This is a genomic window from Pseudomonas sp. LB3P31 (assembly GCF_054897945.1).
In genome coordinates this window covers 1,142,744-1,253,817 of record NZ_CM142710.1, presented here as the reverse complement: position 1 = coordinate 1,253,817, position 111,074 = coordinate 1,142,744, and the positions used below count along the sequence as shown (strand labels likewise).

Sequence of the window (111,074 nt, the reverse complement as noted above, 5' to 3'; positions counted from 1 at the left end):
CAAAGCCCTTATCAAATCTAAATATGTAGTCGCGATAATGACAGATAATTCTGTGGTGAAAGCGTGGCCACAGAAAGAAATTAACGCGGTGCTTAACGGAGATATTTCTGGAGGGACAAAAAGATTGCTCCCGTTAATTCATGGTGATAAAGAAAAGATACTGAGCAATAACTACTTAATGAGCGATAAGCTTTATGTGTCGTGGGAAGATAATCCTGAAGAAATTGCACAGAAAATCAAAAATTTGTTAGCTTCGTGAATAGATAGAGAGTGCTCAGTTCACGATGCTTTTCCTGCGTTGCTTACAGGCGTGGGCAAAGGCTCAACCATCTCTTCCCCTATAGTCGGGGGGAGAGGTGCGAGCTGGTGAGCAACTGATCGAAGTCTCCTGTTCGAGTGTCTACAGGCGGCTGCATCAGGAGTCAGCAGTACGGGCGGTATTTAGACAGGGAAAGTAACGTGTATATATTCAAGAATACTGAGCGAAACAACTTTAAAGCATCGCAATACGAGACCAAGTCGCTACTTTATTTGATTGGTCTACGTCCGGACAAAAAACAGATATCGATCCTAGCTATTGATTGCTTTAATGATGTAACCGGACTCAGCTCTGGTGGGAAACTTTGGGATTTACAGTCCAAGGGAGAGGCAGGTCTAACGCCGCAAAAAATTGGTAAGTACTTATATACCTTATACAGTAATTACGACTCAAAATTTGAGTTTTATGAATTCATTTTTTTTATGCCGATGCTCAAGGACTCCTATTTGAAAGGGGATGTTGGGTATTTCTATCGTTTTGATAATTTCAAGGACGCTGAACGAGATAAAATTGTTCTTGGGCTTTCTAAAGAGTTAGCTAGAGTGCATGGTGTAGTCGATCGCTCAAAAATTAATAGTTTTCTTGAGGGTGTCGTCTTTGTCGAAGATAGGGAGCTTCCCCATGATTACGTTAAAAATGTATTGGACTTCAAGGGGAAGGATAAAAAGTCAGATTCATTCTACGATGAAATATTCAAAGAGATTAGAGATCGCCAAGTAATAAAGAAGGCTTCGTACATAGAGGGGTTAAGCATATCTCGGCCCTTAGATGTACTAAATTTTAATAGGCATATAGAAACAAAAGATATACATGTGTTATTGGTTAATAGGCTTGTCGGGATCGATCTTTTTTCCCAGCAAGGGTTTCCGATAGAGTTTTATTCTGAGGCTACAGCTCGTCATCTGGATATGGAAGACTTGCGTGATTTGATTCAGGATTGTCAGGCCAAAATAAGTCGGGCTTTTTTTAATAAAAATTCAAAAAAGGAATTTTGGAAAGTCTTGGAAGTTATCCTGAACTCTGTAGAAGAAGATCGAAAGATTAGTATTTTAGATGTTTTTAAAAATGTAGACCTTCTTGTTAAGAAGTTGACTATTTTGGATAGGGATAGTGTTCTGTTCTTGTCAGCACTCATTAAGGAAGGCTTGAGTAATGAAGATTAAAAAAATAGCATTTGGCAATTCCGAAGAAGCCTTTATTGAAGATAGGCTTCAAGATCATGTGAATGTGATTTATAGCGATGACAATAACAAGGGAAAAACCTTGGTTATACAAGGTTTGATGTATTGTCTCGGGAATGAGCCGATTTTTCCAGCAGGCTTTGAATATAAGAAATATTATTTTTATGTTTGTTTTTCGCTTAGCAGAAGCGTATTCCATATGGTGAGAAAAAACTCTACATTTATAGTTAAGTCTGATGATCGGGTTCAGATTTATGGATCGGTATCCGACTTTAAACAGTTCTTGAATAGTGATGTTTTTAACTTGCCGATAGTCACAAAGGATGGGCGTGAGAGATTGGTTGATCCTGCTCTTTTTTATGAAATATTTTTCGTTGGTCAGGATAAGCGCGATACATCAAATATATTCAATAAAGGTTTTTACAAGAATAGCGATTTTATTGAGATGCTATTTTCAATGGGGGTCTCGGTAAATAATGCTATCTCTGCCGCTCAGATTGAGATAATCAATACTGATATTAAATCTAAACGACAGCGGATAGCGACTCTCAAGAAAAACTCGGCTAGAATAAAAATCGATCCTGAAATAGGTGCTATTGCTCTTGCTAACTCGACAGTTGGCTCCTTCGAAGAGCGTAAGAAATATATCAGTGGTATATACGATGGTTTGACCGAATTAAGCAAGCAAAGGATGAGGGAGCTCAATCGAGTTAGTAAGCTAGAGGCGTTGGTGATAGAACTAACGTCGCTAAATAGAAGTCTTGAAGAAGGTCTGGTGGTGTGTGCGGACTGCGGAAGCGATCGTATTCTATACAAGGCGAAGGACGTAGAGTTCGAAGTTAGTAATAAGACGGTGAAGGATTCCATTTTGGGCTCCATTAAAAATAATATTTACATTAAGCAGCAGGTAGTTTTCGATCTTGGCAGCCAAATCGAAGCGAAGCAAAAATTGCTGACCCAGGAAATAAAAAAATCACCTCCTACTTTTCGTGACTTCGTTCTTTTTAGTGAGGGATTAGATGATGCCAAGAAATATGATGAGGAAATTACTGGGCTTCTGGCTGAAATTAAATTTCTGGAATTCGAGTTGGAGCGAGGCAGCACTCTAAGCGAAGAGGAAAAGCTTAGACGTAGTGAAATTCTTCTTAGTATTTATGAGGATATGAATAGATACTATAAAATGTTAGATGCTAGCGGGCGAATAGAGTTTGGCTCACTATTTACCAAGAAAGGAGAGACGTATTCTGGTAGTGAAGAGCAGGAGTTCTTTTTCTGTAAGGTATTGGCTTTGAGAGATTTCTTGGGGCATAATTTCCCTATTGTAATTGACTCGTTTCGGGATGGGGAGATATCCACTGCAAAGGAAGAGATGATGCTTGAGATTTTAAGTGGGATTGATAATCAAGTTATTTTGAGTTCTACTTTGAAGTCGGAAGAGTATGTTGAAGATAAGTATATAAAGTTAGCTGGTGTTAATTCCATAGATTATAGCGGTCATAAAGATTCAGCTATTCTTGATTCGGTATATGTTCAGGGCTTCAATAGCTTGTTAAGTGGGTTTAATATTGGCATAGTGCTTGAGTAGTATGTGGAAGTTTTGCTGTTGGGTGTGATGTTTACGCCCACCTACATGCCTAGATGATTCTGATCGCAGGTTCAGTTTTTGTTACACTCCCATGCTCCCTAAAACAGGGTTGGCAATCGGAGTTCAACCGCATTACTGATGGCGGTGAAATCCGGTATGGATATTGGTCTGATGAGTTTGACGGTACCTGAGTCTGTCGAGGAGTGGACACCTACAGATTCGATAAATCCGATGAGTGTTGTCACGAGTGAATAGCCATGAGAGCTCTTGTGAGCTTGTTTGGCGATTTTGAGTGATTGCTGGTACAGATACCCTACAATCGTGTTAGCTCTGGGTCAAAGGTGTGATGAACTGTCACTAGATCGACCTAGTAGAACGCTCCAAGACATCTTATTTCGAAGGCAACGTGAGGGCCAGGTTCTGCATCACTCGCTTCACTTGCATCGATGACCACGTACCGCCCCGGCTTGTGGTGATGCCCTTACCATTTAGGCAATCAGCCACCTGTTGCAATGTGCGACCGCCCTTGCGGATACACAGGTCTATCGGATCACGCACTGATTCTTGCCACGAATTCACACGCTCTTGAATAGCCTCACTAGCCTTAGCCCGGTTGGCATCGGTACGGCCTTTCTTCAGTGCGTCAGTACGACGGGCGATTTTCTCCACTGACTGCGCGTCACCATCATCTGCACGGGCTTTGAGGGCTGCCAGAGCTTCCTTGGTGCGACTGGCGATGAATGATCGCTCCTGTTCTGCCAGTGCCGCAAACAAGTGAAGCTGGAACTTGTCGGCCTGTGGCATGGTTGCCACTTTGAAGTCCATCGCCTCATCCAACAGGCGGGCGATGTGGTGAACGGAACGGGATAACCGGTCCAACTTGGCAATTACCAGCTTTGCTTTCGTCTGTTTGCACAGGGCCAAAGCTTTGGCACCTTCTGGACGATCTTCGATTGCCAACTTACCCGACTGCGTATTTCGCTCATCGTGACCGGTCATTTCGCTAACAACGTGACCGGTTTCTCCACCCGATTGCGCGGGGTCTAAATTCTAACCGCATCGGTCACGATGCCGCTTCTTCTTCCGTCTTTTTACGTCGCAGTGACTCGCCCTTCATCACGATTCGATACGCACTGTGCACCAACCGATCCAGCAAGGCGTCGGCCACGGTCGGGTCGTTGATCCAGCCGTGCCAGTGATCGACCGGCAGTTGGCTGGTCAGTACCGTCGACCGCGAGCCGGCTCGGTCGTCGATCACTTCCAGCAGGTCGTGCCGGGCGTTTTCTTCCAGCGGTGCCAGACCCCAGTCGTCCAGGATCAGCACGTCGACTTTGGCCAGTTGTTGCAGCGTACGGCCGAAGCTGCCGTCTCCGTGGGCGATGCGCAGTTGTTCCAGCAGGCGCGGCGTGCGCAGGTATAACGTGCTGTAGCCTTGGCGGCAGGCTTGGTTGCCCAAGGCACAGGCGAGCCAGGTTTTGCCGACGCCGGTTGGGCCGGTCAGCAACAGGTTGTGCTGTTGGCGGATCCAGTCACCGCTGGCCAGGGTTGCGAGCTGGCGTTCGTCCAGGCTTCTGCCTTGGCGGCGGTCGAGGTCTTCCAAGCCGGCGCCGGCGTATTTGAGCTTGGCTTGTTTGCGCAGTCGCTCCAGGCGTTTGTTGTCGCGCCAGGCCAACTCGCGGTCGAGCAGCAGGCCGAGCCGCTCATCGAAGCTCAAGCTGTGGCAGGCCGGCAGTTTCCATTGCTCTTCCAGCGCCTTGGCCATGCCGCTGAGGCGCAGTTGATGCATCTGGTTAAGGGTGTGTTGCGTCATCATTGAACAGCTCCTTTTGGGTGTAATAGTCAGCACCGCGCACGTTCTCGTGGCGGCTTGGATAGGCGGCGGCGGTGGCCTTAGGCAGCGGTTGCTGGTCGAGCCCTTGTTTGAGCAGGTTGCGTACGGTGCGGCTGTTGAGCGCGCGCAGCTGGACGGCGCGATGGGCCGCCGCTTCAAGGCGCTCGTTGCTGTACTGGCGAGCCAGCGAGAGCAGCCCCAGGCAGGATCGGTAGCCCATCTCCGGATGGGGTTTGTGGGTCAGTTGATGTTCGACGATCTGCCGGACGTGTGGGCCGATCCGCTCGCCCCAGTCGAGCAGGCGCTGGGGTGTCCAGTCGCGATGGGCCTTGTGCGAGGCCGGCATGTGTTCGCTCTGGGTGCTGTAGGCGCCGCGCCGCGGGAGCAACAGGTGGCTGGCGACTCGCCGGTGGCCATGCAGGATTTCGACGGTATGGGCGCTCACTCTGGCGTCGACGCTTTGCCGGGCCAAGGCCGAGGGCACGCTGTAAAAGCCGCCATTCACTTCGACGTGGTAGTCGATGTTGACCTTGCAGCGTTTGAAGGTCACGACCTCGTAAGGGTGCGCCGGTAACGGTTTCAGCGCCGGCTGGTCGAGTCGTTCGAACCAGTCCCGTCGGCATCCGTCGAGCTTTTTGAAAGGGCGACGGTTCAAGTCCTCCAGCAAGCCAGCGATGGCCTGATTGAGGGCATGCAGGCTGAAGAACTGCTGATGCCGCAACCGCGCCATGATCCAGCGCTCGACCACCTGCACCGCCACCTCTGCCTTGGCTTTGTCCTGCGGCTTGCGCGGTCGCGCCGGGAGCATGATGGCGCCGTAGTGCTGGGCGCACTCCAGTGCGGCGCGGTTCAGGCCAGGCTCATAACGGTCAGGCCGGGCGACCAGGGCGCGCGGGTTGTCCGGTACGATCATTTCGGGGACGCCACCGAAGTAGCTGAGGGCCTGGCTCAGCGCCGTCAGCCAGTCCACTTGGGTCTCGCCTGGCGTGGCGCACGCGTAGGTGTAGTTCGAGGCGCCGAGGGCCGCGACAAAGATATGCGCCTGGCGGATCTCGCCGGTGGCGGCGTCGATCACCGGCAACGTAGGCCCGGCGTAGTCGATGAACAGCTTTTCGCCCGCGCGGTGCTGCTGGCGCATCGAACGTTTGAGTGTCCTGGCGTAGCTGCGGTAATGCTCGACGAACTGGGTGTAGCGGTAGGTCGGCTGGTCGGGATGAGCGGTGGTGTATTCCTCCCACAGCAGTTGTAGCGTCACGCCTTTGCGACGTAGTTCGCGGTGCAAGGTGATCACGTCGGGCAACACGCGGTCGCCGCGTGTGTGGACGATCTTGGCGGCGGGCACCAGGGCGGCGCCGAGCGCCACCTCATCCAGTAGAGCCAGCGCGGGCCATTCGATGCCGGTGTCGCGCGCCGCCTTGATGTACTTGCTGACAACGCCCTTGGACAGTTGTAAGGCACGGGCGATTTTCTCGAGGGACAGGTCGGCCTCGAACTTGAGGCGCAGGCATTCTTTGATATTACGCATGGCTACTCGCTGCGCCGCCATCCTTCGATTCCCCGAAATGGGACTGAGGGTGGCGGCGCGTCAGGTCATGCGCAACGGAGTGGAGGGTATTTCGCTAACAACGTGACCGGTCATTTCGGTAAGGGCGTGACCGGCTGTTTCGGAACAGGCGGAAATCGGTCACGTTGTTAGCGAAATGAGCGGTCACGCGTTAGCGAAATGGTCGGTCACAATGTACCGAAACGGGCGGTCACGATGGGCCGAAATACGCACCCGACACGACATCTACGAATTCCCCGATGATGTTCCAGCCGTTCTGTGAGGCTGCACGAGTGATGTACTCACGTTGAGCTTCAAGACCCAGCCCACTTTCACCTTGTCCCTGACTCGATACACGGCAGTAGCTAACTACATCGATGTGGTCGGTGGTGGTCATGTCTTGGCTCCTGAAAATGTCTCTGGGAGTCAGTATAACATTCGTTGAATGGTCGTTCTAGGTTTGTTATAGCCGTTCTTGACGAAGAAGTCTGATCGCACTGGCGATCCCTTCGGCGTTTGAGTCGAGGACTTGCAAAGCCGACACGGCGTTGTCTGCCAAATCCACAGAGCCACGTTCAGCCACCCACTTGGCGAGTTCTTCGATAGCAGCACCAATGCCATTCTGACTGATCACCAGCAGCTCTAGGGCGTTGGCTATGGCTTCGTTCTGTTCTGACATGGCTGTCGTCCTTGATGGGTGAACAAAGATCGTAGCTTAGACGTTACTAAATGACGTATATCGGCACTTGTCGTGAGATCGACAAACCGGTCATGGTTAACGCCAACACCCTGTGACGGCATTGCTACGCCGTTTGTGCAAAGGTCTGTGATGGATGATCATCCAGCGTTGGCTGGTGACTCGTTTTCCTCTCGTTTTCACCTGTTTTGCTTTCACCTGTGATGAAATTGCAGAGAATGTTACGGGAATGCTTAACCTGAATTGCTCAGACACCTGTAAAAATGCGGCTGGAGCAGTTGTTTGCACAATAAGTTGTCACATGAACGACCAGGATGATCCTGTTGTGATCCGTGATTCATCACCTGATTTAATCCTGTTGCAAATGGTGACTATATTGCAGACGTGAAAAAGCCCCTGTGACGCGGTTAGCGCAACAGAGGCTGATACGGGTGGTGATGTTGTTGGTGGCATTGTAAAAGCTCTCAGAAAGTCTTGTAGGAGCTTGCAGCGTGTATTTGGTTGTTACGCTGGAATATCTAAAGGCTTGAACAATTCATTAACTTCTTTATCGATTTCAGCCAGTCGTTTTGCTTTCGCGTCCTCAATTTTATTTTGTTCTTTCAGTTCGGCAGACTGGATGAGTTGTTGACGTACCATGTCTTGGTAACGAGCACGCTCAGATTCAAGAAACTCAACATACTTCGTCTTCTCATTCACTCGAATTTCAGCAATGTCCTGAGCCTGCATTGCTTCTGGCTTGATCATCCAGCAACCGTATTTGAGTGCTTCAAAGCTGATAAGTTGGTTGCTTGCAATACGGTGGCCTTCAGCAGTCTTTGCTGATACCAGTTCCAAGAAATCATACGACAATGGTGCTTTGACATACGTCATTGATTGCGTAGTGTTGTGATACACATGAATCCAGCCTGCTACACGGCTTTCAAACTCTGCATCATCCCACTTTGGTGGAACGCCATGTACGGTAATCTTATCTGTCTTGATGTCGGTAGTGGTTTTGGTCATGTTTACTTCCTCGTTTGTTGTGAGATACGTGCTTTCATCTTGGTTAAGATGTCAATGCGATATTGTTCATCGTTCGATAGCTTTGGTTTTGTGACTTCATCGCTGGTAGTTACCTTGTTCATCTTGGTAATGGGCTTACCACCGGGAATGCTAGCGAGCAGTTTGTTAATCTCGGCAATTTGCTCTTCAAAGCGATTAGTCAATTGCTTTGGTTGTTCTGGTTGTTGCGTTACTTGACTTGGTTGCAACTGTGCTTGACGCTTCAGATCAGGATTTTTCAACATTGCTTGTACATGTTCTTTCGCTTGTTTTTGAACAAGTGCTTCTGCTTGCCTTGCTGCTCTTCTTTCTTCTATCTTTGCGTCAACTCTTGTGCGCTCGTTAGCAATATCTAATAGTCGTGCAATCTCTCGTTCAAGTGCTTGTGCTTGGTTCTCTTCAGTTGTCATTTGTATTCCTCTTGAGCTAGGTGCAGTGCTGAAACACCATGTTCTGTTGTCAGCTGGTCGATGATGTCAGTGGCACGACGGTATTCTGTTTTATTACCTATCGCGGCTGCTGTCTGCTTGACGTAAATGTAATGTTTAATTTGCTGAATCGCCAAGAGACGTTCAAGGTCATACGTAGTGAGTAAGTTCACAATATTCATTGTGGGTTTTTCCTTTTGAAGAGTTAATTGTAGAAATAGGCTGGCATATGGTTGATTTAGTACTTTACATGCCCAGTTTATGTGGCTTGTAGACGAGGTAAAACAGGTACCCTGTACCCTAGCTAGGGGTCGCTATTTTTATCCGGTTTCGACCAGTGAACTCAGGAACGAGGGGCTAATGGCTGCGAGCTCACCAGCGGACACCAGAGTCCCATTACGATTAGCCTTTGACTTCAACCGATAGTACTTATCCAGTACAGTGCTTGATGCAGCATGGAAGGTGTGATGTTGATCTGGTGTGGGTATATTAGATGTTGTGATAACAGCTTTGATCAGTTGTGATGGCGTGTGCAGTACGAGGTAATTGCTCAATGGTATTTCCTTATTTTCGTTGAATTAAGTTCCTTTGATTTACAATGGAAGTAGGTGTAATTACAGCTGTTATCAGCTGCTGGTCTGTGGTGTCCCAAGTGCACGACTCATCACAAGCGCATCAACAGTCAATCCCAGATTGTTCGCTACAAGCCGCAAGCTTTCAAAGTGCTGAACTGTGAAAAGCAACTTCAAAGGGATGTGTTGTTTTTGACTAGATCGCCAGATGCGGACCCTGCAAGTTGAACTGCATGTTTTGATATGGGACCGTTTGTTAATCATTTTTTTGTTACAGCTCAAACAATTTTTAATGCGCATAAATGTGCCTCCTTGATATTGGTAAGGTGGTTGGTTGAATGGTTGCATATGTTGCCGAATGGCCAATAAAAAAGGCCAACCTGTTGAGGGTGACCTTTTTTATTTAGTGGAGGATAGTTGCCAGCATACTGTCGAGAAATGGCTAAATAACCTAACAGTAGCACCATGAGGGAGTGGTGATGAGGATGTTGTTTGGCTCTCTCCTATATATCTGCCATTATATCAAGTTAGTTGAAATAAGTCAATACAGTTGCCACTAAATGCAACCTTTTTTATCATTATTTTTAAATGTGAAAGTGTAATCTGGATTTATTCGCAATGACATGCAATGTTGGGCTTCAGGAAAGCATGCAGATGATTATGATGTATTTGGTTTTGGTCGTAGATGATCGAGGCTGATTGTTTAACGAGTGTATTGTTTAAGGGTGAACATATTTGTCTATTTACAGACAATTCACTCTCTATCAATCATGATTGGCAATCACGCCACCGTCAACGGTGTGATGTTGATGTCTGATGCTTGGTTCACTTTGTTCTCTCGCCCTGAATGTTCTCAGAGAATGTTCCCGTGTTACCAAATAGAAGCAACGTCAACACCTTATTCGCTTACGCATCACTGCTTATCACATCAGTATGTCAATCAATTAAATTTCACTAACCATACAGCCAGTGTCAGCAAGTGAGCCGGAGGCGAATGCTTTACAGAGGTGGGAAAGCGAAGCCCACCATGCTTTTGATCTGATTTCAGAGTATCACTCTGAATGCGTACTTCTGTTGTGTACAACAGAATGTAATGTCTTTGTTTGATGGGGTCTATCCCCATCCTTTTCTCTACCTATCTCTAATGCCTCACTGGGCTAGCTAGCCCAGAAATATTCAATGCTCAAAGATTAAGCTTTGGGAGGAGAACTTGTGAAACTGCACATCTTTCCTAATAAGCTTCTTAGGATCAATGTGCAGAATTGTCAGCGTACGGTGTTGAATCTACAAGGTTGCTAAATGTTAAGCAGCCTGAGCTAAACGCCAATCCTTTCTCCAATTCGAGATCGTGTTTCGATGTGAGTCTGTGATACTTGCAATTTCAGCATTCTTCTTGCCTTGTGCAAATAGCTCGAATACTTGCAGTTTCCTTGGGTCTTCAGTCGTTCTGCGATCTTTAAGGACAGGGATGGTTTCAGACAAGCTCCAGTCAATCACGGCATGTGGCATGTAGCTGGAGACAAGATACTCAGCTACTCGCCCATCCTGCACAAACAGCTGTATTGGCTTGGTATTGCTTCTGTCTCGCACTGCTGTCCGAGTCGCTGCCTGTAAGCTAGGTTCCAAGAATCTAGTGACGATGAATCCTTTACGAAATACACGACCATACTTTGTTGTTAGAAACTCCAGCGCGAGCTGATCGGATGGCGATGGGTTTCCACCAAACAGAAGAATCGCATCAGTTTCGCCCTGATACTCGTTCAAGCCTCGACTGTCGATTGAGCAGCGATACACGGTTCCCTTTGGTAGCCATCTGAAGCTTGCCCAGTTGTTGCTGAACAGCAGCGGAGTTCCAATAGACCGTTGGAGAGCGGCCTTCAGAATGTCATCAATCACCAGAGGCTCTCCCTGCTTCTGCTGCTCAGTAGTGCTTCCATCATGTGCAGTCATTGTTACAGCGGATTTGCTGTAGTTACGCCCCTTCGGCATGACAGGGTAGATCGTGACAGCAGAGGTGTAGCCGTCAAACGCTGGCGTGAAATCCGACCTTGCGTATGTGACGCCATGCACCTGAGCAAAATCATCGAACTGACTTCCAGTTACACTGGCTGCAAGAACGTGCACCTCTTCCGCCGCAGCGAAGGTGTCCCAGCAGTTGGACTCGACTACTGATCGAACATACCGGTTTCCATTGGGTATCTCGGAATCAATGAATACTGGATGCCCATCCTTCAGGCATTCGTAGATACGAGCCCCATCTTTGCTCAACATCGAAGTGCGTTCAGCTCCTGCTGATACAGCCTTGAAGGTCGCCAATGATGTTTCAATCGCACCTGCACAACCGTCCCGTATATGTAGACGTCCATCCCGCTCAACTGCGTTCACAAACAGTTGAGCGAGCTCCGATGGTTCGAATGGGTACGCTGGAAAATCAACCACGGGCGGTAGTTCGTCGATGACTAGCATCCAGCCTTGGAGCAAACTTGGTCGTACCGCGAGGACGCTCTGATGTGTCGTGATAATCAGATGGTTTGCCTTCTTCTTCAAAGCGGCTGTCAGCTCCGTACCAACGTGATCACAGGTGGTGGAGTTGATGACACGGTGAGGCAGGCCAGCTGGTAAACGGCTAACAAAGCTATCGGTGAGGTCGAGGGTGGGGAGTGCTAGGGCAATGGAGCGTCCCGCAGAAAGCAGAGACGGAATTTGGCTAATGAGTGCCTGAGTCTTGCCCGCTCCCGGAGCGGATACAGCGGTGTGGATCACTTTATTGGGGGCGATACTGGTCATCTTAATTTCTCCTTCTTTAAGTTCAATTCATAGGCAATTCCTCTCGGGGTGCTGCCAATTGGTTTTGGTAAATCGCAGACGCAAAAAAACCTCCTTGCAAGGCACCAATTTGGATCGGTGGTCGCGTGGAGGTTTCCAGATTGTCTGTCTGCTCACTGAAGCAGGCGGAGGATTATACTGCATTTAAAAGCAATGTCAACTATTATGTTGCTATTAGTTGTTGTTATGTGCTTGGCAGCGAAAGATGTCCCAGTGCTTCGACCATTGCTTTGAATGGGAGGCGGCTAAACCATTTGGATGGGGCGGGGCAGCCAATTCCTAATTCATCATGGCTACCCCTCAAGTTTGATCAGTCGATTAGGTGCAACACGTCCCTGACATTCAGGTGGGAGTAGCGAGCAACTGATCGCGTATCCCTGTGTCCTGAGACGATCATTATCTGTGCGTTGTTGAAACCCTTCTTCGCGACGTTAGTAATTCTGGTGTGCCTGAGCTGATGTAACCTGACACTGCTATCCAATCCAGCCTTAACACGTGCCAGTCGCACCGCTTGAGTTACAGCGTGTGGAGTGACAGTGAAGATCAGGTTGTTGGGGTGACGCTCCACAGTGGCCCATAGCTGGGCGAGTTCAAGAATTTCTACAGCGCGGTGGGTGAGGGGAACGGATCGTGTGCCGTTCTTTCCGTCGATCACATCGGCTATACGGTCTTTGAGGTGTATGCAGTCTTTCGTCAGCTTCAGAATTTCGGACCGTCTCATGGCTGTTTCGTATGCCAATTCAACAATGAGCTTCATAGTGGGAGAGAGCTTTTCCAGCAATCGCTCAAGCTCACTTGCCCGGATCACCTTGTCTGAAGACCGGTCTGGCTTTGGAAGTGCGATATCACTTACAGGGTTATGAATGTCGATCAATAAACCGCGTTTGGCGAATCGGTAGAACCTCGACATGAATGCGAGCTGAGTTCTGCAAGTGGACGGCTTCACCTTCTTCAATCGCATGATCTTGAAGTCGTTGATCATCTGCGGGGTGATTTCGTGAATGGGTTGCGTGAAGTGTCTGCCCAAATGCTCAACGATTTTCAGTGCGTGGTCGTAGCTACCTTTCCCCTTGAGCATGGTTTCGCAGTAGGTCATGCCCAACGTATAGATGGTGTGTTGCTTGCGATCCATCGTCACGGCTTCAAGCTGATTGGCCCATGACTGAGCTTCGGCTTTGGTGGCGAAGGTTTTCGACTGGGCAGATTTACCCTTTACCCGTACCTGAGCGTTCCAGTTGCCGGACGGAAGTAAGCGAATATTGGCCATTTTTGACGCCTCATAATGTGAATGGGCGTTCTGTGAAATCCAAGAGCAGCAGGGCTTGCAGCTTGCGCAAGCAGACATTGACATGGTGGGGGTCGTTGGTTCGAGTCCAATCGCGCCTACCAAACAAAATCCGCTCTGCTGGGCGGTCTAGAAGGGCTCACCGAAAGGTGGGCCCTTTTTTGTTGTTTGGGATTTGGAAAGCTTTTGCAAAACCACTTCTTATGCGCGAGCACCCGCCGGCGTTGAGTTGAACAATGCCCAATTTGTCTACATAATGACTATGTCACTGGTTCAAGGATGGCTTTTCTGAAGGGTCTATCAAGCGCTGATAGGTCTTTCTACTCCAAAATCCGCACCGGTGAGGTTGCTAGTAGCGGACCGAGCTACACTAAAACGGTTGGCATATTCTCCAAGGGTGAGACGTCATGTCTAAAACCACTGTTGTGTCCTTCGCAGAAAAAAAGGCAGAGCTTCACACCAAAGCCGATTTTCTGGACTTGCTTGACGATGACATCAAGAGTCAGCCTGATAGCATTAAGCCCATTCCTACTGGGCTCCTGAACAGGATCCAGGCTCTGCGACTAAAGGCTGAACAAAATCGCCGTAGCGAGCTTCTGGAAGGCTAAAATCACGTGACGGAAAGCACGCTGAATATCGTGAACGGGTGGGCATTATATGCCCACCCGTTTTTCTTGGGGCGCCTTGAAGCGCTTACCGCAGAGGTCGAGAGAGCTGCTGCGAAGAACCCTGACGGGTTTCATCACCATCCGTCCTACAAGCTGCTTGATGCCGTGACCGAAAACATCATGGTCAACGTGCCTGCTAATCCGGCGCATCCCAATTACCGTCAAGGTACAACGTTGGGAAAAACCAACAAGCATTGGCTTCGCGTTAAAAAGCAAGGGATGGCTCCCCGATACCGCCTTTTCTTCCAGTTTCGCTCGGACGCCCCCAAAACTATCATCTATGTTTGGCTCAATGACGAATCTACACTGCGCAAAGCTGGCGACAAAAGTGATGTGTACGCCGTCTTTGCTTCGATGATTAAAGTGGGGGGCAAGGTGCCTAGCGCATTTGCAGAACTTCTGGCGGCTAGCAAAGCCTACGGTGTGCCTGGCGAGGCGTTAGAGGCAGAAAGGGAGGGTGTCATTTCGGTGAAAGATTAGATCCGACCTCAAGGGGCAGGTTTATTCGGTGACGAAAAAGCGAAGTGCACCATTCATCGGAACCCACGCACGATCAAGCAGTTAGTGAGTCGATGTAGTACCTCAAAAAAAGAAGGTTTCTATGCGACCTCTGATCCTCGATATGCCCAATGGCCGTGAGCTGATAGACGAACTTGATTTTGCGACCGGGCAGATGATGTCCCTTTCCGTCGAACACATCGGCGGCGCGAAATGGCTTGAAGCTACCAGACGACAGCAGCAGGCTTTCACCAATTGGCGCGAGTACCTTCATCGCATGGCTGACTGGAGAATTCGTGTCGATGCACTGAACGTCGCTTAGCCCGCGATTTCAGCAGCAACCACATACGCAGGATGCTGTTTTGTTCACCTGCAAGCAGTTGAGGGGGGGGGGGCGCTCGGTCTGGTGCTCCATATGTAAACCCAAACCGCACAATCCCCGATCCTCGTATGCGCGCCGCTTTCCACTGCAAATTGGTCCTTCAAGCTCATTCCAGAAAAAGGACCCGAACCATGCAAGGAAGCCGCTTTCCCAAGTACCTCGCGCTATTCCTGATACCCCTGATAGCCGCCTGTACAGCGACCCCAACCAGCGAAACCCCCCACGCGCACTCACCACCCATCGACAACTGCGCAGTTGGCTGCCCAATTGGCGGCGGGGCGCTCACCTTGACTCGCTACGCCTACACCCTGAACAACAACAGTTCGACCAAATTCGCCAACTGGGTGGCGTACAAAGTCACCCCATCATCCTCGGCGATGAACCGCCCACGAGTCTGGAAAACCGACCCGGATATCCCACCAGGGGAAACTCTCGCGCCAGCCGACTACACCGGCGCCAATGCCGCGCTGAAGATCGACCGCGGCCACCAGGCCAATCTGGCGTCAATGGGCGGGGTGTTCGATTGGCAGTCACTGAATTATCTGTCGAACATCACCCCGCAGAAATCTGATCTGAACCAGGGGGCGTGGGCGCGGCTTGAGGATCAGGAGCGCGGCCTGAGCCGGGATCCTGCCGTTGATGAAGTGCACGTGATGACGGGGCCGCTGTATGAGCAGTTTGTCGGCGTGTTGCCGCGCACGGACAAGCAGCACACGATTCCGAGCGGCTACTGGAAGATCATCTTTATCGGGCGCTCGCCGGAGCAGGGGCTTTACGCCTCGTTCGTGATGAATCAGGACACTCCGCGTGGCGCCAGCTTTTGTGACTACCAGGTGACGGTTGCGCAGATTGAGCAGCGCTCGGGACTGACGTTCTGGGGCGGGTTGCCGCTGGTTGCGCAGGCGACGTTGAAGACGACTGGCGGCCAGCTGGCCGAAAGAATGGGCTGTGACTAGCGGCTAGTTTAGGATCAACGCAAGCCACAAATCCCACCAGAAAACCATGGAAATCAGCATCAAGCCGCACGCGCTGGCGAACGCCAGACACACCCAGTCTGAAACCACCATTCGCAGAATCATTTTTCCACTCCTCTTGGCGGGACGTGGGCTTAGGCTAGTTGAACTTATGCAACGGCGGGCTGTCCGAGCGGACCATTTGTGTATCCTCAGAGGCTCGTACGACGAAAGGAGCTTAGTCGAGGAGTAAGCGCAGTCGGCTTCGATGAGCTACTACTGACAGACCTATCCTGGTGCTGAAAGGGGACTATCAATGCTCACTCACTGGTTGCTGGCGGCGGTTCATCTATTGGCTTACGGGCTGGGCTTCTGGGCGGTATTGTCTCGGGGCACGGCGTTTCGGCGACTGGCAGCCGGCGTGGCAGAGCCGCGCAGCGTATTGATTGCCGATAATCTTTGGGGCGTCAGTGCGGTGATCCTGCTGGTCACCGGCGGCATGCGCGCCTTTGGCGGTTACGAGAAGGGCACTGACTACTATCTGCATCAGCCGCTGTTCCACCTGAAGATGACGCTCTTCGTGCTGATCTTGCTGTTGGAATTGGCGCCGATGATCACGTTGATCAAATGGCGGATGGCACTGGGGCGAAGCGGGGCAATAGATACGGGTCGCGCAAAGCTGTTTGCGCGGATCAGTCATGTGGAGGCAATGCTGGTGTTGCTGATGGTCGTGGCGGCCACGGGCATGGCGCGGGGCGTGACGTTCAGGTAGTCAGGGCAGGTTCAGGTGCGTTGCAGCACAATCTTAGCCAGCCGAGGCTCAAGGGCGAACGGGCTGGCTACTGACTGCCACTGGATCAGGGTTGCGGCTTGTCCGGTGCAGTCAGGCCAGCCTGAATGCGCTGGTAGATCTCTTCGCGGTGAACCGCGACATCCTTCGGGGCATTGATGCCAATCCTGACTTGCTGGCCGCTGACGCCGAGGATGGTGATCGTAATGTCATCACCAATATTTATGCTTTCACCGACTTTGCGGGTGAGTATCAGCATGGTCTTCTCCTTGATTGCTTTGTAGGGCACCTGATTCGAACAGTGCAGAGGTCGGTGGTACGTATAGATTAGTGCGAAGTCTCACAGTTTGGGTGCCTCTTTCTGACGCGCAGATGCTGCATTAATTCCCAAGGCGTAACTATACAGAGGCGGCACCCATCATTCTCGTTGTTTTATCTCGATTTTGCGGCCCTAAAGAACTATTCATGAATGCTAAAATGCGCGCTTTCAGCATTCAGAGGGACAGCTTGTGCGCAAATTGGTCTGGGTAGTCGCAGTACTGGCATTGGCAGGGTGCGATGAAGGCAAGCGTGCTGACGTGCCAAAGCCTCAGCCGGCAGTGGTTGCGGCGCCCGCTGCAGCCGCCGCGCCACAGTGGGATCTGGAAGTGCGGGGCGAGATAACCCAGGCCGTGAGCGACCTGAGCGGCTGGTTGATCGAGCACAGTTTCATTTCCAGCGTGGTCAGGGAAAACGGCAAGACGCGCATTCTCATGGGGCCGTACAATTCCAGAGCCGAGGCCGAAGCCAAGCAGGCCGAGGTGCAGGCTGCACTGGTCAAGGCGAAAAAACAGAATATTGAACTGCTGGTGATCGAGCGTCAGCCAGGCCAGTAAGGAAGTACCCACAAAAAAAGGCCCCGGTATCAACCGGGGCCTTTTTTTTTCTCGCGCGCTCAGCCGCAGGCTTTCAGGTCCACCGGGCCAACGTATTCATTGCCGCGACCCATCACGCACGCCACGGTCTGGTTGCGCTGGCTTTCCCAGGCCTGCACCGGATAGGTCTTGTTCCACGCTTCGTACAGCTGGCGATCCTGCTTGGACAGGCGCAACCCGTACTGTTTGCTCATATAGAAGTAAGTGCGGGCGATCATGCCGCGAATCGACGGACGCGGCATGACCTTCTTCGCCTTGAAGTCGACCTGGGTCAGGCACGAGCCATATTGCCCCGACTGCACCGGCAGCCAGCCGAAGCTGAAGTTGCTGCGATCGCCGTTGACCTCGCCGATGCTCGGCACCAGGTTATGCAGGTCGGCCTCGGCCTTCTGGTACACCGCATCGTAACGCGTGCAGTTCTTGCGCCCGCCGTCTTGCCAGCATTGGCGCTGATGACCAATCTGCCACGCCGGCACGATGTGTTCCCACTCGATACGGGCGGCGCGCTTGGCATTCTTGCGCGGCACGTAGCCGCAGGCCGACAGGTTGACCTTGTTGCCGGTGTACTTGCAGCCGCAATAGAACTCGGTCGATTGCGGTGCGTAGAGTTTCCAGGCGACTTTCTTGGCTTCCGAGAAGGTACGAGGGGCGGCTGCCTGGGCGCCCATGGCGCAGAACAGCAGCAGTAAAGCTACACAACGGACACTCATTGACTCAATCTTCCTTCGGCACAACCCAGAAAATCTGCACGCCGCCATCGTCGCGGTAGGCGAGGGTGACGTTATCGTTTTCATCGATTTCTTCGAGCAGTTGCTCCCATTCGTCCACCGGCTCATCCGGCAGGCGAAAAATCAGCGCCGCCTTGGCTTTCTGGGCGGTGGGGGAGTTGATGATTTTCTGGACGCGCATGCCCATGCGGGCATAGGTGTCGGGAGAGGCAGAGGAAGTGGCCACGGAATTATCCTTATTAAGCTGTACGTGCATACAGTATAAAACTGTAGGCAATATCGCAACTGCTTAAAATTCAAGAAATTCCTCTGACAGCGGTTTTTCCACTTTGGTGTAGCGGCAGGCAGGTTTTTTATCGGCAGCTGACCACTGCTGGAGTGGTCAGGGCTGCCCGACCGGAATCGGTCGGGCAAGGAGGGGATCAATACTCCCAGAACATCCGTTGCAGTTCCTTGCTGTCATTGGTCTTGGTCAGCGCGACCATGGCCAGAATCCGCGCCTTCTGCGGGTTCAGGTCGTGGGCTACCACCCAGTCGTTCTTGTCGTCTGGTTGCTCGGCGTTACGCAGCACGAAGCCGCCGGCATTGACGTGGGAAGAACGGATGATTTGCACGCCATCCTTACGCAGTGCCTGCAGAGTTGGAACGACCCGCGAAGACACCGAACCATTGCCGGTACCGGCGTGGATGATGGCTTTAGCGCCGGATTGCGCCAGGGCTTTGTACGCGGTATCGCTGACATTGCCGTAGGAATAGGCGATTTCGACGGAAGGCAGGGACTTGATGTCCTTGATGTCGAATTCCGAGTCCATGGTGTGGCGCTTGGCCGGCAGGCGGAACCAGTAGGATTTGCCTTCAACTACCATGCCCAGCGGACCCCAGGCACTTTTGAACGCCTCGGTCTTGATGTTGATCATCTTGCTGACGTCACGCCCCGACTGGATCTCGTCGTTCATGGTCACCAGTACACCTTTGCCTCGTGCGTCCTTGCTGCTGGCGACGGCCACGGCGTTGTACAGGTTGAGCATGCCATCGGCGGACATCGCGGTGCCCGGGCGCATGGAGCCAACGACGACGATCGGTTTGTCGGTTTTCTCCACCAGGTTCAGGAAGTACGCGGTTTCTTCCAGGGTGTCGGTGCCATGGGTAATGACGATGCCATCGACGTCACTGCTGTCGGCCAGTTCCGCCACGCGGCGGCCCAATTGCAGGAGATTGTCGTTGGTGATGCTTTCGGAAGCGATCTGCATGACCTGTTCGCCACGCACGTTGGCCAGCTGACTCAGTTCCGGCACGCCGGCAATCAATTGCTCGATGCCGACTTTCGCCGCCTGGTAGGTGGCACTGTTGGCCGCACTTGCGCCGGCGCCGGCGATGGTGCCGCCGGTGGCGAGGATCACCACGTTGGCGAGTTTCTGTTCGGTTTGGGTTTCTTTTGCCTGGAGCGCGGCAGGCAGGAGGAGTAGCAGGGCCAAAGTGCCCGGAACGAAGGACTTAAGAGCAGATGTCATTATTTTTTTCTCTCTTGTGGTGAGACTGTGCTGATTGCAGGTCTTCCAAATGGCCCCGGCACATCTGGATGCCGGGGTGAGAGTGAGGGAGCAGGATCCATACCATCTGTATTATGTTACGAAATTATTTGCAACATCATGATCTGTAACGATTTTTATGAATCAGCACACGGCAGTGTGCAGTTCGCTCGTCCGGGGTTCCGAACAACGGCAATCTTTTTGTTCGGAAGACCGAAAGTCCCTGCGCATTCTGTTGAAATGCACGTTTAACGCTGAATAAGGGGCGCGCCCTAAAGAAACCGCGATGCCAGCCGATGCCCATGTAATGGATTCGTTTAAGAGGGATTGAAGATGTCGTTGACCGTCAGTTTATCCAACGCGCGTGTTATCAACATTGGCAACAAGCCTGCGGATAGCGCTGTGAAACCTGCAGCTGAAGCCACAGCACAGCCTGCGACTACGGAAGAAGCCGATAAAAAACCTCTAAGCGTCGCGCCTGCCCAGCAAGACTCGAAAACCGAGAGCAGCAGTAGCAGTCAGAGCATTGCCGTGCAGATGCTGCTCAAGCGCATGAAGGAACTGCAGCAACAATTGCGCGAACAACAGCAGCAACTGGCGGCGACCCAGGCGACCAAATTTGCCAACGAGGAAGCCAAGACCACGGCCGTCATGGCGATTCAACAGCGGATTGCCGATACTGCCGGGGCGATTGCGCAGGTGGCTGGCGCGCTGGCCAAGGCTCTGACGGAAGGCTCTACCAGTGGCAGCATGGTCAGCACTTCAGTCTGACGTCAGCCAGACACAAAAACGCAGTTTCAAATCGTTGACAAATCGCCGCAGGGTTCGCATAGTTCGGTCTTCGCAAACGTTTGCGCAGCATTCTGATAGCCTGACCCTACAGGACGCTGTATAGCCTACGCCAGCGCAAGCGTTGCTCACAATAATCATAAGATCGGAGTGAACCCATGAAGCTGCCATTCGCTGGACGTCTTCTCGCTGTCGCCATGCTGGCTGCCGCATCCGCCGCATTGCCTGTCTCCTCGGCCTTCGCCGAAACCCCGGAAAAACCTAAAGTCGCGCTGGTCATGAAATCCCTGGCCAACGAGTTCTTCCTGACCATGGAAGACGGCGCCAAGGCTTATCAGAAAGTACACTCCGCCGATTTCGACCTGATCTCCAACGGCATCAAGGACGAGACCGACACCGCCGGGCAGACCCGTATCGTCGAGCAGATGATCCTCGCCAAGGTCAACGCCCTGGTCATTGCACCATCGGATTCCAAAGCCATGGTGCCGGTGATCAAGAAAGCCATCGATGCCGGTATCACCGTAATCAACATCGACAACCAGCTCGACCCGGCCGTGGTCAAGAGCAAGAACATCAGCGTGCCTTTCGTAGGGCCGGACAATCGCAAGGGTGCGCGTCTGGTCGGTGAGTACCTGGCCAAGCAGCTGAAGGCCGGTGACGAAGTGGGCATCATCGAAGGCGTGTCCACCACCACCAACGCTCAGGCTCGTACCGCAGGCTTCAAGGATGCGATGGAAGCGGCGCAGATCAAAGTGGTTTCCCTGCAGTCCGGCGACTGGGAAATCGACAAGGGCAACAAGGTAGCCGCCTCGATTCTCAGCGAATACCCGCAAGTCAAAGCCCTGCTGGCCGGTAACGACAGCATGGCCGTCGGCGCGGTGTCTGCCGTGCGCGCGGCAGGCAAGGCCGGCAAGGTGCAGGTGGTGGGCTACGACAACATCAACGCCATCCAGCCAATGCTCAAGGACGGTCGCGTCCTCGCTACTGCGGACCAGTTTGCTGCCAAGCAGGCGGTGTTCGGCATCGAGACTGCCTTGAAGATCATCAAGAGCGAGAAAGTCGACAGCGGCGCCAACGGCGTGATCGAAACCCCGGTCGAGCTGGTGACCAAGTAGTCCTTCTGGTGACGCAAGGTGCTCGCTCTTCCTGAGCGAGCGCATGGAGAGTTTTTATGTCAGTTTCCGCTGCGAACGCTGTCCTTTCGGTCAGCGGTATCGGCAAGACCTACGCCCAGCCGGTCCTCACCGGCATCGACCTGACGCTGATGCGCGGCGAAGTGCTGGCGCTGACCGGTGAAAACGGCGCGGGTAAAAGCACGCTGTCGAAGATCATCGGCGGGCTGGTCACGCCGACCACTGGACAGATGCAGTTCCAGGGCCAGGATTATCGGCCTGGTAGCCGCACCCAGGCCGAAGACCTGGGCATCCGCATGGTCATGCAGGAGCTCAACCTGCTGCCGACCCTGTCAGTGGCGGAAAACCTGTTCCTGCACAATCTGCCGAGCACCGGTGGCTGGATCAGTCGCAAGCAATTGCGCAAGGCGGCAATCGAGGCCATGGCTCAGGTCGGGCTGGACGCGATCGACCCGGACACCCTGGTCGGCGAACTTGGCATCGGCCACCAACAAATGGTGGAGATTGCGCGCAACCTGATCGGTGACTGTCATGTGTTGATCCTCGACGAACCGACGGCCATGCTCACGGCCCGGGAAGTCGAAATGCTGTTTGAACAGATCACCCGCCTGCAAGCGCGCGGTGTTTCTATCATCTATATCTCCCACCGCCTCGAAGAACTGGCGCGGGTGGCCCAGCGCATTGCGGTACTGCGCGACGGCAACCTGGTGTGTGTCGAGCCAATGGCCAACTACAACAGTGAGCAACTGGTCACCTTGATGGTCGGCCGCGAGCTTGGCGAACACATGGAAATGGGCCCGCGCAGCATTGGCGCGCCGGCATTGACGGTCAAGGGCCTGACCCGTTCCGACAAGGTTCGCGACGTGTCCTTCGAAGTGCGCGCTGGCGAGATTTATGGCATTTCCGGATTGATCGGGGCAGGGCGCACCGAACTGCTGCGGCTGATTTTCGGCGCGGATATCGCCGACAGCGGCACGGTGGCGCTGGGTTCGCCGGCACAGGTGGTGAGTATCCGTTCGCCGGCCGACGCGGTCGGTCACGGCATCGCCCTGATCACCGAGGACCGCAAGGGTGAAGGCCTGCTGCTGACGCAGTCGATCAGCGCGAACATCGCCCTGGGCAACATGCCGGTGATTTCCAACGGCGGCTTCGTCAACAACGGCGACGAGATGTCCCTGGCCCAGCGCCAGATTGACGCGATGCGCATCCGCAGTTCCAGCCCGACGCAGCTGGTGTCGCAGTTGTCCGGCGGCAACCAGCAGAAAGTCGTGATCGGCCGCTGGCTCGAGCGCGATTGCTCGGTGATGCTGTTCGATGAGCCGACCCGGGGCATCGACGTCGGCGCCAAGTTCGACATCTATGCCTTGCTCGGTGACCTGACCCGCCAAGGCAAGGCGCTGGTGGTGGTCTCCAGCGACCTGCGCGAGCTGATGCTGATCTGCGACCGCATCGGCGTGCTGTCGGCTGGACGCCTGATCGACACATTCGAGCGCGATAGCTGGACCCAGGATGATTTGCTTGCTGCCGCGTTTGCCGGCTACCAAAAACGTGATGCGTTGCTCAACGAAGCAGCGCCTAGGGACCCTCAATGAAAACTGCAACGCCTGTGGGCAAACGTAGTGGCAACTTCTACGGCCTCGGTACCTACCTTGGCCTGGCCGGTGCCTTGCTGGCAATGATCGCGCTGTTCTCGGTGCTGAGCAGCCACTTCCTGTCCTATGACACCTTCAGTACCCTGGCCAACCAGATCCCCGACCTGATGGTGCTGGCGGTCGGCATGACCTTCGTGTTGATCATCGGCGGCATCGACCTGTCGGTAGGCTCGGTATTGGCGCTCGCCGCCTCGGCGGTCAGCGTGGCGATTCTGGGCTGGGGCTGGAGCGTCCTGCCGGCGGCCTTGCTCGGCATGGCGATTGCCGCACTGGCCGGGACCATCACCGGCTCGATCACCGTGGCCTGGCGCATTCCATCATTTATCGTATCGCTGGGCGTGCTGGAGATGGCCCGTGGCGTCGCGTACCAGATGACTGGCTCGCGCACTGCGTACATCGGCGACGCCTTTGCCTGGCTGTCCAATCCGATCGCGTTCGGCATCTCGCCATCGTTCATCATCGCCTTGCTGATCATCATCATCGCCCAAGCGGTGCTGACCCGCACCGTGTTTGGCCGCTACCTGATCGGCATCGGCACCAATGAAGAGGCCGTGCGCCTGGCGGGGATCAATCCCAAGCCCTACAAGATCCTGGTATTCAGCCTCATGGGGCTGCTGGCCGGGATTGCCGCGCTGTTCCAGATCTCGCGCCTGGAAGCGGCGGACCCGAATGCCGGTTCCGGCCTGGAGCTGCAGGTGATCGCCGCCGTGGTCATCGGCGGTACCAGCCTGATGGGCGGCCGCGGCTCGGTGATCAGTACTTTCTTTGGCGTGCTGATCATTTCGGTACTGGCGGCCGGGCTGGCGCAGATTGGCGCGACCGAACCGACCAAACGCATCATCACCGGCGCCGTCATCGTGATCGCCGTGGTGCTCGATACTTATCGCAGTCAGCGCGCAAGCCGGCGGAACTGAGTCATGGCAACCATCAAGGACGTCGCCGCACTGGCGGGAATCTCCTACACCACGGTGTCCCACGTGGTGAACAAGACCCGTCCGGTCAGCGAAGAAGTGCGGGTCAAGGTCGAAGCGGCCATCAAGACCCTCGACTATGTGCCAAGCGCGGTGGCCCGCTCGCTGAAGGCCAAGACCACGGCGACCATCGGCTTGCTGGTGCCCAACAGCCTCAACCCGTACTTCGCCGAACTGGCGCGGGGTATCGAGGATTACTGCGAGCGCAATGGTTACTGCGTGATCCTGTGCAACTCCGACGATAACCCGGACAAGCAGCGCAGCTACCTGCGGGTGCTCCTGGAAAAACGCATCGATGGCCTGATCGTCGCTTCAGCCGGTGGCGATGCCGGGCTGGCGGAAGGCCTCGCCGCTGTGCGCACGCCAATGGTAATCGTCGACCGCAGCCTGGAAGGCGTGAACGCCGATATGGTGCGCATCGACCACGAATACGGCGCCTACCTGGCGACCCGGCACCTGCTGGAACTGGGGCATCGGGACATTGCCACGATCGGCGGCCCGGCCACTACCAGCGTGGCGCAGATGCGTCTGGCCGGCTTCTGCCGTGCGCTGCAAGAGGCCGGCATCGAGGTGTCGCAAGAGCGCATGCTGGAAAGCGATTTCACCAGCACCGGCGGTTACGCTGCGGCGGCAGTATTGCTGGACAACAACCCGCCCAGCGCGATCTTCGCCGGTAACGACATGATCGGCATCGGCGTGCTGCGTGCGGCTGCCGAGCGCAACATCCGCGTGCCGAGCGAGCTGTCGGTGATCGGCTTCGACGACATTCAGATGAGCCGCTACGTGTACCCGGCCCTGACCACCGTCGGTCAGTCGATCCTGCAGCTCGGCGAAATGGCCGCCGAAGTACTTTTGCGAAGGATCGCCACCCCGGCCATGGCCACCGATCAGCGGATCGTGACCCCCAGTATTGTCCTGCGAGAATCGACAGCGCCGTTGGCCGGAGTGTTTGTCGAGTACCGCTGAACCAACAGCATCACTGAACAGAATTGACGAGTAGTGACGAATGCCAGCAAAAGTAGCGGTAATAGGCAGCCTGAACATGGACCTGGTCACCCGGGCGCCACGGCTGCCCCGTGGCGGTGAAACCCTGATTGGCCAGTCGTTCGCCACGGTGTCCGGTGGCAAGGGCGCCAACCAGGCAGTCGCCGCGGTCAGGCTGGGCGCGCAGGTATCGATGGTCGGCTGTGTCGGCAGCGACGCTTATGGCCGGGAGCTGCGCGATGCGCTGCTGGCCGAGCAGATCGACTGCCAGGCGGTCAGCACCGTCGAGGGTTCCAGCGGAGTGGCGCTGATCGTGGTCGACGACAACAGCCAGAACGCCATCGTGATCGTCGCCGGCGCCAATGGTGCGCTCACCCCGGCGGTTATCGGCTGCTTCGATACGGTGCTGCAGGCGGCCGATGTGATCATCTGCCAGCTGGAAATTCCCGATGCCACGGTTGGCCATGCGCTCAAGCGCGCCCGTGAGCTGGGCAAAACCGTAATCCTCAATCCGGCGCCAGCCAGCCGCCCATTGCCGGCCGAGTGGTACCCCAACATCGATTACCTGATCCCCAATGAAAGCGAGGCCACCGCCCTGAGCGGTTTGCCAGTGGATTCCCTGGACACCGCCAAGGCGGCCGCGACCCAGCTGATCGCCATGGGCGCCGGCAAAGTCATCATCACCCTGGGCGCCCAGGGCTCGCTGTTCGCCGATGGCAAAAGCTTCGAGCATTTCCCGGCGCCAAAGGTGAAAGCGATCGACACCACCGCCGCCGGCGACACCTTCGTCGGCGGTTTTGCCGCTGCGCTGGCCAATGGTCAGGGCGAAGCCGCCGCGATCCGGTTTGGCCAGGTGGCCGCAGCGCTTTCGGTAACCCGTGCCGGCGCGCAACCCTCGATTCCTACCTTGTCCGACGTACAGGCCTTAAAGACCCAATGAAAAAGACTCCCTTGCTCAACGTCGCACTGTCGCGACTGATCGCCTCCCTGGGGCACGGCGACATGGTCGTGATCGGCGACGCCGGCCTGCCAGTGCCGGCTGGCGTCGAGCTGATCGATCTGGCCCTGACCCATGGCATCCCCGATTTCATCAGCACCCTGAAGGTGGTGCTCAGTGAGATGCAGGTCGAGAGCCACGTGCTGGCCCAGGAAATTGTCGATAAACAACCGACGTCGCTGGCGACCCTCGACGAGCTCGATACCGCGGGCGAACTGGGTCGGCGCGAGCTGCTCAGCCATGACCAATTCAAGGTGCTCAGCCGACAGGCGCGAGCGATTGTGCGGACCGGCGAATGCCAGCCGTACTGCAACATCGTGCTGATCGCCGGAGTGACCTTTTAGAGATTCGACATCAACGTTTCCCCACGCACAAGGAGTGCTTTATGCACCGCTATGCTCAGAAACTGCACCAGCTGATCCGGAGTTTGCTGCTTTTGTCCTTCATCACTGCAACAGGCGCCCAGGCGGCGGAAAAGATCGACCTGATCATCGACACCGACCCGGGTGCCGACGACGTGGTCGCCTTATTGTTCGCCCTGGCCTCGCCGGAAGAATTGAACATTCGTGCGCTGACCACCGTGGCCGGCAATGTGCGCCTGGACAAGACTTCCCGGAATGCCCGACTGGCCCGCGAGTGGGCAGGGCGCGAGGAAGTACCGGTGTACGCCGGTGCGGCCAGGCCAATGATGCGCACACCGATTTACGCCGAGAACATCCATGGCAAGGAAGGCCTGTCGGGTGTCACGGTGCATGAGCCGAAAAAAGGTCTGGCTGAAGGCAATGCGGTCAATTACCTGATCGACACCTTGAAAGCGGCCAAGCCCCACAGCATCACCATCGCCATGTTGGGCCCGCAGACCAACCTGGCCCTGGCGCTGATCCAGGAGCCCGAGATCGTCCAGGGCATCAAGGAAGTGGTGATCATGGGCGGCGCGCACTTTAATGGTGGCAACATCACTCCGGTGGCCGAATTCAACCTGTTCGCTGACCCCCAGGCAGCAGAAGTGGTACTCAAGAGCGGCGTGAAGCTGACCTACCTGCCACTCGACGTGACGCACAAGATCCTCACCAGCGAATCGCGCCTGAAGCAGATCGCGGCACTGAACAACAATGCCAGCAAACTGGTCGGCGATATTCTCAATGAATACGTCAAGGGCGACATGGAACACTACGGTATGACCGGCGGTCCGGTGCACGACGCCACGGTCATCGCTTACCTGCTCAAGCCTGAGCTGTTCAGCGGTCGCGACGTCAATGTGGTGGTGGACAGCCGCGAAGGCCCGACCTTTGGCCAGACCATCGTCGACTGGTACGACGGCCTGAAGGCGCCGAAAAACGCTTTCTGGGTTGAAAACGGCGACGCCCAGGGATTCTTCGACCTGCTGACCCAGCGTCTGGCTCGTCTGAAGTAACCCGCCGATTCCCGCAGGTGCCAGCCTGCGGGATTTACTTGCCTGGCGTGTATGTCACGCCCATGTAATGCGCCGGGTATTTCTCGAATACCTGGGTGATGAACGACTGGGCCGCTTCGGTGCCCAGCTCCTTGACCAGAAGATCTATGCCGATGATTGCCAGTTCCTCAGGGCTGCCGGGGCTGTAGGAACTGTGGCCCTGCGGCCACTTGGCCTTGATGTCGGCGTCGATACTTACGGTGGTCATGAATAGCGCTCGTGAAAGGGTTGAAGTCAGTTAGCGAAGTTAACCATTTTGCGCGACGTTTGGCACTCCGACTTAGGCATGAGGGGAGGGCTATGCGACACTTGGTCTTTGAAGATTGTCCAAGGACCACCCCGTGCAAATCGATTTGAACACGCCCGACGGCTTGACCCTGGATGCCGTTCGCCAGTTGCTGGCGTCTGCCAGTGACGATGAGCACACGCAGCTGCGGGTTACCCGTGGCGGGATCGCCTACATTTCATCAGGAGTCGTCGGCGGCACCGATATCGCAGGGCTGCTGTTTCGCCTGGAGACCTGGGCCAAGGGTTCCGGTTATGTCGGGCTTGTCGCTGCCAGCGATCAGGTCTGGGTGATGCAGATTTATAACGCCCTGAAAGAGAACTGGCCGAACCCGCCGTTTGACTACATCGACGTCTACTAGCGTTTGTTCATGGGGCTATTCATATTCAGTCACGATTGAACAATGATCAGCAGTGTGGAGGTCAGGCAAACTTGGCAATTGTCCCAGTCAAGGGCAGGGTGCTATCACCCATAGTGAAACCAACCACCAGAATGGTGGTCGCACGATCTCAGCTTAATTATTGAAAAGAGGAGGCTTCATGCCTTGGAAGCTCGCGTCATTGGGTACTTTGTTGGCCGCCACGCTGCTGGCTGGTTGCAGCAGTACGTCCTCCGAGTCGGCAACAGATCCTGTAACGTCGACTGAATCGGGTCATAGCCGCTGTGAAGCAAAGGCTGCCGAATTCGCCATCGGCAAAAAAGCTTCGCCTGAATTGCTGGAGCAGGCGCGCACTCGCGCAGGCGCGCAGAACGCCCGTTTCCTGCTGCCCGATGACATGGTCACCCTGGAATACCGCTCCGATCGCCTCAACCTCAACACCGATGCAACTCGGGTAGTTTCCCGCGTCAACTGCGGCTGACAGCGTCCGGCTTTTGTTGCGCGCATAAAAAACCCCGTCACATGGACGGGGTTTTTTTAGTGCGGCTGAAAATTACTCAGCGCGTACTTGTGCAGCTTGCATACCCTTTTGGCCTTTCTCAGCCACGAAGGAAACGGTCTGGCCTTCTTTCAGGCTTTTGAAACCGTCGCTTTCGATAGCTTTGAAGTGTACGAACAGGTCGTCACCGCCACCTTGAGGAGTGATGAAGCCGAAGCCTTTTTCATCGTTGAACCACTTAACGGTGCCGGTTTGGCGATTAGACATGGTGTATCTCCAAGAAACATATATTTTTCAGTACTGTGCTGCTCAGGCCAACTGGGCACACCGGGGTATCATAGTCGAAATGTTCGCTTTGGGAGCCCCCCGGAGGCACTGTTTGCCCTACAGTCACGCTTGCTTTGCTGCTCAAATTGGCTGAAAGCCCCGATTTAAAGGGCTTTCAGCCGAAGGTAAAGACGATAAAAAAACCTGAAAAACATGAAATATTTGTAAGAAAAGTCAGTTTTCGGGGGCTTTTTTGCGCTCGTCAGGGCTGAAAAAGGGCTCGGTCGGGCTTATTTTTTCGGCGGCGGAGCGGCTTTGCAGGAAGCGATCTGAGTCAGGGCTTTCTGTTTCAGCGCGTCACTGGCCTTGTTGTCCATCAGTGCCTGGATGTCGCTGGCCGGGTACGACTTGATCGCATCGGCGCCACAGGCGCAATGGGACTTGGCAGCAGCGGCGCCGATCTGCGGCGTGGCCGCCTGGGTGCACTGAGCCATGTATTTCTCGCGCTCGCCCTTCGGCCAGTCCGCGTGAGCGGCCAGTGGCAGCAGCAGGACGGCGGGGGCGACGATGGCGAATAAACGATTCAGACGCATGCGGGGATGCTCCTTGTGGGTCAATGTCTTGTTATCTGAGGGGTAAAACCCGGTTCAAGTTCAGCACTCTGGCATAAAAAGCCGCGATTTGCCCTCGCTGCAAGCAGTCTCGCATCGACGACCGGTCATCTGTGCTAGCATGCTGCGCTCGGGCGTTTGCAGGCTCCGGTGACCTTCAGTCCCGGTGGCGGCACCGGCCCGAATAACCCTGATTTGAATCCCAGTCACTCTGGTTCGGTTTCCGGTTGGCCGCAAGGCTCCTGCCGCTGTAAGGCAGGCGTTCGTCATTGAATGGCCTGGATCGGATCTTGTACTGGCTCATCCCAACCCACGTGACCTTTGGTAGGGGTCACCACTAGGAGAGGAGGCGCCATGCCAACTATTACTCTTCCCGACGGCAGTCAACGTTCATTCGATCACCCGGTTTCCGTAGCCGAGGTCGCCGCATCCATTGGTGCCGGCCTGGCCAAGGCCACCGTGGCCGGCAAGGTCAATGGTCAACTGGTCGACGCCAGCGACATCATCAGCAGCGATGCCACCCTGCAAATCATCACGCCAAAGGATGAAGAGGGGCTGGAGATCATTCGCCACTCTTGCGCCCACCTGGTTGGCCACGCGGTCAAGCAGCTGTACCCGACGGCCAAGATGGTCATCGGTCCGGTCATCGACGACGGCTTCTATTACGACATCGCCTTCGAACGTCCTTTTACTCCGGACGACATGGCCGCCATCGAACAGCGCATGCAGCAGCTGATCGAGAAAGATTACGACGTGATCAAGAAAGTCACTCCGCGCGCCGAAGTGATTGAAGTGTTCAAGGCCCGTGGCGAAGACTATAAGTTGCGCCTGGTCGAGGACATGCCGAACGAGCAGGCCATGGGCCTGTACTATCACGAAGAATACGTCGACATGTGCCGCGGTCCGCACGTGCCGAACACGCGTTTCCTCAAATCCTTCAAGCTGACGAAGTTGTCCGGCGCCTACTGGCGTGGCGATGCCAAGAACGAGCAATTGCAGCGCGTCTACGGCACCGCTTGGGCTGACAAGAAGCAGCTGGCGGCTTACATCCAGCGCATCGAAGAAGCCGAGAAACGCGATCACCGCAAGATCGGCAAGCGCCTGGGCCTGTTCCACACCCAGGAAGAGTCGCCGGGCATGGTGTTCTGGCACCCGAACGGCTGGACCCTGTACCAGGTGCTCGAGCAGTACATGCGCAAGGTTCAGCGCGACAACGGCTACCTGGAGATCAAGACTCCGCAAGTTGTTGACCGCAGCCTGTGGGAGAAATCCGGGCACTGGGCCAACTACGGTGACAACATGTTCACCACCCAGTCGGAAAACCGCGACTACGCGATCAAGCCGATGAACTGCCCGTGCCACGTGCAGGTGTTCAACCAGGGCCTGAAAAGCTACCGCGAGTTGCCGATGCGCCTGGCCGAGTTCGGTGCCTGCCACCGCAACGAGCCATCGGGTGCGCTGCACGGCATCATGCGCGTGCGTGCCTTCACCCAGGACGACGCCCACATCTTCTGCACCGAAGAGCAGATGCAGGCCGAATCCGCAGCGTTCATCAAGCTGACCATGGACGTCTATGCCGATTTCGGCTTTAAAGACGTCGAGATGAAACTGTCCACTCGTCCGGAAAAACGCGTCGGTTCCGACGAATTGTGGGATCGCGCCGAGGCGGCACTGGCTGCAGCCCTTGATAGCGCGGGCCTGCCGTACGATTTGCAGCCGGGCGAGGGTGCTTTCTACGGTCCGAAGATCGAGTTCTCGCTGAAAGATTGCCTTGGCCGCGTCTGGCAGTGTGGTACCCTGCAGCTCGATTTTAATCTGCCTGTCCGTTTGGGAGCCGAATACGTCTCCGAAGACAACAGTCGCAAGCACCCGGTTATGTTGCATCGGGCGATCCTCGGGTCCTTCGAACGTTTCGTTGGAATCCTGATCGAGCACTACGAGGGAGCATTCCCCGCGTGGCTGGCTCCGACCCAGGCAGTGATCATGAACATCACTGACAAGCAGGCTGATTTCGCCGCTGAAGTTGAAAAAACTCTCAACGAAAGCGGATTTCGTGCCAAGTCTGACTTGAGAAATGAAAAGATCGGCTTTAAAATCCGCGAGCATACTTTGCTCAAGGTTCCCTATCTCTTGGTTATCGGAGATCGGGAAGTCGAGATGCAGACTGTCGCTGTGCGTACTCGTGAAGGTGCTGACCTGGGCTCGATGCCCGTCGCCCAGTTCGCTGAGTTTCTCGCGCAAGCGGTTTCCCGGCGTGGTCGCCCAGATTCGGAGTAATTACTATTAAGCGTGAAATGAGACAAGATAAACGAGCTGCACCGAAAGCCCCGATCAACGAGAATATCTCGGCACGTGAGGTTCGGTTAATTGGGGCTGAAGGCGAGCAGCTTGGGATTGTGTCAATTGAAGACGCGCTTCTTAAGGCTGAAGAAGCCAAGCTCGATTTGGTGGAGATTTCCGCCGATGCTGTACCTCCTGTCTGCAAGCTGATGGACTACGGCAAATCGATCTTCGAAAAGAAGAAGCAGGTTGCCGCAGCCAAGAAGAACCAGAAGCAGATCCAGGTTAAAGAAATCAAGTTTCGTCCAGGGACGGAGGAAGGGGATTACCAGGTAAAACTGCGCAACCTGGTACGTTTCCTGAGTGATGGGGACAGGGCCAAGGTATCCTTGCGATTCCGCGGCCGTGAGATGGCCCACCAGGAGCTGGGGATGGAACTCCTCAAGCGAGTTGAAGGTGACTTGCTCGAGTACGGTTCGGTCGAACAGCATCCGAAGATGGAAGGACGCCAGCTGATCATGGTCATCGCCCCGAAAAAGAAGAAGTAATCAATAGGGCACGGCAGGCCTTCTGATTATGTTTATCAACTGAATGCGGAGTACCGAACATGCCAAAGATGAAAACTAAAAGTGGTGCTGCTAAGCGGTTTCTGAAAACTGCTAACGGTATCAAGCACAAGCACGCTTTCAAGAGCCACATCCTGACTAAAATGTCGACCAAGCGTAAGCGTCAACTGCGCGGTAGCAGCTTGCTGGCACCGTGTGACGTAGCAAAAGTCGAGCGCATGCTGCGCCTTCGTTAATTTAGTCAAGAATAGAGGAAGTAACTAATGGCTCGTGTAAAGCGTGGCGTCATTGCCCGTAAACGTCACAAAAAAATTCTGAAACTTGCTAAAGGCTACTACGGCGCTCGTTCGCGCGTATTCCGTGTTGCCAAGCAAGCGGTAATCAAGGCAGGCCAATACGCCTACCGTGACCGTCGTCAGAAAAAACGTCAGTTCCGCGCTCTGTGGATCGCTCGTATCAACGCTGGTGCACGTATCAACGGTCTGTCCTACAGCCGTTTCATCGCCGGCCTGAAAAAAGCGTCCATCGAGATCGACCGTAAGGTTCTGGCTGATCTGGCAGTGAACGAAAAAGCGGCGTTTGCTGCGATTGTCGAGAAAGCTAAAGCCACCTTGGCTTAAGTACCCCCGACAGTCACCTGCCTCACCTCTGTGGGGCCAGGTGTTAAACGTCATAAATAGGGGAAGAGCCTTCAAGCTCTTCCCCTATTTTGTATCTGGAGTCTGTACATGGAAAACCTGGATGCGCTGGTCTCTCAAGCACTAGAGGCTGTGCAAAGCGCTGAAGATATCAATGCCCTGGAGCAAATCCGGGTTCACTACCTTGGCAAGAAGGGCGAATTGACTCAGGTGATGAAGACCCTGGGAAATCTGCCGGCAGAAGAGCGTCCGCAAGTCGGCGCCCTGATCAACGTTGCCAAGGAGCGTGTCACAGAGGTTCTCAATGCCCGCAAGGCACTGTTTGAAGAGGCCGACCTGGCCGCCAAACTGTCTGCCGAGTCCATTGACGTGACCCTGCCTGGCCGCGGCCAGACCTCGGGTGGGCTGCATCCGGTTACTCGTACGCTGGAACGGATCGAACAGTTCTTCACCCACATCGGCTACGGCATTGCCGAAGGCCCTGAGGTCGAAGACGACTACCACAACTTCGAAGCGCTCAACATCCCAGGCCACCACCCGGCCCGGTCGATGCATGACACCTTCTATTTCAATGCCAACATGTTGCTGCGCACCCATACCTCGCCGGTACAGGTCCGCACCATGGAATCGAAACAGCCGCCGATCCGCATCGTCTGCCCAGGCCGTGTGTACCGCAGCGACTCCGATATCACCCACTCGCCGATGTTCCACCAGGTTGAAGGCCTGCTGGTCGATCGCGACATCAATTTCGCCGACCTCAAAGGCACCATCGAAGAGTTCCTGCGGGTGTTCTTCGAGAAAGAACTGGCGGTGCGCTTCCGTCCTTCGTACTTCCCGTTCACCGAGCCATCCGCTGAAGTCGACATGGAATGCGTGATGTGCAGCGGTAAAGGCTGCCGGGTCTGCAAACAGACCGGCTGGCTGGAAGTCATGGGCTGCGGCATGGTTCACCCGAACGTGTTGCGCATGTCCGGGATCGACCCGGAAGAATTTTCCGGCTTTGCCTTCGGCATGGGCGTCGAGCGTCTGGCCATGCTGCGTTACGGCGTGAACGACTTGCGTCTGTTCTTCGACAACGACTTGCGGTTCCTCGCGCAATTTCGCTAGTCGTAACGAATTCTTAGGAGAGCAGGATGAAATTCAGTGAACAATGGCTGCGTGGCTGGGTAAGCCCGCAGGTAAGTCGCGACGAGCTGGTTGCTCGTCTGTCGATGGCCGGTCTTGAGGTCGACAGCGTCACGCTGGCCGCCGGTGAATTCAGTGGCGTGGTCGTGGGCGAGGTGCTGAGCACCGAGCAGCACCCGGACGCCGACAAACTGCGCGTGTGCCAGGTCAGTAATGGCGCCGAAACCTTTCAGGTCGTGTGCGGTGCGCCAAACGTGCGCCCGGGCCTGAAGATTCCGTTCGCCATGATCGGTGCCGAGCTGCCGGGCGACTTCAAGATCAAGAAAGCCAAGCTGCGGGGCGTCGAGTCCAACGGCATGCTGTGCTCGCAAGCCGAGCTGCAGGTTGGCGAAGGCAACGATGGCCTGATGGAATTGCCGGTCGATGCACCGGTTGGCCAGGACATCCGTGAATACCTGGGCCTGGACGACGCCAGCATCGAGGTCGACCTGACCCCGAACCGCGGCGACTGCCTGTCCGTCGCCGGTCTGGCCCGTGAAGTCGGCGCGCTGTACGCCGCTGAAGTCACCCGCCCGGTCGTGGCCAGCGTGCCAGCGGTGCACGATGAAGTGCGTTCGGTTGAAGTCCTGGCGCCTGCCGCGTGCCCGCGTTACCTGGGCCGCGTGATCCGTAACGTCGACCTGTCCAAGCCGACTCCACTGTGGATGGTCGAGCGCCTGCGCCGTTCCGATGTGCGCAGCATCGACGCCGCCGTCGACATCACCAACTACGTGATGCTCGAACTGGGCCAACCGCTGCACGCTTTCGATCTCGCCGAAATCAATGGCGGCATCCGCGTGCGCATGGCCGAAGAAGGCGAGAAGCTGGTACTGCTCGACGGTCAGGAAGTCAGCCTGCGTAGCGATACTCTGGTCATCGCCGACCACACACGCGCCCTGGCAATCGCCGGCGTCATGGGGGGCGAGCACAGCGGCGTCAACACCGCGACCACCCGTGACGTGTTCCTCGAAAGCGCCTTCTTCGACCAGATCGCCGTCGCTGGCAAGGCCCGTTCCTACGGCCTGCACACCGACGCCTCGCACCGCTACGAGCGTGGCGTGGACTGGCAACTGGCCCGTGAAGCCATGGAGCGCGCCACCGGCCTGCTGCTGGAAATCACTGGTGGCGAAGCCGGCCCGATCATCGAAACCGTCAGCGAACAGCACCTGCCATCGATCGCGCCAGTCACCCTGCGTGCACAGCGCATCAGCCAGATGCTCGGCATGGAAATGGAATCGTCCGAAGTCGAGCGCCTGCTCAACGGCCTGGGCCTGAAAATTTCCGCCGACGGGGCAGGGCAGTGGCGCGTTGAAGTGCCAAGCCATCGCTTCGACATCAGCCTGGAAGTCGACCTGATCGAAGAACTGGCCCGCCTGTACGGCTACAACCGCCTGCCGGTCCGTTACCCGCAAGCGCGCCTGGCTCCACAAGCCAAGGCCGAAGCCCGTAGCGACCTGCCAGAGCTGCGTCGCCTGCTGGTCGCCCGTGGTTACCAGGAAGCCATCACCTACAGCTTCATCGATCCGAAACAGTTCGAACTGTTTAATCCGGGCGTTGAACCGCTGCTGCTGGCCAACCCAATCTCCAACGACATGGCCGCCATGCGCTCGTCGCTGTGGCCAGGCCTGGTCAAGTCGCTGCAGCACAACCTGAACCGCCAGCAGGATCGCGTACGCCTGTTCGAAAGTGGCCTGCGCTTCGTCGGTCAACTCGACGGCCTCAAGCAAGAGCCAATGATCGCCGGTGTTGTCTGCGGCGGTCGCCTGCCGGAAGGCTGGGCACAAGGTCGCGACGTCGTCGACTTCTTCGACGTCAAGGCTGACGTGGAAGCAGTACTGGGCTTCGCCGGCGCCCTGGATTCGTTCACTTTCGTGCCGGGCCAACACCCAGCGCTGCACCCGGGTCAGACCGCGCGCATCGAACGTGAAGGTCGCCTGGTCGGCTTCGTCGGTGCGATCCACCCCGAATTGTCGAAAACCCTCGGTCTCGACCGTCCGGTATTCGTCTTCGAGCTGGTTCTGGCCGAAGTGGCACTGGGTAAAATGCCTAAATTCCGGGAGTTATCGCGCTTTCCTGAAGTGCGACGTGACCTGGCCCTGATCGCGGCCACGGACGTGGCGGCCAGTGCCGTACTGGACGTAATCCGTGAAAATGCAGGCGAATGGCTGACAGACCTCAGGCTATTTGACGTGTATCAGGGTAAAGGCATTGATCCTGATAGAAAAAGCCTCGCAGTCGGCTTGACCTGGCAGCATCCATCGCGCACTCTTAATGACGATGAGGTGAATACCACGACGCAAAACATCCTCACCTCGCTCGAACAAAGGTTGAACGCCACGTTAAGGAAGTGACGTATGGGGGCTCTGACGAAAGCTGAGATGGCGGAACGTCTGTATGAGGAGCTGGGCCTGAATAAACGGGAGGCCAAGGAATTGGTTGAACTGTTTTTTGAGGAAATCAGGCACGCTCTGGAAGACAACGAACAAGTCAAATTGTCCGGTTTTGGCAATTTCGACCTTCGGGACAAACGCCAGCGGCCTGGCCGCAATCCGAAAACGGGAGAAGAAATCCCGATCACGGCTCGCCGTGTGGTCACCTTTCGTCCAGGGCAGAAGTTGAAGGCCCGAGTTGAGGCTTATGCTGGAACCAAGTCATAACGACGAGCTACCCGTCATCCCAGGCAAACGCTACTTCACCATCGGTGAAGTCAGCGAGCTGTGTGCGGTAAAACCACACGTGCTGCGCTACTGGGAGCAGGAGTTTCCTCAACTCAACCCCGTCAAACGCCGCGGGAACCGCCGGTATTATCAGCGACAAGATGTGCTGATGATCCGGCAGATCCGCGCGCTTCTTTACGATCAAGGGTTCACCATCGGTGGCGCACGTCTGCGTTTGTCCGGCGATGAAGCCAAAGATGACACTACCCAGTACAAGCAGATGATCCGGCAGATGATTGCCGAATTGGAAGATGTGCTGGTTGTGCTCAAGAAATAATTTTTCGCTTTTAAATACTTTCAGTTTTCAAAAGCTTGCGATATATTCTTGAGCGTCCTTCGAGATGAGGGATGAGTTTCACGCCTAGTCGGGGCGTAGCGCAGTCCGGTAGCGCACTAGCATGGGGTGCTAGGGGTCGAGTGTTCGAATCACTCCGTCCCGACCATATTTTTCAATGACTTAGCCCAACTTTCGCGAGTTGGGCTTTTTCATGTGCGTGACTTTTTCGGGGCTCCGAAGTTGTGGTCGTGCCCCGTCGACTGGATGACCTCCGGGCCATAAACGCGCCGATACGGGCGCAATCCCATTCCTTAGGCTTGCAGGCAAGGACTGGAAGTTATGCGTGAGCTTCTTCGCGCTCAGGTACCAGGCGAATCTCTACGCGCTGACCAAGCGCGCGCGCGGCGCTGGCCAGTGTCGCTAAGGTCATTCCTGCGTCATTCTGGTCAAGCGCGCGGTCCACGGCAGTGCGGCTGGTATGCATCCGCTCCGCAAGGGCTTTCTTGCTAACACGCTGCAGCTTCATCGCTTCGGCTATTTGCCAAGCGATGACACGCTTGAGGGCGGCAGCAGATACCTCTTCAACAAGGCCTTGCTCTGCGAGGAAATCGTCAAAGTCAGAACCAATGTGCTTACTCATATGCTGTACCTCATAGTCTTGCTTTACGCTGCTTGGCGGTTGCCAAATCAGACGCTGGTGTTTTCTGGCATTTCTTGATGAAACCATGGAGGAGGATCATTTCCGCGCTGACAACCGTAAATAGAACACGAGCTATTGTGTCCTCCAGGTCGGTCCTAACCTCTCAGAGGCCAGTGTCTAGCTTGCGAACTACTGGCATTCCGATGGGCCAGCCATATTGGACAGTCTTGATGTCCGTCTTGATGTCCGTTCCTATCAGGCGACGATGCTCCCGCGGTAGATCGGTTAACCATTCGCGTACTGGTTCGTTGCCAGCGCCGGTGCAGAAGAATCGTACGTTGAGAACAGGTGGGATATCGGACATGGGCTCATGTGTACCTAAATAGGTGCATGGTGCAACTACTTGCCGATAAATCTTTCGGTATGTATTTGCAGGCCCCAGTAGAAAGGACGCAGCAGACCACTACCGCCCTGTTTCCTTGATGGCTATGTCAGGCTGCGCGAGCATCGTGAGCGATAGCAAGCCTGAAGGGTTATGAAGACAGTACTGTTCCGCTCAAGACGAGCGTGAATGGCGGGTATTGGGGCAACATCCTGTTTGGTGGGCTGATTGGCATGCTTATCGTTGATCCGCTGACCGGCGCAATGTAAACGCTGCCAGACGATGTCGCGGGCCAACCATCACCGCTCGCAACCGCCCAGGCTGCAGCGCAATAGCGGCAATAGCGGCAATAGCGGCAATAGCGGCAATAGCGGCAAGAGCAAGCCCGGGGCTTAACCGGGCTTCAAAGCTTCCAAAATTGGATCATTGGCTGGCAAGTGCGCGAAGCGCGACTCGCGAAGCCGCCAGGTCCCAAGCCGCGGTACCAACGCTTTTAAATACAACGGGCCGTGACCAATCGATCGGGCCGCGGATGGCTGCGGCCAGCGATCTGACCTGGGACCAATCCACACCTGCCCGCAACAGATCGCCGGCTTCGTGCTGCGCACCAGCAGGATCGTCAGCATAGAGAACGCTACCGTCCAGCGTGACTTTGCCAAGCTCCGCCATCTCTGGCTTGAAAGCACCTACACCAATTATCAATCGACCAGGTTTGGCTAGCTCGTTATAGACCGGCTCTGTGCTGGTGGTGACGGTGATTACTACATCCACGTCGGGAATGCTGGCGCCGCACGGTTGCAAATGCTCGTGCAGGTCTCGGTTGCTGTTGCAGAAGTCTGCCGTCGCTTGCTCGCCAATCCCTCGAACCCAGAGCATGCACTGTGGGTACAGGGCATTGATAGCCTGGACGTGATGACGCGCTTGTGCGCCGGTGCCGAACAGTAAGATCTGTTTCGGTTCATGCTTCAACAGCGTCCGAATCGCCAGGAGGGTCACTGCCGCAGTACGACGCCCTGTGACTTCTGGGCCGTCGAGCACGCAGTTTATTTGTCCGGTTACGGCATCACAGACAGTGACCGTGCCGTTGATCGTCGGCAGCTGACGCTGCACATTCCCCGGCTGGACGTTTACCAGTTTGTGGATGCCGATATCCGGGGCGGTGGCGGGCATGCTCAGCAAGACACCGCCGTCGCCCAAGGGTACAACCAGGCGCTCAGGGCTCAGAATTGAACCCGCTTCCAGTTCGGTTGCGGCTTGGGCAATAGCGTCAACGAGTTTTTTGAAATCCAGCAGTGCCGCTGTCTGCGCTTGATCACAGACGCGAACCGAAAGGTTTTTCTGGGCGGCATTATTCGCCAGCATATTAGTCATCGAATATTCCTTTTGCTCAGATCAGTAGTGGCGGATGTCGGAAAGAAACTGCTGCGCGAGCGGACGGCACAGCCATCGCAGGCAAGCCGTACTCGTATGTGCCTTCAGTGTAAAATTTGCGCAAGAAAGGCCTTGGCCCGCGCGCTGTTCGGGGCGCTGAAGAAGTCTTCAGGCGGCGCGTCCTCAATGATCTGGCCGCCGTCGAGAAACAGCACGCGTTCGGCCACTTGCCGGGCAAAACCCATTTCGTGGGTGACGCAGAGCATGGTCATGCCGCTGCCGGCCAGGTTCACCATCACATCCAACACTTCGCTTACCATTTCCGGATCGAGCGCCGAGGTGGGTTCGTCGAACAACATGATTTTGGGTTCCATGCACAACGCCCGGGCGATGGCCACGCGCTGTTGCTGGCCCCCCGAGAGCTGGCTGGGGTACTTGCCGGCCTGGCTGGCGATACCGACTTTTTGCAGGAAGTGCTGGGCCAGTTCCTCGGCCTTCTTGCGGCTCAGGCCACGTACCGAAATCGGGGCCAGGGTGCAGTTATCGAGCACGCTCATGTGCGGGAACAGATTGAAATGCTGGAACACCATGCCTATTTCACTGAGGACCTTGGTGGCCTCGCGGTTGGTCTGGGCCAAGTCGGTGTCGTTTACCAGAATGCGGCCTTTTTCGGCGATTTCCAGGCGGTTGATGCAGCGGATCAGCGTCGATTTTCCGGAGCCGGAAGGCCCACAGAGCACGATGCGCTCGCCTTCGCGCACTGTCAGATCGATGTTGTGCAGCACATGAAAGGCGCCATAGAACTTGTTCAGGCCGGCGATATCAACCACCACCTTACGGGTGTCCGGGCTTGCGGCGAGCGGAGTGTCTACACGGGCAGAGAGGGCATGCATGGTCTTGTCTCCGGCAATCAGTGAAAGCGCTCGGCGCTGTACGGGGCAGGGTTGGTAAAGGGGGTTGCACCGGTCATCAACTCGGCCAGCAAACGGCCGCAGACCGGGCCGAGGGTCAGGCCATGGTGGGCATGCCCGAAGTTGAACCACAGACCTTTGTGCCGTGGCGCCGGGCCGATCACCGGGCACATGTCCGGCAAGCATGGACGGCGTCCCAGCCAGGGCTCGGCATCCAGGCGTTCGCCCAGGGGGTAGAAGGCGCGCGCCAGCTCTTCGCAGCGACGTAGCTGGATTTCGTTGACCGGGTCCTGGCTGTCGGCGAACTCGATCCCGGTTGTCAGGCGAATGCCGCCGACCATCGGTGCCAGGACATAACCGCCCACCGGGTCCAGCAGCGGTAGTTGCAAGCGCGTGCCAGGCAGGGCGGCATAGTGCATGTGATAACCGCGCTTGATCGCCAGGGGAATGTCATACCCTAGAGGCTCGAAAATGCCCCGGGCTTGCGGGCCGAGGGCGACCACAGCTTCGTCTGCAATCACCAGGCCCTGTTCGCTCTGCACCTCCCATTTCCCCACGCGCTGGCGCAAGGAGAGGGCGTCACCAAGGACGAACAAGCCCCCGCGTTTGACGAACAGATCGGCATAACCGCGTGTCAGGCCGCCGGGGTCGCTGACGGTCTTGGGGTCCAGCCAATGAATGCCGCCGACCACGCTGCTGTGCAGGCCCGGTTGACGGGCATGCATCTGGTCGCGGTCGAGCACTTCATAATTCAGGCCATAGTCCATCAGCGCAGCAGCGTCGCATTGGGACTTGGCAAATGCCGGCAGAGAGTTGTAGGCCTCGACCCAGCCACTGGCCTGGATCAAGTGATCCATACCAGCCGGTGCAGAGAGCAGGTCGTGTTCGCTGACGCAGTGCTCCACCAACGGCAGCATGGCCCGGGTTGCGGCGGCCAGGCCCTTGGTCCCGGAGTGCCGCCAGTACTGCAGCAACCATGGACCGGCCTTGGGCAGGTGCTTCAAGCTGTAGCGCACATCCGACTGCTGGTTGCCCGCATAGCGCAACAGGCTCGATAGCTGGCGCGGGAACGCGTAGGGAATTACGCTGGCGCGCTCGATCAGCCCGGCATTGCCGTGGCTGGTGCCGTTACCCGGTTGCTGGCGGTCGATGAGCACGACCTTGCGGCCACGGGCCTGTAACTGGAGTGCGGTACTGACGCCGACAATTCCTGCGCCCAGAACGATGGTTTCGCAATGCATGGTATATCCCTGATGCAGGGGCGCGCACGGCAGCCCGAGTAAATTTGGTTTACTGCAGGTGGCGGCCGAGGCGGCCCTCGAGCGCTTTCAGGCTGCGCCGCACGATTTCCACAATCAGCAGATAGAGCACGGCGGCCCAGAGGTAGATCTGGAAGTCGAAACTGCGCGAGAAGGCCAGCTTGGTCACACCCATCAAGTCGTAGATGGTCACCAGCGAAGCAATGGCGCTGGCCTTGATCATCAGGATCAATTCATTGCCCAGCGGGCCAATGGCGACCAGCAGGGATTGCGGCAGGATGACTTTGCGAAAGGTGGTCCAGCGCGACAGACTGAGGGCCTTCGAGGCCTCGCGCTGGCCTTGGGTCACGGCCAGGATGCTGCCGCGTAAAATCTCCGCCTGATAGGCCGCGGTGTTCAGGGTGAAGGCCAGCAGCGTGCAGAACCAGGCGTCACGGAAGAACCACCACATACCCACGTCCTGCCAGAAGCCTTTGAACGAACCCAGGCCGTAATAGAGCATGAACAGCTGTGCCAGCAGCGGCGAACCGCGGAAGAAATACACGTAGACGCCGGTAAAACGGCTGATAAAGCGGTTACTCGACAACCGGCCCAGAGCGATCAGCAGACCGAGCAGGGCGCCAAGGGTGAAGGAAATGGCCACCAGCTTGGCAGTCACCAACAGACCTTCGATGAAGCGGGGACCGTAACGCTCCAGCAAGTCAGGGCTGAGGAACAGATTCTGCAATTCATCGAAGCTCATGGGCGAACGCTCCGTTGATGGCGGCTGAAATACTGCTCGAGGAACTGGAACAGGCGGCCGGAAATGGCCGAGAAAAACAGGTAGCCAAGGCAGGCTACGGTGTAGAACAGCATCGGTTCCTTGGTGACGCTCACCGCGAGGTTGGTCTGACGCATCAGGTCGACCAGGGAGATGGTCGACACCAGCGAGGTGTCCTTGAGCAGCGACAGCCAATTATTCGACAGGCCCGGTAAAGCAATGCGAACCAATTGCGGCAGTACCACCTTGGTAAAGGTTGTGCGTCGGGACAGGCCCAGGGCTGCTGCTGCTTCGAACTGGCCCTTGGGCACGGTTTTGAAGGCGCCCAGCCAGATCTGGCTGGAGAACGCGGCGAACACCAGACTGAAGGCGATCATCGCGGCGACGAAGGGGTTGATCGCGACTTCGGCCTCGTAGCCCATCGCGGCCAACAGTTTCTGCGCACCGATCTGGCAGCCGTAATAGATTATCAGCAGGGTCAGCAGCTCGGGCAGCCCGCGGAACACGGTGGCAAACACCGTGCTCATGGAGCGCAACCAGCGACGTCGGGAACGGGAGGCCAAGGCCAGGCCCAGGCCTAGTGGCAGGCCAATCGGCAGGCAGCTCAGGGCCAGGGCAATGGTTACCAGGGCGCCGGCCAGCAAGGCTGAACCCCAGCCGCCGCTGGCGAAGGATAGCAATGACAGGTTTTCGAACATGCTCGAACCCTCTCGGTAAATTAAGCTCGCACGCGCTCACCGCACCCGTGTGTGGGTGCGGTGCAACATGTCGGCAAGTAATGACCCTCAGGCGCGGCTGAGGGCTCGGCGGATCAATAGATATCGAAAGCGAAGTAGCGACTGGAGATCTTCTTATACGTGCCGTCGGCAACGATCTCGTCCAGCGCCTTGTTGAAGCGCTCGCGCAGGACATCGTCACCTTTGCGCACCGCGATCGACGCGTCGGCGGTGGTGCCGTTGACGTCGCCGATGATCTTGCAGCAGTCCTTGCCAGCGCTGTCGACCCAGGCCAGCAACGGGAATTTGTCGGCAATCACGCCGTCGATCCGGCCAGTCGCCAAGTCGCTGTTGGCTTCATCAAGGGTAGGGTAGAGCTTCACGTCGGCGCCGGCTGGGCCGTAATGATCTTCGGCATAGATGGCCTGAGTCGAGGATGCTTGGGCACCGACCGTGCGGCCCTTGAAGCTCGTCTGGGCGTCAGTGATGTCCGAGTCCTTGGATACTGCCACGGACAGGGGGGTACGGTAGTAGTGCCGGGTGAAGTCGATTTTCTGCTTGCGCTCATCGGTGGCGATCATCGAAGCCACGACCGCATCGTATTTCTTCGCCATTAGCGCCGGGATAATCCCTTCCCAGTCCTGGGCGACGATACTGCACTGCACGTTCATGCGTTCGCACAACGCGTTAGCGATATCCACATCGAAACCGTGCAGCTTGTTGTCCGAGTCAACGTAGTTGAACGGCGGGTAAGCGCCTTCGGTAGCAATCCTCAGTACTTCAGCCTGCGCACTGGTGGCCCCGGCCAGGACCATTGCGCATACACCGGCAAAGCGAATGACGTGTTTCATCCAGCACCTCGTTTTATTGTTTTGAGTTTGGTGATGATGTGTATCCAACGAACTCGTTGTGTAAGGCCGCGATGGCTTCAAGACGCTTTTCGACCTCGGGACCCAGCTGTTTGCAGACGTCGTTGACTAGCAGGTGGACCAGCGACAGCATCGCCGCTGTCGATTCCCAGAACAGATTGAACTCGGTGGGCACACGGAACACTTCATCGGCGTTCTCTTCGGCCCAGTCGCAAAAGGTATCGGTGATCAGCGTCACAGGGATTCCGGCATCGCGGGCCTTGCGGCACAGGGTCAGGGCGTGGCGGGAATAGCGGCGGGCTTCGAACACCACCAGCGCACTGTCTTGTGGGGCACTGAGCAACACATCGGCGTAATGCCCGGCGGCACCGTCGACCCAGTGGGTGTCATCGCGCAGGTACTGCAGCAGATGCACCATTGATGCTGCGATGCCACGCTCTGTCTGGAACCCGGCGACGAACACCTTGCGCCGGGTGGCCAGGCGCTGGCTGACGCTGTGCCAGGTCGGGGTGAGGCTATATTCGTAAACCTTGACCAGGGCCGCGACTTCCAACTCGAAGCTGCGCGGTAGGCCTTGCGGGCCCTGGCTCGCTTGATGGCGAAACTCCTGCAGGCGATCACCCACCAGCCATGGGCCATCGCCCAGGTCGACCTTGAGGTCGTTTTTCAAGTCTTTGAAATGGCTATATCCGAGGGAGCGACAGAAGCGCCCCACACTGGATTCACTGACGTTCAATTTCGCGGCAATATCAGCGGCTGTCTGGAACGGCAGTTCATAGAGGTTGGCCAGCATATAGTTAGCAATCACCCGGCCAGAGGCGGCGGCGGTTGAAAGACTGCTTTCAAGGCGTTGTTTGATGGGCTGGCTCAAGACTGCTTCCTGTTGTTTTCAGCGCTTGTGAAAGAAAATGCGTGTTTTCTGTCATTAAGTCAATACATGACAGATAGCTGTCATTGTCGAATGTCCTGATTCTGGTACGCAGCATTGAGGGAACCCTGTTGGAGGCGTGGATTTTAAGGGGAGCAATCTTCAGTGCAGAGTCTTAACCCTACGATTCTCGCCGATCCTGATCCGATCCAGCGCACGATTAAGAGCATCCAATGCGTCAAGGAGTGCTTTTGCCTCAGCCTCTCTACCCTCTCCCCAAAGACGCTCAACAATCCTGTTCAAGGCTTGAATGGATCTTTCAATGTCGGCAGCTGTGACTGCTGTCGTATCTGCAAGTTGTTTCTTCGACAATTTCAGAGCCTCTGCCATTCCCCGTGCCTTCACGCATGAATCGGCAACGCCAATCCAAACACCACAAAAAAACCGCCACACACCTTATTAAACCGCCGCCCGGTCCTCGCCAACCAAGGCCGCACCCGGTTAGCCGCACTTGCCACCATATACTCCACAAAAAACTCCACCACCGCATACGTCAGCGCAATCGCCGCCGTCTGCGCAATGATGCTCCTGTGCGGATCGAGAAACGGTGGGATAAACGCAGTAAACAACAGCAGTGCCTTGGGGTTCGAAAGCGCCGACACCAACCCTTGGCGGAATAGTGACCAGCGTCGAAAGCTGATAGCGCCCGTCGACTCAAGACTGATGGGCGCAGCCCGCCACAGCCCCCAGCCCAACCAGATCAGATACAGCCCGCCCACGACCTTCAATACCGTGAACCACGTGGCCGAGGCCTTGATCAGCGCGCCCAATCCCAGCGCACAAAGTGCAAGCACGACTGCAAAGCCGAGCACGCCGCCCGAGATGGTGAACAGCGCTTTGCGACTGCCATGAATGGCCCCATGGGTAAGTGCCAATAATGCATTCGGCCCTGGCACTACGGAGATGCCGAAGCAGGTGATCAGGTACAGCAACCAGGTATCGAATGGCATGAGCAGATCCAGAAAGTGTTGATTTAGCCAGATCTTGCGGATGAACTGCATTCCTGAAAAGCGCATAATTCATATCTTAACCATTCGATTATCGAATAGAGGATGTAGCGATGCCTGCCAGCGATTTACAGATCGATTGGCTCAAGTGCTTTGTGGCCGTAGTGGACGCCGGTTCATTGTCCGGTGCAGCGCACGAGGTCAACCGATCGCAGTCCGCCGTCAGCATGCAGATGAAAAAACTGGAGGCAGCGCTTGGACGGCAGTTGTTGAGTCGTGGCCCGAGGCATCTGCAACTGACCGATGACGGCCAGACGCTGCTGAGCTACGCCCGTCGCATGCTCGCACTGCATGCCGAAACCCAGGCGGCGTTTCACGGTGAGGAGTTGACCGGACGAATCCGCCTGGGCGTCGCGGAAGACTATGCGGCCAAGTATCTGACGCCGCTGCTGAAGCGGTTTTCGCCGCGCTATGCCGGGGTGGAAATAGAACTGACCTGTGAGCAGTCGACTGCGCTGATCCCGCGTGTGCGCAACGGCGATCTGGATCTGGCGCTGGTGTCGCGGGACTCGCCGCAGAGCGGTACGTTTCTGTTCAAGGAACCGATGGTCTGGGTGGGCTCGCCGCAGTTCGAATTGTGGAGGCGCGATCCGGTGCCGATTGCCGTCTACGAGAGCGCGAGCCTGGCCCGACTGTATGCGGTGAATTCACTTACCCAGCGCGGACGGCAATTCAAGGTGGTGTACAACAGCTCCAGCCTGGCAGGCCAGGTGGCGGCGGTGGAGGGTGGGCTGGCGATTGCCGCGATCACTCAGTGCACGGTGTCGGCGTCACTTCAGGTGCTGGGCAGTGAACACGGCCTGGGGAGCATTGAGCCGATGGAGGTGTCGATCCTGCGCAGCCGGGCTTCTCGCGGGTCGCAAGCGGTCAACAGCCTGCATGCTTTCATCATCAGTGCGCTAAGGCATCAGGTGTAGGCTCGGGTCCCTTTTTTTGGCTTTTTTTGCCCGTCCCTTTTTTTGTCCAGAGCCTAAAACGAATTACTCAGTCTTCGCACTCTTGATGTCACTAATGATCTGCTGAGCGATCGCCTCTACCTGCTTTTGGGTCATCGCTGACATCACTCCCTCCCAAGCAGATGAGGATGTGTCATAGGTGCGGCTCCCGATCAAGCGCCCGGACTTCAAATCTGAGTAATCCGCACTTGAGTTGATCCAGGCGTTGCCGACCATTACGCCTGCGGCATAGCGTGCACCGGGAGTCAGATAGCGGAAATTGGTAACGTTGATTTTGATGCCCACACCGTCCTTCACTGCAGGGTCTGCTACATGAGACTCGGTGAGGCGGTAACCGGCGCGGGCAGCTTCATCCTTGAGGGCCTGATTCCATTCTTGCCTCAGGCGAATCCAGTCTTCGTTCTGCTGTACCTTGCCGTTACCCTGAATATCCACCACCAGGTTCTTCTTGGCGGGCTGCTCAATCGTCAGTGTTTCAGCGCCAGTGCTTTTTACGGAGGCCGCACAGCCGCTCAGCAGCAACACGGCTACGATGCACGACAGGGCGAGTAGCGTTTTGGTGTTTTTCATTGTGCGTCCCTATCCAACGGTTCTGCTGCTGACTTGCAGCTACGGATTTCAGCTATCACTTGGCATCGATTGCACCGGGAAATTGCCCCTGGTTTGAGGCCCTTACCCTTTGGCTTTATTGCAGTTATCCAACAAGGCATTATCAGCAGCTGACAAGGCTTTCCCTGCGCACACCCCGTAGAACTTCACGACAGCCAGCTGGTTCTTCATCTGTTTGTTCAGCAGAATCAGCTCAGGAAGAAGCTCTGGAGAACTGTTGTAGCGATCATAACTGCGCTGGGCGGAGGCCAAAGCTTTCTCAGGTGATGAACCTTTCAACACGCCAACCAACAACACGTCGTCAGCAAATAATGCGTCTCCACTGGCGACCATACCCTCGAGCATGGTGAACGCATCGCGGGGTTTACCGTTCAAGGCCATGGCATTGATCATTGCATGACGGGCAAAAGGGGTAGACCCAGCCGGGCTCTTTTCAGCGGCTTTGGCATTTGCCAGTGCCAGTGGCAGTTGTTGCTCTTGCATGGCGGCGAGCGAAGCATGGACCTTGTCAATTCCGGCGAAGAAGTCCTTGGCATGCGCAGATTTCAACACAGCAACATAAGGTTTGGTCGTCAGCGGTGGACGATCGGCATTTGCGTAATGCTTTTTGATGTAGGTGCGCAATGTCGTCAAGCGCTCTTCACCTTGGTCGTGATGCACCGACGTGTCGTGGATCAGCTTGGCCAGCTTGTTTTCGAGAATGTCCAATTGACCATCCACGGCATCAGTAATTACGTTTTTTTCACTCTTGGCAAACAGGTCGATGTAGTTGGTCTTGCGCTTTTCAATGATCGCCCGGTTGCGAGCATCCCATTCCTGCATGCGTGACAGAAAGTTAAGCTCGCCGATGTATGAGTAATTGGCTCTGACGATCAGGTCGGCGCCGAGCTGATCTGCGGCATTTTCCTGGTCGCGGGATAATGCCGGGACCAGGCCGATCTGGGACACGCCGAGCGCGGCATTGTTCGCCGCGACCATGCGCATCAAGTCATTGCTGGTAGCGGTTTTCAGCTGGCGGTTGATGTAAATATTTCCCGCCGAATAAGCAACGCTTGAAACGGTATCTATCCAATTGGTTTTGTAATGCTGCAGCAGTACATGGGAATACTCGTGTGCAATGACGGCGGCCAGTTCGTCCTCGCTCTCCAGGGAATCCAGCATCTTGTAGGAAACATAGATGCCGCCATCCTGGAAGCTGGTTGCATTGAATTCAGTGTTTGGTGTCGCGTAGACCCTGGCAGCGGCAGGGGTGCCTGGAATACTTTTTTGTATTCGAGCGAGCACTGCATTGAGATAGGTATCGATTTGGTTGTCGGCAGCGATGCCCAGCGCTTTCTTTTGCAGTTGAGTGCTTTCGGGGCTGCTCTGGGCGATGTTGCTGCGATTAGCGGCCTGCCCGCTAAAGTTGGCGGCATATTGCGTCAGGTTTGGATCGACCTTGGGGCCACCCAGCGGCAGGCCAGGCACCTTGATTTGTGCGCACCCGCATATTGTGGCGATCGCTATGGCCAAAATGCTCAACCTGATCATGAGCAACCTTCCCCAGCGCCCCGACCGGTTTTGGCGACACTGCCGATGGTTGTCGCAATGCATCGGGTATCCCCCGGGCTCTTGAGTGGGAAAACTTTTACGTCTGCCAGGTCAAACCACATTTCCCGGCCTTGCTGGGCAACCTTCACATAACCCTTGTCGCTTTCTGCGATGACCGGTGTTGGCAGCGTGAGTGTATTGCTGGCAATACTCTGCACTTTGACGAAGTAATCAGCCTGTTGGGCGTAGATGTTCACCGAGTCGTCCCGCAATGCAGTGACTTTTGGTGCTTCCGCGTAGGCCGTGGTGGCGAAAAGAAACGCTGCGACAAGTGCGCTATCGGTGATTCGCTTCATCCAGTTCATTGGGGAGTCCTCCATGAGAGCCAGCGTGTGTGAGGTTTTCTTCGTTCTTTTCAATCAATCGATTCACCAACTCGTAGACGAGCAGGATGCCCAGCCAGTCGAGAGGTGGATGGTGTTCGATTGCGTACAGGTAGGTGCTCGCACCGACCACCGAGCCCAATGCGACCATGCGCATCAGCAAACTCAGGCCGGGAGGTTTGGCACGAATGAGGGCGGCGCAGACCCAGGAAATGAACCCGGCCATGATGATCAGCGGCCAATCAAGACCGGTGCGCTGGAAATAACCGGCGTTCCAGTTCAGCAGGTTGTCCAGCGCCATCGCATGCAGATACACCCCGGGTATTTGTCCGTGCACCGGGCTTTCGGCGATGTCATGGATGCCTTTGAGGCTAAGCCCGATCATCACCACGCGTCCTGCCAGTACACCTTGTGCTTTTTCAGAGGTGAGGTCTTCTTCGCGCACCGTGACGGCATATGGGCAAGGCTGGCGGACGCGTTTCACCGAATCTTGGTCGATACCGGAAATCAGCGCGGCGTAAAAAGTGGTCAAGGCGCCCGACAACCGAGCAAATAGCGAGTCCTGGGTTGCGGTGCACTGGGTCTCGGAAATCAGTTGTCGCTCGGGCACTATTCGCGACACATTGCGCCCCCACTGGACGACCATGGCGTTGCAGAATTGGCCGACGTCGCCCTTCATCAGCCCGGCCGGGCAGCCTGACTGAAGCCCCTTTTCGCACATGAACCGGTAGAGCTGCAGCGCAGCGGTAGGCTTCAGCTCGTCATCACACAGCTGGTTTTCCTGCAGCTGCGAATCACGGTCGCTGTAGTAGTGACCCGGGCTGAGGAGTAGCGGGTAATCCTCGCCATGTCCACGCCAGCCAGTCAGGGTGGTCTGCGTGCCAGGCACATCGACAAAGACACTCTTGCGCTGATTGTCGAGTGTCGCCAGATAGAGTGGAATGCCTTTGCCGGCAAGCGTTTCGCCAAGGGACTGGCGAGCGGATTCGAGTGAGTCGTCGTAGGCTCGTCGGTCTTCAACGAGAATATCGAGAAAGATCGCTGCGGGCTTTTGCCTGGCGATGCGTCGGATGACTTCTTCGTAATAGATGTAGCGCGGCGGCCAGGATTCGCTGCGGCTGGCAAGGGTCTGTTCGTCAATCAGGACCACCGCGATCCGGTCTTGTGAATCCGCTGGGTAAAAAGACGAGGTGACCTTCTGGAACAGTCCCTCCGAATAGGCTTGAACCTGGTGCGAAAGACCAAAAGGATCGGCTTTATCCAGCAGGAATATGGTGAAGAACCAGGTGACAAAAATGATCGGTATTCGAGAGAACGTTTTGCACTCGAACATTTTACGCCCGAAGAGGTCGAGATTTTTGCCAAGGTTTTTGACGAAGACGCGAAAACTGAACTGCTGCAAGGTGACCAGACTTGCCTTGCGTCTTTGCCACCACTGGTGACAGGCATGCCGCAGATCACTCCAGAGCAGGGACGGAGATTGCCAATAACGCTTGCGTGTCTCGCGCCCCGGCCAAAAGTCCTCGACCCCCTTGATGAGTTCTTTTTCGTCGTGTTTTGCTTCGGTCATAACGTCCATGTCTAGTCTGGTTCATTCCCTTGACGGGAGCTGCAGCGCTAGAACGGCCACAGTAAAAGCTGTGAGGGTCACAGCAATAGATGGCAAAAAGCTATCATAGTAGACGAGCGATTACTCCAAGAATTTCTTTTAATGCCCGCGGGGGCAGGGCCACGGAAATTGCGCCCGGCCTTCTCGCGGGTCGCAAGCGGTGAACAGCCTGCGTGCTTTCATCATCAGTGCACGAAGGCATCAGGTGTAGGCTCGCAGAGTTGCTCTGCGAGCCTAGGCGAAGGAGCAGGGATCAGCCGCGCGTCACCTCATCCAGCGCCTGCTCCAGCGTACTGACCGTGCGCTCGATATTGTGCAGCTTTTCAAGCCCGAACAGTCCGATCCGAAAGGTCTGGAAGTCGGCCGGCTCGTCGCATTGCAACGGTACTCCAGCGGCGATCTGCAGGCCGTGGGCAACAAATTTCTTGCCGCTCTTGATCTCGGCATCGTCGGTGTAGCTCACCACCACGCCAGGCGCCTGGAATCCGGTTGCGGCCACGCTCTTGATCCCTTTGCCGGTCAACATGGCGCGCACCCGGTCGCCCAGCGCCTGCTGTTCGTCGCGGACCTTGTCGAAGCCGTAGGCTTGCGTCTCTTTCATCACTTCGTTGAACCGAGCGAGGGAATCGCTGGGCATGGTTGCGTGGTAGGCATGCCCGCCCTGTTCGTATGCCTGCATGATCTGCAACCATTTTTTCAGGTCGCAGGCGAAGCTGCTGCTCTGCGTCTGCTCGATGCGCTCAAGGGCCAGGGCACTGAACATCACCAGGGCGCAGCAAGGGGAGGCGCTCCAGCCTTTCTGCGGTGCACTGATCAGCAGGTCGATGGCGCATTTGTGCATATCGACCCACAGCGCCCCCGAGGCGATGCAGTCCAGTACGAACAGGCCGCCCACCGCATGCACGGCGTCGCCGACGGCGCGCAGGTAGTCATCGGGCAGGATAATCCCGGATGAGGTTTCGACGTGGGGGGCGAAGACAATCTGCGGCTTCTGCGCCTTGATGGCTGCCAGCACTTCGTCCAGCGGGGGCGGGGCGTAGGCTGCCTGGTGGCCAGTCTCGACCGGTCGAGCTTTGAGCACCGTGGTCGCTGCCGGGATGTTGCCCATGTCCAGGATCTGGCTCCAGCGATAACTGAACCAGCCGTTGCGGATCACCAGGCATTGCTGGTCGGTGGCAAACTGCCGCGCCACCGCTTCCATGCCAAATGTGCCGCTGCCCGGAACTACCGCAACCGCCTGGGCGTTGTAGACCTGTTTCAGGGTGCTGGAAATGTTCTTCATCACGCCTTGGAACGACTGCGACATGTGGTTGAGCGAGCGGTCGGTGTAGACGACCGAGTACTCGACCAATCCCTCGGGATCGACACTGGGATAGAGCTTTGACATGGGTGACTCCATTGACAGAGAGGTCAGTGGTATCGACCCTGCCCTAAGCGTCGGCAAATGACAAGATCACTGGTTCCGCGCCGTGCAGGTGAAACCGTGGAGGGGGTTAATAACCCCGGAACTTCGAGACTTCCAATGTCATGAGATAACGCTCCTCTGTGGGGCGCTTATCGTCTGTAAATCGATTGACCACCAACATGATCTGGTACTTGTCGCCTGCTCGCCAGTAGGTTTTTCCGCTCCTGTTCTCATCCCTTAGCTTCGCTCTCCAATCGGGGGTATCAGCGAACGGCGGGAAGTCGTCGTCCCAGAGGACTGTCCAGCCGCTTTGCCGCCATTGTTCCTGTAAATCCAAGACGACTTTGAGCGTGTCATCGAGGAGCAGTGGTTCGATTTGAGGGGACATGCGGACGCTTCGTATTATTTCGTTGTCGTATATCACTGCGAAAAATCGAGCTGGCGGAGTTACGAATCCGAATTGAGGGTCGATGAAGCGCAGACTGGCATCGGACTTTGGAATGTCGAACGACACGTTCCCAGGAATGGCTGAATCGATAGATGCGCTGGAGCGTTTGCGCATCGCTTCGTACGGCTCGCCAATCACCAGCGCAATTTCACGCTCAGCTGGCGAGTACTGGATAACTGCGGACGCGAGGACGGCGGTTAGCGCTACCGCAAATATGCACCGCCCCCAGCCGACGCGTTTCACCAAACTCATCGCACGCCACCTCTGTCAGCAATATCCCGGATAGCTTGTTCAATGAGATAACGATTGCGCGCGGCTCCAGCGGTGATGAAATAGCGCCTCATGCTTGTGCCGTCCAAGTTTCAACCCAGGGGCAGGAACGCTAAGCGAAGGGCTATAGAAGAAATATCAGACGTTTCGTTGCTTTCCGTAGGACCTTTCCGAGACGACCAGTCTGCGCCCAAAGGAGCCATCAGTTTGCGCAGCTATTTCGATCTCATTTTGGATAAACGCGGTCCCGAATAAGGGGACCGCTGCACAACCTCAGGCTCTATCGTTACCCACACCTACTCACGCGGATCGATGAGATCCAGCATCCGGTTCGCTGTAATTTCCGCCAGCATGATGCTGTTGGAAATGCCTAACAACGCGTGGCGGGACCCACCATCCAGGTGATCCACCAACTGATGAACCATCACATCGACCGAGGCCAATGTCTCGACCAGATAAACCGCCAGGATTTCGGTCGTTGCCTCTGGTTCCACTGCGAACATTTCACATGGTGCACGTGGCGTAGCTCTGATGTCGGCAATCGACGGGGAGCGGTGGTCGAGCGCCTGTTCGGCGGCATCACTGAGATGGTTTGCATGGGGAGCGGCCGGGGAGGCCGGCTCGGTATTCGGCGGGTTGGGTGTGACCTTGAACATGGCGTATCTCCGTTTACGAATAGAAGCTGCTCCTTTCGGTTCCAAGCGAAGGGTGGCAGCTGTACGCGGGTTGGAACCCGGGGTAAACGGAACCCGGCAGACCCGAAGGTCTCCCGCGCACAGCCGCCATAACGGTGTGCACACTTTGAAGGTGCGCAAGCATAGGTTACGGAGGGCGCTTTTGCGCCGCCTACTCATCGGGGTTCCAAGCCCGGTCGCTGAATTGGCAGCGACACGGAGACGATAGAGATAGCGGTTTGAGCGCACAAGCCGGCGGATTCTGGTGTAGCTGTAGGCAACGGCGCAAGGTCTTGTAGCTTTCAGGAAGTAAAACGGAGGGCAATTAAACAGCCATGACCCCAACTGTCTTCTTGATCAAATGATCGGCGGTGAGAATGAGACGGTTGCGAGCGTTGAATCCTCGGTTCACGGCACCCCCCATGACTTGGCGACTTCCAGCGTCATGAGATAGCGCTCCTCAGTGGGACGCTTTTTATCTTTGAATCGATTGACCACCAGCATGATCTGGTACTTGTCGCCCGCTCGCCAATACGCTACTCCGCCCTTGTTTGCATCACGCAATTGAGAGCGCCAGTGTGGTGTGTCGGCGAAGGATGGTGACCTGTCGCCACCTACGGGAATCCAGCCACTCCGGCGCCATTGCGCTTGCAGATCTAGGACGATCTTGAGCGTATCGTCGAGTAACAACGGCTCGACTTGCGGTGACATGCGAACGCTTCTTACTAGTTCATCAGTGAACGTTACAACGAAAAAGCGTGCTAATGGTGTCACGAACTCGTGTTGGGGATCTGCGAATCGAAGTCGAGCGTCGGATTTCGGAGTCATGAACCAGGAACGGCCAGGAATGGCCGGGTCAATGGTGGCACTGGAGCGTTGGCGCATATCCTCCCAAGGTTCGCCAATCACCAGCGCAATTTCCGGCTCGTCCGATAGCGTTTGAATGGCCGTCGCTGATATGACGGCGACCATTACTAGGATGAACAGACTTCGATGCCAGCCGAGCCATCGAATCGTATTCATCTCACGCCCCGCTCAGCAGCCATACCCTCTGCTGCTTGCTGGATCAGTTGATAGTTAGTGCGCATGAGAGTTTGGGATGGTTTGAATTTTCGGCTCACGGCACCCCCCGCGATTTGGAGACTTCCAGTGTCATGAGGTAGCGCTCCTCTGTAGGGCGCTTTCTATCCTCAAATCGATTGACCACCAGCATGATCTGGTACTTATCGCCTGCCCGCCAATATGCTGTCCCCCCTTTGTTCTCGTCACGCAATCGAGCGCGCCATTGCGGCGTGTCGGCGAATGATGGGAAGTGATTCAGACGGTTGGGTACCCAGCCTGCCTGGCGCCATTGCTCCTGCAGATTCAGAATGATCTTGAGCGTATCGTCGAGCAATAGAGGCTCGGTTTGCGGGGACATGCGCACGCTTCTGATTAGTTCGTCAGTGAAAGTTATAACGAAAAAGCGAGCTAATGGTGTGACGAACCTGTATTGGGGGTCTGCAAATTGAAGCCGAGCATGAGATTTTGGAGTCCTGAACCAGGAGTGACCCGGAATGGCCGGGTCAATGGTTGCACTGGAGCGCTGACGCATATCTTCCCAAGGTTCGCCAATTATCAGGGCAATTTCGGGGGCGTCGGCCAGCGATTGAACGACCGACGCCGATACGACGGCGGCCATTGCCAAGGTAATCAGGCATCGACGCCAGCACAGCCATGGAAGCAGATTCATCTCCCGCCTCGGCCTGCGACGATGTCCACAATTGTCTGGTCGATCAAATGATAGGAAGGGCGCACCATAAAGCGAGGCGCGTTCAGCATTCGTTTCATGGCACACCCCGTGATTTGGCCACTTCAAGTGTCATGAGATAGCGTTCTTCTGTAGGGCGCCTTTTGTCCTTGAATCGATTTACCACCAGCATGATCTGGTACTTGTCGCCTGCCCGCCAATACGCTTTTCCACCTCTATTCACGTCACGTAATCGAGCGCGCCACTCCGGTGTGTCAGCGAATGATGGAAATTGGTCGAGTCGATTGGGAGCCCAGCCACCTTGGAGCCATTGCTCTTGCAGATCCAGTAGGACTTTGAGCGTATCGTCAAGTAGTAGCGGCTCGATTTGTGGGGACATGCGCACATTGCCGATTTTCTCATCGTCGAAACTGATCGTGAAAAAGCGAGCTAACGGCGTCACGAATCCATATTGAGGATCGTTGAATCTTAGGCGGGCATCGGATTCAGTACTCCTGAACCAATAGTGCCCCGGAATGGCTGGGCCTATTTCTGCCGTCGAGCGCTTGCGCATGTCCTCCCAAGGTTCGCCAATCACCAGTGCAATTTCAGGGGCATCGGATTGCGTTTCAATGACGGTCGCAAATATGACCGCAGCGATCACCAGTGTGAACAGACATCGACGCCAGCCGAGCCATCGAATCGAATTCATCTCACCCCTCGGTCTGCGGCGATGTCCTTAAGTGCCTGGCTTATTAAGTAACGATTTTCATCACGTAAAAGTGCATCGAATTGCTCTGCAGCCCTTATTACAAATGGCATACGTTGATTAACGTCAGCCAAATTGGCTACCAGGTTGTCGCTAAAACGGATGGTGCGGCTGGAGTCAATGCGCTGGCACTGACTGGCCAGGGTCAACTCGATAGCTTGTGTGGCACCAGAAAAAAAACCGGTAACATAAAGGAAGTGATTGCTGCGCATGGAGAAGTTCAGGCGCAGGTCGTCGTACATCGCGGGTTGCAAGATGTTTCTCTGTTCGTGCGCAGCGAGACTTTCGACACTGTCAGCGATCTTGCCTGCCTCGATTGCCTCGAATGCTTTCAGAACTTCATCGAAGTCTGTACCAAACTTCAGCGTTTCTTGCGCTATCGGCCACAGCACCGGATGCTGGGCTTTCCCATATATGCCTCCACGGGAAGGAAGGCAGGTCTTAAACGCTGCTAATCCTTGCTCCTTGTAGAATAAATGCAACGGAAATACATCCAGAAATAGCGTGGTGTTCCCCAGCGCCAGCATGTCGTGCACAAACAGGATCGTACTTTGTGCGAGTGACAGTGACCCATCACCGATCCCTAGCTTGCTACCCAGTATCGGGCTCTCGCGGAGAGCGTGATCGTAGTCGCGCTTGCTTTGCTCAAACGTTCGGATTTTCGACTGCCGCTCCTCTTCACTTTGGCTTTTGAGTAACCCGAAAAACCCTCTTCTGGCACTCTCCCCGCGCCGTTCCTGCGATTCATATTCAGTCTGAATTTTCTCGATCGAATCAGCGGCATGCAATAACCCGCAACCGACCTGCTTGGAAGCAAACGCTGCCAGTCCAGCCCACTGAAAACGATTGTCCTCCAGCCATAGCCGGGCATATGCCGCGTTGATCGCACGGTTACGTGCCATGGGGTCTGCAATGAGCACGCCGCCTGGCGCGACGATGGCTTCGGCTTGTTGCTGATAAGTGCGCCACAGGTTTTCGCAGGACAGACCGGATACCTCACCCCAAGTCGGTGAATGCCTCGGAGCGAAACCGGAGGCGCGCGATGCGGCTGGGGGAGGGGGCGTTGGCTGTGCCGCAGCAGGTTGCGCGGCTGGCCTGGCCTGCGGTACTTCAGCGACCTCGATCGACTGACAGCGGAGTGTTTGGTTGGCAATCAGTTTGGGCCGTGGATCACACTTGCAGTTGCAAAGGTCGCCGTCGAGGGCGACTTCGCGTCCACCCAAGTCGTGAGGCAGGCGCGGGCCGGCCAGAACAATCTTTCCGATGCTGTCGCATTCCGGGCAGTAAACAGCATCGCCGTCGCGGGCCAATAAATCACCATTGATGTCGCCGTATTCCCAGCCTGTTTTTACCGTGCCGTTGGCGGTGGTCTTGGCTCCTACGGTAATGAAATAGCGCTTCATGCTTGATTTGTCCTTGGTTTAACTCAGGGACAGAAACGCTAAACGAGAGGCCTACAGAAGAAATATCAGACGTTTCGTTGTTTTGCGTAGGACTCTTCCGAGACGGCCAGCTTGCGCCCGAATGAAGCATCCGTTTGCGTGCCAAATTCCCAGCTCCTTGACTCTGTCCCAAGGGACAGACTCTACGATCCTCTCAATCCTGAAAACAGAACCCATCTCCACCAGGAAAAAGGAGTTCCCATGAGCAAGTTATGTCTGGTCACCGGCGCCAAAGGCCACCTCGGCAACACCCTGGTCCGGGCACTACTCAACCAAGGCTACAAAGTCCGAGCCGGCGTGCGCGACATCACCAATCACACCCCCTTCGCCGGCCTCGATTGCGAACTGGTCTACGCCGAATTGCTGGACGGCCCGGCAATGCTCAAGGCACTCGCCGGCGTGGATGTGCTGTTCCAAGTGGCGGCAGTTTTTAAACACTGGGCCAAACACCCGCAAGCCGAGATCGTTGAACCCAATGTGTGCGGGACTCGTAGCGTACTGCAGGCCGCAGCACAGGCCGGCGTCAAACGTGTCGTTTATGTAAGCTCCGTCGCCGCGATCGGTCACGATGGCAGCGCGCTGGACGAATCACACTGGAACGACGAAGCCGGCAATGCCTACTACCAATCGAAGATTCTCTCGGAGCAAATGGCCTGGCAAACCGCCGACGAACTGGGGCTGTGGATGGTGTCGGTGTTGCCCTCGGCGATGGTGGGACCGAATGCAACCCTGCTGACCGACTCCATGAAGTTTCTGGAGTCCGTCAGGCTGCGTCAGCTCCCGCTGGATCCGGGATTCCATTTCAACTTCGTGGACGTGCGTGACGTAGCGCAAGGGTTGATTCTGGCCGCTGAGAAGGGCCGGGCAGGGCAGCGTTATATTCTGGCGAATGAGCACTCATCGTCGCTCGCTGATCTGATCGAGGCCGCCAATACGCTGTGGCCGGGCTATCGCCAACCACCGCAAGCCCCGCGCTGGTTGTTGGTGTGTATAGCCTGGCTTCAGGAGCGGGCCGCTCGCCTGACGGGCAGGCCAGCGCAGCTATTGCTCAGCCAGGTGCGCCTGTTCCATGACGTTCGGCAGGAGTACAGCATCGTCAAGGCAAAGACTGAACTGGGTTTTAATCCGCGACCGCCCCAAGAAACGCTGATGTCATCTTTGGTCTATCTGGACAGGAGACCGATCCACCCTTAAGTGGAAATGACGTGGGGGCGTACTTTGAATTCATCTCTGCTCTCAGTTCAATCAAGTGCAGGTCCAGCGCCTGCAATTCAGCGATTTTGCCCAGCAGCTGCTGGCGCTTGGCGTCGACGGCTTCGTTGGCCAGCGTTAAAGGAAAAGCCCTTAGCTGATTCTTGGCACTGATAAGCGGGCTCATCTCAGCCAATTTAAAACCGGCTCTTTGCGCCTTGCGAATCAGGTTCACGATGTCCACATGGTGGGAGTCATAGATTCGAAAACGACCTTCGCGCTCCGGCTCGTTGATTAAGCCCATCTGTTCATACAGCCGAATGGCTTTGGGTGTGCAGCCGGTCAATCTGGCGAGTCGTCCAATGTACATGCGGAATTCCTTTTCTTGAGGTGCGCTAAAGGTGCGGTTTAAGCCCGACGAATTATCGATTATTGCAGTTGAAGTACAGTCTGACGCTATCACACCATCGGGGACTGAATCATGAGCTGGCAAATCCGCCAGGCCGTATCGAGCGATATCGGATACCTGGTTCAGATCGATCCTGTCGCCCAACAGGATCTCAGAGGCGTGCCGGGGCAGGGCGCCTGATTGTGGCCCACCTCGAAAGCGTCTCGACCGCAGACAAGATCTTCACTTCAACCAACGTGTCCAACATGCCCATGCGGCAATTGCTGGAGCAGCTTGGTTATCAGCCCAGCGGCACAGTAGAGAATCTCGACCCTGGCGATCCTGAACTGATCTTCGTGAAGTTTTTGAATTAGCGAAGCCTCGCGAAAAAGCCCGGCCACTGCGCCGGGCGTTCTGTGGGAGCGAGCCTGCTCGCGATGGACTCATAGGCGCCGCAATTATCCAGGCTTCCCGCGTTATCGTTGACGTTTTTCGCGAGCAGGCTCGCTCCCACAGGGTTGGGGTCGTCCCATATAATGGGTTTGTAATTCACATATTGAACTAAATTCCTCGCTGGTTTAAGGTCTGTCACAACCCAGTGACCTGACGCCGTCCGGCCACCGAGAATAAAGACAATAAGAGGAATTCCCCCATGACTGGTCCTTCGCTGGACAGCCGTCTGCACGCCAGCACCATGAACAAGCTCAATCTGAAGCTGATTCCGTTCCTGATGCTGCTGTACATGGTGGCGTACATCGACAAGTCGAACATTTCGGTGGCGGCGTTGACGATGAATGCTGACCTCGGCCTCAGCCTGCGCATGTACGGCATCGGTGTGGGGTTGTTCTTCCTCACCTATATCCTGTTCGAAGTGCCGAGCAGCCTGATCCTGACCAAGGTCGGGGCGCGGCGCTGGATTGCGCGGATCATGATCACCTGGGGCATCATTGCCGCGGGCATGAGCCTGATCCAGAGCGCCAACCAGCTGTACGTGATGCGTCTGTTGCTGGGCGCTGCGGAAGCTGGTTTCACCCCCGGGATCATCTACTACCTGTCGCAGTGGTTCCCGCGCAGCGACCGGGCGCGGGCCATGTCGTGGTTCTACATCGGCGCGGCGCTGGCGTCGGTGATTGGCCTGCCGATGTCGGGTGCCTTGCTGAATCTGGACGGCCTGTTTGGCGTTAACGGCTGGCGCTGGTTGTTCCTGCTCGAAGGCATTCCGGCGATAGTGCTGGGCTTCGTGGTGTTGCGTTACATGCCCGAAACACCGGCCTCCACCCACTGGCTCGACAACGCGCAGAAGGACTGGCTCAGCCGCACCATGCAGGCCGAGCAGGCGACTACGGTGATCTCGCACAAAGACGCCTGGCACGTGGCCTTTCGCAGCCGCCAAGTGTGGTTGCTCAGTCTGTTCTGGTTGCTGCAGGCGTTTGGCACCATTGGCGTGACGCTGTTTCTGCCACTGATTGTGCAGTCGGTCTCGAAGCAGGGTTCGTTCGTGGTCAGCCTGCTGTCGGCGATGCCGTTCTTCCTCGCTTGCATATTCATGTATTTGAACGGCCGTCATTCCGATCGGACTGGCGAGCGGGGCTGGCATTTGGGTGGGCCGTTGTTGTTGGCCGGGGTGCTGCTGGGGCTGGCGGTGTTTACCGGCAACCAATGGCTGGCGTATGTGCTGCTGGTGGTAGCGGTCGGTCTGAACTGGGCGGCGACTCCGGTGTTCTGGGCGACCACTACCGAATACCTGTCCGGGCCGGCGGCGGCCGTGTCCATCGCCTTGATCAACTCCATCGCCAACATCGCCGGCCTGGGTCTGCCGCCGGTGATGGGCTGGATCAAGGACGCTACGCATAGCTACGACTATGCCTTGCTGCTGGTCGCCGCCGCGCTGCTGGCCGGGGGCGTATTGGGCCTGTATCTGGGCGGCGGCAAACGCAGCCCCAAGGTCACTCCAGTTGCTGTCCAGGGAGGCATCGATGAAATCAACCGTGCTTAAAGTGGCGCGTCTGCCGGACATGCTCACTGAGCGGCTTTATGCCGACTATGACGTGATTGAGGGCAGCGAAAGCGGCGAAGAATTGGAAGCGCAAACGGTGCGCGGTATCCGTGCACTGATCGCCAACGGCGAGTCACGGGTGCAGGCCAGCCTGATCGAGCGTCTGCCGGATCTACAGGTGATCGTGGTGTTTGGTGTCGGTTACGACGGCATCGACGTCGAGGCGGCCCGGGCCCGTGGCATTGCGGTGACGCACACGCCGGACGTGCTCACCGACGACGTTGCCGATTTCGCCATGACCTTGCTGCTGGGCACTGCCCGGCGCATTGCCCAGGCCGACCGGTTTGTCCGGGACGGACGCTGGCAGCAGGGGCCTTTTCCGTTCACCCGCAAGGTCAGTGGCAAGCGCCTGGGGATTGTTGGCCTGGGGCGTATCGGCAAGGCGATTGCCCAGCGCGCCGCAGCGTTTGATATGCAGATCAGCTACCACGGTCGGCGCCCGCTGGCGGTGGATTATCCGTATTTCGCTTCGGTCACCGAACTGGCGGCGGCGGTGGATTTTTTGCTGGTCGCGGTGGGCGGTGGAGACTCGACCTATCACCTGATCGATGCGGGCGTGCTCGATGCTCTGGGCAGCCAGGGCATCCTGATCAACGTCGGGCGGGGCAGTGTGGTCGATGAGGCGGCGCTGGCGCAGGCGTTGGCCGAAGGACGGCTGTTGGGAGCCGGGCTCGACGTGTTCGAGGATGAACCACGGCCCCACGCCGGATTGCTGGGCCTGGATAACGTGCTGCTCGCACCGCACATGGCCAGCGCCACCTGGGATACACGGCGGGCGATGTCGGAGCTGACCCTGGCCAACCTGGCCGCGCATTTTGCCGGGGAGCCGTTGCCGACGCCGGTTCCGGGGTGACGCGGCAGGTCAGTCTTCCGGCAGGTTATTGAAGATTTTTTCCAGGGTGGCGTTCAGTTTGGTGATCTGCGCCTCGGTCAGGCCTTTGAAACTGGTGCGGAAAATATCACTGGTGCCCAGCTGGATTTCTTCGATGGTGTGGCGGCCGATATCGGTCAGGGAGACCTGGGTTACCCGGCCGTCGCTGGCGCTGGTATTGGTTTCCACCAGGCCATCGGCTTTCATGCGGTAGACGATCTTGGTGATGGTCGAGAGCTTGGCGATGGCGTGGATGGAAATTTCCGAAATGCTCGACTCGCCATTTTCCTTGAGGATGAACAGGATCCGCCAGCGCGGAATGTCCATGTCGATCTTTTTCAGCGCTTTCTCCATCGCCATGGAGTAGCGGCCGTGCAGGCGCGCCAGCCAGTAGAAGGGGAACTCTTCCTTCTTGAAGTCTTCGCTGGCGGGGTTGTATCGGCTCAGGCGCTTTTTCGGGGTGGTCATAAAGGTGGCGTAGTCTTTCTGGTGAACTGGGTTTGATAGCGGGCGCCATTGTCGCGCCGCCTGCTGCAAAAAACCAGCGGGCACGCCACAGCAGGCCTGGTCCGCGACTACATCGAGCAGCATCTCGCCGAATCGATAGTTTTCGGAACAGTTTGCTCCTTTGAGTTAGCCACTGATCGCTCCTGCGATTACCAACATTGCCCACGTGCAGCGTGCATCTTGCGCACCATGCCGTCGAAGAATTTCACCGCAAAGCCGCTGTCGCGAATCAGCATGGCGGAGAGCTCGGCACAACGCTGGCTGATTTCTTCCGGCAGCAGGTTGTCTTCACCGCCCAAAGCACCTGCCTGGCACTGGATTTCGGCGGCGCGCTGCACCGTCCACAACAGGAAGAACGCCTTGGCGATACTGCTTTCGCCGACCGCGATGCCGTGGTTGCGCAGCACCAGAATGTGCTTGTCGCCAAGGCTGTCGATCATCCGGGCTTTTTCGTCGTCGAACAGGGTGATGCCTTCGAAGGTGTGGTAGCCGATCCGGCCGTAAAGTTGCGCGCCGTAGAAGTCGTGATGGGCAAAACCAGCTTTCTTCATCACGATGGCGGAAATCGGCGTGGTGTGGGTGTGGATCAGGCACTGGATATCCGCGCGGGCACCGTGCACGGCGCTGTGCAGGGCGAAACCGGCCGGGTTGCCGTCGTAGGGCGAGTCTTCGAGCTTCTTGCCGTGCAGGTCGACCTTGAGCAGGTTGGCCGGCGTCACTTCGGTGTAGTTCAGGCCGAACGGGTTGACCAGATAATGGTGCGCCGGGCCGGGCAGGCGTGCGGAAATGTGGTTGAAGATGGTCTCGGTCCAGCCGAAGAAATCCACCAGGTGGTAGCAGTGCGCAAGTTGTACGCGCAGTGCCCATTCTTCGTCGCTGTACTGTGGCGGTTTGGCTAATTCGGTCGGGTGCATGTCGGAGTCCTTGTCTTGAAGAGTCAGTGACGGATCTGCTCGCCGCGAAAGCGCGCGAGGGCAATCAGCTGGCGGGTGACGGGCATCGGGATGGCCATGCAATCGGCCAGCTCCAGCACCGCATCGCCGATCGCGGCCAGCTCCAGCGGGCGGCCTTTTTCATAGTCCTGCAGCATCGAGGTGCGCACGGCGCCCATGCCGGCCCCGAGTTCAAGAAAGGTCTGTGGGTCGATGCTCACGCGCGCACCGTGAGCGGCGGCAGTCAACAGCGCTTCGTGCAGGCAACTGCTGACCACGTCGCGCAGCTCCGGCAGGCTGTAAAGCTGTTCGAGGGTGGCGCCGGTGATCACCGAGAGCGGATTGGAGGTGATGTTGGCAATGATCTTGGTCCACAGATTGTCGCGGATCCGATCGGTGGCCCGCGCTTCGATCCCGACACTTTCGATCAACCCGCGCACCTGTTCCAGGCGCGGGCTGAGGCGGTTGTCGGGCTCGCCGAAAATCATCAGGTGCGGGGTCTGCGATTCGGCCACGGCAGGGGCAGGGCAGTGCGCGGTGATGAACACCACGCAGCCGATCACGTGCCGCAGGTCCAGGGCCTGGCTGAGAATCGACTGCGGATCAACCGCGCTCACCTGGCGCCCGTCGTAGCGTCCGCCTTCGCCGTGGAAGTACCACCAGGGCACTCCGTTGACCACCGGGATCACCACCGTTTCGGCGCCGATCATCGGTTGCAATTGTGGTAGCAGACTGGCCAGGCCCTGGGCCTTGGTGCAGAGAAAAATCAGGTCTTGCTCGCCAAGGCTGGCGGCGTCGTCACTGGCGTCGACCCGTACGTGGTAATGACCGTCCAGATCGGACAGGTGAATGCCGTCACGGCGGATGGCCGACAGTGTTTCACCACGGGCCAGGACATTGACCTGATGACCGCAAGCAGCCAGCCGCCCGGCCAGGGTGCAGCCAATGGCACCGGCACCGGCGATGCCGATGCGCAGGGGATTAGCGTTCATCGTAGCTCCTGATTGTTCAAATAAGCCGGTTACGTAGCCAGCATTTCCTGATGCTTGCTCGCCAACCCCAGATACGCCTCGATCACCCGCGGATCGTCAGCCAGTTGTTGTGCTGGCCCTTGCATCGCGATCTGCCCGGTCTCCAGGACATAGGCGTAATCCGCCACCCGCAATGCGGCGCGCGCGTTCTGCTCCACCAGCAAAATCGACACCCCTTGCTCGCGCAGTGCCGTGATGATGCGGAAAATCTCCCGGGTAATCAGCGGCGCCAGGCCCAGGCTCGGCTCATCGAGCATCAGCAGCTTGGGCTTGGCCATCAGCGCCCGGCCCACGGCGAGCATCTGCCGTTCACCGCCAGATAGCGTCGCCGCCAATTGCTCGCGACGCTCCCACAGCCGCGGAAACAGTTCATAGACTTCGCCCAGGGTCTCGCTGTAGCGCCGGTCCCCCGTGCGATGGCGTTGGAAGGCGCCGAGCAGCAAGTTGTCGGCCACGCTCATGCTGGTGAACAGCTCGCGTTTTTCCGGCACCAGGCCCAGGCCCCGCGAGACCATCACTTCCACCTCCGGCAGGGTTTCCAGGCTGCCGTCGAAATGCACCTGTCCCCGGGAGCCAAGCACGCCCATGATCGCCGACAGCAGGGTGGTTTTGCCGGCGCCATTGGGGCCGATCACCGTGACGATCTGGCCCTTGCCGACCGTCAGGCTGGCGTTGCTCAGCGCTTCGACCTTGCCATAGGCCACGCTCAGGTCTTTGATCTCCAGTACGGCATCGTTGACCTGGTTACGCGGTGCGGGCTGCGGTTCCACTTGCATGTTCATCATTCAACTCCTCCCAGGTAGGCTTCCAGCACCGCCGGATCCTTCTGTACGTCTTCGGGCAGGCCTTGGGCGATCCGCTGGCCGAACTCCATGACCACCACGCGATCCACCAGGCCCATGACGAAGTCCATGTCATGCTCGACCAGCAGAATCGCCATGCCTTCGCTGCGCAGGCGACTGAGCAGGATGCCCAGGGCTTCCTTTTCCTTATGGCGCAGGCCGGCCGCGGGCTCATCAAGCAGCAGCAGGCAGGGATCGGCGCACAGGGCGCGGGCGATTTCGAGGATGCGTTGCTGGCCGAGCGAAAGGCTGCCGGCCTCGGTCTGCAAGTAGTCACCCAGGCCCACGCGCTCCAGTTGCCGCCGCGCTTCGCCGAGCAGTTCGGCCTCTTCGCGACGCTCCAGGTGCAGCGCCGCCGCCAGCACGCCTTGCTTGCCGCGCAAATGCGCGCCAATGGCGACGTTCTCCAGCACGCTCATGTTGCCCAGCAGTTTCACGTGCTGGAAGGTGCGGCTCATGCCCAGGCGGGCGACTTGCCGCGAGCTCAGGCCGTTGATCTTCTGGCCCATGAACAGCACGTCGCCGCTGGTTGGGGTGTCCACACCGGAGAGCTGGTTGAACATGGTGCTTTTGCCGGCGCCGTTGGGGCCGATCAGCGCGAGGATTTCACCGGAGCGAATTTCCAGGCTCATGTCGTTGTTGGCCACCAGTCCGCCGAAGCGCTTGGTCACATGACGTGCTTCGAGGATCAGCTCGCCATGCTTGGGCAGCTCCCGGCGTGGCAGGGGAGCGGCGCTTGCGTCGACTTCTTGCACCTTGGGGCGAACGCGCCAACGGATAGGTACCAGGCGCGTCAGCAACGGCCACAGGCCACCGGGTGCACGTTGCATCAGCACCACGATGAGGATGCCGAACACGATGATTTCGTAGTTGCCAGTGTTACCCAGTAGAGCCGGTAGCAAGTCCTGCAGCCACTGCTTGAGCATCGTCAGGATGCCCGCGCCGAGCAGGGCGCCCCAGACACTGCCAACGCCGCCGATCAAGGCCATGAACAGGTAGTCGATGCCCATGTTCAAGCCGAAGGGCGTCGGGTTGACGAAGCGTTGGGTGTGCGCGTACAGCCAGCCGGAAATCGCCGCGAACACTGCAGAGATGACGAAGATCACCATCTTCGAGCGGAAGGTATTCACGCCCATCGACTCCGCCATCACCTGGCCGCCCTTTAGCGCCCGAATGGCCCGGCCTTCGCGGGAGTTCAGGAGGTTTTGCGTGATGACGATGGCCACCAGCAGCAGCGCCCAGATCAGGTAGTAGATGTCCTCGCCTTTATCCAGCTTCAGGCCGAACAGGGAAATCGACGGCAGGCCACCAACTCCAGTGTGGCCGCCGAGGGATTCCAGAGTGCCGAACAGGTAATACAGCGACAGGCCCCAGGCGATGGTTCCCAGCGGCAGGTAGTGCCCGGACAACTTGAGCGTCAGCGCGCCGAGAATCAGCGCCACAGAAGCGGTGAGCACTACGCCCACCAGCAGCGTCAGCCAGGGTGAAGTGCCAGCCCAGGCCAGCCAGGCTGGCAACTGTTCGGTGGTGGTCAGGTAAGCCGAGGTGTACGCGCCCAGCCCGACGAACGCGGCCTGGCCGAAGCTGGTCATGCCGCCGACACCGGTCAGCAGCACCAGGCCCAACACCACCATGGCGTACATGCCGATGTAGTTGAGCAGGGTCACGTAGTACGGCGGCAACAGCAGCGGCGCGACGCCCACCACCAGCAACAGGGCAAGTAACAGATAACGCGGATTCATTCTTCTTCCTCCACATGACGGCTGGTGAACGAACGCCACAGCAGGAACGGAATGATCAGGGTGAACACGATGATTTCTTTGTAGGTACTGGCCCAGAACATCGAGAACGCCTCGATCAAGCCCACCGCCAGGGCGCCCAGTGCGGCAGCGGGATAGCTGACCAGCCCGCCGATGATCGCGCCGACAAAACCCTTGAGGCTGATGATGAAACCGGAATCGAAATACAGCGTGGTGATGGGTGCGATCAGGATCCCCGACAAGGTGCCGATCAGGGCGGCGAGCAGAAAGGTCGACTTGCCGGCGAGGGTCGGTGAAATCCCCATCAGTCGCGCACCCATGCGATTCACCGCCGTGGCACGCAACGCCTTGCCATACAGCGTGCGCTCAAAGAACAGGTACAAACCGACGATCAACCCCAGGGACACCGCCAGCACCCAGAGGGTCTGGCTGTTGAACGTCACCGGGCCGAGTTCCAGTCCGGCTTCGGAGAACGGCTGGGTGCGGGCGCCTTCAGGGCCGAACAGCAGTAGGGCAATACCGACCATGCTCACGTGCACGGCGATCGACACGATCAGCAGCACCAGCGAACTGGCCGAGGCGATCGGCTGGAACACCAGGCGGTAGATCTGCGGCCCCAGGGGCACCACCAGCGCCAGCGTCAGCAACGCCTGCACCGCCATCGGCAATTCGGCCAGCGGCAAGGTATTGATCAGCACCGCCAGCAGCCCGGCATAACCGAGCTTGAACAGAATACGTTTGGGGAAGCGAAACGCCTGGCTCGTGCGCGCAGCACCCCATAAATCGAGTGCGCAATCGATCAGCGTCAGGCCGAGCAGCAGCCACACCAATGCAGTCGGGTGACCGCTTTGCAAAGTGGCCATGGTCAGGGCGCCATAGGTCACGAATTCACCCTGGGGGATCAACAGGATCCGGGTCACGGTGAACACCAGGAGGATCGACAGGGCCAGCAGCGCGTAGATCGCGCCGTTGGTCATGCCGTCCTGGCCCAGCAGCATGGCTATCTGGAAATTCATAATGAGAGCTCTTTTTCTACAGATTGAAGATCACGCGCGCCTGCCGGCGCAGGTCGCCTCGCCGGCAGTCGGGCAGCGGGCTGTGCGCCCGGGTCAGTTGTCCTTCAACAGCATCCAGTTGCCGTTCTTCACCACGATCAGTTCGCGACCGCGCTCGTCGAAGCCGCTGTGGTCTTGCGCCGTCATGTTGTAAACGCCTTGGGTACCCGCCAGTTCGTGGCTTTGCTCCAGTGCATCACGCAGGGCAGCGCGAAACTCAGGCGTGCCCGGCGCAGCTTTGGCGGACGCAATCGGGATCGCCTGTTGCAGCAACAGGCCGGCGTCGAAGGTGTTACCGCCGAAGGTCGCGGGCTTGCTGCCGTTGAGCTTTTCGTAGGCGGCGGTGTAGTCGCTGGCGATTTTCTTCGAAGGGTGGCTGTCGGGGATTTCGTCGAGTACCAGCATCAGGCTCGCGGCCAGGACGGTGCCCTCGACTTTCTTGCCGCCCAGCTTGAGGAAGTCCGGCAGCGCGGCGCCATGGGTCTGGTAGACCTGGCCACGATACCCCTGGTCGAACAGAGTGGTCTGCGGCATCACTGCCGAGCTGCCGGGGGCTGCAACCAGCACGGCGTCAGGCCGCGAGGCGAGAATTTTCAGGCTCTGTCCGGTGACCGAGGTGTCCTGGCGCTGGAAGCGCTCATTGGCCACGACCTTGATGTTCTGCTGCGCGGCGAGGCCGGCCATGACCTTGGCCCAATTCTCGCCATAGGGATCGCCAGTGCCGATAAAGCCGAGGGTCTTCACGCCTTTTTTGGCCATGTGTTCAAACAGCGCCTTGGCGATCAGGTCATCGTTTTGCGTGGTCTTGAACACCCATTTTTTCTGCTCGGTCATCGGCAGCACCACCGCCGCAGTGCCCACCGGCGCCAGTAACGGCACGCCGGCCTCAGCAACAAACTGGATCACGCCCATGGCGTTGGGCGAACCGCTCGGGCCGATGATGGCGTCGACCTTTTCTTCATCGATCAGCTTCTTCAGGGCCTTCACCGTGGCCGTCGGGTCGCTCGCGTCATCCAGGGAAATGTACTTAACCGCCTGGTCGCCAGCCTGGGTCGGCAGCAACGGTACGGTGTTTTTCTGTGGCAGGCCGACCAGCGCGATCGGCCCGGTGGAGGAGGTGATGACACCGATTTTCACTTCAGCCTGCGCGGCGGCGGCGCAGGCGGCACTCAACAACAAGGTGGACACGGCTTTTCTGAAAAGCATGACTTTCTCCGAAGAGTTGCAACGCTGCAAAAGGCTAATGGCCGACCGCCTCGATCACCACGTGATGCGAGTGCGGCCCAAGGTACGGCCCTGTTTTTTTTCTAACTGCTGCCAGACCCAAGAGCAGATTGCATGCCAGAAATTTTTTTGGTGCATCGCTGGCGGGTGTTACCGGGGACTTCAGTCCGCTCGCCTGGAGGCTTTCGAAGTGGGTGGTTTGACGGGGCGGGTGAGGGTCGTCGCAGGGTAGGGCAAGTCGCCACCACGCCATGCCGAACAAGGCTTTGATCTGGATCACTAAGCGTCTGATTAGCCGAAAAAAGCCTTGGTTAAAAACCAAAAAACACCTGTTTTAAGGTGAATTATGCGGCTGAATTTTGACGAATTTATTTTTTGAAATAGCAGTTTTTAATCAAAGTCTGCGCTCGAAATTTTTCGAAATATTTGAGTGATGCAGGTGTAATAGATTGAAGTAAATTATTGATATACAACGATAAATCAAAGTTTTTTCGTCGATTTTGGGCTTTTCGGCTGTGTTACCAAACTGCACGCAGCTGGTGCGTAACCGCAAAATCTGCACCGAAAATACACACTATTTTATTCGGTAAAATTCAATTGACATTTCACGTAAATATTACGATTTTAGATTTAAGCGATTGCAGCGCCTTCATGCCGAGGGCGTCCGATCTGATGACACATAAGCGAGCAGGTACAGAGCATGTCGATTGTTGTCGAGGATTTAGCCTTAGGCGGTAGCGGCCCTTCGGTCATGGTGAAAGACACCATCGACATCGCCGGCCATGCGACCCGCGCTTCCAGCCAGGCCCTGGCCGATGCCCCCGCTGCCACCGAACATGCACACGTGGTTCAGGCAGTGCTGGATGCGGGTTGCCAGATCACCGGTAAAACCAGCCTGCATGAATTGGCGTTCGGCACCACCGGCCTCAACGCCTGGACCGGCACTGCAGCCAATCCACGCTATCCGGGCTACATTCCTGGCGGCTCTTCCAGTGGTTCGGCGGCAGCTGTCGCGGCAGGCCTTTGCGACTTCGCACTGGGCACCGACACCGGGGGTTCGGTACGGATTCCCGCCGCGTGCTGCGGAGTCTTCGGGCTCAAGCCAACGTTCGGCCGGGTCAGCCGCCAGGGCGTCATGCCAGCCCAGAGCAGCCTCGATTGCGTAGGGCCGCTGGCGCGGGACATGGACTGCCTGATTCAGGCGATGCACGTCATCGACCCGACCTTCAAGGCGCCAGCAGCGCTGCTGGAGAATCTTTCAATCGGTGTGGTCGCGGTCCACGCCGATGAGCAAATCCACACTGTAGTGAACCAGGCCCTGGCCCGTTCGCGCTTCCCACTCAGCGAGCAAGCGCTGCCAGGAATGCTCGCCGCTTACGGCGCCGGGATGGTAGTGATCAACGCCGAAACCTGGGCCGCCTGTGGCCATCTGCTGCAAACCGGCAAGGTTGGCGAGGACGTCGCCGGCCGCCTGCGTGCTGCCAGCCTGACCACTGCCGAGTCCGTCGCAGAGGCCGAGATAGTCCGTCGCGCCTTTACCGCAGAGGTGGACGCGGCCCTGGCGATTACGCCGATCCTGGCCATGCCGACCATGCCCGATTTCCCATTGCTGGTCGCCGATGCGGCCGACACCCGCGCGGCCCTGGGGATGACCTCTCTGGTGCGCGCTTTCAACCTTTCCGGTCACCCGGCCCTGAGCATTCCCCTGGAAAGCGCTTCGGGACTCCCGGTAGGCCTTCAACTGATTGCCGCCCATGGCGCGGACGAACTGCTGTGTGCAGTCGGCCGCGAGCTGGTCCGGCGCCTGGAAGAGTAATCGACATGCTGACTATGGAGAAAACCATGACTGCGCCAAGCGAGCTGGATCAACAGCACCGCGCGCCGATCACGGCGAATGAAGCGTTTCAGAAGCTGCTGGTCGAGATTCGTGAGCGGGCCCGGAACGAAGAATTCGACCAGCAGAAATTCATCTCGCAGGACGTGATCGAGCAGTTCCGCACGCTCGGCGTTTACCGCGCCCTGGTGCCCAAGCGCTTCGGCGGTGACGAGCGTTCGCCGGCCGAGTTCTGCCAGATGGTCGAGGATATCTCCATCGCCGACGGCTCCGCCGGCTGGGTCGCGAGCTTCGGCATGAGCCCGGTGTACCTGGCGGCGTTGCCTTTGGAAACCATCAAGAAAATCTATGCCGACTCGCCTGACGTGGTGTTCGCTGGCGGGATCTTCCCACCGCAGCCTGCGTCCTTCGTCGACGGTGGCCTGGAGGTCAACGGCCGCTGGAAATTCTCCAGCGGTTGCATGGGTGCGTCGCTGATCGGCGTCGGTATCAGCCCGAAAAATGGCGACATGCTCGGCCTGCCGCGACTGGCGGTGATGCCGCGGGAAAAGGTCCGCATCGAAGAAACCTGGAACGTGGTCGGCCTGGTCGGTACCGGTAGCCATGACGTCGTGGTTGAAGGCGTGGTGGTGCCGGAGGAGTGGACGTTCGTGCGCGGTGGTCCGTCGAATCTCGACGAACCGTTTTTCCGTTATCCGTCGCTGTCGTTCGCCACCCAGGTGTTGTCGGTGGTCGGTCTCGGCGTTGCGCGCGCAGCGCTCGATGAGTTGAGCGGCATGGCCAGTGGGCGCATCTCCGTGACCGGCGCACCATCGTTGTCCGACCGGCCACTGGCCCAGGTCGAGATGGCCAAGGCCGAGGCGGCGCTGCGTGCTGCGCGTTCGTGGTTTTACCAGTCCATCGACGATGCCTGGGCCAGCGTCCTGGCCGGTGATCCGGTGAGCGTCGAGCAGACCAACATGCTGCGCCTGTCCTCGACCCACGCCACCCGGGTTGCGGCCGATGTCGCGCGCACCGCGCAGATGCTTTCGGGCATGAGCGGGGTGTACCGCACCAGCCCGCTGTCGCGTTTCGTCAACGATACCCAAGTCATTACCCAGCACGCCTTCATGGGCGATATGACCTACCAGAACGCCGGCGCGATTTTCTTCGGCAACAAGCCGCTGCCCGGCTACCTGTAATTTTTTTCCTACTGAATGGTGAACCCCATGACCGATAAAAAAGCCCTGCGAGTGTTGTTCTGCATCGGCATCAACCAGAACTTCTTTGATGCCCCACGCCCCGAGGCCCTGGAAGTCTGGGCCGCGTTCGGCGCCATGTGGAACGGCATCGCCGATCTGCCAGGCGTGACCATACTGGGCAACATGGACGACGACCAGAGCATGGTCGGCCCGTCTGCTGGCTGGCCCTGGACGACCTACCTGCTGGCCGATGTGCCAGACATCGAAACCGTCCACGCCGCCTGCAACCTGTTCCGCACCACTGACGTCGGCAATGGCCCGTACAAGCTCTGGAAGTACTGCAAGGTCGAGGCCCGTACCGGCCGCGAACTGATCATCCAGCGCTGAATCGAGAGAAGTCGCCATGTCATCACAAGAGCATTTGCGCGCGCTGGAACAGCGGCTTGAGCAGCTGGAAAGCGAGAACGCGATCCGCGCCTGCATGAACCGCTACATGGTTCTGTGCGACGAGTTGGGCGTGAATTCGCCCCTCGACGAACTGGCCGGATTGTTCACCGCGCAGGCGGTCTGGGAAGGCAAGGGCGCCAAGTACCAGAACAGTTTTGGCGGCTATCGCGGGCGTGAGGCGATCAAGGCGATGTTCGCGACTTACATGGTCGAGCCGGCGCACTTCGCGTTGAACGTGCACTTCCTGACCTCGGAACTGATCCAGGTCAGCGGCGCCGTCGCGCAGGCCAGTTGGGTGATGTTGCAGACCTCGACGTTCGCTTCGGGCGCCTCGCACCTCAACAGCGCCCGCCTGACCGTGGAGTTTGCGCAAGAGCAGGGACAGTGGCGCATGGCGCACTTCCAGACCGAGAACCTGTTCAGCCGTCCGGTGGACACCTGGAACAGTGACGCGCACCTGCCCGTACCCGACAAAGCCGGCCAGTCCTGAGCGCAATACCCAGAATTCTTAGAGTCGGCGAGCCAGCCGACGAGGAGTGATCGTGAATAACCTGATATCCGCAGTAAACCTGGACGCCAGCCCGTCCGAACTGGTCTTGCATGACCGAGTGCACACGTCGCTGTACACCGATGGCAAGATCTTCGATCAAGAGCTGGACAAGATTTTCTACAGCACCTGGATCTGGGTCGCCCACGCCAGCGAGATTCCCGAGTCCGGCAGCTACAAGAGCACCTACATCGGCAAGCAGCCGGTGATCGTGGTGCGCGACCGCAAGAAGGAAGTGCACGTCCTGCTCAACCGTTGCCGGCACCGTGGCGCAACGGTCTGCGAGCACAAGAAAGGCAAGGCCAACAGCTTCGTCTGCCCGTACCACGGCTGGAGCTACGCCCTGGACGGCAGCCTGCGCGGAGTACCGCACCCGGAAAGCTACGGCGATTGCCTGGACAAGTCCGAGCTGCCGCTGGTGAGCCTGCGGGTCGAGCAGTACAACGGCATGATCTTCGCTACCTTCAAGGACGATATCGAGCCCCTGGTCGATTTCCTCGGCCCGGCGAAAAAATGGATCGACCTGTTCATGAAGCAGGGCGCCGGTTACCCGGTAAAAGTCGGTGGCGAGCATCGCTTCCGCTTCCCGGGCAACTGGAAGATCCAGCTGGAAAACACCACCGACGCCTATCACTTCCCGCTGGTACACAAGTCGTTCCTGTCGTCCGTGGATGAACAGACCCTGGAGTTGTTCGACTTCGTCAAAGGGCCTGGTTATGTCGAAGACCTGGGCAACGGCCACAGCGTGATGGTGATGATCCCCGATCTGGTTGACCTGGAAGCCAACCTCGACCTGCCTATCCCTGAGCGATTCGAAGACCTCGCCGTGCAGTTGCGCGCCGAAGGCCAGGATGAGCAGTCGGTGCGGCGCATCGTGCGAGCGGTGGGCGGTTCTGGTTTCAACCTCAACCTGTTCCCCAACATCGCCTGTTCCATGGCGTTCTTCCGGGTGCTGCAGCCGATTGCGGTGGACGAGACCGAAATCCATCACGCGGTGATCACCATGGACGGCGGCCCGGCTGTGGCCAATCGTTATCGCCTGCGCCTGCATGAGCACTTCCAGGGCCCGATGGGCTTTGGTACCCCGGACGATTCCGAAGCCTGGGAGCGCGTACAGCGTGGCGCCAGTGCCGGCACCGACCTGTGGATCATGCTCAACCGCGGCCTGCCCGGCGAAACCAAATCCGAAGACGGGCTGGTGAGTGACGTGAGCGCCGAAACCGGTATGCGCGCTGGCTACCAGCAGTGGAAAAAGATGATGTCGGCCTGAGTCGACGGAGAACACCATGATTAATCTGCAATTGCTCAACCAGGTCAGCGCTTTCATCTGGCAGGAAGCGGACATGCTCGACCACGGCGATTTCGTCGAGTGGCTCGACCTGTGGACCGAGACCGCCACCTACATCATCCCGATCGATCCGCTGGAAACCGATTTCGAGAACACCCTGAACTACGCCTACGACGACCATCACATGCGCCAGTTGCGCGTGACCCGGTTGACCAGCGGCGAGTCGATTTCCACCACGCCGCGTGCGCGTACCGTGCGCAGCCAGTCGCGCTTTCGTGTGCTGTCGGATGATGACGGGATTGTCACCGTGCGCTGTGCGCAGAACCTGCGCGAGTTCCGCAAGGATGTACTCAAACAGTACACCGCCGATGTCACTTTTCAACTGGTGCGCAGCGGCGACAGTTTCAAGATCCAGCGCAAGCTGATCCAGCTGATCAACTCCACCGATACCCTCGCCGGTATCGGCTACATCCTCTGAGGACGTTGCCATGACACAGGTTGCATTGGTCACCGGCGCGGCCCAGGGGCTGGGCAAGAGCATCGCCGAACAGCTGCTGGCCGCCGGTTACCGGGTGGTCATCAGCGACCGTTCGCTGCAGTCGGCGCAAGCGACTGCCGCTGAACTCGACGCCACTGGCGAGCGGGTGCTGGCGCTCAAGCTCGACGTGACGAGCAAAGCCGATTTCGAGGCGGCGCTGGCCGCTGTCGTGGCGCACTGGGGGGTATTACATGTGGCGGTGAACAACGCCGCGATCACCATGACCACGCCGGTGATGCAGATCAGCCCGGAAGAGTTCGACCATGTCGTCAGCGTCAATCTGCGCGGTACCTTTGTTGGCTGCCAGGTTTTCGGCAGCTACCTGGCGGCCCAGGGTTACGGGCGGATCATCAACATGGCCTCCCTGGCCGGGCAGAACGGCGGCACCGCGACGGGCGCGCATTACGCCGCGTCCAAGGGCGCCATCGTTACCCTGACCAAGATCTTTGCCAAGGAGCTGGCAGCGTCTGGGGTGACGGTCAACGCCATCGCTCCGGGCCCCATCGAGTCGCCGGCGGTACGAGCCGCCGTGCCACCCGAGCGCCTGGAAAAACTGATCGAGGCGATCCCGGTCAGGCAATTGGGCAACGCCGGGTTCCTCGGCAAGCTGATCGTGCAACTGGCCAGCGAAGACGCCTTCTTCACCACCGGGGCGACCTGGGATGTGAACGGCGGGATCTTCATGCGCTGAGTCTGGCGCTGCATGTTTGAAGAAGCTGATTTTAAGAAGCTGATTTTAAGAAACTGATTTAAAGAAACTGATTTAAAGAAAAAACGGGGGCGCGCAACAGCGTCCCCCTGACAAGAAATTCGGGATGGTCCTGTATGAGCGATCAATTAATCAAAGTCGTCGTGCGCAAGCGCGAAGAGCAGGGCGAAGGGGTGGTCGTACTGGATCTCAGTGATCCGGCAGGGCAACCGTTGCCAGCCTTCGAGGCGGGTGCGCATGTCGATATCCACCTCAAGACCGGCCTGGTCCGTCAGTATTCGCTGTGCGGTGACCCGGCCAACGCTGGCGCCTATCGCCTGGGCGTACTCAAGGACCCGGCCTCGCGCGGTGGTTCGGTGGCGGTGCATGAGTTGCTGCAGGAAGGTCGCGAAATCGAGATCAGCCTGCCGCGCAATCACTTCCCGCTGGCCAGCGACGCCAAGCGCTCGATCCTGATCGGCGGCGGTATCGGCATCACGCCGATGGTTGCCATGGCCTATGCACTGAATGCCCGGGACAGCGATTTCGACTTGCACTATTGCGGACGTTCGCGCAGCCGCAGCGCGTTTCTCGATGAGCTGGGCAGCGCGGCGTTTGCCTCGCGCCTGCACACCCATTTCGACGACGAAGCGCCCGAGCAGAAACTCGACCTGGCCAAGGTCCTGGGCACCCCGCAAGCCGGCGTCCATGTGTACGTCTGCGGGCCGGCCGGGTTCATGGATTGGGTCATCGCCCAGGCACTGCAAGCCGGTTACGCCGACGATCATGTGCACCGCGAATACTTCCAGGTCGAAGTCGATGGCTCGGGCGCCGGCTTCGAAGTGGTAGCGCAACGCAGCGGCAAGACCGTGCAGGTTGCCGAAGGCCAGAGCATCGTCGATGCCCTGACCGCCGTCGGCATCAAGATTGAAGTGTCCTGTGAGCAGGGCGTATGCGGCACCTGCTTGTGCGACGTTATCGAAGGCGAACCGGATCACCGCGACGTCTATCTCACGGATGACGAAAAGTCCGCCAATGACCAGATTCTGCTGTGCTGTTCCCGGGCCAAGTCCTCGAAGCTGGTGCTGGATATCTGATAGACCGGAGGGTAAGACCATGGTCGATACAACTGGATTTCGTAACTCAATGGCAATGCTGGGTGGCGCGGTTTCGGTCATCACTACCGACGGCCCCGCCGGGCGCTTCGGCTTCACCGCTTCGGCGGTGTGCAGCGTTACCGACCAGCCGCCGACGCTGCTGGTGTGCATGAATCGCTCGTCGTTTTCCAACGTGCATTTCAAGAGCAACGGCGTGCTCAGCGTGAATGTTCTCACCGCAGGTCACCAGGAAGTGTCGGGGGCGTTTTCCAACCGCGACCTCGATACCGATCAGCGTTTTTCCTGCGCGTCCTGGAGCACCCTGGAAAGTGGTGCGCCGCTGCTCGATGAAGCCCTGGTGAGTTTCGACTGCCGGATCGCCCAGGCCCATGAAGTCGGGTCGCACACCATTTTCTATTGCGAGGTGCTGGGCATTCGTAATGGCGAGAGCCAGGAAGGCCTGGTGTATTTCAATCGCGCTTATCACCGCTTGGGAGATGCCTCGAAAGCAAACTTCTGATTGGCTAAAAGTACGATCTAACTTTTCCCGTATCGTTGAGTGTTTGAAAATAACTATAAAACGGTTGTCGCTGTTTTGGCGAATGACTGTGCTACGACTTTTTTGCAGTAAGTGGTTATAAAAACAATACTGCGGATTGACTGCCAAAGTTGCACTTTGCTGAATTGATCTGCTTCCACTAGCCGTGCCTGTGTGCATGCAAAAAATAAAGGAAAGTTCGATGTTCCAGAAGAACTGGATAAACCGTGGCCTATCCACTGCGGCCGTGATGGGGATCTTCACGCCGCTGGTGGCGCAGGCTGATTTCGTCGACGACAGCCAGGTCAGCCTGGGGATGCGCAACTTCTACATCGACCGCGATTTCAAGCAGGATGACGCGCCGCAATCACGGGTCGGCAGCTGGACCCAGGGCTTTGATTTTCGCGCCATTTCCGGTTACACCGAGGGCACCCTGCAATTTGGCCTGGACCTCTCGGCGCAGTACGCCTATCGCCTGGACGGCGGTGGTGGGCGGGGCCCGGACACGATTATCCCGTACGACACTAGCAAGGGCGAGCAAGTCCGCGACTACGGGCGTGCGGCGTTGACCGGCAAGGTTCGTTACAACAAGACCGAGCTCAAGGTCGGCGAACTGCGGCCGACGTTGCCGGTGGCCTACATCGATGACTCCCGGCAGTTGATCACTACCTACCACGGCGTACAGCTCGAATCCAAAGAGGTAGACAATCTGACGCTGACCGGTGGGCGCTTTACCGAGATCAGTTCCCGGGAGTCTTCCAACAGGGAGAAGATGTACCTGTTTAATGGTCCCAACGTTAAACGCCGCAGTGATGGTTTAAACTTCGGTGGTGCGACTTACCTGTTCACGCCGAACCTGTCCGGTACTTACTTTTTCGGTCAGCTGGAAGATATCTACAAACAACACTACCTGGGCCTGACCTATAACCATGATCTAGGTGCCGGGTACGGCTTGAAGACCGACCTGCGTTACTTCAATAACAGTGAAGACGGCAAGGCACTGTATGGTGATATCGACAACAAGTCCTACGGCATCATGACCACCGTGAAAAAGGGCGCCCATGCGATCGGCGTTGGTTACCAGCGCATGCTCGGTGAGTCGAGCTTCCCGACGCTCAACGGCTATGCGCCGCAGCCCTACCTGGTGAACTGGTCGACTGTGGCGTTCATCAAACCCAACGAAAGCTCCTGGCAACTGCGCTACGACTACAACTTTGCCGGCATGGGTTTGCCGGGGCTGAAGTTCATGACGCGTTACATACGCGGCACCGGCGTTGATCGGGGCAGCAACGCCCTGGACCAGAACGTCGAGAGCGAACGCAACATCGTGCTCGGCTACGTGGTGCAGAGCGGGGCGCTCAAGGACGTCGGCTTCGAATGGCGGCGCATCGACGTCAAGACCCGTTACGGCAATGGCAATGCGTCGGGTCCGGACTATCAGGAAAACCGCCTGATCACTACGTACACCTGGAAGTTCTGAAGTTTGTGGGAGCCGTTCGCGGCTCCCGGGATTGCCCGCGCATCGGGCAGTCCAATTACGGTTTTCCTCGGCCCGGATTGCTCCTCCCGGGCATTTTTTTGCTCAACTCAAAGGACTGTCTATGCGCCGTTTCCATACCGGCTCCGACCTGAGTCGTGTTCACAGCATCGCCGAATTGGCCAACCTGGCCCAACGGCGTCTGCCGTATTTCGCCTGGGAATACCTCAACGGCGGGGCCGAGGCCGAGTTGACCATGCAGGACAATCTCGACGCTTTCACGGGTTATGGCTTGCACTCCAGAGCCATGGTGCCTTGCCATGCCCCGGATACCTCCAGACTGGTGCTGGGCCAGGTGCTGCCCCTGCCGATGCTGATCGGGCCGACGGGTTATAACGGCCTGCTGCACCGGGATGCCGACATTCACCTGGCCAGGGCGGCGACGGCCAGGGGCCTGCCTTTCAGCCTGAGTACGGCGTCCAACACCTCGCTTGAGGACCTGGTCGCGGCGGCGCCCGGGGTTGACCTGTGGTTCCAGCTGTACGCCATGCGCGATCCACAGGTGCAGAAGGATTTGCTGCAGCGGGCCAGTGCCGTCGGTTGCCGCACCCTGGTGTTGACCTGCGACGCGATGGTGCTGGGCAATCGCGAATGGGACCGGCGCAACTTCGCCAGGCCACGGCAGCTGACCTGGCGCAACAAGCTCGACGTGCTCCGTCACCCGCGCTGGCTCAGGCAGACCCTGTGGCCGTCGGGACTGCCGGGCATGGGCAACCTTGAACCTTACTTGCCTGAGAATGAGCGCAGTCCCCTGGGGTCGATGGCCTTTATCGGCAAGCAGATGGACACCTTGCTTGACTGGGACATGCTGGCGCGCTTGCGCGATCAATGGAGCGGTCGGCTATTGCTCAAGGGGGTATTGCACCCCGCCGATGTGCAGCGCGCCGTCGCGCTGGGGCTCGATGGCGTGGTGATCTCCAACCACGGCGGTCGCCAGCTGGATGGAGCCCTGAGCAGCCTCGATGCACTGGCGGCCATCGCCCCCCAGGCACAAGGCAAACTCAGCCTGCTGCTCGACGGCGGCATCCGCCGCGGCAGCGACATCGTCAAGGCCTTGGCCCTGGGCGTCGACGCCGTCATGCTCGGCCGCGCGACCCTCTACGGCGCGGCGGTAGCCGGAGAAGCCGGCGTCACCCGCGCCCTGGATTTATTAAGCGAAGAACTGACGCGCAGCATGAACCTGATGGGCTGCACCCACCTCAACCACCTGGACCGCGACAGCCTGTTCCAGCGTCATGTGCAACGACAAAAATCCTGAGCAAAACCAAAAACCTGTAGGAGTGAGCCTGCTCGCGATGGACTTGAGAGCACCGCGTTTATCCTGAAAGCATTCGTAATCGTTTACGACCATCGCGAGCAAGCTTTGCTCCCACAGGAGATTCGCGGTCAAACCCCCAAATACCGCCGGGACAATTCTGGCGTCTCGGCCAACTGCCCCGGCGTCCCGCTCCATACCTGCCGGCCCTTTTCAATGATGTGGTGACAATCCACCACCCGTGCCATCTCCTTGAGGTTCTTGTCGATCACCAGAATCGTCTCGCCCTCAGCCTTCAAACTCGCCAGACAACTCCAGATCGTTTCACGAATGATCGGCGCCAGCCCCTCGGTGGCCTCATCGAGAATCAGCAACTGCGGATTGGTCAGAAGCGCGCGGGCCACTACCATCATCTGCTGCTCGCCACCGGAAAGCGTCTTCGACAACTGTTCCTGGCGCTCCTGCAGGCGCGGAAACAACGCGTAGATCCGCGCGAGATCCCACTTGCCCCGGGTCGCGGTCGCCAGCAGATTTTCCCGCACACTCAGGCTGCCAAACCCGCGCCGGCCCTCAGGCACCAGCCCCAATCCGGCCTGGGCAATGCGATAGGGCGGCGCGCCGCGCATCTCCCGGCCGTGAATCAGAATGCTCCCAGCCGTAGGCTTGAGCAGCCCCATGATCGATTTCACGGTAGTGGTCTTGCCCATGCCGTTGCGTCCGATCAGCGACACCACCTGACCCTGTTCGATCTTCAAGTGCATGTCGAACAGCACCTGGCTCAGGCCATAACCGGCCTGCAATCCACTGACTTCAAGCATGTTCTTCTCCCAGGTAGGCGGCGCGTACTTGCGGGTCGTTGCGAATCTGCTCGACGCTGCCGGTCAGAATGGTCTGGCCGTACACCAGCACGGTGATGCGGTCCGCCAGGGCGAACACCGCGTCCATGTCGTGCTCCACCAACAGGATCGCGTAACGACCCTTGAGCTCGAGGAGCAATTGCGTCATCCGTGCCGATTCCTCCGCGCCCATGCCCGCCATTGGCTCGTCGAGCAACAGCACCGAGGCCTCCTGAGCCAGGGCCAGGGCGATTTCCAGCTGCCGCCGTTCGCCGTGGGACAACTCACTGACCAGCGCCTGGCCGCGTGACGCGAGGCCGACTCGTTGCAGATAATCTGCCGCCGGCTCCAGCAGACGAGCGTCACTGCCAAGCGGCTTCCACATGCCAAACGTCTGACCTTCCCGCGCAGCAATGGCCACGGCGACGTTTTCCAGCAAGGTGAATTCCGGGTACAGCTGGCTGACCTGAAAGGCCCGCGCCAGTCCGAGGCCGGGCCGTTGGTGGGCCGGCACGTCGGTAATGTCCTGGCCGTTGAGAAAGATTCGCCCCTTGTCCGGACGAATTTCCCCGGCAATCTGCGAAATCAATGTGGATTTGCCCGCGCCATTGGGGCCGATGATTGCGTGCAGTTCCCCCGGTGCAATATCGAAGCTCGCACCGTTGGTGGCCTTGACCGCACCGAAGGATTTTTCCAGCGCCTGGATCGACAATTGCGGATTCATGGGCGCACCTCGCTGACAATGGCGGGCGCCGCCGGTGTTTTACCCCAGCGCGGCCACGGACTCAGCAGCAGGCCATACAGGCCTTTTTTGCCAAACAGCACCACCACCAGCAACAACGGACCGAAGATCAGCAGCCAGTGCTCGGTCCACAGGCTCAACACCTGTTCCAGACCCAGGTACACCGCCGCGCCCAATACCGGGCCCAGCAGGGTGCCAACGCCACCCAGAATCACCATCGCCATCAGCTCGCCGGACTTGTGCCAGGCGCCCATGTCCGGGCTGACGAACATCGCGTAATTGGCCCACAGGATACCGGCCAGGCCACCGCCAACCCCGGCAATCACGAAGGCCGTGAGCCGATAACGTAGCGGATGCAGACCCAGGCTGACGCTGCGCCGTTCGCTCTGCTTGAGGCCGCGCAGCACGTAGCCGAAACGCGAGTTCACCAGTCGGCGGCAGAACAGCAACCAGGCCACCAGCAGCCCCAGGCACAGGTAGTAGAACTGCACCGGGTTATCCAGATCCAGTCCCGGCAGGGTATTGCGCTCGCTGAGCAGGATGCCGTCATCGCCGCCGTACAGCGACAGAGAACTGAGGACGAAATAGAGCATCTGGCCGAACGCCAGGGTGATCATGATGAACTGCACGCCGCTGGTGCGCAGTGACAGATAACCGACCACCACGGCAAACAGCGCGCAGACCAGCAGTGACAGCGGCCACACAATCAGCGCGCTGCTGGAACCTTCCCAGCCCCACAACGGCATGGCCTGGGAGGTGTGAAAGCCGATCACCCCGACCACATAGCCACCCAGGCCGAAGAATGCCGCGTGGCCGAAGCTGATCATCGCGCCATAGCCGATTAGCAGGTCCAGGCTGGCGGCAGCCATGCCGTAGATCGCCAGGCGGGTGAACAGGCTGACGAGAAAAGGTTCGTGCAGCAACGACGCCAGCAATGGCAGGAGGGCGAACGTCGCCAGGCAGAGCAGGTCAATCAGGACTCGACGGGACATGGTGTTTTCCTCAGGCGCGGGCCGGTAGCAAGCCGCGTGGACGTACCAGCAGCACGACGGCCATGACGATGTAGGCGCTGGCTGAAATCAGCCCGCCACTCAAGGTGCCGCTGACTTCGGCGGGCAACAGTTGGTCGAGCAGCTGCGGGATATACGCCCGCCCCAGACCGTCGACCATGCCGATCAGCAGGGCCCCGGCGAGTGCGCCGCGCACCGAGCCGACGCCACCGACGACGATCACCACGAAGGTGGTGATCAGGACCTTTTCACCCATGCCGATTTCCACCGACAGCAGCGGCGCTGCCATGAAACCGGCGAGACCGCAGAGCACACAGCCAAAGACGAATACCAGGGTGTACAGGCGCGCGATGTTCACGCCCAGGGCGCCGACCATCTCGTGATCGTCGGCCCCGGCACGGATCAGCATGCCCAGGCGGGTGTGGTTGATCAGCAGCCACATGGCGATCGCCACCAGTGCGCCGGCCGCGATGAACAGCAGGCGGCTGACCGGGTACATCAAGCCGGGCAGGACTTCGACGAAAGTGCCGTACCACTCGGGCGTCGGCATCGCCGGCGGGCTGCGCCCGAACAACACGGTGATCAGCTCGTTGGTGAAAAACACCACCGCCAGGGTCGCCAGCACCTGATCCAGGTGATCGCGGCTGTAGAGCCGGCGCATGATGCTGGTTTCAATCAGCAGGCCGTACAGCGCCGAGCCGACGATCGCCGCCAGCCCGGCAAGCCAGAACGAACCGCTGGCCGACGCGGTGTAAGCAGCGCAAAACGCCCCGACCATGTAGAAAGCACCGTGGGCCAGGTTGATCACGCCCATGATGCCGAAGATCAGGGTCAGCCCGGATGCGAGCAAGAACAGCAGGGCGCTGTATTGCAGGCCGTTGAGTATTTGTTCGAGTAGCAGCATGCTGGGGAATCCTGTGAAAAGTGCCGGCGACCTCAGCCGCCAGGCACGTGTTCGAACGGTCAGGTCACAGGGCGCATTCAGCCGCGAAGCTGTCCACTTGCGATTTGGCGATGGTCTTCACCGGCACCTGGACCAGCTTGCCGTTGGCATCGGCTTCTACCCGCAGCAGGTACCAGTCGATGACCGCATGCTGGTTCTTGCCGAAAGCGAAGTCGCCACGGATCGAGTCGAACTTGACGTTGCGCAGGGCGTTGCGAAAAGCGTCGGCATCCTTCACGTTGCCGTCGACGCTCTTCAGCGCAGCGCCGATCAGCCGCGCGGTGTCATAGGTCTGGGCGGCATACACGGTCGGCACACGGTTGTATTTCTCGCTGAACGCCTTGACGAAGGCCTGGTTGGCCGGGTTGCTTGAGGCCGGGTTCCACAGGGTGACGATGTTCATGCCTTTGGCGACATCGCCGGTGGCGGCGAGCATGCGTTCGTCCATGGAGAACACGGGCACTACCATTGGAATGGTTTTGCCCAGGCCCGAGCTGCCGTATTGCTTGGCGAAGTTGATCCCGGCTCCGCCAGGGTGGAATTCAAAAATGGCATCCGGTGCCAGCGAACGTACCCGGGCCAGTTCAACCGAGAAATCCAGCTGGTTGAGCTTGGTGTAGATCTCGGTGACTTCACCTTTGTAGGTGCGCTTGAAGCCTTCCAGCGCATCGCGTCCACCCTGATAGTTCGGCGCCAGGATGACCATCTTCTTGTAGCCGAGGTCGTTGGCCGCGACGCCGGCCATTTCGTGGATCGTGTCGTTCTGGTACGAGGCCACGAAGTAGTTGGGTTTGCACTGCTTGCCGGCCAGGCTCGACGGGCCGGTGTTGTTGCTGATGTAGAAGCCGTCCTTGGTCGCGGTGTTCACCACTGCCGCCAGCACATTGGAAAAGATCACCCCGGTGTACAGCGAAATGCCGTCCAGGCTCATGCGGTCGATGATCTGCTTGGCGCGGGCCGGTTGCAGTCCGTCGTCCTCGACCAGCAGGCTCACGGGTACGCCGCCCAGCTTGCCGCCTTCCTGGTCGATCGCCAGCTGGAAACCGTCGCGGGAGTCTTCACCCAGGTAACCGGCGGGCGTCGACAGGGTGGTGATGAAACCGATGCGCACCGGGTCCTGGGCCTGAGCCAGCAGACTGGTCACGCAGCTGGCTGCCAGCAATGTACCCACGAGTAGTTTTTTCATAGTGCCGCCTTTAGTGAAGTCCGCATCGCGCGAGACGTAGTTGTTAGTGGAGGGCAGTAAAAAATGTGCGGGTGTCTGAATAGTTATTGGGGCAATGCCAGTGTCAGGTATTACTCTCGGTGAATTTCTCGTAGTACAGGCGGGTCTGGTCCAGGCTCTGGTCGGCCAGCCATTGCTTGATCGACTCGACCATCGGTGGCGGTCCGCACAGGTACATGTCCAGGTCCTGGTCACGAAACTCGGCGATGTCGAAATGCTCGGTGATGTAACCGCGCTTGCCGCTCCAGTCCGGGGCCGGGTCACTGATCACCGGGGTGAAGCGAAAGCCAGGGATGCGCTCGGCGTAGGCGGCGATGCGCGTGGTTTCGCAAAGGTCCGCAGCGTTGCGCACGCCGTAGTACAGGTGCACGGGGTGACCGCAACCGCCTCGCTCGGCGATCTCGTCGAGCATGCCCAGGAACGCCGAGAGCCCGGTGCCGCCGGCGACCAGCACCAGCGGCTTGTCGACATGGCGCAGGTAGAAGGCACCGAGGGGCGCTTCGAGCATGATTTCGTCGCCGATCAGGCTGCGCTCGCGGATGTAATTGCTCATCAGGCCATCGGGCAGCAGGCGAATCAGAAACTGCAGCTGGTTGCTGCTATTCGGCCGGTTGGCAAAGGAGTAGGAACGCTTGTCGTCGGTGCCTGGCACTTGCAGTCGGGCGTACTGGCCGGGCAGGAAGTCCAGTTGTTGGCCGTCGGCGCCGGCATCCAGGTGCAGGATCGCGGTGTTCGGCGACACCTGCTCGACTGCCCGCACGATGCCCTTGAGCCGCTCCGGCCCGGCGGCATTGCACAGGGTCGAGGCGAAGTCGAAGTAGAACGCCGCGTCGGACTGCACCCGGGTCTGGCAGGTGAGCATTTTGCGTTGGCGCATGTCATCGGCCGACAGTGCTTCATCGTCGACGTAGTCCTGGCTGTACTGGCCCGACTCGCAGCGACCCTGGCACGTGCCGCACACGCCTTCGCGGCAATCGAGCGGAATATTGATGCCGTTGCGCAGCGCCGCATCAAGCAGGATTTCATTGTTCTGAATCGGGAAAAACAGGGTTTTTCCGTCGGCGAAACTGAACGCGACCTTGTGACTCATGATCCAGACTTCCGCCAGTCAGAGGTGATAGAAATCGAGCACCGAATTGATGGTGTCGTTAAGCAACAGCACATGCTTGCGGGTGATCTTCCAGCTGTCGCCATCGGGCCGCAGGTGGTAAGTAGCGCGACCGAAAAAGTCTTCTGCGGTTTGCAGGCGGTAGTACAAGGTGTGCCAGTTGACCCGCACCTCCAGCTCGTCGTTGTCCAGCGGCGCAATGCGCACATTGCTGATCAGGTGCAGGGTGCGCGGCATCGGGATGGTCGATGCGGCCTTGCCAGTGCGGATGCGGAATATCCGGTCCTCGAGCCCACCACGGTTGGGGTAGTAGATCAGCGACATGCTTTTTTTCGGGTCGGTGGTGTAGACGTGCTCCGAGTCCCATTGCGGCAAATGGAATTCGCTGTCGTCGCTGAACATCGACACGTACGTATCCCAATCCTGGGCGTCGCAGGCTTCAGCGTTGCGGTAGAAAAATTGCTCGATGCGGTATTGCAGTTGCGAATTCATGTTCACACCTCACGCAGTTTCAACGGTTGCTCTTCGGCGGCCATGCGCGCCAGGCCTTCGAGCATGACGCGCTGCCAGTTGCCATGCTGATTGACGTAGAGGCCCTCGTGGGTGAACTCGGTGCCGGTCAGCGCGGGTGAGATGCCGATGGTTTCGCTGTTGGGCGTCGGGCCCTCGACCCATTTGCCGGTGCCGCGGGAAATGTCGCTCCAGCGTTCCAGGCGTGCCTGGAAACCGCGCTGTGCTTCGCGAAATTCCACCAGGTCGTCGGGGGTGCCCATGCCGGACACGTTGAAGAAGTCTTCGAACTGGCGAATGCGGTTTTCCCGATCGGCGTCCGACTCGCCCACCACGCCGAGGCAGAAGCTGTTGATCTCGGTTTTGTTCCAGGCGATCGGGCGGATAATGCGCAGCTGCGAACTGATCTGGTCGAGGAAGAACATGCTCGGGTAGATGTTCAGGTTGCGCAGGCGGTGCATCATCCACTCAGCCTTGCCCTGGCCATGCTCTTCGAGCAGGCGCGGCATGATCGTTGCGTAACCGGGGCGCACCGCCGGGTTGGGCATGTCGCTGAACAGCAGGCTGTGGCCGTTGTGGAAGGCGAACCAGCCGTCGTCGGTTTCCTTGTCGCCCGCGCCGAGCTTGCTGTAGTCCAGGGTGTCGGCGCCGGCCAGGCCTTTCTCGCTGTTGACCTGCTGGCGATGCTGCACGGTGGCCACGTAGTTGTAGTGCACGGTGCTGACGTGATAACCGTCCAGACCGTTTTCATTCTGCAGTTTCCAGTTGCCGTCGTAGGTGTAGGCCGACTTGCCCGGCAGCACTTCGAGTGCACCGGTGGGCGACTGCGCGACCATCATGTCGAAGAACACCTTGGCATCGCCGAGGAACGCCTCAAGGCTGTCACTGCCATTGACGTCGAGACTGATGAAGACGAAACCCTTGTAGCTTTCGATGCGGGCCTTTTTCAGGCCACGGGTGGCTTTGTCAAAACCTTCCGGGTACTCGCCGGGTGCCTTGACCTTGACCAGGCGGCCGTCACTTTTGTAGCACCAGGCGTGAAATGGGCAGGTGAAGGTCGACTGGTTGCCCTTGCCAACGCGGGTCAGGGTGGTGCCGCGGTGTTGGCAGGCGTTGATCAGCGCGTTGAGTTGGCCGTCGCCGTCGCGGGTGATGATCATCGGCTGGCGCCCGGCGCGCAGGGTCATGAAATCGTGTTTATTGGCGATTTCGCTTTCATGGCAGGCGTAGATCCAGTTTTTCTCGAAGATCAACTCCATCTCCAGATCAAACAGATCCGGCTCGGTAAACATGTCCCGGGCAATGCGGAAAATACCTTCTGCCGGACGGAAGTCAAGGCAGCCCTCAATAAAGCTTTTCCATTGTTCTACGCTTTTTGCACTGCTCATTAATCGATACCTCGTTGCATCGGGCTAATTCGTGCATTCAACAAATTGTGTGTGTCGGTATTAAATAAGTTGTCTTTGCCCGGGTCTATCCGCTTTGTCGGCAAACACAGTCCATAAAATTCGCTCCCGTACCTGGGGCCTGCTGGGAGCAGATTTAATGGGTGAATCGAAGTAAACGGATATGACTCGTGAATTAACAGGATAGAGAGCCGAGCGTTAATACGGCCTAATCAATCCTGTCCGGGTTTTTGCCGGATGCACATATTTAATAACGACTGACGCTGATTATTTTAATAAAGAAACAACTGCCAACGATTGGGGTGATCACTTTGGTCGCACCGCTACTTGATGTGTTCGCACATTAAAAGGGAGGGGAAAGTTATGTTTCAAGCGAGTTGGTTAACCCGTTGCGTGCAGACGGCCAGCCTGGCCGGAATGATGACGCCGATGATGGCCATGGCGGATTTCGTCGAAGACAGCCACCTGGGTCTGGGCCTGCGAAACTTCTATATCGACCGTGACTACAAGGGTGAGAACCCGAAAAATTCGCGCATCGGCAGTTGGACCCAGGGTTTTGACCTGCGCTTCATCTCGGGCTACACCGAGGGGCCGGTGCAATTTGGCCTGGACGCCTCGATGCAGTACGCCTACCGGCTCGACGGCGGCGGTGGCAGGGGGCCTGACAGCATCATTCCCTACAGCGTCAGCAAGCAGGAGCAGGCTACCGACTATGGTCGCGGCGGCTACACGGCGAAGGTGCGCTATTCGAAGACCGAGTTGAAATTCGGTGAGCATCGGCCAACGCTGCCAGTGGCGTACATGGACGATTCGCGGCAACTGGTGACCACGTATCACGGCACCCTGATCGAGTCCAAGGAAGTGGACAAGCTGACCCTGACCGGCGGTCGGTTCACCGAAATCAGCGGCCGGGAGTCTTCCAACAGCGAAAAAATGTACCTGTTCAACGGCCCCGACATTCAGCGCCGCAGTGACGGCTTGAACTTCGGCGGCGCCAGCTACGCATTTACTCCGGCGCTGACCGGCACGTACTTCTACGGGCAGCTGGAAGACATCTACCGCCAGCACTACCTGGGCGGCACCTACCTGACCGATCTGGGCAGCGGCTACGGCCTGAAAACCGATGTGCGCTACTTCAACAACAAGGAAGATGGCGACGCCCTGTACGGGCGCATCGACAACCGCTCCTACGGCGCCATGACCACGCTGCGCAAAGGGCCTCATGCGTTTGGCCTGGGTTATCAGCGCATGCTCGGCGACAGCCCGTTCCCGACCCTCAACGGTTACGCACCACAGCCGTACCTGGTGAACTGGTCGGCCATCGCCTTCATCAAACCCAACGAAAAATCCTGGCAGGCGCGTTATGACTTCGATTTCGCCGGCGTCGGCGTGCCCGGCCTGAAACTGATGACGCGCTACATGCGCGGTACCGATATCGATCGCGGGCCGCTGAGCGACAGCAGCGAATCGGAGCGCAATATCTACCTGTCCTACGTGATCCAGGACGGGCCGTTGAAAAACCTGGGCGTTGAACTGCGCAATATCAACGTGAAGTTCCGGCATGCAAATGACTTCGACGAGAACCGCCTGATCACTACCTACACCTGGAAGTTCTGGTAAGCGATCGCCGAATCCAGCGGGTAACACCTGCCTGCTCATCTGGGCAGGTAATACCCAATCGCGCCTGCCCACACTGCCTGACTATTGGGCAGCCGCTGGGCGCATGCGCTTTTTTGCCGCGTCATTCCAGTGTTTAAGGGGTGGCACGGGTGTTCAACGGCGGGGACCTATCCGGTCTTGAGCGGTCCCTATCCGTTTAATCGGTGAATGTTATCCGCATATTTCGGCAGGGCCGCGCGGGCACCCTGGCGGCATGAACATTGCTCTTTCCCGCAGAGGCGTGCCGTTAGAGCGCGTTGAAAAAAACAGCCGTGGGTGCCCCGTGATGAGTACAAGTCCTGATGTACATGTTCGTGACATTCGTATCGAGCGCTATGACCTCAATGGCGCGCGTCAGTGGATGGCCGGGATCTGCGGGCCCCACCTGCTGAAAACCAGCCATCCCAACCGTATTCAGTTCCATCACAGCGGCAATGTGCTCAAGTCGATGTCGACCACTTTGGGGGTGATCGAGTACGGCACCGACGTCACGGTCGGTATTGAAGACTCTGAACATCTCAACAGCTACAGCCTCAGTTTGCCCTTGGTCGGTGAACAGCACTTGAGCAAGAACGGCTGTCAGGTGACGTCCGATCGCGACTGCGCAATCATCGTCTCGCCCCACGAAAACCAGGAACTGTCGATCAACGGGGATTGCCGCAAGGTTCAGGTGGTGATCACCCGCGCGGCAATGCGCAAGTCCCTGGAGGACATGTTGCAGCGGCCCCTGGAAACCCCCTTGCGCTTCGAGCCGGTGATGGATGCCGTCAACGGTTCCTCGGCGTCCTGGTGGCGCATGGCGCGCTACTTCATCGGCGAGCTGGAGCGCAGTCGCGAGCTGTACGACCAGACGTTTTTCACCCGGGACATCGAGAGCTCGCTGATCAAGGGCCTGATCCTCGCCCAGCCGAACAACTACTCCGAGGAGTTGCGCGATGTGCTAGGCGTGAAGCTGCCGCACTACCTGATCCGCGCCAAGCAGTACATCCACGACAATGCCCGTGAGGCGTTGCACCTGGAGGACATCGAGGCGATTTCCGGGGTGTCGCGCTTCAAGCTGTTCGAAGGTTTCAGGAAGTATTTCGGCATGTCGCCCATGGCCTATTTGAAGAAGCATCGGCTGGATGCCGTGCGCCAGGAAATCCTCGAGGATAATTCGGCGCGCAATATCTCGGTGATCGCCATGGGGTGGGGGTTTACTCACCTGGGGCGGTTCTCCAGCGAGTACCGCAAGTTGTTCGACGAGACGCCGAGCACCACCTTGCAGCGTAACGAAGCCCGCCGCAGCCGGTCGCTTTGAGCATGGCTGTGTCATCAGGCGCCGGGCTCGATCTGTCCAGACTGTGCCAGACCCCGGTGTTTACCAGCCGCTCGCGCCAGGAAAGCCACCGGCTGCTCGCCCGTGAGTTGGTTGAACACGACCTGAGCTGGCGCACCGGCAATGTCGACACGGCGTTTTTTCGCGCAGAAGTGGGGCGCTGCCAGTTGTTCGTGTTGCGCTATGGTGCCGAGGTGGAGGTGCGCCCACGGCCCTTCACCGATTTCGTATTGATGCAGATGCCCTTGCGCGGGCGTGCGAGTATTGAGTGCGACGGATTGGCATTGGAGCTGGAGGCTGGCCAGGTGGCAGTGCTCTCGCCCAATCGCCAGGCGCGCCTGGTGTGGCATCAGGGCTGCGAACAATTGCTGCTCAAGGTCCCGCGTTCATTGCTGCGGCTGATGCACGAACGGCTGGTGGACGAAGGCGGGCTGGCCGCCGATTTTGCCCTGCCTGCGGCTTATCGGCTCGACACTGGTCAGGCTCGGGGCTGGTTGCGTCTGGTCGATGATTTGCTTGAACAGTTGGGAGCGAGCGAGGGGGCGCCGGTGCATGCGCATTGGCTGCGCCATCTGGAAGAAAGCCTGCCGCTGTTCCTGCTGACTCACCCGCCGAAAATCGATGCAGCACGGTCGGCGGTGGTTGAGTCGCCGGCGCAGCGTCAGGCGCTGCGCCAGTTGCACAAGATTGAAGGCTTGATGCGCAGTCATCTGGGTGAAGCGCTGTCCCTGGGTGAACTGGCGGCGGCAGCGGGCATGAGCGTGCGCAGCCTTAACACTCTGTGCCAGCGGTGTTATGGGCAGACTCCGATGGAGCGGCTGCGTAATTTGCGTCTTGAATCGGTGCGTGAGCGTTTGCTTGGGTGTCGTGATTTGAGCATTACTGCGGTCGCGTTGGAGCATGGCTTCAGCCATCTGGGGCGCTTTGCCCGGTATTACCGTGAGCGTTTTGGTGAGTTGCCGCATCAGACTGCTTGCGCGCGTTGAACCTGAGGACGCCGCGCTCATCCAGGAAGCTCGCGTTCTCGTTGACGTCCGTCGCAGGCAAGCCAGCTCCCACAGTGTGCGTGGTGAGACGAGAATTTCTGAACGCCGCAGATTCCTGTAGGAGTGAGCCTGCTCGCGATGAACTTGAGGACATCGCGGTCATCCAGAAAGCCAGCGTTATTGTTAACGTCCATCGCGAGCAGGCTCGCTCCCACAGGTGGCAGCGTCAGCCGGGAGGATGTGCAGGACCAAATAAGCGCAGCGCGCCGGCTTGATGCCTTGGTCGGCCCGGAGGCCGCCACGGCAAAGCTTTTGATCGCAGGCGCCCCGTTAACCACAACGGATATACACGCAAAAATCAAAGTCCCGCGCTACCCACCCACCTCCCCATCAAAGTATTAGAAGGCAACCGCTCATCCAGCAACTTCCGGGCCGTCTCAACCCCCGCCACCGGCAACCCCGCAGGATCCAGCAACCCAATCTGCACCAGCACGCTAGCCTGGTCCCAATAGATATGCTCATGACAAAGCTTGTCCCCGCGAAACTTGATCACCCCCAGCATCGGAATCTCAACGTACCTGCCCGTAGGCGCAACCCCAGGCAGCATCCAGTCAATCTCACTGGTATGGGTAAAACACATCACAAACTCATCGACAATCTGCGAAGCCCCCACCGTGCGCGAAATCGGCACCAGCTTCATATCCGGCGGATTGGCATGCACAAAATGATTCTGATAAAACCGGCTCAACTCCCGATAACCCACACCACCCGTCATGGTCGGAATGTGATTGACGTAAGGCTCGGCAACCATCGTCGCCATGGTCGCCGGCACATCACGCACGGCAAACTCGAACTCGATGTGCTTGTCCCACAGCTGCGACAAGTTGTAATGCGGGCCAATAGCCTGCTTCAGCGCCGCGATGCTGCGCTGGTGGGCCATCAACGTCGCAGGCTTGTTGAAATGTATGCCGCCGTTACGGGCAAAAGCATGGTCGACATCGGGGTAGGTGTAGATCTCGATATTGCTACGCCCACCCAGGCGCTGGCTGATCAGCGTACGGGCAGCGGCATCGCAATAAACATCCTGCTCGGCAAAATGCAGCACCAGGCGGCCCTTGATCTGGTCGGCCTCATCGAGCAACTGCTCAATGCCCATGCCGTAGTAACCCACGCAACAGGCGGCGTCCGTTCGAGTCGCTGTCAGGTAGGCCAGCTTGCCGCCCATGCAGAAGCCCACATAGCCCTGACCGACAGCCTCGACTTCGGGCAGATCGCGCAATGCCTTGAAGCTGGCGTCGATGTCATCGACCGCCTTGTCGATATCGAGGCCCTGGAACAGCTCGATCGCCCGGGCGAAGTCGGCCTCGGTGTAACCCAGTTCAATGCCCGGTTGCTGACGCCAGAACAGGTCCGGCACCAACGCGACGTAACCTTCCTCGGCGTAAAAATCCGCCACCTCACGCATGTTCGCGTTGATGCCGAAAATTTCCTGGCCGATCACCACACCCGGGCCTTTGCCGCTGGCGGGTAGCGCCAGATAACCGGCAAAACTGCCGCTGCCGTCGCTGGCTTTTACACTGATCATCTTGCCCATGTTGTTGCCTCGCTCATCATCAGGTTTTTATGGAGGTAGTTCAGGCTGGATCACGCAAGCGCTCAAACCACGTGCGCGGCGAAAGGCCCTGGTCCGGGCCGAGAATGGAGAAGCCGCCGTCCACCGGAATGTCCACTCCGGTAATCCACGACGCGCCCTGGCTGCACAGGAACGCGACCACCTGGCCGATTTCCTCGCCGCGTCCCACGCGTCCCAGCGGGTGGAAGTGCGCGCCGACCCGGTCGGCCACCGCGACGTCGCCGCCACTCATGTTTGCCACCGAGGGCGACCAGGTCCAGGCCGGGGAGACGCTGATCACTCGAATCGCTGCCGGCGCCAGAGTCACCGCGAGGTTGCGGGTCAGCTGCAGCAGCCCGGCCTTCGACGCGGGATACAGGGCTCGCCCGGCCACGCCAAACTTGCCGCCGGTGCTGCCGATGTTGATCACGGTGCCGCCATCAGCCATGTGCGGCGCGGCTTTTTGCACGAAGATCGCCGCCGACACCAGGTTGATATTGAGGGTGTGCAGCCATTGCGCCCGGTCTGACAGCAGCCCCTGGTCGTCGTAGACACAGGCGTTATTGACCAGGATGTCGAGCCGGCCGAACGCCGCCAGGGTTTCGTCGATGCAGTCGTCGATGTCTTCGTCCAGCTCGACATTGCACGCGATAAAACGACAGCGTTCACCCAGCTCGCTGGCGAGTCCGGCTCCCGTTTCGCGGTTGCGACCGACCAGCATCACGCTGGCCCCAGCCTGCAGCAGTTGCCGGGCAATGTCGGTGCCCAGGCCCTGGGTACTGCCGGTGACAATCGCCACCTGACCTTGCAGATTGGCAGTGGGCGTGCTGTTCATGACAGTGCTCTTCATGACATTGACTCCAGGATGCTGGCGACATCTGTGACAGTGGCGATCAGACGCATGCTGTCCAGTGCTGCCAGATGAGTGTCGGGGCGGGCGGCAGCGCAGGCGTCCGCCAGTACCGTCACCTCGAAACCGCAATCGACCGCATGTCGCACGGTGCTCTCGACCACCGAGTGGGTGGCAACCCCGGCGATCAGCAATTCTCGCGCTTCCAATTGGCGCAGCAGCGTGTCCAGCGGCGTGCCGTAAAATGCGTTGATGCGCGTATGGGTGACGACAAATTCGTCCGGGCCCGCCAGTGGTTGCAAGGCGTCATGGAACTGCGCTCCCCAGGTGCCTTCCTGCACTGCGCCGCTGGCTGCCACGGCGCGGAAGATCGGCGCGTTCTGTACCAGGTCGGCATAGTCCGGGCGATACGCCACCCGCACATGAATGATCGGCCAACCGCGTTCGCGGGCACCTTGCTGCAACTTGATGGCGGCCTGCAGCAATGCATCGCGGGCGGGATCGTCCGCTGCAAGCGCGACCCGAATGCGTCCATCGGGATGCAGCACGTCATTCTGATAGTGCAGGGCGATGACCGTCGGGCGGCCCATCAGACAAACACCTCGAGGTTGGCGAACACGTCGTTGCAGTTGATCAGGTCAACCCGCTTGAGCTGGATCTTCCATTCGCCACTGTCCAGGCTGGCCAGCTTGTAGGTGTAGCGTCCCGCCAACTGACGCTGGTCGAGGCGCCACTCGCTGACCTGGAACGTCGCACTCACCACCAGCAGGCCCTGACTGTCGAGCCCCTCGACCAGCACGTTGCCCACAAGGTGCGCCGTGCGGGTCGGCGGCTGCTGCGACCAGTTGCGCACGTTCTCCACTCGACGGATGCGCACTTCACGCAACATGCGGTTTTCCCAGAACAGCGAAATGTGCTCGAAAGGGTCGACCTGGCCGTGTTGTTGCGGCACCCAGTACATGCCCGAATCAGTAAATAGCCGGTCCCATTCCCAGAACCGGCGCTCATCCAGCAGGCGTGCTTCGCGATACAGAAACTGCTCGATTTCACGCAGGGTTTCACTGGGGACATGCGCCGGAGTCAGGCCGTGGGTCGAGACGTCGAAGGTGCGATCAAGCAGCATGAGTGCTCTCCTTGGCAATCAGTGTGGCGGTCATGTAGTGCTTCCAGGCGGCGAACTGGTTGCGCATTGGTAGCTCGCTGGTGCCATTGGTCGAGACTGCGCCATCGGGCAGCAAGCGATCGGTGCCGACATAACGGTGCATGCTGATCCACTCACCGCCGCGGGTCATGTTGCCCTCCTGGCAACGGGCATAGACTTCGACGTCGTCGGGCATGACGTTGGAGGAGGGCGAGTTGATGACGTTGGCGTAGGTCAGCGCCCGGTCAAATACCGCGTCCGGTGCGCCTTTGCAGCGGAACGTCTGGATTTCCACCAGGGTGCGGTCGATGGCCATCGGCCGGATCACTCGAAATTGCATGAACACCGTGTGGGGCGAGCCGCTGCCGTAGATCACGGTGTTGTGGCGGTTCATTCCCAGGATGCCCCGGGCACGTTCTTCGCCATACGCCGTGCTCAGGCATTCGAAGTGCGCCTTGGACACCTCGTCGCGCTCGGCGGCGGCCGGGTCGAAGATTGCTTCCATGTAGCCGTGGCCATTGTGATAGGCGCGCAGTTCGAGTTTTTCCCAGAAATCGTAAGGCTCGCCGTTGCCGTCCATGATTAGCAGTTCGAAGGGCATTTCACCCAGGGTTTCGGCTTCGCTGCGGGCCGCATCCACCGAGGACTCATGGGTGACGCGAGCGTGCATGGTGTCGTGCAGGTTTTCGTAGAAGACTTTCCAGTTGGAGCGCTGCATGACCCGGAAGATACCGCCGGCCACTTCGACTTCACCGACTGGCGAGCGATCGCAGAGGTTGTCGATGGAAGTGATGACGCCGCCGAGAAAACCCTTCAGGTCAAGACCGTGATCAATCTGGCTGGCGAACACGAAGCCGCGATAGCTGTCGACCCGCGCCAGGCTGACCATGGAAAAATCCGGGTGTTGCGGATTGAAACAGGTGCCTTCGAAGGCATTTTTCAGCGGTGCCGAGAGGTGCTGGCCGTCCAGCTTGAAGGTCCAGGCGTGGTAGGGACAGCGGAAGAACTTGCCGACGTTGCCATCGCCCTCGGCCACCAGTTTGGCGCCTTTGTGCGGGCAGCGGTTGTAGAGTACGTTGACGTTTTTGTCGGCGCCGCGCACCAGGATCACGTCCTGATCGCCAACCCGGGTGGTGTGATAGTCGCCGACGTTTTTCACCTGGCTCTCGTGGCCGACGTAGATCCACGCCTGGCCATAGATGCGCTGCATTTCCAGGTCGAATAGCTGAGGGTCGGTGTAGACGCTTTTGTGCACGCTGTCGTCGCGCACCAGGGCCGCGATCTGTTCGTTGGAGGGAATCATGGTGTCTCCTTTCTAACCGTCATTAAGAGGTGCGCGGTGCTGCAGCGCACTTACAAATCCAGTACAAGTCGAGCGCTGGCGGCGCGAGATACACAGGTGCAGAAACTGCCCTCGGCCCGTTCGCGTTCCGACAGGCAGATGTCACGGTGCTCGGGTTCGCCTTCGAGTACCTGGGCCACGCACACTCCGCAGTCACCACGGCGACAGTCGAACATCGGGTCCAGGTCGGCCTCGATCATGGCCTCCAGCACGCTTTGCCCCGCAGGCACCCTTAGTGTCACGCCACTGCTGCGCAGCTCTACTTCAAAAGCGCCTGCGCTTTCGCTGTCGAGACTGCCGATGAACAATTCGCTGTGCAGTTGACTGTCGTTCCAGCCCAGCTCGCGGGCTGTTTGCAGCACGCTGCTGATCAGTGACTTGGGGCCACAGACGTACAGCTGGCGGCTGCGGGAGTGCGAGTTCAGCAGGCGGGTCAGGGGCAGGCGTCGGGTCGGGTCGCCTTCGCTGATCCAGCACTGGGCGCTATTCAGTGCCTGGACCTCCTCCAGGTACGCCATGCGGTTCGAATCGCGACCGGCGTAGTGCAAGGTAAAAGGCCGCTGAGCCGCGGCGAGGGCGCGGGCCATGCCGAGCATCGGGGTGATGCCGATGCCGCCCGCGATCAGCAGGAGTTCGCAGTCCTGGGCCACCAGTGGAAAATGATTTTTTGGCGGGCGTACCAGCACTTGTTGGCCGACCTGCACCTGGTGCATCCAGCGCGAGCCGCCGCTGCCCTGGTCTTCCAGTTGCACGGCGATTTCGTAGTGTGGGTGATCCGGCAAGTTGACCAGCGAATAGGCGCGCCATAGGGTTTTGCTGCCCGGTATCTGCACTTCGATATGGGCGCCTGGGGTGAAGGCGGGCAGGGGCTGGCCGGCATCGGCGACCAGGATCAGCCGCCGGATGTTAGGCGTGAGCGGGTCGATCCGTTCGATGCGCAAAGACAGGCTGGACATGTACGATTCCTGAACGGGGCGAGGGTGGGTCGCCGTTGAAGTCGTACTTACTGTAGGGAGGGACGCGCGGGCGAAAAAGCCGATAATGGCAAGTTGATAGCCGCATATTGCGAGGTTTTGGGGGCAGGCGTGCTGGCAATGGCGATGGCTGCGATGGCGATGGCGATGGCGATGGCGATGTGATGCGATGTGATGTGGTGTGATGCGATGCGATGTGATGTGGTGAGGGTGAGGGTGAGGGTGAGGGTGAGGGTGAGGGTGAGGGTGACACCTGTGGGAGCAAAGCTTGCTCGCGATGGCGGCTATGCAGATGTACATATCCATTATTGCGGCAACGGCTTCTAATGGCTCCGCTTTTACAGCGGGTCACTTGGAAGAGCCCCAAGTAACCAAGGGCTTCCTGCCCCACCACTCGGCACCTCGCCTAGGCTCGGTGTGCCCGCACTCCGGCATTGCTCCGCGGGTCGCTGCGACGGGCCATCCATGGCCCAACGCAGCTAAACCGGCATCCTTGCCGGTTTACCCGCTACGCAATGCCTGCGTTCGGCCATCGTGGTCAACGGGACGTCCGCGATCAACAACCGGGCCGTGGCGGCCTTCGGGCCGACCAAGGCATCAAGCCGGCGCGCTGCGCTGGTTCGATTGTGCACATCCTCCGAATCGACGCTATCCCCTGTAGGAGTGAGCCTGCTCGCGATAGCAATCTATCAGCCGACATCTACGTTGACTGACCTGCCGCAATCGCGAGCAGGCTCACTCCCACAGTTGGATTTTTGCCGTTCACTGGATGTGTATGAGCTGACACTGAACTGTGGGAGGAAGCCCGCTCCCACAGACGTAGACAACCCGCAAAGCCCCCGTTCGTCCACAACCGGGCACTTGCAATGCTGTGCCATCTCTCATGTACAAGCGCGCAATTCCTGCGCATCTAAACGGAGAGCCAACATGGACATCGACAAGAATGCCCCAGGCAACATATCCCAGCAGGGTGTCACGGGGGGCACCGACAACGAGACAGGTCACGATCCGAAGCGGGGTGACACCGAAGTCCCGCTTCCCGCAGATGAGGAATCGCCTGTGGACGAAGAGATGGCAGATGTGGACGCTAATAATTCTGTATCCAGCGAACATCCGAATCCCTGATAACACATCTGTAGGCGCCGGCTTTCTGGCGATCGCCAGCAAGCCTGCTCCTACCGCTTTTCGTCAGAACATAAAGCCTGCGGCTTGCCCCGTCTGGCTGTCCTGCGCGGCTGCGACAAGATGCAATGGCGCGCATTCCACCTCCATGGAGACAATTTCAAACCCACCCACCACCTGCACCTCTCGCTCCCCCAGGGCGATAATCTCCGCTTCCTTTGCCTTAGCCATTCTCGCGTGGTTCGCTGCGATTTCATTGAGAGTTGACACGATACGTCTCCCGGTGACTGACCAAGCGTTGCGCTGGCGTCCTTGTTTGTTGATTGAATTGCCGTCGCGTCAGAATTACGTTGTTCTGGGGCAGCTAGCGGCGTCCTTTGCAATCCTTGAGCCATTCGGGGCCGGGAAATCAGCGGGGGATCATCGACCGGATGATCGGTAGCCGCACTCGCGTCTCCAAGGCAATTTGAGCTTAGGCCAGATTACCTGAACTCAATGTGAATTTTGTTGAGTCGCGTCCATAGAGAACACTTGTTTAATACTTTATATATGCCGTTATTTAGGCGTCAATATTAAGGCTTGACATATGTAACCAAAAGCAATTGGACCTAGCACAATTCATTTGCTCACGTTTTAAAAACCTCGTCCATAAATAACAAAGTACCGTTGCAGAGCCTTCGGCAAGGACGAATACAACCAGAAAAATAAAAAATTGACGACAAAAAAATAGCCTTATCCGCCCTATTAAGTCGGTGACTCATCATGATCAAGATCATGGCCTGCTTTTTAATAGGAGCTGTACTCGCAGGATGCAACGGCATGGTAAAACCCGACTTTTCGGGGGCTGCCAATAATTCTTACTTCACAGTTTTTTCAGGCTTTCCTCTGCCCTATATGTATATGGCTTCGGCCGTGCAATGGAATGAAGATTACGCTGTCACGACCCGCCACACTCCGCTGATTGCCAACGTGCAATACAGCTGCAGCACCGGCTGCGACCTGGTGTTTATCCGCCACAAGGCCAGTGGACGCTACCCTACATGGCGCGCGCCGCGAGTAGGGGAAGCCATCACGGCCGTGGGATCGAGCCCTTACATGTCGACTGCGACGGGCAAGGGCAAGGTCTACCAGGCGCCTTTCCTCAATACCGATGAGAACAGCGGCGACCTTTATGCCATCCACGATGCGCCACTGGTCAAGGGCATGTCCGGCGGCCCGGTGATTGGCAGCGACGGCAATATTGTCGGGATCAACATGGGCTTTTATTCAACGACGCTGCACGACGTAAGTGCGCATCCTGGAGTCAAAGGCGCCGAGCGCATCAGTGTGTTTATTCCCTATTCGATCATTATGCGCGAATGGCAGTTATTGCAGGCTAAACTTGATGATCCTCGCGGAACAAAGTTCGCTGCGAAGTAATTGATGCAGGCCCGGCTTATTGGCTGGGTCTGCACTTCTGCTGCTCAAAGGTCTTTCTTGAATTCCTTATCCAGGTGCTTGTCACCCTTGTGCGGTTCTTTGTCGAGGTGGGTAGCTCCTGCGCCATCAGCCGGAACCGAACATCTGCCGAATCAGGTTGGGGGTGCTGCCGGTCCAGCGCTTGAACGAGCGCCGGAAATTTGCCGCATCGTTGAAGCTCAGGTACTCGGCCACCTCCTCGTTGCTGAAACCCTTGATCTGGTACAGGTACAGCGCCACGTGTTTGCGCACCAGATCCACCTGCTGCTGAAACCCGGTGTGGTGTTTTTGCAGTTTGCGTTTCAGCGTGGCGGGGCTCATGGCGAAGGCGTGTGCGGCCTGTTCCAGGCTAGGCGTCTCGCGCACATGGGCCTGCAGGTAGCGGTAAAGGCAATCGACAAAGCTTGAGCTGTAACCCAGCTGGTCGATTTGCCCCTGGGCTTCCTGTCGCGCGACCTGACCCACCGTGGCCGAACTGGCGGGCCAGGGCTGGGCCAGGTATTCCCGGGGGATGCGCATCAGGTCCAGGGGACGCTTGAACTGGCTGTGTTCGCCCAGATGCACCCAATACTGCTCGACGTAACGTGGCTCGGTGTGGCTGAAGCTGCATTCCCATGGCAGGCGTACGCCGCTTTGCGAGCGGCTCATGGCGACAATCGAGGTCATGCTCGCTTCCAGCAGGAAGCGCCACTGCTCGCCGGCACCACAACTGTCGAGCCAGTAGAAATAGGCATGGTGTTCGTCCAGCACCAGGCGCGGCGCGGCCAGCGGGCTGAGCAACACTTGTTGCTGCACCAGGGTATCAAGTGCCTGGTGCAGGTTTTGCGCGTGGCGCAGGGCGTGACTCGCCGGACCGTAATGCCCCGGCAGCAGGCGCTGGCCGAACAGGAAACTGCTGTCGTCGGCGTCGAGCAGGCGCCGGCTATTGTCGATCAGGGCAAGAAATTGCTGCGGGCTGAGGCGCGTCTGCCCGGCGAGGATATCGTCGTGAAACAGCCCGGTACCGCGCAGCAGGCGATGGCTGTCGATGTCTCGGGAGAGCGCGAGGTCGATCAGGGTCGCCGGTTGGTAGTGCCCGGGGATAAAACGGCTGTCGGTTTCATACCAGGTATTTTTAAGAGTCATCGCCGCGCCTCAGGCCGTCTTGGCCAGGGGCTGCTTGGCACGCGCCAGGGCCAGGTTGAGGCGTTTGAGCAGGACGTCCGGCGCCTCGTCCATGGCCATCACCACGGCCGTGCTGGCGGACAGATGCACGCGCTCGCCGTGTTGCCGAGTCTTGTGGGCCAGGCCGTGAACCGCCTGTTGCAGCTCCAGCGCCAGCAGCCGCGCCTGGCTTTCACCGGTGTTGGGCAACAGCACCACGAAGCGGTCACCGGCCAGTCGGCACAGCAGGTCCTGGCGGCGCAGGTTGAGCAACAGCAAATGGCTGATCGCTTGCAACACGGCATCGCCTTCGGCATGCCCGTACGCTTGATTGATCGCGGTGAAATTATCCAGGTCCACGGCCATCAGCGACAGCGGTTGCTCCTGCGTAAGGCTTTGCGCCAGGCTGGCGTGCAACTGGCGCTTGAGGTAATCGGCGCCACCCAGGGGTGTGAGTTTGTCGAACAGCCGATGCTCGCGGAACAGCTTCTCGCGTTTTTCCATTTGCGCGCTGATCGCCAGCTGCTCCCGATGCCAGTGATAGATGCCGATGGTCAGCAGGATCATTCCCACCGGCATCGGCCCGGACTCCAGCCAGTGGTCCCAGGTGAGGCTGTCGGGCAGGCGAATGAACTCGTCGAGGCTGTCGATCCACCAGGAGAAAAAGATGCAGCTCAGGCCCAGGGCCAGGTAGTTGGTCACGCGCCCGGCCGGGCGACTCTTGAGCACCAGCCCCAGCCACACCAGCGCCAATAGCGCCGAACCGCCTTCGCCGATGATGTCCAGCCATACCCATTCACTCACGCTTTTGAGTTCACCGCAGGCCAGATGCAGGAGTAATCCGAGGTTGGCTGCCACCAACAGCAGGGCGAGTTTCCAGCGATGGGGTTTGAGCACAGAGAACATGGCCGCGATCCTTTGGCGAATGGCAATGCGCGTCAGCACAGCAGATGCTTGTGACAGATAGGTGACAGCGGGCAGGGGTCGAATCAGCTCAAGGTACCGCGCTGCTTTTTTGCTAAAAAACCTTCCCAGGACGCCGGGTCGAACGTTCTCACGGGTCATTTCAGCTCATTTGCCCGCGCCAACCCACGCAAAGCGGCGTTTTAAAGCACTCGCCACCAACCCCTGTCACAGAACCGTCATCCCTCGACCCTAGCTTGCCCTCCCAGTTGCCGGGCCACTTGCCTGGCGTTATCGGATCCTGGGGGAGGACATTCATGTACAAGCGCAGCAGCACGGCCGGGTTGGTCGGTTTCACGCTCACCGCACTGGCCATGGCGATTGCCAGCGAACGCCTGAGTGCCGCCGAATCAGCGACCACCACTGAGCACGTACAGGTCGTGGGGCAGGCGGCGAGCATCGACCAGGCGCTCAAGGAACAGCGCAGCGCCGACAGCATCAAGAGCGTGGTGCACGCCGACGGCATGGCTCAGCTCCCCGACGAAAACGTCGCCGAAGCAGTACAGCGCCTGCCCGGGGTCAGTGTCGAGCGTGACCAGGGCGAAGGCCGATTTGTCAGCGTGCGGGGCCTGGGGCCGGACCTCAACAGCGTGACCATCAACGGCACGCTGGTGCCTTCGCCGGAAAGCGAACGCCGGGCGGTGGCCCTGGACGTGTTGCCTTCGGAACTGGTGCAGTCGTTGTCGGTGATCAAGACCCTGACCCCGGACATGGACGCCAACTCCCTGGGCGGCACCGTCGATGTGCAGAGCCTCTCGGCCTTCGATCACCAGGGCCTGTTCTATACCGGCAGCACCGAAGCGAGCTACGACAAGAACACCCACCAGACCAGCCCGAAATTCTCCGGCGCCGCCAGTAATCGCTTCAGCCTCGGCGACGGCATCGACAACTTCGGCGTCGCCGCGGCATTGAGCTGGCAGAAGCGCGATTTCGGCTCGGACAACGTCGAAACCGGAGGCGCCTGGGACTTCGAACAGGGCGCCCGGTTGCAGGAGTTCGAACAGCGCGACTACGACATCAGTCGCGAACGAGCCGGCGGCGGGTTGAACTTTGATTACAAACCCGACGACCTCAGCAGCTACTACCTGCGCACGCTCTACAGCCGCTACAAGGACAGCGAAACGCGCAACTCCACCGCGTTCGAGTTCGCCGATCCGCTGGCCGCTGGTGAGACCGGCGATACCGAAGCTTCACGCAAACTCAAGCAGCGCGAAGAGACCCAGGAAATCCAGTCCTACGTGCTTGGCGGCGAGCGCCTGTTCGGGCTCTGGACCCTCAGCGGGCAGGCCGGTTACAGCCGCTCCAGCGAGGACAGCCCGGGCCACATCGCCAACGCCGAGTTCGATGGCGTCGACGACTTTGCCGACAGCGGTTTCTACGACAACGACAAGCCGCGTCCGATCATTGGCCAGGGCTTCTACAACCCGGCCAATTTCAGCCTCGACAAGGTCGATTGGGAGAAGCAGCGCACAACCGACACCGAGAAAAACCTGCGCCTGGACCTGGCCCGCGACTACGACTTCAAGGGCTATGCGTCCCAGGTCAAATTCGGCGGCAAGGTCAGCCGCCGCAACAAGGACAACGACCTCGACGCCTGGGTCTATGAAGACTTCGACGACCTGGGATTCAACGACCAGCAACTCAACCTCACGCAGTTCCAGAAGGGCACCGTTGACTATAGCCTGGGTCGCTTCGGGCCGGGCATCAGTGGCAGCGAGATCAAGAATTTGATCGGTGGGCTCAATCGTGACGATTTCTATGACGAGACCGAATCGCGGGTCAACGACTTCAAGATCAGCGAAGACATCAACGCCGGTTACCTGATGAACACCATCGACATCGATGACTGGCGCTTCATTGCCGGCATGCGCTACGAGGGCACCGAGTTCGAAGCCAAGGGCACCGGCGCCACCGATGGCGAGTTCCAGGCCACCGACACCAAGCGCCGATATCACCACTGGTTGCCGGGGCTGCATGCACGTTATCAACTGGACAAGAACACCCAGGTGCGCGCGGCCTGGACCAAGTCCGTGGTGCGCCCGACCTTCGGCCAGTTGGCACCGGGGTTTGTAATTGACGATGACGAAGCGACCTTCGGTAATCCTGACCTCAAGCCCCTGGAGTCGAGCAACCTCGACCTCGGCATTGAGCACTTCATGGGGCGTGCGGGCACCGTCTCGGCATTCGTGTTCTACAAGGACATCCAGAACTTCGTCTACAACACCGACCTCGCCGGTACCGGTGCCTGGGTCGACTTCACCGAGGCGCACACCTTCGCCAACGGCGACAGCGCCAAACTCTACGGCCTGGAACTGGCCTACTCGCAAAAATTCGACTGGCTGCCCGCACCATGGAACGGCCTGTTGATTGGGGCCAACACCACCTTCAGCCGCTCCGATGCCGAGATCAAGGGCTTCGATGCGGCCACCGGTACCAACAGCAAGCGCAGCATCGATCTGCCGAGCCAGTCCGACACCGTTGGCAACCTGACGGTGGGTTGGGAAGACGACAAGCTGAGCCTGCGCCTCTCGGCCAACTACAAGTCCGATTACCTCTACGAACTGGCGTCGATCAACGACAAGGCCCACGACCTGCACGTCGACGCCCAGACCTTCGTCGATTTCAGCGCGCGTTATTCGCTGACCAAGGACCTGCAAGTGAGCTTCGAAGCGCAGAACCTCACGGACGAATCGTACTTCGTCTACACCGGGCACCGGGCCTACAACGGCCAGTATGAAGAGTACGGCCCGACGTTCAAGGTCGGCCTGACCTTCACCCATTTCTAAGCCCGGGGTGGCAGCCGTGGCTGCCGCCGTTTGCACGCACGACAAGGACTTTGCCCGTTCATGAGTATTTTTTTATCACCCAGCCGTTGCCTGCTCGCCGCATTGATCAGCCTGAGCGCCAGCCAGGCCCTCGCTGTGGACCTGGCACTCACGCCCTGGGCGCCGAACCTCAAGGTCGACGCCTTGGCTTTCCTGCCTGCGGGTTCCGAACGCTTGGCCGTCAGCCAGCGCGATGGCTTGCTGCTGCTCGACGCGAAGGGCGCAGAACTGGCGCGCCTGCAGGGTTCGTTCAGTGGCGTCGACAGCCGCACTTTGGGCAGCAACGTGCTGGTCGCCAGCCTCGACAATACCCGCCAGCAAGCGCTGCTGGTCAGCCTCGATGCGAACAAACGCAGCTGGGGCCAGCCGGTCTATCTGCCGGCCCGGGACTACCCGGTGAATAACCTGTGCCTGTATCGCGACGAGGCCAGCAACCTGTTCCTGTTCCTGGTAGGCGAGGAGGGCAAGGGCGAGCAGTGGCTGGTGGGCAGCGGCACCACTCTCGATGCGCAGCCGCAACGGGTGCGCGGCTTGCCGCTGCCACCGTCGGCGACGGACTGCCGGGTCGACGACGCTGCCCATCAGTTGGTGGTCAATGAGGAGAACGTCGGCTGGTGGGCCTATCCGGCACCTCCGGAAGCCGATGTAAGGCGCAGTCCCATTGACTTGCGTGAGCCTTTCGGCGCGATCAAGCACAGCGCGGGCGCGATGGCGCTGGTGCCGGGAGGTGTGCTTGGGCTCGATCCGAAAGCCGCGCAATTGCACCTCTATCAGCAGCAGGGCGAGCGCTGGTTGGCCAAGGCCAGCATCACCCTGCCGGGTTTGAAAGAAGCGGAAAACCTCGACGTGCGCGCGACGGCCAAGGGCCTTGAACTGATGGTGCGTGACGATGACGACGGCCGCCTGTACCACGGCGAACTCGACTGGCAGGCCATTGCGGCCGATCAACCTCAGGTGCTGCCGACCGTGCAAGCCAGCCGCCAGACTGACCCGGTGGGGCGCCAGGGCGATGCCGCCGACGATCCGGCGATCTGGATTCATCCGCAGCAACCGGGCTTGAGTCGGGTGCTCGGCACCAACAAGAAGCAGGGCCTGCTGGCCTATGACCTGCAGGGCAAATTGCTTCAGGAATTGCCGGTAGGGCGGCTGAACAACGTCGACGTGCGGCCGAACTTCAAGCTGGGTCAACAGACCGTCGACCTGGCCGTGGCGAGCAATAGAGATCACAACAGCCTGAGCCTGTTCAGCATCGATCGGCAAAGCGGTGAGCTGCGTGAGGCCGGGGAGATCGCCACGCCGCTCAAGGAAATCTACGGCATCTGCCTGTTCCAACCGGCCAGTGGCGAGCTGTTCGCCATCGCCAATGGCAAGGACGGTACCTTCCTGCAATACCGCTTGAGCGCGCCAAACGGCACGGTCCAGGGCGAGCTGGTGCGCCAGTTCAAGGTCGACAGCCAGCCCGAAGGTTGTGTTGCCGACGATCAGCGCCAGCGCTTGTTCCTCGGCGAAGAAGACGTCGGCGTCTGGGCGGTAGATGCCCGCGCCGATCAACCGGCGACCCTCAGCAGTGTGATCAAGGTCGGCACGCAGTTGCATGCCGATGTCGAAGGACTGGCGCTGTATCAGAGCGCCGGCAATGACTATCTGGTGGTCTCCAGCCAAGGCAACGATAGCTACCTGGTGCTCGATGCACAGCCGCCATTTGCTTCCCGCGGCGCGTTCCGTGTCGGCCTGAATGCTGCCTTGGGCATCGACGGCGCTTCGGAAACCGATGGCCTGGAGGTCACTTCGGTCAACCTCGGCGGGGCCTGGAGCAACGGCATGCTGGTGGTGCAGGACGGCCGCAAACGCATGCCCGAGCAAACCCAGAACTTCAAATTCGTACCCTGGGCCGAGGTCACCAAAGCCCTGAAGTTGCCCTGAGCCGTCATCACCCTGTCATCTCACTTTCATCGAATAGCTCAACGGCCGCCGCGCATCGACGGCCCGCGAGCGCCAGACCAGGAGTTTCACCATGCAGGCCACACTCGAACACATGACGATCTGGGGGCTGATCAGCGACGCGAGCCTGTTGGTCAAGGCGGTCATGCTTATCCTGCTTCTGGCGTCACTGCTCAGCTGGTACCTGATCATCCTGCGCAGCAGCGTACTCAAGCGTCGCGAACAGCAGTTGAATGGTTTCATGCAACGCTTTCGCGGCACGCCGGACCTGCTGGCGCTGTACCGCGAGACGGCAAAAAACACTGACAGCGAAGCCGGCGTCGAGTCGATTTTCCAGGCCGGGCTGCAGGAGTTCAATCACCTCAACCAGCACTCGGGCAATGCCCCGGACGTGGTCCTCGAAGGTGTGGAGCGGGCGCTGTATGTCGCCATCAGCGAGCAGGAAGTATGCCTGGAAAAGGGTCTGCAGTTCCTCGCCACGGTCGGTTCGGTCAGCCCTTACATCGGCCTGTTCGGCACCGTGTGGGGCATCATGAATTCCTTCCTCGGGCTGTCGCAGGTTCAGCAGGCGACCTTGTCCACCGTCGCCCCGGGCATTGCCGAAGCACTGATCGCCACGGCCATCGGCCTGTTCGCGGCAATCCCTGCAGTGATCGCCTACAACCGCTTTTCTTCCCGCAGCCAGACCTTGCTGACGCGCTACTACGCCTTCGCCAACGAGCTGCAGGTGCGCCTGCATCGCAAGCTGCATGGCGCGCCGATGAACCTGGCGGCTGCCGCCTGAAAGGAGAGTGCTCATGTTGGTCAGACCGCAACGCAAACACGGGCCCAAGGCCGAGATGAACGTGGTGCCGTACATCGATGTGATGCTGGTGCTGCTGGTGATCTTCATGGTCACCGCGCCGATGCTCACCCAGGGCGTGAAAATCGAATTGCCCAAAGTCGCCAGCGAAGCCCTGGCCAATGACAGCCGTCAGCAGATCCTCACGCTGTCGGTGAAAGCCGAGGGGGGCTATTACTGGAATCTTGGCGGCGAACTCGACACGCGCAACCAGACTGACAGTGCCGTGACGCTTGAAGACATGCAGGCGAAGGTCGCGCAGGTGGTCGCGGAGCGGCGCGACACCCAGGTCTATATCCGCGCCGACAAGGACGCCGGCTACGGCAGCGTGGTCGCGGCCATGGCGGCCTTGCAACAGGGTGGGGTGAGTAACCTCGGGCTGGTGACTGAGGCACCGCAATGACTGCGATGACGTTGCACAGTCCTTATCTGACCGCTGCGGCCGTTGATCGCAGTGGATTGTGGCGCAACGGGTTGGCAGCGAGCCTTGCAGTCGGCGTGCATGTAATTGTGCTGGTTTTGCTGGTACGTGGCTGGGCGATCGAAACTCCCGCGGTCGAGCAGCCGGCCGTACTGCGCACGCAGCTGGTGATTCTTGCGCCGACGCCTGAGGTGCCGGTGCCACAGGCGCCGCCTGAGCCAATGCCTGCGGTGGTGCAACCTGAGCCGGTGGTTGCGGCCTCAGCTCCAGCCCCGGCCCCGGTCAAGCCTGCAGTCGATCCGCAGATTCAAGCGCAGAAACTGCAGCAGGCTGCGTTGGCGCGCAAGCGGGTCGAGGACAACAAGCGTGAGCTGCAGGCTGTGCAACAACGCCAGCGCCTTGAGTCGGATGTGCGTAACCGTGACGCCGAACAGCGCCTGGCGCAGCAGCAAGCGCAGCAGGCCGAACAGGCGCGCCTGAGTGCCGAGCGGACCCGTCAGCAGGCGGCCCAGGCTGCGGCCGACAGTCGCCAATATCTGCCGTTGAGCAAGGAGGCGCCGGACTATCCGCAGCGTGCGCTGGACAAGAACCTCGAGGGCGATTGCACGGTGGAGTACACGGTCAGTCCCCAGGGCAAGGTTGAAAATCCGAAGGTGCTGGATGGCTGCCACCCGATGTTCATGCGGCCCTCACTGGTCGCTGCCGAGACGTTCCGTTATCAGCCACGGATGATTGATGGCAAGGCGGTAGCGGTGCCGGCGGTGCGCAATACCTTTCATTACCGGATCAAATGATTTTTCTTATTCCTTAAAGATATAGATAGATAATTATATATTCCTTTTAATGTTGGTCTGCGCAGTGCACTTTGGGGGCCTGCACATGTGTGCCAATCGACCAGACCTCAGACAGGAAGCCTTTACATGACTATCAAAGCGATCAACGTGCGGAACCAGTTCAAGGGCGTCATCAAGGAGATTGTCCAGGGTGAGGTGGTGTCCGAGATTGATGTGCAGACGGCTTCCGGGATTGTCACTTCGGTGATTACCACTCGGTCGGTGCGGGATCTGGAGCTGAAGGTGGGGAGTGAGGTGATTGCTTTTGTTAAGTCAACTGAGGTTTCGATTGCCAAGCTTTGATGGGTGTTGGATGGCGCTCGTTTGAATCGCGCGCGCACCCGAACTCTCCCCTGTGCCCCCTGTAGGAGCTGCGGAGTGAAACGAGGCTGCGATCTTTTGATCTTGTTCTTAAAATGGGCCGGATCAAAAGATCGCAGCCTCGTTTCACTCGACAGCTCCTACACAGCTCCTACACAGCTCCGGCAGGTGGGTGGCAATCACTGCTCCTTCTCACAATTCACCATCCACGCCACGCCAAACCGATCCTGCAACATGCCAAAGCGCACCGCCCAGAACGTCGCTTCCAGCGGCATCTGCACGCTGCCGTCCTCTGCCAATGCATTAAACACCCGCTCGGCCTCGGCGATGCTGTCGACGTTCAGCGAGATCGAGCAGCCGGCCATGTCATCCGTGGGGCGGTCAGGGGTGGTGTCCGAGCCCATGATGGCCTGGTCTCCGACCGACAGCCGGGTGTGGATAATCAGGTTGTGCAGGTCCGCGGGCACCTGTTCGCGTGCGGGGCTTTCACCGAAGGTCATCATCACGTCGAGGCTGCCTTTGAGCGCCTGGGCATAGAAAGTGAACGCGGCTTTGCAGTCGCCATTGAAGATGAGATAGGGATTGATTTTCATGATTCGGCTCCCGGTCGTGGAAAAATATCGACCCGGGTAGC

The 111,074-nt window shown here is 58.2% G+C and carries 118 protein-coding genes, 1 tRNA gene and 2 pseudogenes (1 of these 121 cut by a window edge); 56 read left to right on the top strand and 65 right to left on the bottom strand.

The window, feature by feature from the left end; translation table 11 throughout:
- The 3 genes from ACYZTK_RS05660 to ACYZTK_RS05650 form a co-directional block, all read left to right on the top strand.
- On the top strand, positions 1-259 hold the 3' portion of the coding sequence (locus ACYZTK_RS05660; protein ID WP_462013546.1) for a TIR domain-containing anti-phage reverse transcriptase. 1,208 nt of this gene lie to the left of the window's left edge; 259 of the gene's 1,467 nt are visible here — the last part of the coding sequence; its start codon lies beyond the left edge, outside the window; its stop codon occupies positions 257-259.
- Between the two features lie 200 nt (positions 260-459).
- Positions 460-1,482 carry a hypothetical protein gene (locus ACYZTK_RS05655; RefSeq protein ID WP_462013545.1) on the top strand — a complete coding sequence of 341 codons (1,023 nt, stop codon included), beginning with the start codon at positions 460-462 and terminating at the stop codon, positions 1,480-1,482.
- Positions 1,472-3,085 (top strand): hypothetical protein, encoded by a 1,614-nt coding sequence (locus ACYZTK_RS05650; RefSeq protein ID WP_462013544.1) that lies wholly within the window; start codon positions 1,472-1,474, stop codon positions 3,083-3,085. The genes ACYZTK_RS05655 and ACYZTK_RS05650 overlap by 11 nt, the downstream gene beginning before the upstream one ends.
- A 390-nt stretch (positions 3,086-3,475) precedes the next feature.
- On the opposite strand, the gene ACYZTK_RS05645 is transcribed toward ACYZTK_RS05650, so the two are convergent.
- The 5 genes and pseudogenes from ACYZTK_RS05645 to ACYZTK_RS05625 all read right to left on the bottom strand — a co-directional run bounded on the left by ACYZTK_RS05645 (position 3,476) and on the right by ACYZTK_RS05625 (position 7,138).
- On the bottom strand, positions 3,476-4,084 hold the full coding sequence (locus tag ACYZTK_RS05645) for a recombinase family protein (protein ID WP_462013543.1): 609 nt from the start codon (positions 4,082-4,084) through the stop codon (positions 3,476-3,478).
- 64 nt (positions 4,085-4,148) lie between these two features.
- Positions 4,149-4,898 (bottom strand): IS21-like element helper ATPase IstB, encoded by a 750-nt coding sequence (istB, locus tag ACYZTK_RS05640; protein ID WP_462010764.1) that lies wholly within the window; start codon positions 4,896-4,898, stop codon positions 4,149-4,151.
- A 19-nt stretch (positions 4,899-4,917) separates the two neighbouring features.
- Positions 4,918-6,462, bottom strand: a pseudogene (gene istA / locus ACYZTK_RS05635) (IS21 family transposase); the annotation flags it as partial.
- A 208-nt stretch (positions 6,463-6,670) separates the two neighbouring features.
- Positions 6,671-6,856 carry a recombinase family protein gene (locus tag ACYZTK_RS05630; RefSeq protein ID WP_462013542.1) on the bottom strand — a complete coding sequence of 62 codons (186 nt, stop codon included), beginning with the start codon at positions 6,854-6,856 and terminating at the stop codon, positions 6,671-6,673.
- Between the two features lie 66 nt (positions 6,857-6,922).
- Positions 6,923-7,138: a hypothetical protein gene (locus ACYZTK_RS05625; RefSeq protein WP_462013541.1), complete on the bottom strand. Its 216-nt coding sequence runs from the start codon at positions 7,136-7,138 to the stop codon at positions 6,923-6,925.
- 154 nt (positions 7,139-7,292) lie between these two features.
- On the opposite strand from ACYZTK_RS05625, the gene ACYZTK_RS05620 reads away from it, so the two are divergent.
- Positions 7,293-7,544 carry a hypothetical protein gene (locus ACYZTK_RS05620; protein WP_462013540.1) on the top strand — a complete coding sequence of 84 codons (252 nt, stop codon included), beginning with the start codon at positions 7,293-7,295 and terminating at the stop codon, positions 7,542-7,544.
- Positions 7,545-7,660: 116 nt separating this feature from the next.
- On the opposite strand, the gene ACYZTK_RS05615 is transcribed toward ACYZTK_RS05620, so the two are convergent.
- The 5 genes from ACYZTK_RS05615 to ACYZTK_RS05595 all read right to left on the bottom strand — a co-directional run bounded on the left by ACYZTK_RS05615 (position 7,661) and on the right by ACYZTK_RS05595 (position 13,293).
- A complete protein-coding gene (locus tag ACYZTK_RS05615) occupies positions 7,661-8,161 on the bottom strand; it encodes a hypothetical protein (RefSeq protein ID WP_462013539.1) in 501 nt (166 codons plus the stop codon).
- A gap of 2 nt (positions 8,162-8,163) precedes the next feature.
- A complete protein-coding gene (locus ACYZTK_RS05610; RefSeq protein ID WP_462013538.1) occupies positions 8,164-8,610 on the bottom strand; it encodes a hypothetical protein in 447 nt (148 codons plus the stop codon).
- Entirely contained in the window at positions 8,607-8,810 is a 204-nt protein-coding gene (locus ACYZTK_RS05605; RefSeq protein ID WP_462013537.1) for a hypothetical protein, read from the bottom strand. The genes ACYZTK_RS05610 and ACYZTK_RS05605 overlap by 4 nt, the downstream gene beginning before the upstream one ends.
- 1,692 nt (positions 8,811-10,502) lie before the next feature.
- Positions 10,503-11,987, bottom strand: coding sequence for a helix-turn-helix domain-containing protein (locus ACYZTK_RS05600; protein WP_462013536.1), 1,485 nt, complete (start codon positions 11,985-11,987; stop codon positions 10,503-10,505).
- A gap of 349 nt (positions 11,988-12,336) precedes the next feature.
- A complete protein-coding gene (locus tag ACYZTK_RS05595) occupies positions 12,337-13,293 on the bottom strand; it encodes a tyrosine-type recombinase/integrase (protein ID WP_462013535.1) in 957 nt (318 codons plus the stop codon).
- A gap of 425 nt (positions 13,294-13,718) precedes the next feature.
- Between ACYZTK_RS05595 and ACYZTK_RS05590 the strand changes: the two genes are divergently transcribed.
- The 5 genes from ACYZTK_RS05590 (at position 13,719) to ACYZTK_RS05570 (ending at position 16,584) form a co-directional block, all read left to right on the top strand.
- A complete protein-coding gene (locus ACYZTK_RS05590) occupies positions 13,719-13,919 on the top strand; it encodes a hypothetical protein (protein ID WP_462013534.1) in 201 nt (66 codons plus the stop codon).
- 6 nt (positions 13,920-13,925) lie between these two features.
- Positions 13,926-14,459 carry a type II toxin-antitoxin system YhaV family toxin gene (locus tag ACYZTK_RS05585; RefSeq protein WP_462013533.1) on the top strand — a complete coding sequence of 178 codons (534 nt, stop codon included), beginning with the start codon at positions 13,926-13,928 and terminating at the stop codon, positions 14,457-14,459.
- Between the two features lie 121 nt (positions 14,460-14,580).
- Positions 14,581-14,799, top strand: a complete 219-nt coding sequence (locus ACYZTK_RS05580) for a hypothetical protein (protein WP_462013532.1) — start codon at positions 14,581-14,583, stop codon at positions 14,797-14,799.
- Positions 14,800-14,990: 191 nt separating this feature from the next.
- Positions 14,991-15,815 (top strand): DNA/RNA non-specific endonuclease, encoded by an 825-nt coding sequence (locus ACYZTK_RS05575; protein WP_462013531.1) that lies wholly within the window; start codon positions 14,991-14,993, stop codon positions 15,813-15,815.
- A gap of 313 nt (positions 15,816-16,128) precedes the next feature.
- Positions 16,129-16,584 carry a DUF2214 family protein gene (locus tag ACYZTK_RS05570; RefSeq protein WP_462013530.1) on the top strand — a complete coding sequence of 152 codons (456 nt, stop codon included), beginning with the start codon at positions 16,129-16,131 and terminating at the stop codon, positions 16,582-16,584.
- Between the two features lie 85 nt (positions 16,585-16,669).
- Here ACYZTK_RS05570 and csrA read toward each other — a convergent pair whose 3' ends face one another.
- Positions 16,670-16,861, bottom strand: a complete 192-nt coding sequence (gene csrA, locus ACYZTK_RS05565; protein WP_017337657.1) for a carbon storage regulator CsrA — start codon at positions 16,859-16,861, stop codon at positions 16,670-16,672.
- A gap of 250 nt (positions 16,862-17,111) precedes the next feature.
- On the opposite strand from csrA, the gene ACYZTK_RS05560 reads away from it, so the two are divergent.
- Complete coding sequence (locus ACYZTK_RS05560) at positions 17,112-17,477, top strand: SPOR domain-containing protein (RefSeq protein ID WP_462013529.1); 366 nt, start codon at positions 17,112-17,114, stop codon at positions 17,475-17,477.
- Positions 17,478-17,536: 59 nt separating this feature from the next.
- On the opposite strand, the gene ACYZTK_RS05555 is transcribed toward ACYZTK_RS05560, so the two are convergent.
- The 3 genes from ACYZTK_RS05555 to ACYZTK_RS05545 form a co-directional block, all read right to left on the bottom strand.
- Complete coding sequence (locus ACYZTK_RS05555; protein ID WP_462013528.1) at positions 17,537-18,226, bottom strand: endonuclease; 690 nt, start codon at positions 18,224-18,226, stop codon at positions 17,537-17,539.
- 4 nt (positions 18,227-18,230) lie between these two features.
- A complete protein-coding gene (locus tag ACYZTK_RS05550) occupies positions 18,231-18,500 on the bottom strand; it encodes a DUF1654 domain-containing protein (protein ID WP_462013527.1) in 270 nt (89 codons plus the stop codon).
- Positions 18,501-18,666: 166 nt separating this feature from the next.
- Positions 18,667-19,755: an asparaginase gene (locus tag ACYZTK_RS05545; RefSeq protein ID WP_462013526.1), complete on the bottom strand. Its 1,089-nt coding sequence runs from the start codon at positions 19,753-19,755 to the stop codon at positions 18,667-18,669.
- 351 nt (positions 19,756-20,106) lie between these two features.
- Between ACYZTK_RS05545 and ACYZTK_RS05540 the strand changes: the two genes are divergently transcribed.
- The 8 genes from ACYZTK_RS05540 (at position 20,107) to ACYZTK_RS05505 (ending at position 27,713) form a co-directional block, all read left to right on the top strand.
- Positions 20,107-20,544 carry a hypothetical protein gene (locus ACYZTK_RS05540; RefSeq protein ID WP_462013525.1) on the top strand — a complete coding sequence of 146 codons (438 nt, stop codon included), beginning with the start codon at positions 20,107-20,109 and terminating at the stop codon, positions 20,542-20,544.
- Positions 20,545-20,720: 176 nt separating this feature from the next.
- Positions 20,721-21,677, top strand: a complete 957-nt coding sequence (locus ACYZTK_RS05535) for a substrate-binding domain-containing protein (RefSeq protein ID WP_462013524.1) — start codon at positions 20,721-20,723, stop codon at positions 21,675-21,677.
- Between the two features lie 56 nt (positions 21,678-21,733).
- Positions 21,734-23,287 (top strand): sugar ABC transporter ATP-binding protein, encoded by a 1,554-nt coding sequence (locus tag ACYZTK_RS05530; protein ID WP_462013523.1) that lies wholly within the window; start codon positions 21,734-21,736, stop codon positions 23,285-23,287.
- The gene (locus tag ACYZTK_RS05525; RefSeq protein ID WP_462013522.1) at positions 23,284-24,261 is read left to right on the top strand and encodes an ABC transporter permease; all 978 of its coding nucleotides are present in this window, start codon (positions 23,284-23,286) and stop codon (positions 24,259-24,261) included. Before ACYZTK_RS05530 ends, ACYZTK_RS05525 begins: the two co-directional genes overlap by 4 nt.
- 3 nt (positions 24,262-24,264) lie before the next feature.
- Positions 24,265-25,284: a LacI family DNA-binding transcriptional regulator gene (locus ACYZTK_RS05520; protein WP_462013521.1), complete on the top strand. Its 1,020-nt coding sequence runs from the start codon at positions 24,265-24,267 to the stop codon at positions 25,282-25,284.
- Between the two features lie 40 nt (positions 25,285-25,324).
- Positions 25,325-26,242 (top strand): ribokinase, encoded by a 918-nt coding sequence (rbsK, locus tag ACYZTK_RS05515; RefSeq protein WP_462013520.1) that lies wholly within the window; start codon positions 25,325-25,327, stop codon positions 26,240-26,242.
- Entirely contained in the window at positions 26,239-26,643 is a 405-nt protein-coding gene (rbsD, locus tag ACYZTK_RS05510) for a D-ribose pyranase (RefSeq protein WP_462013519.1), read from the top strand. Before rbsK ends, rbsD begins: the two co-directional genes overlap by 4 nt.
- 41 nt (positions 26,644-26,684) lie before the next feature.
- The gene (locus tag ACYZTK_RS05505) at positions 26,685-27,713 is read left to right on the top strand and encodes a nucleoside hydrolase (protein WP_462013518.1); all 1,029 of its coding nucleotides are present in this window, start codon (positions 26,685-26,687) and stop codon (positions 27,711-27,713) included.
- A 34-nt stretch (positions 27,714-27,747) separates the two neighbouring features.
- On the opposite strand, the gene ACYZTK_RS05500 is transcribed toward ACYZTK_RS05505, so the two are convergent.
- Positions 27,748-27,960 carry a hypothetical protein gene (locus ACYZTK_RS05500; protein WP_462013517.1) on the bottom strand — a complete coding sequence of 71 codons (213 nt, stop codon included), beginning with the start codon at positions 27,958-27,960 and terminating at the stop codon, positions 27,748-27,750.
- A 133-nt stretch (positions 27,961-28,093) separates the two neighbouring features.
- Between ACYZTK_RS05500 and ACYZTK_RS05495 the strand changes: the two genes are divergently transcribed.
- Entirely contained in the window at positions 28,094-28,399 is a 306-nt protein-coding gene (locus tag ACYZTK_RS05495; protein WP_462013516.1) for a hypothetical protein, read from the top strand.
- A 178-nt stretch (positions 28,400-28,577) separates the two neighbouring features.
- Entirely contained in the window at positions 28,578-28,898 is a 321-nt protein-coding gene (locus ACYZTK_RS05490) for an I78 family peptidase inhibitor (protein WP_462013515.1), read from the top strand.
- Positions 28,899-28,970: 72 nt separating this feature from the next.
- Here the strand turns inward: ACYZTK_RS05490 and ACYZTK_RS05485 are convergent, their stop codons facing one another.
- Together ACYZTK_RS05485 and ACYZTK_RS05480 are read right to left on the bottom strand one after the other, a co-directional pair.
- Complete coding sequence (locus ACYZTK_RS05485; RefSeq protein WP_007905882.1) at positions 28,971-29,183, bottom strand: cold-shock protein; 213 nt, start codon at positions 29,181-29,183, stop codon at positions 28,971-28,973.
- 290 nt (positions 29,184-29,473) lie between these two features.
- The gene (locus ACYZTK_RS05480; protein WP_462013514.1) at positions 29,474-29,776 is read right to left on the bottom strand and encodes a hypothetical protein; all 303 of its coding nucleotides are present in this window, start codon (positions 29,774-29,776) and stop codon (positions 29,474-29,476) included.
- Positions 29,777-30,148: 372 nt separating this feature from the next.
- Between ACYZTK_RS05480 and thrS the strand changes: the two genes are divergently transcribed.
- From thrS to ACYZTK_RS05435, 9 genes are all read left to right on the top strand, one after another.
- Positions 30,149-32,071, top strand: coding sequence for a threonine--tRNA ligase (gene thrS / locus ACYZTK_RS05475; protein ID WP_462013513.1), 1,923 nt, complete (start codon positions 30,149-30,151; stop codon positions 32,069-32,071).
- Positions 32,071-32,622, top strand: coding sequence for a translation initiation factor IF-3 (gene infC, locus ACYZTK_RS05470; protein WP_176469887.1), 552 nt, complete (start codon positions 32,071-32,073; stop codon positions 32,620-32,622). The genes thrS and infC overlap by 1 nt, the downstream gene beginning before the upstream one ends.
- 59 nt (positions 32,623-32,681) lie before the next feature.
- Positions 32,682-32,876, top strand: a complete 195-nt coding sequence (rpmI, locus tag ACYZTK_RS05465) for a 50S ribosomal protein L35 (protein WP_008145659.1) — start codon at positions 32,682-32,684, stop codon at positions 32,874-32,876.
- A gap of 27 nt (positions 32,877-32,903) precedes the next feature.
- Complete coding sequence (rplT, locus tag ACYZTK_RS05460; protein WP_007905879.1) at positions 32,904-33,260, top strand: 50S ribosomal protein L20; 357 nt, start codon at positions 32,904-32,906, stop codon at positions 33,258-33,260.
- A 108-nt stretch (positions 33,261-33,368) separates the two neighbouring features.
- A complete protein-coding gene (pheS, locus tag ACYZTK_RS05455; protein WP_007905876.1) occupies positions 33,369-34,385 on the top strand; it encodes a phenylalanine--tRNA ligase subunit alpha in 1,017 nt (338 codons plus the stop codon).
- 26 nt (positions 34,386-34,411) lie between these two features.
- Positions 34,412-36,793 (top strand): phenylalanine--tRNA ligase subunit beta, encoded by a 2,382-nt coding sequence (gene pheT, locus ACYZTK_RS05450; protein WP_462013511.1) that lies wholly within the window; start codon positions 34,412-34,414, stop codon positions 36,791-36,793.
- A gap of 3 nt (positions 36,794-36,796) precedes the next feature.
- Positions 36,797-37,099, top strand: a complete 303-nt coding sequence (gene ihfA / locus ACYZTK_RS05445; protein WP_002553164.1) for an integration host factor subunit alpha — start codon at positions 36,797-36,799, stop codon at positions 37,097-37,099.
- Positions 37,080-37,436 (top strand): MerR family transcriptional regulator, encoded by a 357-nt coding sequence (locus ACYZTK_RS05440; protein ID WP_003179985.1) that lies wholly within the window; start codon positions 37,080-37,082, stop codon positions 37,434-37,436. Before ihfA ends, ACYZTK_RS05440 begins: the two co-directional genes overlap by 20 nt.
- 89 nt (positions 37,437-37,525) lie before the next feature.
- Positions 37,526-37,602, top strand: a tRNA-Pro gene (locus tag ACYZTK_RS05435).
- A 171-nt stretch (positions 37,603-37,773) separates the two neighbouring features.
- On the opposite strand, the gene ACYZTK_RS05430 is transcribed toward ACYZTK_RS05435, so the two are convergent.
- The 11 genes and pseudogenes from ACYZTK_RS05430 to ACYZTK_RS05380 all read right to left on the bottom strand — a co-directional run bounded on the left by ACYZTK_RS05430 (position 37,774) and on the right by ACYZTK_RS05380 (position 46,222).
- Positions 37,774-38,076 (bottom strand): Fis family transcriptional regulator, encoded by a 303-nt coding sequence (locus ACYZTK_RS05430; protein ID WP_462013510.1) that lies wholly within the window; start codon positions 38,074-38,076, stop codon positions 37,774-37,776.
- A gap of 10 nt (positions 38,077-38,086) precedes the next feature.
- Positions 38,087-38,440: pseudogene (locus ACYZTK_RS05425) on the bottom strand (type II toxin-antitoxin system RelE/ParE family toxin).
- A gap of 441 nt (positions 38,441-38,881) precedes the next feature.
- Positions 38,882-39,829, bottom strand: a complete 948-nt coding sequence (gene lhpI / locus ACYZTK_RS05420; protein WP_462013509.1) for a bifunctional Delta(1)-pyrroline-2-carboxylate/Delta(1)-piperideine-2-carboxylate reductase — start codon at positions 39,827-39,829, stop codon at positions 38,882-38,884.
- A 104-nt stretch (positions 39,830-39,933) separates the two neighbouring features.
- Positions 39,934-40,722, bottom strand: coding sequence for an amino acid ABC transporter ATP-binding protein (locus ACYZTK_RS05415; RefSeq protein ID WP_462013508.1), 789 nt, complete (start codon positions 40,720-40,722; stop codon positions 39,934-39,936).
- A 17-nt stretch (positions 40,723-40,739) separates the two neighbouring features.
- Positions 40,740-41,981, bottom strand: coding sequence for an NAD(P)/FAD-dependent oxidoreductase (locus ACYZTK_RS05410; RefSeq protein WP_462013507.1), 1,242 nt, complete (start codon positions 41,979-41,981; stop codon positions 40,740-40,742).
- Between the two features lie 49 nt (positions 41,982-42,030).
- The gene (locus tag ACYZTK_RS05405) at positions 42,031-42,741 is read right to left on the bottom strand and encodes an ABC transporter permease (protein WP_462013506.1); all 711 of its coding nucleotides are present in this window, start codon (positions 42,739-42,741) and stop codon (positions 42,031-42,033) included.
- On the bottom strand, positions 42,738-43,457 hold the full coding sequence (locus ACYZTK_RS05400; protein WP_462013505.1) for an ABC transporter permease: 720 nt from the start codon (positions 43,455-43,457) through the stop codon (positions 42,738-42,740). Before ACYZTK_RS05400 ends, ACYZTK_RS05405 begins: the two co-directional genes overlap by 4 nt.
- 113 nt (positions 43,458-43,570) lie before the next feature.
- Positions 43,571-44,326 carry a transporter substrate-binding domain-containing protein gene (locus tag ACYZTK_RS05395; RefSeq protein WP_462013503.1) on the bottom strand — a complete coding sequence of 252 codons (756 nt, stop codon included), beginning with the start codon at positions 44,324-44,326 and terminating at the stop codon, positions 43,571-43,573.
- 13 nt (positions 44,327-44,339) lie between these two features.
- On the bottom strand, positions 44,340-45,215 hold the full coding sequence (locus ACYZTK_RS05390) for a MurR/RpiR family transcriptional regulator (protein WP_462013502.1): 876 nt from the start codon (positions 45,213-45,215) through the stop codon (positions 44,340-44,342).
- Between the two features lie 159 nt (positions 45,216-45,374).
- Positions 45,375-45,602, bottom strand: coding sequence for a hypothetical protein (locus ACYZTK_RS05385; RefSeq protein WP_462013501.1), 228 nt, complete (start codon positions 45,600-45,602; stop codon positions 45,375-45,377).
- A gap of 11 nt (positions 45,603-45,613) precedes the next feature.
- Complete coding sequence (locus ACYZTK_RS05380; protein WP_462014858.1) at positions 45,614-46,222, bottom strand: LysE family translocator; 609 nt, start codon at positions 46,220-46,222, stop codon at positions 45,614-45,616.
- 110 nt (positions 46,223-46,332) lie between these two features.
- Here ACYZTK_RS05380 and ACYZTK_RS05375 point away from each other — a divergent pair, with 110 nt between their 5' ends.
- Complete coding sequence (locus ACYZTK_RS05375; protein ID WP_462013500.1) at positions 46,333-47,196, top strand: LysR family transcriptional regulator; 864 nt, start codon at positions 46,333-46,335, stop codon at positions 47,194-47,196.
- Positions 47,197-47,259: 63 nt separating this feature from the next.
- Here the strand turns inward: ACYZTK_RS05375 and ACYZTK_RS05370 are convergent, their stop codons facing one another.
- The 11 genes from ACYZTK_RS05370 to ACYZTK_RS05320 all read right to left on the bottom strand — a co-directional run bounded on the left by ACYZTK_RS05370 (position 47,260) and on the right by ACYZTK_RS05320 (position 58,064).
- Positions 47,260-47,805, bottom strand: coding sequence for a hypothetical protein (locus ACYZTK_RS05370; RefSeq protein WP_462013499.1), 546 nt, complete (start codon positions 47,803-47,805; stop codon positions 47,260-47,262).
- 102 nt (positions 47,806-47,907) lie between these two features.
- A complete protein-coding gene (locus ACYZTK_RS05365; protein ID WP_462013498.1) occupies positions 47,908-49,374 on the bottom strand; it encodes a M48 family metallopeptidase in 1,467 nt (488 codons plus the stop codon).
- On the bottom strand, positions 49,371-49,739 hold the full coding sequence (locus ACYZTK_RS05360) for a hypothetical protein (RefSeq protein ID WP_462013497.1): 369 nt from the start codon (positions 49,737-49,739) through the stop codon (positions 49,371-49,373). The genes ACYZTK_RS05365 and ACYZTK_RS05360 overlap by 4 nt, the downstream gene beginning before the upstream one ends.
- Positions 49,711-51,336, bottom strand: a complete 1,626-nt coding sequence (locus ACYZTK_RS05355) for a CHASE2 domain-containing protein (RefSeq protein ID WP_462013496.1) — start codon at positions 51,334-51,336, stop codon at positions 49,711-49,713. The genes ACYZTK_RS05360 and ACYZTK_RS05355 overlap by 29 nt, the downstream gene beginning before the upstream one ends.
- Positions 51,337-51,619: 283 nt before the next feature.
- Positions 51,620-52,753, bottom strand: coding sequence for an alanine--glyoxylate aminotransferase family protein (locus ACYZTK_RS05350; RefSeq protein ID WP_462013495.1), 1,134 nt, complete (start codon positions 52,751-52,753; stop codon positions 51,620-51,622).
- Positions 52,754-52,859: 106 nt separating this feature from the next.
- Complete coding sequence (locus ACYZTK_RS05345) at positions 52,860-53,471, bottom strand: hypothetical protein (RefSeq protein WP_462013494.1); 612 nt, start codon at positions 53,469-53,471, stop codon at positions 52,860-52,862.
- Between the two features lie 314 nt (positions 53,472-53,785).
- Positions 53,786-54,145 carry a DUF6124 family protein gene (locus tag ACYZTK_RS05340; protein WP_462013493.1) on the bottom strand — a complete coding sequence of 120 codons (360 nt, stop codon included), beginning with the start codon at positions 54,143-54,145 and terminating at the stop codon, positions 53,786-53,788.
- 426 nt (positions 54,146-54,571) lie between these two features.
- Positions 54,572-55,186 carry a hypothetical protein gene (locus ACYZTK_RS05335; protein WP_462013492.1) on the bottom strand — a complete coding sequence of 205 codons (615 nt, stop codon included), beginning with the start codon at positions 55,184-55,186 and terminating at the stop codon, positions 54,572-54,574.
- A 94-nt stretch (positions 55,187-55,280) separates the two neighbouring features.
- A complete protein-coding gene (locus ACYZTK_RS05330; RefSeq protein WP_462013491.1) occupies positions 55,281-55,895 on the bottom strand; it encodes a hypothetical protein in 615 nt (204 codons plus the stop codon).
- Between the two features lie 94 nt (positions 55,896-55,989).
- Positions 55,990-56,604 carry a hypothetical protein gene (locus ACYZTK_RS05325; RefSeq protein WP_462013490.1) on the bottom strand — a complete coding sequence of 205 codons (615 nt, stop codon included), beginning with the start codon at positions 56,602-56,604 and terminating at the stop codon, positions 55,990-55,992.
- Positions 56,601-58,064 (bottom strand): PAAR domain-containing protein, encoded by a 1,464-nt coding sequence (locus tag ACYZTK_RS05320; protein ID WP_462013489.1) that lies wholly within the window; start codon positions 58,062-58,064, stop codon positions 56,601-56,603. The genes ACYZTK_RS05325 and ACYZTK_RS05320 overlap by 4 nt, the downstream gene beginning before the upstream one ends.
- Positions 58,065-58,304: 240 nt before the next feature.
- On the opposite strand from ACYZTK_RS05320, the gene ACYZTK_RS05315 reads away from it, so the two are divergent.
- Positions 58,305-59,297: an NAD-dependent epimerase/dehydratase family protein gene (locus tag ACYZTK_RS05315; RefSeq protein ID WP_462013488.1), complete on the top strand. Its 993-nt coding sequence runs from the start codon at positions 58,305-58,307 to the stop codon at positions 59,295-59,297.
- Here ACYZTK_RS05315 and ACYZTK_RS05310 read toward each other — a convergent pair.
- The gene (locus ACYZTK_RS05310) at positions 59,224-59,664 is read right to left on the bottom strand and encodes a MerR family transcriptional regulator (RefSeq protein WP_462013487.1); all 441 of its coding nucleotides are present in this window, start codon (positions 59,662-59,664) and stop codon (positions 59,224-59,226) included. The two genes, ACYZTK_RS05315 and ACYZTK_RS05310, sit on opposite strands and share 74 nt — an antisense overlap.
- Before the next feature lie 221 nt (positions 59,665-59,885).
- Here ACYZTK_RS05310 and ACYZTK_RS05305 point away from each other — a divergent pair, with 221 nt between their 5' ends.
- From ACYZTK_RS05305 to ACYZTK_RS05295, 3 genes are all read left to right on the top strand, one after another.
- Positions 59,886-60,056, top strand: a complete 171-nt coding sequence (locus ACYZTK_RS05305) for a hypothetical protein (RefSeq protein WP_462013486.1) — start codon at positions 59,886-59,888, stop codon at positions 60,054-60,056.
- Positions 60,057-60,334: 278 nt separating this feature from the next.
- Positions 60,335-61,678, top strand: a complete 1,344-nt coding sequence (locus ACYZTK_RS05300) for an MFS transporter (protein ID WP_462013485.1) — start codon at positions 60,335-60,337, stop codon at positions 61,676-61,678.
- A complete protein-coding gene (locus tag ACYZTK_RS05295) occupies positions 61,659-62,591 on the top strand; it encodes a 2-hydroxyacid dehydrogenase (protein WP_462013484.1) in 933 nt (310 codons plus the stop codon). Before ACYZTK_RS05300 ends, ACYZTK_RS05295 begins: the two co-directional genes overlap by 20 nt.
- A gap of 9 nt (positions 62,592-62,600) precedes the next feature.
- Here the strand turns inward: ACYZTK_RS05295 and ACYZTK_RS05290 are convergent, their stop codons facing one another.
- From ACYZTK_RS05290 to ACYZTK_RS05260, 7 genes are all read right to left on the bottom strand, one after another.
- On the bottom strand, positions 62,601-63,077 hold the full coding sequence (locus tag ACYZTK_RS05290) for a MarR family winged helix-turn-helix transcriptional regulator (RefSeq protein ID WP_462014857.1): 477 nt from the start codon (positions 63,075-63,077) through the stop codon (positions 62,601-62,603).
- A gap of 188 nt (positions 63,078-63,265) precedes the next feature.
- Positions 63,266-64,030, bottom strand: a complete 765-nt coding sequence (locus ACYZTK_RS05285) for a class II aldolase/adducin family protein (RefSeq protein ID WP_462013483.1) — start codon at positions 64,028-64,030, stop codon at positions 63,266-63,268.
- A 23-nt stretch (positions 64,031-64,053) separates the two neighbouring features.
- Complete coding sequence (locus ACYZTK_RS05280; RefSeq protein ID WP_462013482.1) at positions 64,054-65,040, bottom strand: ketopantoate reductase family protein; 987 nt, start codon at positions 65,038-65,040, stop codon at positions 64,054-64,056.
- 29 nt (positions 65,041-65,069) lie between these two features.
- A complete protein-coding gene (locus tag ACYZTK_RS05275) occupies positions 65,070-65,864 on the bottom strand; it encodes an ABC transporter ATP-binding protein (protein ID WP_462013481.1) in 795 nt (264 codons plus the stop codon).
- Positions 65,861-67,663: a branched-chain amino acid ABC transporter ATP-binding protein/permease gene (locus ACYZTK_RS05270; protein WP_462013480.1), complete on the bottom strand. Its 1,803-nt coding sequence runs from the start codon at positions 67,661-67,663 to the stop codon at positions 65,861-65,863. The genes ACYZTK_RS05275 and ACYZTK_RS05270 overlap by 4 nt, the downstream gene beginning before the upstream one ends.
- Entirely contained in the window at positions 67,660-68,697 is a 1,038-nt protein-coding gene (locus tag ACYZTK_RS05265) for a branched-chain amino acid ABC transporter permease (protein WP_462013479.1), read from the bottom strand. The genes ACYZTK_RS05270 and ACYZTK_RS05265 overlap by 4 nt, the downstream gene beginning before the upstream one ends.
- A 93-nt stretch (positions 68,698-68,790) precedes the next feature.
- Positions 68,791-69,942, bottom strand: coding sequence for an ABC transporter substrate-binding protein (locus ACYZTK_RS05260; protein WP_462013478.1), 1,152 nt, complete (start codon positions 69,940-69,942; stop codon positions 68,791-68,793).
- A 718-nt stretch (positions 69,943-70,660) separates the two neighbouring features.
- On the opposite strand from ACYZTK_RS05260, the gene ACYZTK_RS05255 reads away from it, so the two are divergent.
- The 11 genes from ACYZTK_RS05255 (at position 70,661) to ACYZTK_RS05205 (ending at position 80,913) form a co-directional block, all read left to right on the top strand.
- Positions 70,661-71,776, top strand: coding sequence for an amidase (locus tag ACYZTK_RS05255; RefSeq protein WP_462013477.1), 1,116 nt, complete (start codon positions 70,661-70,663; stop codon positions 71,774-71,776).
- A gap of 26 nt (positions 71,777-71,802) precedes the next feature.
- Positions 71,803-72,975 (top strand): acyl-CoA dehydrogenase family protein, encoded by a 1,173-nt coding sequence (locus ACYZTK_RS05250; protein WP_462013476.1) that lies wholly within the window; start codon positions 71,803-71,805, stop codon positions 72,973-72,975.
- A gap of 27 nt (positions 72,976-73,002) precedes the next feature.
- On the top strand, positions 73,003-73,362 hold the full coding sequence (locus ACYZTK_RS05245; protein ID WP_462013475.1) for an IacB protein: 360 nt from the start codon (positions 73,003-73,005) through the stop codon (positions 73,360-73,362).
- 16 nt (positions 73,363-73,378) lie between these two features.
- The gene (locus ACYZTK_RS05240) at positions 73,379-73,912 is read left to right on the top strand and encodes a nuclear transport factor 2 family protein (protein ID WP_462013474.1); all 534 of its coding nucleotides are present in this window, start codon (positions 73,379-73,381) and stop codon (positions 73,910-73,912) included.
- 52 nt (positions 73,913-73,964) lie between these two features.
- Positions 73,965-75,239, top strand: coding sequence for an aromatic ring-hydroxylating oxygenase subunit alpha (locus ACYZTK_RS05235; RefSeq protein ID WP_462013473.1), 1,275 nt, complete (start codon positions 73,965-73,967; stop codon positions 75,237-75,239).
- Positions 75,240-75,258: 19 nt separating this feature from the next.
- Entirely contained in the window at positions 75,259-75,735 is a 477-nt protein-coding gene (locus ACYZTK_RS05230) for an aromatic-ring-hydroxylating dioxygenase subunit beta (RefSeq protein WP_462014856.1), read from the top strand.
- A gap of 10 nt (positions 75,736-75,745) precedes the next feature.
- The gene (locus tag ACYZTK_RS05225; protein ID WP_462013472.1) at positions 75,746-76,486 is read left to right on the top strand and encodes an SDR family NAD(P)-dependent oxidoreductase; all 741 of its coding nucleotides are present in this window, start codon (positions 75,746-75,748) and stop codon (positions 76,484-76,486) included.
- Between the two features lie 134 nt (positions 76,487-76,620).
- Positions 76,621-77,580, top strand: coding sequence for a PDR/VanB family oxidoreductase (locus ACYZTK_RS05220; RefSeq protein WP_462013471.1), 960 nt, complete (start codon positions 76,621-76,623; stop codon positions 77,578-77,580).
- Between the two features lie 19 nt (positions 77,581-77,599).
- A complete protein-coding gene (locus tag ACYZTK_RS05215) occupies positions 77,600-78,100 on the top strand; it encodes a flavin reductase (RefSeq protein WP_462013470.1) in 501 nt (166 codons plus the stop codon).
- A gap of 220 nt (positions 78,101-78,320) precedes the next feature.
- Positions 78,321-79,598 carry an OprD family porin gene (locus ACYZTK_RS05210; protein WP_462013469.1) on the top strand — a complete coding sequence of 426 codons (1,278 nt, stop codon included), beginning with the start codon at positions 78,321-78,323 and terminating at the stop codon, positions 79,596-79,598.
- Positions 79,599-79,719: 121 nt separating this feature from the next.
- Positions 79,720-80,913 (top strand): alpha-hydroxy acid oxidase, encoded by a 1,194-nt coding sequence (locus tag ACYZTK_RS05205; RefSeq protein ID WP_462013468.1) that lies wholly within the window; start codon positions 79,720-79,722, stop codon positions 80,911-80,913.
- Positions 80,914-81,041: 128 nt separating this feature from the next.
- On the opposite strand, the gene ACYZTK_RS05200 is transcribed toward ACYZTK_RS05205, so the two are convergent.
- The 8 genes from ACYZTK_RS05200 to antA form a co-directional block, all read right to left on the bottom strand.
- Positions 81,042-81,728, bottom strand: a complete 687-nt coding sequence (locus ACYZTK_RS05200) for an ABC transporter ATP-binding protein (protein ID WP_462013467.1) — start codon at positions 81,726-81,728, stop codon at positions 81,042-81,044.
- Positions 81,721-82,470, bottom strand: a complete 750-nt coding sequence (locus ACYZTK_RS05195; protein ID WP_462013466.1) for an ABC transporter ATP-binding protein — start codon at positions 82,468-82,470, stop codon at positions 81,721-81,723. Before ACYZTK_RS05195 ends, ACYZTK_RS05200 begins: the two co-directional genes overlap by 8 nt.
- A complete protein-coding gene (locus tag ACYZTK_RS05190) occupies positions 82,467-83,480 on the bottom strand; it encodes a branched-chain amino acid ABC transporter permease (protein ID WP_462013465.1) in 1,014 nt (337 codons plus the stop codon). The genes ACYZTK_RS05195 and ACYZTK_RS05190 overlap by 4 nt, the downstream gene beginning before the upstream one ends.
- A 10-nt stretch (positions 83,481-83,490) precedes the next feature.
- Complete coding sequence (locus tag ACYZTK_RS05185; RefSeq protein WP_462013464.1) at positions 83,491-84,402, bottom strand: branched-chain amino acid ABC transporter permease; 912 nt, start codon at positions 84,400-84,402, stop codon at positions 83,491-83,493.
- Between the two features lie 64 nt (positions 84,403-84,466).
- The gene (locus ACYZTK_RS05180; protein WP_462013463.1) at positions 84,467-85,627 is read right to left on the bottom strand and encodes an ABC transporter substrate-binding protein; all 1,161 of its coding nucleotides are present in this window, start codon (positions 85,625-85,627) and stop codon (positions 84,467-84,469) included.
- 103 nt (positions 85,628-85,730) lie between these two features.
- Positions 85,731-86,756, bottom strand: a complete 1,026-nt coding sequence (antC, locus tag ACYZTK_RS05175) for an anthranilate 1,2-dioxygenase electron transfer component AntC (protein ID WP_462013462.1) — start codon at positions 86,754-86,756, stop codon at positions 85,731-85,733.
- Between the two features lie 18 nt (positions 86,757-86,774).
- Positions 86,775-87,266: an anthranilate 1,2-dioxygenase small subunit gene (gene antB, locus ACYZTK_RS05170; protein WP_462013461.1), complete on the bottom strand. Its 492-nt coding sequence runs from the start codon at positions 87,264-87,266 to the stop codon at positions 86,775-86,777.
- 2 nt (positions 87,267-87,268) lie between these two features.
- Positions 87,269-88,672, bottom strand: a complete 1,404-nt coding sequence (gene antA, locus ACYZTK_RS05165; protein WP_462013460.1) for an anthranilate 1,2-dioxygenase large subunit — start codon at positions 88,670-88,672, stop codon at positions 87,269-87,271.
- Positions 88,673-89,053: 381 nt separating this feature from the next.
- Here antA and ACYZTK_RS05160 point away from each other — a divergent pair, with 381 nt between their 5' ends.
- The 3 genes from ACYZTK_RS05160 to ACYZTK_RS05150 all read left to right on the top strand — a co-directional run bounded on the left by ACYZTK_RS05160 (position 89,054) and on the right by ACYZTK_RS05150 (position 92,653).
- Positions 89,054-90,310, top strand: a complete 1,257-nt coding sequence (locus ACYZTK_RS05160; RefSeq protein WP_462013458.1) for an OprD family porin — start codon at positions 89,054-89,056, stop codon at positions 90,308-90,310.
- A gap of 325 nt (positions 90,311-90,635) precedes the next feature.
- On the top strand, positions 90,636-91,649 hold the full coding sequence (locus ACYZTK_RS05155) for an AraC family transcriptional regulator (protein WP_462013457.1): 1,014 nt from the start codon (positions 90,636-90,638) through the stop codon (positions 91,647-91,649).
- A 2-nt stretch (positions 91,650-91,651) separates the two neighbouring features.
- Positions 91,652-92,653, top strand: coding sequence for an AraC family transcriptional regulator (locus tag ACYZTK_RS05150; protein ID WP_462013456.1), 1,002 nt, complete (start codon positions 91,652-91,654; stop codon positions 92,651-92,653).
- A 358-nt stretch (positions 92,654-93,011) separates the two neighbouring features.
- Here the strand turns inward: ACYZTK_RS05150 and ACYZTK_RS05145 are convergent, their stop codons facing one another.
- The 6 genes from ACYZTK_RS05145 to ACYZTK_RS05120 are packed head-to-tail and all read right to left on the bottom strand — an operon-like array spanning position 93,012 to position 98,554.
- Positions 93,012-94,247, bottom strand: coding sequence for a dienelactone hydrolase family protein (locus ACYZTK_RS05145; protein WP_462013455.1), 1,236 nt, complete (start codon positions 94,245-94,247; stop codon positions 93,012-93,014).
- A 40-nt stretch (positions 94,248-94,287) separates the two neighbouring features.
- Complete coding sequence (locus ACYZTK_RS05140) at positions 94,288-95,115, bottom strand: SDR family oxidoreductase (RefSeq protein WP_462013454.1); 828 nt, start codon at positions 95,113-95,115, stop codon at positions 94,288-94,290.
- Positions 95,112-95,705, bottom strand: coding sequence for a cysteine hydrolase family protein (locus ACYZTK_RS05135; protein WP_462013453.1), 594 nt, complete (start codon positions 95,703-95,705; stop codon positions 95,112-95,114). Before ACYZTK_RS05135 ends, ACYZTK_RS05140 begins: the two co-directional genes overlap by 4 nt.
- Entirely contained in the window at positions 95,705-96,238 is a 534-nt protein-coding gene (locus tag ACYZTK_RS05130; protein ID WP_462013452.1) for an aromatic-ring-hydroxylating dioxygenase subunit beta, read from the bottom strand. Before ACYZTK_RS05130 ends, ACYZTK_RS05135 begins: the two co-directional genes overlap by 1 nt.
- The gene (locus ACYZTK_RS05125) at positions 96,228-97,559 is read right to left on the bottom strand and encodes an aromatic ring-hydroxylating dioxygenase subunit alpha (RefSeq protein WP_462013451.1); all 1,332 of its coding nucleotides are present in this window, start codon (positions 97,557-97,559) and stop codon (positions 96,228-96,230) included. The genes ACYZTK_RS05130 and ACYZTK_RS05125 overlap by 11 nt, the downstream gene beginning before the upstream one ends.
- A 50-nt stretch (positions 97,560-97,609) precedes the next feature.
- Positions 97,610-98,554, bottom strand: a complete 945-nt coding sequence (locus ACYZTK_RS05120; RefSeq protein ID WP_462013450.1) for a PDR/VanB family oxidoreductase — start codon at positions 98,552-98,554, stop codon at positions 97,610-97,612.
- Positions 98,555-99,499: 945 nt separating this feature from the next.
- Here ACYZTK_RS05120 and ACYZTK_RS05115 point away from each other — a divergent pair.
- Positions 99,500-99,697, top strand: coding sequence for a hypothetical protein (locus ACYZTK_RS05115; protein WP_462013449.1), 198 nt, complete (start codon positions 99,500-99,502; stop codon positions 99,695-99,697).
- A 63-nt stretch (positions 99,698-99,760) separates the two neighbouring features.
- Here ACYZTK_RS05115 and ACYZTK_RS05110 read toward each other — a convergent pair whose 3' ends face one another.
- Positions 99,761-99,964: a hypothetical protein gene (locus tag ACYZTK_RS05110; RefSeq protein WP_462013448.1), complete on the bottom strand. Its 204-nt coding sequence runs from the start codon at positions 99,962-99,964 to the stop codon at positions 99,761-99,763.
- A 549-nt stretch (positions 99,965-100,513) separates the two neighbouring features.
- Between ACYZTK_RS05110 and ACYZTK_RS05105 the strand changes: the two genes are divergently transcribed.
- Positions 100,514-101,113 (top strand): trypsin-like peptidase domain-containing protein, encoded by a 600-nt coding sequence (locus ACYZTK_RS05105; protein WP_462014855.1) that lies wholly within the window; start codon positions 100,514-100,516, stop codon positions 101,111-101,113.
- A 126-nt stretch (positions 101,114-101,239) separates the two neighbouring features.
- Here ACYZTK_RS05105 and ACYZTK_RS05100 read toward each other — a convergent pair whose 3' ends face one another.
- The gene (locus ACYZTK_RS05100; RefSeq protein ID WP_462013447.1) at positions 101,240-102,277 is read right to left on the bottom strand and encodes an AraC family transcriptional regulator ligand-binding domain-containing protein; all 1,038 of its coding nucleotides are present in this window, start codon (positions 102,275-102,277) and stop codon (positions 101,240-101,242) included.
- Positions 102,278-102,286: 9 nt separating this feature from the next.
- The gene (locus ACYZTK_RS05095; protein ID WP_462013446.1) at positions 102,287-103,201 is read right to left on the bottom strand and encodes a GGDEF domain-containing protein; all 915 of its coding nucleotides are present in this window, start codon (positions 103,199-103,201) and stop codon (positions 102,287-102,289) included.
- Between the two features lie 314 nt (positions 103,202-103,515).
- Between ACYZTK_RS05095 and ACYZTK_RS05090 the strand changes: the two genes are divergently transcribed.
- The 6 genes from ACYZTK_RS05090 (at position 103,516) to ACYZTK_RS05065 (ending at position 110,422) form a co-directional block, all read left to right on the top strand.
- The gene (locus tag ACYZTK_RS05090; protein ID WP_462013445.1) at positions 103,516-106,044 is read left to right on the top strand and encodes a TonB-dependent receptor; all 2,529 of its coding nucleotides are present in this window, start codon (positions 103,516-103,518) and stop codon (positions 106,042-106,044) included.
- A 60-nt stretch (positions 106,045-106,104) separates the two neighbouring features.
- Entirely contained in the window at positions 106,105-108,006 is a 1,902-nt protein-coding gene (locus ACYZTK_RS05085) for a phytase (protein ID WP_462013444.1), read from the top strand.
- A gap of 91 nt (positions 108,007-108,097) precedes the next feature.
- A complete protein-coding gene (tolQ, locus tag ACYZTK_RS05080) occupies positions 108,098-108,808 on the top strand; it encodes a protein TolQ (protein WP_462013443.1) in 711 nt (236 codons plus the stop codon).
- 13 nt (positions 108,809-108,821) lie between these two features.
- The gene (tolR, locus tag ACYZTK_RS05075; RefSeq protein ID WP_462013442.1) at positions 108,822-109,268 is read left to right on the top strand and encodes a protein TolR; all 447 of its coding nucleotides are present in this window, start codon (positions 108,822-108,824) and stop codon (positions 109,266-109,268) included.
- Positions 109,265-110,080 carry an energy transducer TonB gene (locus tag ACYZTK_RS05070; protein ID WP_462013441.1) on the top strand — a complete coding sequence of 272 codons (816 nt, stop codon included), beginning with the start codon at positions 109,265-109,267 and terminating at the stop codon, positions 110,078-110,080. Before tolR ends, ACYZTK_RS05070 begins: the two co-directional genes overlap by 4 nt.
- 126 nt (positions 110,081-110,206) lie before the next feature.
- Complete coding sequence (locus ACYZTK_RS05065) at positions 110,207-110,422, top strand: TOBE domain-containing protein (RefSeq protein ID WP_027921432.1); 216 nt, start codon at positions 110,207-110,209, stop codon at positions 110,420-110,422.
- 197 nt (positions 110,423-110,619) lie between these two features.
- Here ACYZTK_RS05065 and ACYZTK_RS05060 read toward each other — a convergent pair whose 3' ends face one another.
- Positions 110,620-111,033, bottom strand: a complete 414-nt coding sequence (locus tag ACYZTK_RS05060) for a VOC family protein (protein WP_462013440.1) — start codon at positions 111,031-111,033, stop codon at positions 110,620-110,622.
- Between the last annotated feature and the right edge of the window lie 41 nt (positions 111,034-111,074).

Coding starts and splice junctions, on each gene's coding strand:
- ACYZTK_RS05650 (WP_462013544.1), top strand. CDS start 1,472: ATGAAGATTAAAAAAATAGCATTTGGCAATTCCGAAGAAGCCTTTATT.
- ACYZTK_RS05645 (WP_462013543.1), bottom strand. CDS start 4,084: ATGACCGGTCACGATGAGCGAAATACGCAGTCGGGTAAGTTGGCAATC.
- istB (WP_462010764.1), bottom strand. CDS start 4,898: ATGATGACGCAACACACCCTTAACCAGATGCATCAACTGCGCCTCAGC.
- ACYZTK_RS05630 (WP_462013542.1), bottom strand. CDS start 6,856: ATGACCACCACCGACCACATCGATGTAGTTAGCTACTGCCGTGTATCG.
- ACYZTK_RS05625 (WP_462013541.1), bottom strand. CDS start 7,138: ATGTCAGAACAGAACGAAGCCATAGCCAACGCCCTAGAGCTGCTGGTG.
- ACYZTK_RS05620 (WP_462013540.1), top strand. CDS start 7,293: ATGATCATCCAGCGTTGGCTGGTGACTCGTTTTCCTCTCGTTTTCACC.
- ACYZTK_RS05615 (WP_462013539.1), bottom strand. CDS start 8,161: ATGACCAAAACCACTACCGACATCAAGACAGATAAGATTACCGTACAT.
- ACYZTK_RS05610 (WP_462013538.1), bottom strand. CDS start 8,610: ATGACAACTGAAGAGAACCAAGCACAAGCACTTGAACGAGAGATTGCA.
- ACYZTK_RS05605 (WP_462013537.1), bottom strand. CDS start 8,810: ATGAATATTGTGAACTTACTCACTACGTATGACCTTGAACGTCTCTTG.
- ACYZTK_RS05600 (WP_462013536.1), bottom strand. CDS start 11,987: ATGACCAGTATCGCCCCCAATAAAGTGATCCACACCGCTGTATCCGCT.
- ACYZTK_RS05595 (WP_462013535.1), bottom strand. CDS start 13,293: ATGGCCAATATTCGCTTACTTCCGTCCGGCAACTGGAACGCTCAGGTA.
- ACYZTK_RS05590 (WP_462013534.1), top strand. CDS start 13,719: ATGTCTAAAACCACTGTTGTGTCCTTCGCAGAAAAAAAGGCAGAGCTT.
- ACYZTK_RS05580 (WP_462013532.1), top strand. CDS start 14,581: ATGCGACCTCTGATCCTCGATATGCCCAATGGCCGTGAGCTGATAGAC.
- ACYZTK_RS05575 (WP_462013531.1), top strand. CDS start 14,991: ATGCAAGGAAGCCGCTTTCCCAAGTACCTCGCGCTATTCCTGATACCC.
- ACYZTK_RS05570 (WP_462013530.1), top strand. CDS start 16,129: ATGCTCACTCACTGGTTGCTGGCGGCGGTTCATCTATTGGCTTACGGG.
- csrA (WP_017337657.1), bottom strand. CDS start 16,861: ATGCTGATACTCACCCGCAAAGTCGGTGAAAGCATAAATATTGGTGAT.
- ACYZTK_RS05555 (WP_462013528.1), bottom strand. CDS start 18,226: ATGAGTGTCCGTTGTGTAGCTTTACTGCTGCTGTTCTGCGCCATGGGC.
- ACYZTK_RS05550 (WP_462013527.1), bottom strand. CDS start 18,500: ATGCACGTACAGCTTAATAAGGATAATTCCGTGGCCACTTCCTCTGCC.
- ACYZTK_RS05545 (WP_462013526.1), bottom strand. CDS start 19,755: ATGACATCTGCTCTTAAGTCCTTCGTTCCGGGCACTTTGGCCCTGCTA.
- ACYZTK_RS05540 (WP_462013525.1), top strand. CDS start 20,107: ATGTCGTTGACCGTCAGTTTATCCAACGCGCGTGTTATCAACATTGGC.
- ACYZTK_RS05535 (WP_462013524.1), top strand. CDS start 20,721: ATGAAGCTGCCATTCGCTGGACGTCTTCTCGCTGTCGCCATGCTGGCT.
- ACYZTK_RS05530 (WP_462013523.1), top strand. CDS start 21,734: ATGTCAGTTTCCGCTGCGAACGCTGTCCTTTCGGTCAGCGGTATCGGC.
- ACYZTK_RS05525 (WP_462013522.1), top strand. CDS start 23,284: ATGAAAACTGCAACGCCTGTGGGCAAACGTAGTGGCAACTTCTACGGC.
- ACYZTK_RS05520 (WP_462013521.1), top strand. CDS start 24,265: ATGGCAACCATCAAGGACGTCGCCGCACTGGCGGGAATCTCCTACACC.
- rbsK (WP_462013520.1), top strand. CDS start 25,325: ATGCCAGCAAAAGTAGCGGTAATAGGCAGCCTGAACATGGACCTGGTC.
- rbsD (WP_462013519.1), top strand. CDS start 26,239: ATGAAAAAGACTCCCTTGCTCAACGTCGCACTGTCGCGACTGATCGCC.
- ACYZTK_RS05505 (WP_462013518.1), top strand. CDS start 26,685: ATGCACCGCTATGCTCAGAAACTGCACCAGCTGATCCGGAGTTTGCTG.
- ACYZTK_RS05500 (WP_462013517.1), bottom strand. CDS start 27,960: ATGACCACCGTAAGTATCGACGCCGACATCAAGGCCAAGTGGCCGCAG.
- ACYZTK_RS05490 (WP_462013515.1), top strand. CDS start 28,578: ATGCCTTGGAAGCTCGCGTCATTGGGTACTTTGTTGGCCGCCACGCTG.
- ACYZTK_RS05485 (WP_007905882.1), bottom strand. CDS start 29,183: ATGTCTAATCGCCAAACCGGCACCGTTAAGTGGTTCAACGATGAAAAA.
- ACYZTK_RS05480 (WP_462013514.1), bottom strand. CDS start 29,776: ATGCGTCTGAATCGTTTATTCGCCATCGTCGCCCCCGCCGTCCTGCTG.
- thrS (WP_462013513.1), top strand. CDS start 30,149: ATGCCAACTATTACTCTTCCCGACGGCAGTCAACGTTCATTCGATCAC.
- rpmI (WP_008145659.1), top strand. CDS start 32,682: ATGCCAAAGATGAAAACTAAAAGTGGTGCTGCTAAGCGGTTTCTGAAA.
- rplT (WP_007905879.1), top strand. CDS start 32,904: ATGGCTCGTGTAAAGCGTGGCGTCATTGCCCGTAAACGTCACAAAAAA.
- pheS (WP_007905876.1), top strand. CDS start 33,369: ATGGAAAACCTGGATGCGCTGGTCTCTCAAGCACTAGAGGCTGTGCAA.
- pheT (WP_462013511.1), top strand. CDS start 34,412: ATGAAATTCAGTGAACAATGGCTGCGTGGCTGGGTAAGCCCGCAGGTA.
- ihfA (WP_002553164.1), top strand. CDS start 36,797: ATGGGGGCTCTGACGAAAGCTGAGATGGCGGAACGTCTGTATGAGGAG.
- ACYZTK_RS05440 (WP_003179985.1), top strand. CDS start 37,080: ATGCTGGAACCAAGTCATAACGACGAGCTACCCGTCATCCCAGGCAAA.
- ACYZTK_RS05430 (WP_462013510.1), bottom strand. CDS start 38,076: ATGAGTAAGCACATTGGTTCTGACTTTGACGATTTCCTCGCAGAGCAA.
- lhpI (WP_462013509.1), bottom strand. CDS start 39,829: ATGACTAATATGCTGGCGAATAATGCCGCCCAGAAAAACCTTTCGGTT.
- ACYZTK_RS05415 (WP_462013508.1), bottom strand. CDS start 40,722: ATGCATGCCCTCTCTGCCCGTGTAGACACTCCGCTCGCCGCAAGCCCG.
- ACYZTK_RS05410 (WP_462013507.1), bottom strand. CDS start 41,981: ATGCATTGCGAAACCATCGTTCTGGGCGCAGGAATTGTCGGCGTCAGT.
- ACYZTK_RS05405 (WP_462013506.1), bottom strand. CDS start 42,741: ATGAGCTTCGATGAATTGCAGAATCTGTTCCTCAGCCCTGACTTGCTG.
- ACYZTK_RS05400 (WP_462013505.1), bottom strand. CDS start 43,457: ATGTTCGAAAACCTGTCATTGCTATCCTTCGCCAGCGGCGGCTGGGGT.
- ACYZTK_RS05395 (WP_462013503.1), bottom strand. CDS start 44,326: ATGAAACACGTCATTCGCTTTGCCGGTGTATGCGCAATGGTCCTGGCC.
- ACYZTK_RS05385 (WP_462013501.1), bottom strand. CDS start 45,602: ATGGCAGAGGCTCTGAAATTGTCGAAGAAACAACTTGCAGATACGACA.
- ACYZTK_RS05380 (WP_462014858.1), bottom strand. CDS start 46,222: ATGCCATTCGATACCTGGTTGCTGTACCTGATCACCTGCTTCGGCATC.
- ACYZTK_RS05375 (WP_462013500.1), top strand. CDS start 46,333: ATGCCTGCCAGCGATTTACAGATCGATTGGCTCAAGTGCTTTGTGGCC.
- ACYZTK_RS05370 (WP_462013499.1), bottom strand. CDS start 47,805: ATGAAAAACACCAAAACGCTACTCGCCCTGTCGTGCATCGTAGCCGTG.
- ACYZTK_RS05365 (WP_462013498.1), bottom strand. CDS start 49,374: ATGATCAGGTTGAGCATTTTGGCCATAGCGATCGCCACAATATGCGGG.
- ACYZTK_RS05360 (WP_462013497.1), bottom strand. CDS start 49,739: ATGAACTGGATGAAGCGAATCACCGATAGCGCACTTGTCGCAGCGTTT.
- ACYZTK_RS05355 (WP_462013496.1), bottom strand. CDS start 51,336: ATGGACGTTATGACCGAAGCAAAACACGACGAAAAAGAACTCATCAAG.
- ACYZTK_RS05350 (WP_462013495.1), bottom strand. CDS start 52,753: ATGTCAAAGCTCTATCCCAGTGTCGATCCCGAGGGATTGGTCGAGTAC.
- ACYZTK_RS05345 (WP_462013494.1), bottom strand. CDS start 53,471: ATGAGTTTGGTGAAACGCGTCGGCTGGGGGCGGTGCATATTTGCGGTA.
- ACYZTK_RS05340 (WP_462013493.1), bottom strand. CDS start 54,145: ATGTTCAAGGTCACACCCAACCCGCCGAATACCGAGCCGGCCTCCCCG.
- ACYZTK_RS05335 (WP_462013492.1), bottom strand. CDS start 55,186: ATGAATACGATTCGATGGCTCGGCTGGCATCGAAGTCTGTTCATCCTA.
- ACYZTK_RS05330 (WP_462013491.1), bottom strand. CDS start 55,895: ATGAATCTGCTTCCATGGCTGTGCTGGCGTCGATGCCTGATTACCTTG.
- ACYZTK_RS05325 (WP_462013490.1), bottom strand. CDS start 56,604: ATGAATTCGATTCGATGGCTCGGCTGGCGTCGATGTCTGTTCACACTG.
- ACYZTK_RS05320 (WP_462013489.1), bottom strand. CDS start 58,064: ATGAAGCGCTATTTCATTACCGTAGGAGCCAAGACCACCGCCAACGGC.
- ACYZTK_RS05315 (WP_462013488.1), top strand. CDS start 58,305: ATGAGCAAGTTATGTCTGGTCACCGGCGCCAAAGGCCACCTCGGCAAC.
- ACYZTK_RS05310 (WP_462013487.1), bottom strand. CDS start 59,664: ATGTACATTGGACGACTCGCCAGATTGACCGGCTGCACACCCAAAGCC.
- ACYZTK_RS05300 (WP_462013485.1), top strand. CDS start 60,335: ATGACTGGTCCTTCGCTGGACAGCCGTCTGCACGCCAGCACCATGAAC.
- ACYZTK_RS05295 (WP_462013484.1), top strand. CDS start 61,659: ATGAAATCAACCGTGCTTAAAGTGGCGCGTCTGCCGGACATGCTCACT.
- ACYZTK_RS05290 (WP_462014857.1), bottom strand. CDS start 63,077: ATGACCACCCCGAAAAAGCGCCTGAGCCGATACAACCCCGCCAGCGAA.
- ACYZTK_RS05285 (WP_462013483.1), bottom strand. CDS start 64,030: ATGCACCCGACCGAATTAGCCAAACCGCCACAGTACAGCGACGAAGAA.
- ACYZTK_RS05280 (WP_462013482.1), bottom strand. CDS start 65,040: ATGAACGCTAATCCCCTGCGCATCGGCATCGCCGGTGCCGGTGCCATT.
- ACYZTK_RS05275 (WP_462013481.1), bottom strand. CDS start 65,864: ATGATGAACATGCAAGTGGAACCGCAGCCCGCACCGCGTAACCAGGTC.
- ACYZTK_RS05270 (WP_462013480.1), bottom strand. CDS start 67,663: ATGAATCCGCGTTATCTGTTACTTGCCCTGTTGCTGGTGGTGGGCGTC.
- ACYZTK_RS05265 (WP_462013479.1), bottom strand. CDS start 68,697: ATGAATTTCCAGATAGCCATGCTGCTGGGCCAGGACGGCATGACCAAC.
- ACYZTK_RS05260 (WP_462013478.1), bottom strand. CDS start 69,942: ATGCTTTTCAGAAAAGCCGTGTCCACCTTGTTGTTGAGTGCCGCCTGC.
- ACYZTK_RS05255 (WP_462013477.1), top strand. CDS start 70,661: ATGTCGATTGTTGTCGAGGATTTAGCCTTAGGCGGTAGCGGCCCTTCG.
- ACYZTK_RS05250 (WP_462013476.1), top strand. CDS start 71,803: ATGACTGCGCCAAGCGAGCTGGATCAACAGCACCGCGCGCCGATCACG.
- ACYZTK_RS05245 (WP_462013475.1), top strand. CDS start 73,003: ATGACCGATAAAAAAGCCCTGCGAGTGTTGTTCTGCATCGGCATCAAC.
- ACYZTK_RS05240 (WP_462013474.1), top strand. CDS start 73,379: ATGTCATCACAAGAGCATTTGCGCGCGCTGGAACAGCGGCTTGAGCAG.
- ACYZTK_RS05225 (WP_462013472.1), top strand. CDS start 75,746: ATGACACAGGTTGCATTGGTCACCGGCGCGGCCCAGGGGCTGGGCAAG.
- ACYZTK_RS05220 (WP_462013471.1), top strand. CDS start 76,621: ATGAGCGATCAATTAATCAAAGTCGTCGTGCGCAAGCGCGAAGAGCAG.
- ACYZTK_RS05215 (WP_462013470.1), top strand. CDS start 77,600: ATGGTCGATACAACTGGATTTCGTAACTCAATGGCAATGCTGGGTGGC.
- ACYZTK_RS05210 (WP_462013469.1), top strand. CDS start 78,321: ATGTTCCAGAAGAACTGGATAAACCGTGGCCTATCCACTGCGGCCGTG.
- ACYZTK_RS05205 (WP_462013468.1), top strand. CDS start 79,720: ATGCGCCGTTTCCATACCGGCTCCGACCTGAGTCGTGTTCACAGCATC.
- ACYZTK_RS05200 (WP_462013467.1), bottom strand. CDS start 81,728: ATGCTTGAAGTCAGTGGATTGCAGGCCGGTTATGGCCTGAGCCAGGTG.
- ACYZTK_RS05195 (WP_462013466.1), bottom strand. CDS start 82,470: ATGAATCCGCAATTGTCGATCCAGGCGCTGGAAAAATCCTTCGGTGCG.
- ACYZTK_RS05190 (WP_462013465.1), bottom strand. CDS start 83,480: ATGTCCCGTCGAGTCCTGATTGACCTGCTCTGCCTGGCGACGTTCGCC.
- ACYZTK_RS05185 (WP_462013464.1), bottom strand. CDS start 84,402: ATGCTGCTACTCGAACAAATACTCAACGGCCTGCAATACAGCGCCCTG.
- ACYZTK_RS05180 (WP_462013463.1), bottom strand. CDS start 85,627: ATGAAAAAACTACTCGTGGGTACATTGCTGGCAGCCAGCTGCGTGACC.
- antC (WP_462013462.1), bottom strand. CDS start 86,756: ATGAGTCACAAGGTCGCGTTCAGTTTCGCCGACGGAAAAACCCTGTTT.
- antB (WP_462013461.1), bottom strand. CDS start 87,266: ATGAATTCGCAACTGCAATACCGCATCGAGCAATTTTTCTACCGCAAC.
- antA (WP_462013460.1), bottom strand. CDS start 88,672: ATGAGCAGTGCAAAAAGCGTAGAACAATGGAAAAGCTTTATTGAGGGC.
- ACYZTK_RS05160 (WP_462013458.1), top strand. CDS start 89,054: ATGTTTCAAGCGAGTTGGTTAACCCGTTGCGTGCAGACGGCCAGCCTG.
- ACYZTK_RS05155 (WP_462013457.1), top strand. CDS start 90,636: ATGAGTACAAGTCCTGATGTACATGTTCGTGACATTCGTATCGAGCGC.
- ACYZTK_RS05150 (WP_462013456.1), top strand. CDS start 91,652: ATGGCTGTGTCATCAGGCGCCGGGCTCGATCTGTCCAGACTGTGCCAG.
- ACYZTK_RS05145 (WP_462013455.1), bottom strand. CDS start 94,247: ATGGGCAAGATGATCAGTGTAAAAGCCAGCGACGGCAGCGGCAGTTTT.
- ACYZTK_RS05140 (WP_462013454.1), bottom strand. CDS start 95,115: ATGAAGAGCACTGTCATGAACAGCACGCCCACTGCCAATCTGCAAGGT.
- ACYZTK_RS05135 (WP_462013453.1), bottom strand. CDS start 95,705: ATGGGCCGCCCGACGGTCATCGCCCTGCACTATCAGAATGACGTGCTG.
- ACYZTK_RS05130 (WP_462013452.1), bottom strand. CDS start 96,238: ATGCTGCTTGATCGCACCTTCGACGTCTCGACCCACGGCCTGACTCCG.
- ACYZTK_RS05125 (WP_462013451.1), bottom strand. CDS start 97,559: ATGATTCCCTCCAACGAACAGATCGCGGCCCTGGTGCGCGACGACAGC.
- ACYZTK_RS05120 (WP_462013450.1), bottom strand. CDS start 98,554: ATGTCCAGCCTGTCTTTGCGCATCGAACGGATCGACCCGCTCACGCCT.
- ACYZTK_RS05115 (WP_462013449.1), top strand. CDS start 99,500: ATGGACATCGACAAGAATGCCCCAGGCAACATATCCCAGCAGGGTGTC.
- ACYZTK_RS05105 (WP_462014855.1), top strand. CDS start 100,514: ATGGTAAAACCCGACTTTTCGGGGGCTGCCAATAATTCTTACTTCACA.
- ACYZTK_RS05100 (WP_462013447.1), bottom strand. CDS start 102,277: ATGACTCTTAAAAATACCTGGTATGAAACCGACAGCCGTTTTATCCCC.
- ACYZTK_RS05095 (WP_462013446.1), bottom strand. CDS start 103,201: ATGTTCTCTGTGCTCAAACCCCATCGCTGGAAACTCGCCCTGCTGTTG.
- ACYZTK_RS05090 (WP_462013445.1), top strand. CDS start 103,516: ATGTACAAGCGCAGCAGCACGGCCGGGTTGGTCGGTTTCACGCTCACC.
- ACYZTK_RS05085 (WP_462013444.1), top strand. CDS start 106,105: ATGAGTATTTTTTTATCACCCAGCCGTTGCCTGCTCGCCGCATTGATC.
- tolQ (WP_462013443.1), top strand. CDS start 108,098: ATGCAGGCCACACTCGAACACATGACGATCTGGGGGCTGATCAGCGAC.
- tolR (WP_462013442.1), top strand. CDS start 108,822: ATGTTGGTCAGACCGCAACGCAAACACGGGCCCAAGGCCGAGATGAAC.
- ACYZTK_RS05070 (WP_462013441.1), top strand. CDS start 109,265: ATGACTGCGATGACGTTGCACAGTCCTTATCTGACCGCTGCGGCCGTT.
- ACYZTK_RS05065 (WP_027921432.1), top strand. CDS start 110,207: ATGACTATCAAAGCGATCAACGTGCGGAACCAGTTCAAGGGCGTCATC.
- ACYZTK_RS05060 (WP_462013440.1), bottom strand. CDS start 111,033: ATGAAAATCAATCCCTATCTCATCTTCAATGGCGACTGCAAAGCCGCG.